This window comes from Pseudomonas cannabina, assembly GCF_900100365.1.
Lineage (GTDB): Bacteria > Pseudomonadota > Gammaproteobacteria > Pseudomonadales > Pseudomonadaceae > Aquipseudomonas > Aquipseudomonas cannabina.
Map to the genome: position 1 here is coordinate 1,377,008 of NZ_FNKU01000001.1, position 114,320 is coordinate 1,491,327.

The 114,320-nt window shown below is 59.7% G+C and carries 96 protein-coding genes, 1 tRNA gene, 9 pseudogenes and 3 riboswitches (2 of these 109 running past the window's edge); of the genes and pseudogenes, 51 read left to right on the top strand and 55 right to left on the bottom strand.

From position 1 onward, the window contains the following. The 3 genes and pseudogenes from BLT55_RS34685 to BLT55_RS06505 form a co-directional block, all read left to right on the top strand. Nucleotides 1–695 (top strand): annotated as a pseudogene (locus BLT55_RS34685) (HAMP domain-containing protein); its annotated part reaches 76 nt to the left of the window's first position; the annotation flags it as partial. Between the two features lie 15 nt (nucleotides 696–710). Next, nucleotides 711–1,550, top strand: a complete 840-nt coding sequence (locus BLT55_RS34690; RefSeq protein ID WP_371745314.1) for a methyl-accepting chemotaxis protein — start codon at nucleotides 711–713, stop codon at nucleotides 1,548–1,550. A gap of 126 nt (nucleotides 1,551–1,676) precedes the next feature. Further along, nucleotides 1,677–2,921 carry a D-mannose isomerase gene (locus tag BLT55_RS06505; protein WP_074800179.1) on the top strand — a complete coding sequence of 415 codons (1,245 nt, stop codon included), beginning with the start codon at nucleotides 1,677–1,679 and terminating at the stop codon, nucleotides 2,919–2,921. 21 nt (nucleotides 2,922–2,942) lie between these two features. Here BLT55_RS06505 and BLT55_RS06510 read toward each other — a convergent pair whose 3' ends face one another. Further along, a complete protein-coding gene (locus BLT55_RS06510; RefSeq protein WP_054998828.1) occupies nucleotides 2,943–4,025 on the bottom strand; it encodes an AbrB family transcriptional regulator in 1,083 nt (360 codons plus the stop codon). A gap of 105 nt (nucleotides 4,026–4,130) precedes the next feature. On the opposite strand from BLT55_RS06510, the gene BLT55_RS06515 reads away from it, so the two are divergent. After that, nucleotides 4,131–5,033, top strand: coding sequence for a LysR family transcriptional regulator (locus BLT55_RS06515; protein ID WP_054085105.1), 903 nt, complete (start codon nucleotides 4,131–4,133; stop codon nucleotides 5,031–5,033). A gap of 113 nt (nucleotides 5,034–5,146) precedes the next feature. Here BLT55_RS06515 and BLT55_RS06520 read toward each other — a convergent pair whose 3' ends face one another. Continuing rightward, complete coding sequence (locus tag BLT55_RS06520) at nucleotides 5,147–5,647, bottom strand: nucleoside 2-deoxyribosyltransferase (protein ID WP_054998827.1); 501 nt, start codon at nucleotides 5,645–5,647, stop codon at nucleotides 5,147–5,149. A gap of 170 nt (nucleotides 5,648–5,817) precedes the next feature. On the opposite strand from BLT55_RS06520, the gene BLT55_RS06525 reads away from it, so the two are divergent. Continuing rightward, complete coding sequence (locus BLT55_RS06525; protein ID WP_054998826.1) at nucleotides 5,818–7,506, top strand: VRR-NUC domain-containing protein; 1,689 nt, start codon at nucleotides 5,818–5,820, stop codon at nucleotides 7,504–7,506. Here BLT55_RS06525 and BLT55_RS06530 read toward each other — a convergent pair. Next, nucleotides 7,482–7,787, bottom strand: coding sequence for a hypothetical protein (locus BLT55_RS06530; RefSeq protein ID WP_054998825.1), 306 nt, complete (start codon nucleotides 7,785–7,787; stop codon nucleotides 7,482–7,484). The genes BLT55_RS06525 and BLT55_RS06530 overlap by 25 nt on opposite strands. A 127-nt stretch (nucleotides 7,788–7,914) precedes the next feature. Then, nucleotides 7,915–8,193, bottom strand: coding sequence for a hypothetical protein (locus BLT55_RS06535; RefSeq protein WP_054998824.1), 279 nt, complete (start codon nucleotides 8,191–8,193; stop codon nucleotides 7,915–7,917). 564 nt (nucleotides 8,194–8,757) lie between these two features. Here BLT55_RS06535 and pstS point away from each other — a divergent pair. From pstS to pstB, 4 genes are all read left to right on the top strand, one after another. Beyond that, complete coding sequence (gene pstS, locus BLT55_RS06540) at nucleotides 8,758–9,783, top strand: phosphate ABC transporter substrate-binding protein PstS (RefSeq protein WP_005770813.1); 1,026 nt, start codon at nucleotides 8,758–8,760, stop codon at nucleotides 9,781–9,783. 81 nt (nucleotides 9,784–9,864) lie between these two features. Further along, nucleotides 9,865–10,860 (top strand): phosphate ABC transporter permease subunit PstC, encoded by a 996-nt coding sequence (gene pstC, locus BLT55_RS06545; protein WP_054998823.1) that lies wholly within the window; start codon nucleotides 9,865–9,867, stop codon nucleotides 10,858–10,860. Continuing rightward, on the top strand, nucleotides 10,857–11,741 hold the full coding sequence (gene pstA, locus BLT55_RS06550) for a phosphate ABC transporter permease PstA (protein ID WP_054998822.1): 885 nt from the start codon (nucleotides 10,857–10,859) through the stop codon (nucleotides 11,739–11,741). The genes pstC and pstA overlap by 4 nt, the downstream gene beginning before the upstream one ends. Further along, nucleotides 11,741–12,520, top strand: a complete 780-nt coding sequence (pstB, locus tag BLT55_RS06555; protein ID WP_002553918.1) for a phosphate ABC transporter ATP-binding protein PstB — start codon at nucleotides 11,741–11,743, stop codon at nucleotides 12,518–12,520. Before pstA ends, pstB begins: the two co-directional genes overlap by 1 nt. On the opposite strand, the gene BLT55_RS06560 is transcribed toward pstB, so the two are convergent. Then, nucleotides 12,521–13,450 (bottom strand): LysR family transcriptional regulator, encoded by a 930-nt coding sequence (locus BLT55_RS06560; protein WP_054998821.1) that lies wholly within the window; start codon nucleotides 13,448–13,450, stop codon nucleotides 12,521–12,523. It abuts the gene before it with no gap. A gap of 247 nt (nucleotides 13,451–13,697) precedes the next feature. Here BLT55_RS06560 and BLT55_RS06565 point away from each other — a divergent pair, with 247 nt between their 5' ends. Next, nucleotides 13,698–14,696, top strand: a complete 999-nt coding sequence (locus BLT55_RS06565; protein ID WP_054998820.1) for an alpha/beta fold hydrolase — start codon at nucleotides 13,698–13,700, stop codon at nucleotides 14,694–14,696. A gap of 60 nt (nucleotides 14,697–14,756) precedes the next feature. On the opposite strand, the gene nirD is transcribed toward BLT55_RS06565, so the two are convergent. Then, entirely contained in the window at nucleotides 14,757–15,143 is a 387-nt protein-coding gene (gene nirD, locus BLT55_RS06570; RefSeq protein WP_054998819.1) for a nitrite reductase small subunit NirD, read from the bottom strand. After that, nucleotides 15,143–17,704, bottom strand: coding sequence for a nitrite reductase large subunit NirB (nirB, locus tag BLT55_RS06575; RefSeq protein ID WP_054998818.1), 2,562 nt, complete (start codon nucleotides 17,702–17,704; stop codon nucleotides 15,143–15,145). Before nirB ends, nirD begins: the two co-directional genes overlap by 1 nt. A gap of 1,141 nt (nucleotides 17,705–18,845) precedes the next feature. On the opposite strand from nirB, the gene BLT55_RS06590 reads away from it, so the two are divergent. Then, nucleotides 18,846–19,340, top strand: coding sequence for a GNAT family N-acetyltransferase (locus tag BLT55_RS06590; RefSeq protein ID WP_054999632.1), 495 nt, complete (start codon nucleotides 18,846–18,848; stop codon nucleotides 19,338–19,340). Nucleotides 19,341–19,385: 45 nt separating this feature from the next. On the opposite strand, the gene BLT55_RS06595 is transcribed toward BLT55_RS06590, so the two are convergent. The 5 genes and pseudogenes from BLT55_RS06595 to BLT55_RS06615 form a co-directional block, all read right to left on the bottom strand. Beyond that, entirely contained in the window at nucleotides 19,386–21,392 is a 2,007-nt protein-coding gene (locus tag BLT55_RS06595) for a peptidase U32 family protein (protein WP_054999633.1), read from the bottom strand. A gap of 106 nt (nucleotides 21,393–21,498) precedes the next feature. Next, nucleotides 21,499–22,290, bottom strand: a complete 792-nt coding sequence (locus BLT55_RS06600) for an ABC transporter ATP-binding protein (RefSeq protein WP_054999634.1) — start codon at nucleotides 22,288–22,290, stop codon at nucleotides 21,499–21,501. Next, nucleotides 22,287–23,309, bottom strand: coding sequence for a FecCD family ABC transporter permease (locus BLT55_RS06605; RefSeq protein WP_054999635.1), 1,023 nt, complete (start codon nucleotides 23,307–23,309; stop codon nucleotides 22,287–22,289). Before BLT55_RS06605 ends, BLT55_RS06600 begins: the two co-directional genes overlap by 4 nt. Further along, nucleotides 23,306–24,319 carry an ABC transporter substrate-binding protein gene (locus BLT55_RS06610; RefSeq protein WP_074800182.1) on the bottom strand — a complete coding sequence of 338 codons (1,014 nt, stop codon included), beginning with the start codon at nucleotides 24,317–24,319 and terminating at the stop codon, nucleotides 23,306–23,308. Before BLT55_RS06610 ends, BLT55_RS06605 begins: the two co-directional genes overlap by 4 nt. Before the next feature lie 130 nt (nucleotides 24,320–24,449). Next, a riboswitch (cobalamin riboswitch) is annotated at nucleotides 24,450–24,648 on the bottom strand. An 11-nt stretch (nucleotides 24,649–24,659) separates the two neighbouring features. Continuing rightward, nucleotides 24,660–25,383, bottom strand: a pseudogene (locus BLT55_RS06615) (FadR/GntR family transcriptional regulator). 108 nt (nucleotides 25,384–25,491) lie between these two features. On the opposite strand from BLT55_RS06615, the gene BLT55_RS06620 reads away from it, so the two are divergent. After that, nucleotides 25,492–26,226 carry a FadR/GntR family transcriptional regulator gene (locus tag BLT55_RS06620; protein WP_055001104.1) on the top strand — a complete coding sequence of 245 codons (735 nt, stop codon included), beginning with the start codon at nucleotides 25,492–25,494 and terminating at the stop codon, nucleotides 26,224–26,226. Between the two features lie 390 nt (nucleotides 26,227–26,616). Here BLT55_RS06620 and BLT55_RS06630 read toward each other — a convergent pair whose 3' ends face one another. From BLT55_RS06630 to BLT55_RS06660, 7 genes are all read right to left on the bottom strand, one after another. Further along, nucleotides 26,617–27,339, bottom strand: a complete 723-nt coding sequence (locus tag BLT55_RS06630) for an oligogalacturonate-specific porin KdgM family protein (RefSeq protein WP_054085088.1) — start codon at nucleotides 27,337–27,339, stop codon at nucleotides 26,617–26,619. 136 nt (nucleotides 27,340–27,475) lie between these two features. Then, the gene (locus BLT55_RS06635) at nucleotides 27,476–28,240 is read right to left on the bottom strand and encodes an ABC transporter ATP-binding protein (RefSeq protein ID WP_007249235.1); all 765 of its coding nucleotides are present in this window, start codon (nucleotides 28,238–28,240) and stop codon (nucleotides 27,476–27,478) included. Between the two features lie 10 nt (nucleotides 28,241–28,250). Then, nucleotides 28,251–29,090: an ABC transporter ATP-binding protein gene (locus tag BLT55_RS06640; RefSeq protein ID WP_055002115.1), complete on the bottom strand. Its 840-nt coding sequence runs from the start codon at nucleotides 29,088–29,090 to the stop codon at nucleotides 28,251–28,253. Nucleotides 29,091–29,140: 50 nt separating this feature from the next. Next, a complete protein-coding gene (locus tag BLT55_RS06645; protein WP_055002114.1) occupies nucleotides 29,141–30,046 on the bottom strand; it encodes an ABC transporter permease in 906 nt (301 codons plus the stop codon). After that, nucleotides 30,046–31,083 (bottom strand): ABC transporter permease, encoded by a 1,038-nt coding sequence (locus BLT55_RS06650; protein WP_074800185.1) that lies wholly within the window; start codon nucleotides 31,081–31,083, stop codon nucleotides 30,046–30,048. The genes BLT55_RS06645 and BLT55_RS06650 overlap by 1 nt, the downstream gene beginning before the upstream one ends. Nucleotides 31,084–31,122: 39 nt before the next feature. Next, complete coding sequence (locus BLT55_RS06655) at nucleotides 31,123–32,745, bottom strand: ABC transporter substrate-binding protein (RefSeq protein WP_055001604.1); 1,623 nt, start codon at nucleotides 32,743–32,745, stop codon at nucleotides 31,123–31,125. 85 nt (nucleotides 32,746–32,830) lie between these two features. Further along, complete coding sequence (locus BLT55_RS06660; protein ID WP_055001603.1) at nucleotides 32,831–33,985, bottom strand: mandelate racemase family protein; 1,155 nt, start codon at nucleotides 33,983–33,985, stop codon at nucleotides 32,831–32,833. Between the two features lie 757 nt (nucleotides 33,986–34,742). Between BLT55_RS06660 and pmrG the strand changes: the two genes are divergently transcribed. The 3 genes and pseudogenes from pmrG (at nucleotide 34,743) to BLT55_RS06675 (ending at nucleotide 37,014) form a co-directional block, all read left to right on the top strand. Continuing rightward, nucleotides 34,743–35,441, top strand: coding sequence for a lipopolysaccharide core heptose(II)-phosphate phosphatase PmrG (gene pmrG, locus BLT55_RS06665; RefSeq protein ID WP_055001994.1), 699 nt, complete (start codon nucleotides 34,743–34,745; stop codon nucleotides 35,439–35,441). Then, nucleotides 35,441–36,307, top strand: coding sequence for a phosphatase PAP2 family protein (locus BLT55_RS06670; RefSeq protein WP_055001993.1), 867 nt, complete (start codon nucleotides 35,441–35,443; stop codon nucleotides 36,305–36,307). The genes pmrG and BLT55_RS06670 overlap by 1 nt, the downstream gene beginning before the upstream one ends. A gap of 32 nt (nucleotides 36,308–36,339) precedes the next feature. Continuing rightward, nucleotides 36,340–37,014 (top strand): annotated as a pseudogene (locus BLT55_RS06675) (response regulator transcription factor). 7 nt (nucleotides 37,015–37,021) lie between these two features. Here the strand turns inward: BLT55_RS06675 and BLT55_RS06680 are convergent. Both BLT55_RS06680 and BLT55_RS06685 read right to left on the bottom strand, forming a co-directional pair. Further along, entirely contained in the window at nucleotides 37,022–38,059 is a 1,038-nt protein-coding gene (locus BLT55_RS06680) for an AraC family transcriptional regulator (RefSeq protein ID WP_074800191.1), read from the bottom strand. Nucleotides 38,060–38,068: 9 nt separating this feature from the next. Further along, nucleotides 38,069–38,983, bottom strand: coding sequence for a GGDEF domain-containing protein (locus BLT55_RS06685; protein WP_007249245.1), 915 nt, complete (start codon nucleotides 38,981–38,983; stop codon nucleotides 38,069–38,071). 984 nt (nucleotides 38,984–39,967) lie between these two features. Between BLT55_RS06685 and BLT55_RS06695 the strand changes: the two are divergent. The 5 genes and pseudogenes from BLT55_RS06695 to BLT55_RS06715 all read left to right on the top strand — a co-directional run bounded on the left by BLT55_RS06695 (nucleotide 39,968) and on the right by BLT55_RS06715 (nucleotide 46,519). Continuing rightward, a pseudogene (locus BLT55_RS06695) lies at nucleotides 39,968–42,483 on the top strand (TonB-dependent receptor). Between the two features lie 37 nt (nucleotides 42,484–42,520). Then, a complete protein-coding gene (locus tag BLT55_RS06700) occupies nucleotides 42,521–44,443 on the top strand; it encodes a phytase (protein WP_055000597.1) in 1,923 nt (640 codons plus the stop codon). A 55-nt stretch (nucleotides 44,444–44,498) separates the two neighbouring features. After that, nucleotides 44,499–45,203, top strand: coding sequence for a protein TolQ (gene tolQ / locus BLT55_RS06705; protein WP_055000598.1), 705 nt, complete (start codon nucleotides 44,499–44,501; stop codon nucleotides 45,201–45,203). Nucleotides 45,204–45,212: 9 nt separating this feature from the next. Continuing rightward, nucleotides 45,213–45,659, top strand: coding sequence for a protein TolR (tolR, locus tag BLT55_RS06710; protein ID WP_055000599.1), 447 nt, complete (start codon nucleotides 45,213–45,215; stop codon nucleotides 45,657–45,659). Continuing rightward, nucleotides 45,656–46,519, top strand: a complete 864-nt coding sequence (locus BLT55_RS06715) for an energy transducer TonB (protein ID WP_055000600.1) — start codon at nucleotides 45,656–45,658, stop codon at nucleotides 46,517–46,519. Before tolR ends, BLT55_RS06715 begins: the two co-directional genes overlap by 4 nt. 42 nt (nucleotides 46,520–46,561) lie before the next feature. Here BLT55_RS06715 and BLT55_RS34695 read toward each other — a convergent pair whose 3' ends face one another. Further along, nucleotides 46,562–47,407, bottom strand: a complete 846-nt coding sequence (locus tag BLT55_RS34695) for a methyl-accepting chemotaxis protein (RefSeq protein WP_412778959.1) — start codon at nucleotides 47,405–47,407, stop codon at nucleotides 46,562–46,564. A gap of 15 nt (nucleotides 47,408–47,422) precedes the next feature. Continuing rightward, nucleotides 47,423–48,559 (bottom strand): annotated as a pseudogene (locus BLT55_RS34700) (cache domain-containing protein); the annotation flags it as partial. A gap of 359 nt (nucleotides 48,560–48,918) precedes the next feature. Here BLT55_RS34700 and BLT55_RS06725 point away from each other — a divergent pair. Then, nucleotides 48,919–48,991, top strand: a tRNA-Asn gene (locus BLT55_RS06725). A 424-nt stretch (nucleotides 48,992–49,415) separates the two neighbouring features. Here the strand turns inward: BLT55_RS06725 and mapR are convergent. Beyond that, a complete protein-coding gene (mapR, locus tag BLT55_RS06735; RefSeq protein ID WP_167359953.1) occupies nucleotides 49,416–50,825 on the bottom strand; it encodes a GntR family transcriptional regulator MpaR in 1,410 nt (469 codons plus the stop codon). 423 nt (nucleotides 50,826–51,248) lie between these two features. On the opposite strand from mapR, the gene BLT55_RS06740 reads away from it, so the two are divergent. The 3 genes from BLT55_RS06740 to BLT55_RS06750 all read left to right on the top strand — a co-directional run bounded on the left by BLT55_RS06740 (nucleotide 51,249) and on the right by BLT55_RS06750 (nucleotide 54,669). Further along, nucleotides 51,249–52,736, top strand: a complete 1,488-nt coding sequence (locus BLT55_RS06740) for a SulP family inorganic anion transporter (RefSeq protein WP_055000981.1) — start codon at nucleotides 51,249–51,251, stop codon at nucleotides 52,734–52,736. A gap of 84 nt (nucleotides 52,737–52,820) precedes the next feature. Next, nucleotides 52,821–54,062: a M20/M25/M40 family metallo-hydrolase gene (locus BLT55_RS06745; protein ID WP_055000982.1), complete on the top strand. Its 1,242-nt coding sequence runs from the start codon at nucleotides 52,821–52,823 to the stop codon at nucleotides 54,060–54,062. A 181-nt stretch (nucleotides 54,063–54,243) separates the two neighbouring features. After that, nucleotides 54,244–54,669 (top strand): VOC family protein, encoded by a 426-nt coding sequence (locus BLT55_RS06750; protein ID WP_007249255.1) that lies wholly within the window; start codon nucleotides 54,244–54,246, stop codon nucleotides 54,667–54,669. Between the two features lie 26 nt (nucleotides 54,670–54,695). On the opposite strand, the gene BLT55_RS06755 is transcribed toward BLT55_RS06750, so the two are convergent. Further along, the gene (locus BLT55_RS06755; RefSeq protein ID WP_007249256.1) at nucleotides 54,696–55,571 is read right to left on the bottom strand and encodes a LysR family transcriptional regulator; all 876 of its coding nucleotides are present in this window, start codon (nucleotides 55,569–55,571) and stop codon (nucleotides 54,696–54,698) included. A 680-nt stretch (nucleotides 55,572–56,251) separates the two neighbouring features. Here BLT55_RS06755 and BLT55_RS06765 point away from each other — a divergent pair. From BLT55_RS06765 to BLT55_RS06805, 9 genes and pseudogenes are all read left to right on the top strand, one after another. Continuing rightward, nucleotides 56,252–56,959, top strand: coding sequence for a LysR family transcriptional regulator (locus tag BLT55_RS06765; RefSeq protein ID WP_244159015.1), 708 nt, complete (start codon nucleotides 56,252–56,254; stop codon nucleotides 56,957–56,959). Nucleotides 56,960–57,236: 277 nt separating this feature from the next. Then, a complete protein-coding gene (locus BLT55_RS06770) occupies nucleotides 57,237–58,265 on the top strand; it encodes a beta/alpha barrel domain-containing protein (protein ID WP_055000130.1) in 1,029 nt (342 codons plus the stop codon). Next, on the top strand, nucleotides 58,262–59,446 hold the full coding sequence (locus BLT55_RS06775; RefSeq protein WP_055000129.1) for an isocitrate/isopropylmalate dehydrogenase family protein: 1,185 nt from the start codon (nucleotides 58,262–58,264) through the stop codon (nucleotides 59,444–59,446). The genes BLT55_RS06770 and BLT55_RS06775 overlap by 4 nt, the downstream gene beginning before the upstream one ends. Beyond that, nucleotides 59,430–60,143, top strand: coding sequence for an RraA family protein (locus tag BLT55_RS06780; RefSeq protein WP_055000128.1), 714 nt, complete (start codon nucleotides 59,430–59,432; stop codon nucleotides 60,141–60,143). The genes BLT55_RS06775 and BLT55_RS06780 overlap by 17 nt, the downstream gene beginning before the upstream one ends. A 68-nt stretch (nucleotides 60,144–60,211) precedes the next feature. Then, entirely contained in the window at nucleotides 60,212–60,703 is a 492-nt protein-coding gene (locus BLT55_RS06785) for a flavin reductase family protein (protein ID WP_055000132.1), read from the top strand. Nucleotides 60,704–60,732: 29 nt separating this feature from the next. Further along, complete coding sequence (locus tag BLT55_RS06790; protein WP_055000127.1) at nucleotides 60,733–61,095, top strand: antibiotic biosynthesis monooxygenase; 363 nt, start codon at nucleotides 60,733–60,735, stop codon at nucleotides 61,093–61,095. 79 nt (nucleotides 61,096–61,174) lie between these two features. Beyond that, a complete protein-coding gene (locus BLT55_RS06795; RefSeq protein ID WP_055000126.1) occupies nucleotides 61,175–62,146 on the top strand; it encodes an NAD(P)H-dependent flavin oxidoreductase in 972 nt (323 codons plus the stop codon). A gap of 72 nt (nucleotides 62,147–62,218) precedes the next feature. After that, nucleotides 62,219–62,998 (top strand): annotated as a pseudogene (locus tag BLT55_RS06800) (hypothetical protein). Further along, nucleotides 62,995–63,855 carry a DUF6282 family protein gene (locus BLT55_RS06805; protein WP_055000125.1) on the top strand — a complete coding sequence of 287 codons (861 nt, stop codon included), beginning with the start codon at nucleotides 62,995–62,997 and terminating at the stop codon, nucleotides 63,853–63,855. Before BLT55_RS06800 ends, BLT55_RS06805 begins: the two are co-directional and overlap by 4 nt. Nucleotides 63,856–63,915: 60 nt before the next feature. Here BLT55_RS06805 and BLT55_RS06810 read toward each other — a convergent pair whose 3' ends face one another. The 4 genes from BLT55_RS06810 to BLT55_RS06825 all read right to left on the bottom strand — a co-directional run bounded on the left by BLT55_RS06810 (nucleotide 63,916) and on the right by BLT55_RS06825 (nucleotide 68,170). Then, a complete protein-coding gene (locus tag BLT55_RS06810; RefSeq protein ID WP_055000124.1) occupies nucleotides 63,916–65,094 on the bottom strand; it encodes an LLM class flavin-dependent oxidoreductase in 1,179 nt (392 codons plus the stop codon). Nucleotides 65,095–65,334: 240 nt separating this feature from the next. Next, a complete protein-coding gene (locus BLT55_RS33410) occupies nucleotides 65,335–65,625 on the bottom strand; it encodes a hypothetical protein (RefSeq protein ID WP_055000123.1) in 291 nt (96 codons plus the stop codon). Nucleotides 65,626–65,630: 5 nt separating this feature from the next. Continuing rightward, nucleotides 65,631–66,608: an LLM class oxidoreductase gene (locus tag BLT55_RS06820; RefSeq protein WP_055000122.1), complete on the bottom strand. Its 978-nt coding sequence runs from the start codon at nucleotides 66,606–66,608 to the stop codon at nucleotides 65,631–65,633. Further along, nucleotides 66,605–68,170, bottom strand: coding sequence for an MFS transporter (locus BLT55_RS06825; RefSeq protein ID WP_055000121.1), 1,566 nt, complete (start codon nucleotides 68,168–68,170; stop codon nucleotides 66,605–66,607). Before BLT55_RS06825 ends, BLT55_RS06820 begins: the two co-directional genes overlap by 4 nt. 156 nt (nucleotides 68,171–68,326) lie before the next feature. Here BLT55_RS06825 and BLT55_RS06830 point away from each other — a divergent pair, with 156 nt between their 5' ends. Both BLT55_RS06830 and BLT55_RS06835 read left to right on the top strand, forming a co-directional pair. Then, nucleotides 68,327–69,235, top strand: coding sequence for a LysR family transcriptional regulator (locus BLT55_RS06830; protein ID WP_055000120.1), 909 nt, complete (start codon nucleotides 68,327–68,329; stop codon nucleotides 69,233–69,235). A 27-nt stretch (nucleotides 69,236–69,262) separates the two neighbouring features. Then, nucleotides 69,263–69,889, top strand: a complete 627-nt coding sequence (locus tag BLT55_RS06835; protein WP_055000119.1) for a glutathione S-transferase — start codon at nucleotides 69,263–69,265, stop codon at nucleotides 69,887–69,889. 41 nt (nucleotides 69,890–69,930) lie between these two features. On the opposite strand, the gene BLT55_RS06840 is transcribed toward BLT55_RS06835, so the two are convergent. After that, nucleotides 69,931–70,557 carry a type II secretion system protein GspJ gene (locus BLT55_RS06840; protein ID WP_055000118.1) on the bottom strand — a complete coding sequence of 209 codons (627 nt, stop codon included), beginning with the start codon at nucleotides 70,555–70,557 and terminating at the stop codon, nucleotides 69,931–69,933. Further along, entirely contained in the window at nucleotides 70,554–71,015 is a 462-nt protein-coding gene (gene gspH, locus BLT55_RS06845; protein ID WP_055000117.1) for a type II secretion system minor pseudopilin GspH, read from the bottom strand. The genes BLT55_RS06840 and gspH overlap by 4 nt, the downstream gene beginning before the upstream one ends. Nucleotides 71,016–71,119: 104 nt before the next feature. On the opposite strand from gspH, the gene BLT55_RS06850 reads away from it, so the two are divergent. Then, a complete protein-coding gene (locus BLT55_RS06850) occupies nucleotides 71,120–71,545 on the top strand; it encodes a type II secretion system protein N (protein ID WP_055000116.1) in 426 nt (141 codons plus the stop codon). Between the two features lie 4 nt (nucleotides 71,546–71,549). On the opposite strand, the gene gspI is transcribed toward BLT55_RS06850, so the two are convergent. After that, nucleotides 71,550–71,936, bottom strand: a complete 387-nt coding sequence (gene gspI, locus BLT55_RS06855; protein ID WP_055000115.1) for a type II secretion system minor pseudopilin GspI — start codon at nucleotides 71,934–71,936, stop codon at nucleotides 71,550–71,552. 142 nt (nucleotides 71,937–72,078) lie between these two features. On the opposite strand from gspI, the gene gspG reads away from it, so the two are divergent. Beyond that, nucleotides 72,079–72,528 (top strand): type II secretion system major pseudopilin GspG, encoded by a 450-nt coding sequence (gene gspG, locus BLT55_RS06860; RefSeq protein ID WP_007249276.1) that lies wholly within the window; start codon nucleotides 72,079–72,081, stop codon nucleotides 72,526–72,528. Between the two features lie 383 nt (nucleotides 72,529–72,911). Further along, nucleotides 72,912–73,823 carry a LysR family transcriptional regulator gene (locus BLT55_RS06865; RefSeq protein WP_055000131.1) on the top strand — a complete coding sequence of 304 codons (912 nt, stop codon included), beginning with the start codon at nucleotides 72,912–72,914 and terminating at the stop codon, nucleotides 73,821–73,823. A 27-nt stretch (nucleotides 73,824–73,850) separates the two neighbouring features. Here the strand turns inward: BLT55_RS06865 and BLT55_RS06870 are convergent, their stop codons facing one another. The 7 genes and pseudogenes from BLT55_RS06870 to BLT55_RS06900 all read right to left on the bottom strand — a co-directional run bounded on the left by BLT55_RS06870 (nucleotide 73,851) and on the right by BLT55_RS06900 (nucleotide 79,747). Beyond that, nucleotides 73,851–74,300: a helix-turn-helix domain-containing protein gene (locus BLT55_RS06870; RefSeq protein WP_055000114.1), complete on the bottom strand. Its 450-nt coding sequence runs from the start codon at nucleotides 74,298–74,300 to the stop codon at nucleotides 73,851–73,853. 292 nt (nucleotides 74,301–74,592) lie between these two features. Beyond that, nucleotides 74,593–75,216 (bottom strand): PqiC family protein, encoded by a 624-nt coding sequence (locus tag BLT55_RS06875; protein ID WP_055000113.1) that lies wholly within the window; start codon nucleotides 75,214–75,216, stop codon nucleotides 74,593–74,595. Next, nucleotides 75,213–76,892 carry a PqiB family protein gene (locus tag BLT55_RS06880; protein ID WP_007249299.1) on the bottom strand — a complete coding sequence of 560 codons (1,680 nt, stop codon included), beginning with the start codon at nucleotides 76,890–76,892 and terminating at the stop codon, nucleotides 75,213–75,215. Before BLT55_RS06880 ends, BLT55_RS06875 begins: the two co-directional genes overlap by 4 nt. Then, on the bottom strand, nucleotides 76,885–77,499 hold the full coding sequence (locus BLT55_RS06885; protein WP_007249300.1) for a paraquat-inducible protein A: 615 nt from the start codon (nucleotides 77,497–77,499) through the stop codon (nucleotides 76,885–76,887). The genes BLT55_RS06880 and BLT55_RS06885 overlap by 8 nt, the downstream gene beginning before the upstream one ends. Next, entirely contained in the window at nucleotides 77,496–78,125 is a 630-nt protein-coding gene (locus BLT55_RS06890) for a paraquat-inducible protein A (protein ID WP_007249301.1), read from the bottom strand. Before BLT55_RS06890 ends, BLT55_RS06885 begins: the two co-directional genes overlap by 4 nt. A 264-nt stretch (nucleotides 78,126–78,389) precedes the next feature. After that, nucleotides 78,390–78,689, bottom strand: coding sequence for a protealysin inhibitor emfourin (locus BLT55_RS06895; protein ID WP_055000112.1), 300 nt, complete (start codon nucleotides 78,687–78,689; stop codon nucleotides 78,390–78,392). A gap of 31 nt (nucleotides 78,690–78,720) precedes the next feature. Next, nucleotides 78,721–79,747: pseudogene (locus tag BLT55_RS06900) on the bottom strand (M4 family metallopeptidase). 267 nt (nucleotides 79,748–80,014) lie between these two features. On the opposite strand from BLT55_RS06900, the gene BLT55_RS06905 reads away from it, so the two are divergent. Next, on the top strand, nucleotides 80,015–80,365 hold the full coding sequence (locus BLT55_RS06905) for a hypothetical protein (protein WP_007249304.1): 351 nt from the start codon (nucleotides 80,015–80,017) through the stop codon (nucleotides 80,363–80,365). A 128-nt stretch (nucleotides 80,366–80,493) separates the two neighbouring features. Here BLT55_RS06905 and BLT55_RS06910 read toward each other — a convergent pair whose 3' ends face one another. Beyond that, on the bottom strand, nucleotides 80,494–80,811 hold the full coding sequence (locus tag BLT55_RS06910; RefSeq protein ID WP_007249305.1) for an ElaB/YgaM/YqjD family protein: 318 nt from the start codon (nucleotides 80,809–80,811) through the stop codon (nucleotides 80,494–80,496). Nucleotides 80,812–80,963: 152 nt separating this feature from the next. On the opposite strand from BLT55_RS06910, the gene BLT55_RS06915 reads away from it, so the two are divergent. The 3 genes and pseudogenes from BLT55_RS06915 (at nucleotide 80,964) to BLT55_RS06930 (ending at nucleotide 84,277) form a co-directional block, all read left to right on the top strand. Continuing rightward, complete coding sequence (locus BLT55_RS06915) at nucleotides 80,964–81,218, top strand: hypothetical protein (protein ID WP_007249306.1); 255 nt, start codon at nucleotides 80,964–80,966, stop codon at nucleotides 81,216–81,218. Between the two features lie 1,024 nt (nucleotides 81,219–82,242). Continuing rightward, a pseudogene (locus tag BLT55_RS06925) lies at nucleotides 82,243–83,604 on the top strand (MATE family efflux transporter). Between the two features lie 22 nt (nucleotides 83,605–83,626). Further along, nucleotides 83,627–84,277, top strand: a complete 651-nt coding sequence (locus BLT55_RS06930) for a TetR/AcrR family transcriptional regulator (RefSeq protein ID WP_055000855.1) — start codon at nucleotides 83,627–83,629, stop codon at nucleotides 84,275–84,277. Between the two features lie 17 nt (nucleotides 84,278–84,294). Here the strand turns inward: BLT55_RS06930 and BLT55_RS06935 are convergent, their stop codons facing one another. After that, complete coding sequence (locus BLT55_RS06935; RefSeq protein ID WP_055000856.1) at nucleotides 84,295–87,036, bottom strand: beta-glucosidase; 2,742 nt, start codon at nucleotides 87,034–87,036, stop codon at nucleotides 84,295–84,297. Continuing rightward, nucleotides 87,033–87,269 (bottom strand): hypothetical protein, encoded by a 237-nt coding sequence (locus BLT55_RS06940; protein ID WP_055000857.1) that lies wholly within the window; start codon nucleotides 87,267–87,269, stop codon nucleotides 87,033–87,035. The genes BLT55_RS06935 and BLT55_RS06940 overlap by 4 nt, the downstream gene beginning before the upstream one ends. Nucleotides 87,270–87,437: 168 nt before the next feature. Here BLT55_RS06940 and BLT55_RS06945 point away from each other — a divergent pair, with 168 nt between their 5' ends. Together BLT55_RS06945 and BLT55_RS34495 are read left to right on the top strand one after the other, a co-directional pair. Further along, nucleotides 87,438–88,541, top strand: a complete 1,104-nt coding sequence (locus BLT55_RS06945) for an IS5-like element ISPsy19 family transposase (protein WP_004663854.1) — start codon at nucleotides 87,438–87,440, stop codon at nucleotides 88,539–88,541. A gap of 792 nt (nucleotides 88,542–89,333) precedes the next feature. Further along, entirely contained in the window at nucleotides 89,334–89,684 is a 351-nt protein-coding gene (locus BLT55_RS34495; RefSeq protein ID WP_341845500.1) for a hypothetical protein, read from the top strand. Between the two features lie 28 nt (nucleotides 89,685–89,712). Here BLT55_RS34495 and BLT55_RS06960 read toward each other — a convergent pair whose 3' ends face one another. Next, on the bottom strand, nucleotides 89,713–90,594 hold the full coding sequence (locus tag BLT55_RS06960) for a glycoside hydrolase family protein (protein ID WP_054999119.1): 882 nt from the start codon (nucleotides 90,592–90,594) through the stop codon (nucleotides 89,713–89,715). Nucleotides 90,595–90,751: 157 nt separating this feature from the next. Then, nucleotides 90,752–91,231: an LEA/WHy family protein gene (locus tag BLT55_RS06965; protein ID WP_054999120.1), complete on the bottom strand. Its 480-nt coding sequence runs from the start codon at nucleotides 91,229–91,231 to the stop codon at nucleotides 90,752–90,754. A 175-nt stretch (nucleotides 91,232–91,406) separates the two neighbouring features. Here BLT55_RS06965 and BLT55_RS06970 point away from each other — a divergent pair, with 175 nt between their 5' ends. Together BLT55_RS06970 and BLT55_RS06975 are read left to right on the top strand one after the other, a co-directional pair. Beyond that, a complete protein-coding gene (locus BLT55_RS06970) occupies nucleotides 91,407–92,615 on the top strand; it encodes an acetyl-CoA C-acyltransferase (RefSeq protein WP_054999121.1) in 1,209 nt (402 codons plus the stop codon). Nucleotides 92,616–92,709: 94 nt separating this feature from the next. Continuing rightward, a complete protein-coding gene (locus BLT55_RS06975) occupies nucleotides 92,710–93,483 on the top strand; it encodes an enoyl-CoA hydratase (protein ID WP_054999122.1) in 774 nt (257 codons plus the stop codon). On the opposite strand, the gene BLT55_RS06980 is transcribed toward BLT55_RS06975, so the two are convergent. Next, a complete protein-coding gene (locus BLT55_RS06980; protein WP_082438106.1) occupies nucleotides 93,470–95,098 on the bottom strand; it encodes a type VI secretion system Vgr family protein in 1,629 nt (542 codons plus the stop codon). The genes BLT55_RS06975 and BLT55_RS06980 overlap by 14 nt on opposite strands. A 323-nt stretch (nucleotides 95,099–95,421) precedes the next feature. On the opposite strand from BLT55_RS06980, the gene BLT55_RS06985 reads away from it, so the two are divergent. Further along, nucleotides 95,422–96,126, top strand: coding sequence for a YebC/PmpR family DNA-binding transcriptional regulator (locus BLT55_RS06985; RefSeq protein WP_054999123.1), 705 nt, complete (start codon nucleotides 95,422–95,424; stop codon nucleotides 96,124–96,126). 19 nt (nucleotides 96,127–96,145) lie between these two features. Here the strand turns inward: BLT55_RS06985 and BLT55_RS06990 are convergent, their stop codons facing one another. Both BLT55_RS06990 and BLT55_RS06995 read right to left on the bottom strand, forming a co-directional pair. After that, nucleotides 96,146–97,450, bottom strand: coding sequence for a leucine-rich repeat-containing protein kinase family protein (locus BLT55_RS06990; protein WP_054999124.1), 1,305 nt, complete (start codon nucleotides 97,448–97,450; stop codon nucleotides 96,146–96,148). A gap of 75 nt (nucleotides 97,451–97,525) precedes the next feature. After that, nucleotides 97,526–98,071, bottom strand: a complete 546-nt coding sequence (locus tag BLT55_RS06995; RefSeq protein WP_007249321.1) for a TetR/AcrR family transcriptional regulator — start codon at nucleotides 98,069–98,071, stop codon at nucleotides 97,526–97,528. A gap of 109 nt (nucleotides 98,072–98,180) precedes the next feature. On the opposite strand from BLT55_RS06995, the pseudogene BLT55_RS07000 reads away from it, so the two are divergent. Next, nucleotides 98,181–99,392: pseudogene (locus tag BLT55_RS07000) on the top strand (MFS transporter). A 44-nt stretch (nucleotides 99,393–99,436) separates the two neighbouring features. Here the strand turns inward: BLT55_RS07000 and BLT55_RS07005 are convergent. The 4 genes from BLT55_RS07005 to BLT55_RS07020 form a co-directional block, all read right to left on the bottom strand. Further along, the gene (locus tag BLT55_RS07005; RefSeq protein ID WP_054999125.1) at nucleotides 99,437–99,706 is read right to left on the bottom strand and encodes a hypothetical protein; all 270 of its coding nucleotides are present in this window, start codon (nucleotides 99,704–99,706) and stop codon (nucleotides 99,437–99,439) included. A 154-nt stretch (nucleotides 99,707–99,860) separates the two neighbouring features. Further along, the gene (locus BLT55_RS07010) at nucleotides 99,861–100,994 is read right to left on the bottom strand and encodes a M14 family metallopeptidase (protein ID WP_054999126.1); all 1,134 of its coding nucleotides are present in this window, start codon (nucleotides 100,992–100,994) and stop codon (nucleotides 99,861–99,863) included. A gap of 96 nt (nucleotides 100,995–101,090) precedes the next feature. Then, nucleotides 101,091–101,624, bottom strand: a complete 534-nt coding sequence (locus BLT55_RS07015; protein WP_042912736.1) for a DUF4880 domain-containing protein — start codon at nucleotides 101,622–101,624, stop codon at nucleotides 101,091–101,093. A gap of 477 nt (nucleotides 101,625–102,101) precedes the next feature. Next, entirely contained in the window at nucleotides 102,102–102,569 is a 468-nt protein-coding gene (locus tag BLT55_RS07020; RefSeq protein WP_007249327.1) for an Lrp/AsnC family transcriptional regulator, read from the bottom strand. A gap of 186 nt (nucleotides 102,570–102,755) precedes the next feature. Here BLT55_RS07020 and BLT55_RS07025 point away from each other — a divergent pair, with 186 nt between their 5' ends. Then, nucleotides 102,756–106,238 (top strand): indolepyruvate ferredoxin oxidoreductase family protein, encoded by a 3,483-nt coding sequence (locus BLT55_RS07025; protein ID WP_074800217.1) that lies wholly within the window; start codon nucleotides 102,756–102,758, stop codon nucleotides 106,236–106,238. A 1,037-nt stretch (nucleotides 106,239–107,275) separates the two neighbouring features. Here the strand turns inward: BLT55_RS07025 and cobM are convergent. Genes cobM through BLT55_RS07050 form a run of 4 tightly spaced genes read right to left on the bottom strand, consistent with a single transcriptional unit; the run spans nucleotide 107,276 to nucleotide 109,424 of the window. Then, nucleotides 107,276–108,028, bottom strand: a complete 753-nt coding sequence (gene cobM, locus BLT55_RS07035; protein ID WP_055001817.1) for a precorrin-4 C(11)-methyltransferase — start codon at nucleotides 108,026–108,028, stop codon at nucleotides 107,276–107,278. A gap of 35 nt (nucleotides 108,029–108,063) precedes the next feature. Further along, on the bottom strand, nucleotides 108,064–108,513 hold the full coding sequence (locus BLT55_RS07040; RefSeq protein WP_055001820.1) for a cobalamin biosynthesis protein: 450 nt from the start codon (nucleotides 108,511–108,513) through the stop codon (nucleotides 108,064–108,066). Beyond that, a complete protein-coding gene (locus BLT55_RS07045; protein ID WP_055001816.1) occupies nucleotides 108,491–109,228 on the bottom strand; it encodes a CbtA family protein in 738 nt (245 codons plus the stop codon). Before BLT55_RS07045 ends, BLT55_RS07040 begins: the two co-directional genes overlap by 23 nt. Before the next feature lie 10 nt (nucleotides 109,229–109,238). After that, complete coding sequence (locus BLT55_RS07050; protein ID WP_007249332.1) at nucleotides 109,239–109,424, bottom strand: CbtB domain-containing protein; 186 nt, start codon at nucleotides 109,422–109,424, stop codon at nucleotides 109,239–109,241. Nucleotides 109,425–109,520: 96 nt separating this feature from the next. Beyond that, a riboswitch (cobalamin riboswitch) is annotated at nucleotides 109,521–109,733 on the bottom strand. 58 nt (nucleotides 109,734–109,791) lie between these two features. Beyond that, nucleotides 109,792–110,014: riboswitch (cobalamin riboswitch) on the top strand. A 114-nt stretch (nucleotides 110,015–110,128) separates the two neighbouring features. Here BLT55_RS07050 and cobW point away from each other — a divergent pair. Together cobW and cobN are read left to right on the top strand one after the other, a co-directional pair. After that, nucleotides 110,129–111,193, top strand: coding sequence for a cobalamin biosynthesis protein CobW (cobW, locus tag BLT55_RS07055; RefSeq protein WP_055001819.1), 1,065 nt, complete (start codon nucleotides 110,129–110,131; stop codon nucleotides 111,191–111,193). 3 nt (nucleotides 111,194–111,196) lie between these two features. Further along, nucleotides 111,197–114,320, top strand: partial view of a cobaltochelatase subunit CobN gene (gene cobN, locus BLT55_RS07060; protein ID WP_055001815.1) — the 5' portion only. 641 nt of this gene lie beyond the right edge of the window; 3,124 of the gene's 3,765 nt are visible here — the first part of the coding sequence; it begins with the start codon at nucleotides 111,197–111,199; its stop codon lies off the right edge, out of view.

A 114,320-nucleotide genomic window follows, 5' to 3' on the forward strand; every position in this document is an offset into this window, starting at 1 on the left:
TCGGCTGGTTCGCGCTGGTGCAGATGTCGACCATCCGCCAGAGCGAAGTGGCCGTGGAAACCAACTGGCTGCCGAGCATGCGGGTGGTCAACGATATTCGCGAAATCATGCTGCGCATCCGCACGATCTCCCTGCGCATGGCGCTGGACACCGACCCTGCGAGCATTCCGACCTATCGCGGGCAGCTGGACGTGCGTCTGGGCGATCTGAACAAGAAGCTCGACATCCTCAAGACGTTTGTCGACACACCTGAGGAGTCATCTCTCACTGAGCAGTTTCTGGTCACCATGGGCCAGTACCGAAGCGCGCTGGATCGCTCGTTTGTGCTCGCCACCCAAGGCGACAGCGCCGGTTTGAACAAGCTGCTGTTGATCGACATGAAGCAGATCGTCGACGGCTCGGGCAAGCAGCTCAATGATCTGGCGGATTTCTATGTGACCAAAGTCGATGCCGAAGGCAAGTCGGCCGAGGCGCAGTACAGCAAATCGCGCGATATAGTGATTGCCTTCGTGCTCCTCGCCGCACTGTGCACCATCGGTCTGGCTCTGTGGCTGACACGCAGTATCGTGCGTCCGCTGCAACGTGCGGTGAACGCCGCCGAACAGGTTGCCCAAGGCGATCTGACCCACACCATCGAAGTTGACGGCGACGACGAAGTCACCCGGCTGCTGCGCGCGCTGGCAACCATGCAGGTCAATCTACGCGATGCCATGCGCCACATCGGCAGCTCCGCCACCCAGTTGGCCTCGGCAGCCACCGAACTCAACTCGGTGACCGAAGACAGCTATCGCGGCCTGCACCAGCAGAACGCCGAAATCGATCAGGCCGCTACCGCCATCAACGAGATGACCTCGGCCGTGGAAGAAGTGGCGCGCAACGCGGTGTCGACCTCGGATGCATCCAGCCAGTCCAGCACCTCGGCGCAAGCGGGGCAGACGCGGGTGATCGAAACCGTGCAGTCGATCCAGACCCTGACCGACAACGTGCAGTCCACCTCGGCGCTGGTGCAGAACCTCGCCAACCAGTCTCAGGACATCGGCAAGGTGCTGGATGTGATTCGCTCGATTGCCGAGCAAACCAATCTGCTGGCGCTCAACGCTGCTATTGAAGCTGCGCGCGCCGGTGAGTCGGGCCGTGGCTTTGCGGTGGTCGCGGATGAAGTGCGGGCGCTCGCGCACCGTACCCAGCAATCAACGCTGGAAATCGATTCGATGGTCAGCGCCATGCGCAGCGGGTCGGCACAGGCGCTGGATTCCATGAACATCAGCCGGGACCGCGCGGACTCGACACTGTCGCTGGCCAAGGGCGCAGGCGAATCGCTGAGCGAAATCACCGCGTCGATCAACCAGATTTCCGAGCGTAACCTGGTCATCGCCAGCGCGGCAGAAGAGCAGGCGCAAGTATCGCGTGAAGTCGATCGCAACATCGTTAACATTCGTGATCTGTCCATGCAGTCAACCCAGGGCGCCAACCAGATCAGTGCATCGAGCCACGAGCTGTCGCGCCTGGCAGCGGACCTGAACCAGGTCGTCTCACGCTTCAAGGTGTAAAACCCTACAGTGTTACAGGTGGTGTCTGCTTGCCGTCGAACGACCGGGCGCGCATTATGCCCTCGGTCGAAATGACCTCCGGTACAGTTTGGGTTCAAACCTTATTGAAGGGGGCGGCATCGCGTCATGGATAATAACAATCACACCTTCAGCAGTTGGTTACGCTCACCGGCCCATCATCAGTGGCTGGCACTGGAAGGCAAACGCCTGCTGGGTTTCGCCAAGGCGGCGAAACTGGAAAACGGTTTTGGCGGCCTCGATGACTACGGACGCCTGATGGTCGGCGCCACCGCCGGCACGATGAACACCGCGCGCATGACTCACTGCTTCGCCATGGCTCACATACAAGGCATCCCCGGTTGCGCGGCGCTGATCGATCATGGCATCGCCGCCCTGAGCGGTCCGCTGCATGATGCCGAGCATGGCGGTTGGTTCAGCGCGGCGCTTGAAGACCACGGCAAGACCGACAAGCAGGCTTACCTGCACGCGTTCGTCGCGCTGGCAGCCAGCTCTGCAGTAGTGGCCGGTCGGCCCGCCGCGCACGCGTTGCTGTCCGATGTGATACAGGTGATTCAGAGCCGTTTCTGGAGCGACGAAGAGGGGGCCATGCGCGAATCCTTTTCTCAGGACTGGAGCGACGAAGAACCCTATCGCGGCGCCAACAGCAACATGCACAGCACCGAGGCTTTTCTGGCCCTTGCCGATGTCACCGGTGACGCGCAGTGGCTCGACCGGGCGCTGAGCATCGTTGAGCGGGTGATTCACCAGCATGCGGGTGCCAACAACTTTCAGGTCATCGAACACTTCTCGTCGGGCTGGCAGCCGTTGCCGGATTACAACCGTGAAAACCCGGCAGATGGCTTTCGGCCATTCGGCACCACACCCGGCCATGCGTTCGAGTGGGCGCGGCTGGTGCTGCACCTGGAAGCCGCGCGGCGTCGCGCCGGGCGCAGCAATCCTGACTGGCTGCTCGACGATGCCCGGCAGTTGTTCGCCAACGCCTGTCGCTACGGCTGGGACGTCGACGGTGGCCCCGGCATTGTTTACACCCTCGACTGGCAGAACAAGCCGGTGGTTCGCCATCGTCTGCACTGGACGCATTGCGAAGCTGCGGCTGCAGCGGCGGCTTTGTTGCAGCGTACCGGCGAGCAGCAGTATGAAGACTGGTATCGCTGTTTCTGGGAGTTCAACGAAACGCTGTTCATCGACATTGAGCATGGCAGCTGGCGTCACGAACTGAATGAGCGAAACGAGCCGAGCGAAGATATATGGCCAGGCAAACCTGACCTTTATCACGCCTATCAGGCCACGCTGTTGCCGGTGCTGCCGTTGGCACCCAGTCTGGCCAGCGCTCTGGCGGGGCTGGACTGACCGGCAATCGTCAACTCGGGATCAAAGCGCAGGGATGCGCTTGTCGGTCAGCCGAATGATCTGCCGGGCGAGAAAACTGCCGGTCAGAATCACGCCAAACAGACGCAAGGTCTGCATAGCGAGGACAAAGCCGACGTCGGCGTGCGTATCGATGGCAATGATCGCCATGGTATCCAGGCCGCCGGGGCTGGTGGCCAGGTAGACCGAGAGGTAATCTTTGCCCATCATCTCGGCGATCAACCACGCCGACAGCGCGCAAAGCACGATCAACAACAGCGAGGCCAAGATCATCATCGGCAGTCGTCTCCAGACATACTGCACGGTCGGTTGATCGAAACGCAGCCCGACGTAGCAACCGATGGCGCCGTAACCGATCGGCAGCAGCCAGTCCGGGATGGTGATCTGCAGCACGCCGCTCAATTGCAGCGCACCTCCCAGCAGTAAAGGCACCAGCAACGCTCCCGCCGGTAACCGCGAGCCCAGCAGCACACCGACGACAATCACGGTCAGGCTCAGCGCCAGGTCAGGCAGGCTCATGCTGTTGACCACGGCCACGCTGGCGGGTGAATCGGTAACCGTGGCTCCGATCGCATGGCTGACCAGTGCGCCGATGGTCACTACGCAGACGACCCGCACGTATTGCATGGTGGCGACGATTCGCGAATCGGCACCGTAATCTTCGGACATCGCGACCATTGCCGATGCTGCGCCGGGCGAAGTGCCCCAGGCGGCCGTGTTGCTCGGGATGCCGGCAAAACGCACCAGAACCAGACCGACCGCCGCGCTGAGTACGACGGTCAGCACCGTTGCCAGCAGCATGACTGGCCAGGATTGCAGGGCGGTCATCAATACGCTGACCGACATTGCATGGGCAATCAGCACACCCACGGTGCCCTGGCCCAGCTGGAACAGGCGTTTAGGCATGCGGATGGTCGCGCCTGATACGCCAAAGCCGATGGCGACCAGCATGGGGCCGAGGAACATCGCGGCAGGCATGTCGAACAGTTTGAGCAACTGACCAGCAGCACCTGCCAGCAGGATCAGGCCCGCCCATTGGGCCAACGGGGGAAGGGTGGATATCGAAACACGTGCAGCCTGTGACAAGGACGTTCTCCTTGATGAGATGAATCGCATGCGCACAGTATCGACATCAGAACTCATCAAGTCTATTTTCTAATAGTCATGAATTGATAACTTTGGTTGATAGAAATGGACCTGCGCGATCTCACCTATTTCGAAACCATCGCCGAGCTGGGCCATCTTGGTCGGGCGGCAGAAAAGCTCAATCGCAGCCAGCCTGCGCTGACCAAAAGCATCCAGCGTCTGGAAGAATCGTTCGGCACACGGCTGTTTCAGCGGGACGGTCGGCGTATCAAGCTGACGCCGGTCGGCGAGCTGCTGCAGGCGCGGGGCAAAGAGCTGCAACAGAGCATCGCGCAGACCCAACGCGAGGTGAGGGATTTTGCCAGCGGTATGGTGGGCAACATCCGCGTTGGCTGTGCGGCCACCATGGCGGAGTATCTGATGCCGAAACTGACCTCGGCCTTGTTGCAGCGCACGCCTGACGTCACGTTCAAGCTGGTGATCGGACAAGATGACCTGCTGCGCGAGTCCCTGCGCTCCGGGCAACTCGACATGATCATCTGTGGGCTGGTGCCGGACAGCGACGATGTGACCAGTTTTGCGGTGCTCAAGGATGAAGCCGTGGTCATTGCCAGCAAAAAGCATCCGATTTTCAAGACGTCAGCGCAAATGAGCGACCTGTGTGCTTACCGCTGGGTATTGCCGCCAGCCAGCGTGTCGTCACGCAAATGGCTGGATGCAACGTTTGCGGCGCATGGTCTGCCATTGCCGACCGTGCAGATCGAAGCCAACTCGATCTCCCTGCTGCCGGGGCTGATCGCGCAAAGCAACCTGCTGAGTTTCATCGCCCGCGAGTCGCTGGAATTCGGCAAGAATATGCAGCATTTGCGCGAAGTGCCGCTGGAACAGACCACCATGAAACGCTCCGTTGGCGTGACCCTGCGCAAGGGCGGCTACCTGTCGCCGGCGGCAGAGGGAATGCTGCAGATGCTGCGCGACAACGGCGGGGATTTTCTGGGTTGGGGTTGATTATGCTTTGCCAGCATCGGCTGCGTTGTCTGCCACATCGCCTTCGTGAGCAAGCTCACTCCGACATGAGCATTCAGCCACAGTTTCCCTTGCAGGCAGGACTCATCGCTCGCTCAAGTACGCTCAATCAAATACTTTGCCAGCGCCTCGGCTCCCAGTTCCACGGTTGAACTGGTGCCCGCCCAACTGCAGGCCAGCATCAGGTTGCGTGGCAAGCCAAAATCTTCAACCAGAAAGCCGTGCTGATCGAAGCCGTTTTCGTCATGCGGTACCAGTTCGCGCAGCGACGCCACCGGTTCGAAGTAAGCCCACACCGGCTTGTTCAGCGCCACCGCCATGCCGACTTCAAACGCCGTTCCCGAATCGGGCTCCAGGCCGCGAAACACGTTCAGGTTGACCAGCACCGCAGAGCAGCGATGGATCATCGCAACGTTCATCGCATAAATCTGCTGCGCAGCTTCCTGCGGCGTTTGCCCGGGCGTGACGTCGTTGTCGAACGGGTACAGACCTTCAAGCCCGTGCGCCGTACACAGAGCCTTGAGATACCGACCGTGTTCAATGGCGTCCGCCCGAAACACGTCAAAACCTGCCAGATAAACCAGTGGAGCTTGCATATCCTGTTCTCTGTTACCGATGATATCCCGCCAATACTAAGGCTGACTGGCTGTCCGGGGAAACACGCCATTGATCGGCCGACCATGGATCGAGAGCTGTTCAGGCTGGAATCTGTACGGATAACCAGTATCCTTGGGCGGTCTGTCCAATCTTTGTGTGAACGCCGGTCTTGAATACTTCGCCCCTCGACAATCCGTTTTATTACCTGGAGAACTTTCGCCAGGTTCTCGCCTGGATTGCTCAACGCTACGACGACCTGCTCGACGCGTCCGAACGCCGGTTCATTGACGAGTTCGCTGACTTGCCTACGCCTGCCCAAGGGCTGTTGGTGCGCATGGTGATGCGTAAAGGCGTGCTGTTTCGGGCCAGCAAGCTGAGTTACGCCGAGATTGGCGATCCTCATCAGGCTGTGTTGCCGCTGCTGCAACGGCAATGGGTGGACGCTCGTCCGCCGCTTGAGTTGAGCGAACTGTTCCATCTGCTACGCAAGGATGAATTGAGCCAGTGCTTCAAGGCCCATGCTGTCAAGGGGCCGGAACGCAAGCACGAATGGCTCGAACGCTTGCAGCCCCTTTATGCAACGCCACAGCCCCTTGAGCACTGGCATCCATCACTGTCCGACGCGGTATTCGGCCTGAAGATCATGCCGCTGTGCAATCGATTGCGACTGTTGTATTTCGGCAATCTGTATCAGGAGTGGTCTGAGTTCGTGCTGGCCGATCTGGGGATCTATCGCTACGAAAAAGTCGAGTTCTCGGCCGGGTCGCGGGCGATCAACGAGCGCGCCGACATTGACGTATGCCTGCAATTGCACGACTGCCGTGAAGCACTGGAAACCTGCATCGAACTGCATGAGCTTGCCGCCCGCGTCATTGCCATTCAGTGCGGCAATCCCTGGCTGCAAATGCGCCGCGCCAAGTTGCTGTTTCGCATCGGACAACAGGCCGAAAGGTTAAAGGATTGGCCGCTGGCGATGTCGGTGTACCGCCAATCCAGCTATTACGGAGCGCGTTCGCGGCAGATCAGGGTGCTGGAACTCGGTGCGCAATACGCCGAAGCACTGAGGCTCGCGGAGCAAGCGCAATGTGCTCCGGAAAGCGATGCCGAGGCTCAGCATTTATCGCGCGTCATGCCCCGGCTGCAACGCAAGCTTGGGCTGGCTGCCGAGCGCAAACGTACGGCTCGAATCGTTTCGCGTTTTGATCTGCAAGTGACGCCGCTGCCAGGAACAAGTGTCGAGCGCCTGATCAGGCTGCATCTTGAAGAAGAGCAGGGTGGTGAGGTGCATTATGTCGAGAACGCACTGATCAATTCTCTGTTCGGTCTGCTGTGCTGGCGGGCGATTTTTGCACCGCTGCCGGGCGCATTCTTTCACCCCTTTCACAGTGCGCCCAGCGACCTGTACAGCCCTGATTTCTATTCACGCAGGGCTGCGTTGTTCGTTGACTGCATCGCGCAACTGCAGTCAGACTCTTATCTGGCGACCATTCGCGAAAACTTCGAGAGCAAGTTCGGCCTGCAATCACCCTTCGTGTTCTGGGGCACATTGACCAGGCAACTGCTAGAACACGCGCTGCATTGCCTGCCTGCGGAACACTTGCGGCACTGGTTCAGACGCTTGTTACAAGACATCAAAGCCAATCGCACCGGAATGCCGGACCTGATCCAGTTTTTTCCGGAACAGCGTCGCTATCGAATGATCGAGGTCAAGGGGCCGGGGGATCGCCTTCAAGACAACCAACTGCGCTGGCTGGATTTCTGCGCCGAGCATGGCATGCCGGTTGAAGTGTGCTACGTGCAATGGGCCACGCAAAGCGCTGAACTGTGCAGCAATCAAGGCGCCTTGTCGTCGTCCTGATCGTCGCCGTCATCGTCCATATCGGGCGATTGTTGCGAACCGGAAGACTGGCCGCTGGAGCCGTCTTTTTTGCCAGGCAACGTGTCCATGCCTTTAGTGCCAGGGCTGGTGCCTGGTGTTCCAGGGCTGGTGCCGTCCACATTCTTTTCCAGGCCGGTGCCGGGGACTTTCATCGCACCGCTGTCCGGATGAGTGGGGCCGGTCGAGCCCGCCATGGCGCCTGCGCTGACGCACGCCAACAGGCCTGCGAGACTCAATGCTGCCAGTTTTTTATCGATCATGATGCATATCTCTTATGAGTGTTGTCGGTACAGTGATTGAGCGGTCAACAGGCAAACAAGTGCGGTGTATTCTCAGGACGGCCGACCAGCGGGCAGGGCGTAGGCCCTGTCCGCGCAGCCTCAACCCTTATTGGGTCTTGGTTTTTTCGGTAACACCGGTTTTGTCATGGGTGCCGTGGGCGGGCTTGTCGTGCTTCTTCGCACGTTCGGCAGCCGCTTCTCTGCTTTCATTCTTGGCGCCAGGCGTTTCGGACGAGGTGCGGTCCATTGGCTCGGTGTTGTTGCCCGGCAGTTTGGTCGCGTTCGGGTTGACAGGGTTAGCAGGGGTCGACTCGGCAAAAACTGCACCGGAAGCGACAGCCATCAAGCCGGCCAGAGTGAGAGCGGTCAGTTTGGTCTTGATCATGGTGATGACTCCGTCGTTTGAATGGGCCACCTTTCGAGGCAGCCATGAATAGTAATGTATCAAGCAGGGTACTCAGGTTGGTCATTGGCCAGTGGCCATAGGTGCCATTGAACCCGACGAACGGTCATCTGAGCGCTGGACCAGAGTGATGTGATTGTCGGCTTGTTGAACCGCTCAGCGTTAACTTTGACGCCCTTCACCGAGCGTGCCGGAAAGACCTCAAAAAGCAGTTTTTCAGTCGATTCAGCTATAAGGTGACCGTCTGGTCATTTCTATCGCTTATTAAAATGCACACTTTCTTACACTTTTATAACGCGAGTGGCTCTTGGCTATCTCTAAGTAAGTGGCAAATTGCTACTGGTGGGCGGCAGGCGTCTGAGGCCCATGAACATTGGTCGAAACCGATTTTCAGATAAAAATCAGGGCAAAAAATCAGCCGCAGAAGGCGGGTTCAACCGACACCATTCGTTTGATTGTCATTAAACAGCAACATTTCAGGTTTTAAATCCGCCTCGGGCCTCCTTATATGGGCCACCACACAATCTCCTGGACTGAGGTATTACCGTGATACTGCTGACTAAAAAACGCTTGTCGCTTCTGATCGCTTCGCTGTGCCTCAGCGGTGTAGCCCACGCGACTGATGTAACCGGCGCTGGTTCGAGTTTCGTTTTCCCGGTTATTTCCGCTTGGTCCCAGGACTACAGCAAAAGCAACGACTCCAAAAACCGCATCAACTACCAGTCGATCGGTTCGGGCGGCGGTATCGCTCAGATCAAGGCAGCGACTGTTGATTTCGGCGCATCCGACGCCCCTATGTCCGCTGAAGACCTGCAAGCTGGCGGCCTGGGCCAATTCCCAAGCGTGATCGGCGGTATCGTGCCGATCGTCAACGTCGAAGGCGTTGAAAGCGGTGAATTGAAGCTGGACGGCGCATTGCTCGCCAAGATCTTCATGGGCGAAGTGAAGAAGTGGAATGACCCTGCAATCGTCGCTCTGAACCCAGGCGTGAAACTGCCTGAGACCGCGATCACCGTCGTTCACCGTTCGGACGGCTCGGGCACTACTTACAACTTCACCAACTACCTGAGCAAAGTCAGCCCGGAGTGGAACGAGAAGCTGAAGTTCGGCTCGACCGTGCAATGGCCAGCCGGTGTCGGCGGCAAGGGTAACGAAGGTGTTTCTGCCTACGTGAAGCAGATCAAGGGTTCGATCGGCTACGTCGAGTACTCCTACGCGGTCACCAACAAGCTGTCTTACACCCAGTTGAAGAACGCTGCCGGCAAATTCATCAAGCCAGACGCCAAGGCTTTTGCTGCTGCTGCCGACTCGGCCAAGTGGGAAGATGCCAAGGACTTCAACCTGATCATGACCAACGCTCCGGGTGACACCGCGTGGCCGATCACCGCTACCACCTGGATCATCATGTACAAGAAAGCCAAGAACGAAGAGAAAAGCGCTGCTGCTTTCGACTTCTTCAAATGGTCCCTGGAAAACGGCCAGCAACAGGCCGAGAAACTGGACTATGTCGCTTTGCCGAAATCGCTGGTTGATCGCGTAGAGAACTACTGGAAAACGGAATTCACCAAGTAAGTGATTCAACCCGTACCACCCCTGTCATCAGCCGCGATATCGGCTCGGTGACAGGGGCTTTTCCTTGCGAGTGGCCTCAACATGACTGAAAACACCCAATACCTGTCCGCGAATGTCTCCGCTGGTGAGTCCGAGGGCGAGAAGCGCGCCAAACGGGATCATCGTCATGACCTGTGGTTCAAGCGTTCATTGCAGGCTGCAGCGATGCTGGTGCTTGCTTTGCTGGGTTGTATCGCCTTGTCGACCCTGTGGGGCGGCAGTCTGGCATTCCAGACGTTCGGTTTCGAGTTTCTGACCAGTACCGAGTGGGACGTGAACGCCGGCAAGTTCGGCGCACTGGTTCCGATCTACGGCACGCTGGTGACTTCTTTTCTGGCGTTGCTGATCGCCGTTCCGGTGAGCTTCGGCATCGCAATCTTTCTGACCGAAGTGGCTCCGCCTTGGCTGCGCATGCCGATTGCCTCGGCAATCGAGTTGCTGGCCGGTATTCCTTCGATCATCTACGGCATGTGGGGGCTGTTTGTATTTGGCCCGTTCATGGCTGAACACCTGTCACCCTGGATCACCGAAAACCTCGGCGCGCTGCCACTGATCGGTCCGATGTTCCAGGGTCCACCGCTGGGCATCGGCATGCTGACGGCCGGTATCGTGCTGGCAATCATGATCACGCCCTTCATTACCTCGGTGATGCAGGAAGTTTTCCGCACCGTCCCTGTGGCGCTGAAGGAATCGGCCTACGCATTGGGCGGCACCACTTGGGAAGTGGTCTGGGACATCGTGCTGCCTTACACCCGTTCGGCAGTGGTCGGTGGCATTTTCCTCGGCCTGGGACGCGCGCTGGGCGAAACCATGGCAGTGACCTTCGTTCTGGGCAACGCTCACCAATTCTCTGCGTCGCTGATGATGCCAAGCAGCTCGATTGCCTCGGTGATCGCCAACGAGTTCAACGAGGCTTACACCGACTTGCACCGTTCGACCTTGATCGCTCTGGGCTTCCTGTTGTTTATCGTCACCTTCATCGTGCTGGCCCTCGCACGTCTGATGCTGTCGCGCCTTTCGCGTAAGGAGGGGTTATGAGTAAGGACATGGCGGGTAGCGAGCGCATTTATCGGGCTCGCAACTTCAAAAACAAGATCGCGATGGTGCTCAGCTGCGGCGCCACCGCGTTCGGCCTGCTGTGGCTGGTGTGGATTCTGCTGACCACCATCATCAAGGGCATCGACGCGCTCATCCTGCAACTGTTCACCGGCATGACCCCGCCGCCTGGCACCGAGGGTGGTCTGGCCAACGCGTTCTACGGCAGCGTTCTGATGTCCGGCATCGGTCTGCTGATCGGTACGCCGATCGGCCTGATGGCCGGTATCTGGCTGGCCGAGTTTGCCCGCTACACCAAACTGGGTAACGCGGTGCGCTTCATCAACGACATCCTGCTGTCGGCGCCTTCCATCGTGCTCGGTCTGTTCGTCTACACCGTCGTGGTACTGCCGCTCAACGCGGTAACGGGCCATCAGGTCGGCTTTTCCGCACTGGCGGGGGCGTTGGCCCTGGCGCTGCTGGTCATCCCGGTGGTGGTGCGTACTACTGACGAAATGATGCAACTGCAACCCTCGACCATGCGTGAAGCTGCGCTGGCGCTGGGCGTGCCGCAATGGAAGCTGACCCTGCAAATCGTTCTGCGCGCCGCCAAAGCGGGCGTGGTCACCGGCGTATTGCTGGCGCTGGCACGCATCACCGGCGAAACCGCTCCGTTGCTTTTCACCGCTTTCGGCAACCAGTTCTGGAGCAGCGATCTGCTCAAGCCAATCGCCAGTGTTCCGGTGGTGGTTTTCCAGTACGCCATGAGCCCGTTTGAGGACTGGCACTCCCTGGCATGGGCCGGTGCACTGGTCATGACGCTGTTCGTACTGATACTGAGTCTGCTGTCTCGCTTAATTCTTCTGCGCAATAGGGCGTCCTGATGAACAACCTTTCCCTGGCCAACGAAAAAACCAAGATCCAAGTGCGCGGTCTGGAGTTTTTCTACAACAACCAGAAGTCGTTGAAGTCCATCGACATGACCATTCCCGAGAAGCGCATCACTGCGATCATCGGCCCGTCGGGTTGCGGTAAATCGACCCTGCTGCGCGTGTTCAACCGTATCTACGCGATGTACCCGAAACAGGAAGCGCGCGGCGAAGTGCTGCTCAATGGCGAGAACATCCTCGCGCCGGGCTATTCGATGAACCGCCTGCGCAGTCACGTGGGCATGGTGTTCCAGAAGCCTGTGCCGTTCCCGATGTCGATCTACGACAACATTTCCTACGCCATCAAGCACCACGAAAAACTGTCGCGCCGCGAAATGGAAGATCGCGTCGAGCAGGCATTGCGTGGCGCCGCGTTGTGGGATGAGGTCAAGGACAAGCTCAAGCAGAGCGCGACCGGCCTGTCCGGCGGTCAGCAGCAGCGTTTGTGCATCGCCCGTACCATCGCGCTGCGCCCACAAGTGTTGCTGCTGGATGAGCCGACGTCCGCGCTCGATCCGATCTCGACCGGTCGTATCGAACAGCTGATTACCGAGCTCAAAGAGCAGTTCACCGTGATCATCGTGACCCACAACATGCAGCAGGCGGCACGTTGCTCGGACTACACGGCGTTCATGTTCATGGGCGAACTGATCGAGCACGGCGACACCGACACCATCTTCACCAAGCCCTCCAAGACCCAGACCGAAGACTACATCACCGGTCGTTTCGGCTGATCAGCCAGTCAGGGCGGGCGCTTCCCGGCGCTCGCTCATGAATTCCTCGATCCTGCTGCGCAACCAGCGCTCGGCAGGGTCGCTATCCATCACACTCAGCCATGTCATCGACAGGTCCAGCCCCGGCGTGGGGAAGGGCAACGGCTCGTCATACAGCAAACCCAATGCGCTCATGGCCTTCGCCGCGTAGTCGGACAGCCCGGCAATCATGTCGGTGCCTGCCATCAGTGCGGGCAGGGTGGTGAATTGCGGCACCGACAGCACCACTTGGCGCTTGCGGCCCAGCGCGGTCAGCCACTCATCCGCAAAACTGCTGACACTCGCCACGTGCGACACCACAACGTGCGGCCTTGAGCAGTACTCGTCCATGCTCATGGGCGCGGTGGGTTTGTCGGCACGCACCAGGCGTGGCTGCACGTTGCGCAACGTCTTGCGCTTGGCATTGGCCGGCAGCTCGCGGGTCAGGCACACGCCAACGGTGATGTCGCCGGACATCAGCACTTCGGAGATATTCAGGTAGTCGACATGCTTGACCACGATCACCACCCCTGGTGCTTCCTGGCGGATGGCCTTGAGCATGGCCGGCAGCAAGCCGAACTCGACATCGTCGGTCAGGCCGATGCGAAAAGTCATCTGGCTGACCGACGGGTCGAAGTCGGTGGTCAGGCTCAGCGCCGTGGACATGGCGTCCAGCGCAGGTGTCAGGTGTTTGAGGATTTCGTGGGCGCGAGCGGTCGGTTCCATGCGGTGACCAACGCGAATGAACAGCGGATCATTGAGCAGGTTGCGCAGCCGATTCAGCGCGGCGCTGATCGTCGGTTGACCCAGAAACAGCTTTTCCGCCGCGCGGGTCACGTTACGTTCCTGCATCAGGGTCTCGAAGACCACCATCAGGTTGATGTCGGCCTTGCGCAGTTCATTTCGATTCATTGCTATTCCTTGGCATCAGACCCGGCTGACCACGACCGCCCATAACGGTCGGCCCAGTCTAGGCAGGCACGGCAGGAGGCGTCCAGCGTTTTGCCAGCGCCGCAAGTGCGCATGACGAAACGTCTGCTTACGGTTCTGTTGGCAGGAAAAGGGCGAATCTGTTGTGGGAAACAAGGTCTACTTGTAGGTCCGCCGCGTGCAATTCAGCGGTTCAAGCATTCGATTCCGTTTACAGGAGGTGCCCCTTATGCGGGCTGCAAAGATTGCCGGTATGTTGATGTCTCTGACGCTGTCAGCTACGGCGCTGGCCGAAACAACTGGTTATGGTCAGCAATTGGAGGGTTTCGCTTATCCTCATCCGCTGCTGAAATTCCCGTTCGAGTCGCAAGGTCAGAGTCTGGAAATGGGTTACATGGATGTTAAACCCAGCGGCAAGGCCAACGGCCGCACTGCCGTGCTGCTGCATGGCAAGAATTTCTGCGCCGCTACCTGGGAAGACACCATCAAAGGGTTGAGTGCTGCGGGCTACCGGGTTGTCGCGCCCGACCAGATCGGTTTCTGCACCTCGACCAAACCCGAGCATTACCAGTACAGCTTCCAGCAACTGTCGATCAACACTCACGCGCTGCTGGAAAAACTGGGTATCGATAAAGTATCGGTGATCGGCCACTCCACGGGCGGCATGTTGGCCACTCGTTATGCCTTGATGTACCCGAAACAGACCGAAAAACTGGTGATGGTCAACCCGATTGGCCTGGAAGACTGGAAAGCTCTCGGCGTGCCGTATCGCAGTGTGGACCAGTGGTATGAACGCGAGCTGAAGACCACCGCCGAAGGCATTCGCGCCTACGAGCAGAAAACCTATTACGACGGCCGCTGGAAGCCCGAGTATGACAAGTGGGTGGATATGCTGGCTGGTCTGAACAAGGGGCCAGGCCAGAAAATCGTGGCCTGGAACTCGGCACTGATCTACGACATGATTTTCACCCAGCCGGTGTTTTATGAATTTCCGAAGTTGCAGGTGCCGACCGTATTGATGATTGGTGATGCGGATACAACGGCCATTGGCAGCGACATCGCGCCGCCGGAGGTCAAGGCGAAGATCGGCCAGTACAAGGTGCTGGGCAAGCAGGTCACGCAGATGATTCCGGGCGCTAAACTGGTCGAATTCAAAGGCCTGGGGCATGCCCCGCAGATGGAAGACCCCGCAGGCTTCAACACCTCGCTGGTGTCTGAACTCCAGTAAGACGCTGGCAGCCATGTGACAACCTGATCTGTCAGTGATCAGGTTGTCACGTTCTGCACGCTAGACCGCGATCTCCACCTGTTCGCCGTTCAGGCGCACCGGCCAGACGTCCAGGCGCTGTTCCGGGTACTCGATGCAACTGCCGTCGTGCAGGCGAAAGTGCTGTTTGTACAGCGGCGAGGCGATGACCAGCTCGCCAGCTACCTGGCCAATCAGCCCGCGTCCGATCACATTGGCCCCTGACTTCGGGTCGCGGTTGTCGATGGCAAACAGCTGTTCGCCGTCTGCTGTTTCAGGCAGATAGAACAGCGCTACTTGCTTGCCGTCCAGCCAGGCCACCACGCCGGAATTAGCGACCAGATCCTTGCGCTCGCACAGGGCATACCAGTGCAGCTGCAACGCGGAAGAAGTGTTTTCTGCAGTCAGCGTCGCTTCAGACGAGTTCATCACACCACCTCCTTGAACAGCGGAATAAGCGCCAGTTCTTCCGGTTTTGCCGGGCGGCGCTGAGCGCGCTCCTTGACGAAGTGCACATCAGGGTCGCTGCGCCCGTCGTTAACGAAGGTGCGGAAGCGCTTGAGTTTTTCCGGGTCCTTGAGCGCGTTGGCCCATTCGCACTCATAGCGGTCCACCACCAGCTGCATTTGCGACTCAAGCTCGGCGGCCAGGCCCAGGCTGTCATCGAGAATCACCGCTTTGAGGTAGTCCAGGCCGCCTTCCAGTGTTTCGCGCCAGACCGAGGTGCGTTGCAGTTTGTCGGCGGTGCGGATGTAGAGCATCAGGAAGCGGTCGATGTAGCGAATCAGCGTTTCATCATCCAGATCGGTGGCGAACAGCTCGGCGTGGCGTGGGCGCATACCGCCGTTGCCGCATAGGTACAGGTTCCAGCCGTTCTCGGTGGCGATCACGCCAACGTCCTTGCTCTGCGCTTCGGCGCATTCGCGGGTGCAGCCAGACACCGCAAACTTGAGTTTATGCGGCGAGCGCAAGCCCTTGTAACGGTCCTCGATGCGCAGCGCCATAGCGACGCTGTCCTGCACGCCGTAGCGGCACCAAGTGCTGCCGACGCAGGATTTCACCGTACGGGTGGATTTGCCGTAGGCATGCCCGGTCTCGAAACCGGCAGCGATCAGCTCGCTCCAGATATCCGGCAGTTCGTGCAGTTGCGCGCCGAACAGGTCGATGCGCTGACCGCCGGTGATCTTGGTGTACAGATCGTATTTCTTGGCCACAGCACCAATGGCGATCAATCCGTCCGGGGTGATTTCTCCGCCCGGAATGCGCGGCACCACCGAGTAAGTGCCGTTTTTCTGCATATTGGCCATGAACGTGTCGTTGGTGTCCTGCAGCGGCACCAGTGAAGGCTCGGTGATCGGCCGGTTCCAGCACGAGGCGAGAATCGAGCCGATCGCAGGTTTGCAGATGTCGCAGCCATGCGCGCCCTTGCCGTGCCGGGCCATCAGTTCATCGAAGCTCTCGATGCCTTCGACGCGGACCATCGAGTAAAGCTCCTGGCGGGTATACGCGAAGTGCTCGCAAAGGCTCTTGTCCACCGCCACGCCACGGGCCATCAGTTCGTGTTCGAACACCTGCTTGAGCAGCGCCGTGCAACCGCCGCAACCGGTGGCTGCCTTGGTGCAGGCCTTGATCCCGGCCAGATCGCTGCAGCCATTGTCGATGGCCGCGCAGATCGAGCCCTTGCTGACGTTGTGGCATGAACAGACCGTCGCCGTAGCGGGCAGGGCATCGACGCCCAGCGTCGGCGCACCTTCACCGCGCGGCAGAATCAGACTCGACGGGTCAGCGGGCAGGGTGATGCCGTTCTGCGCATATTGCAGCAGGGTGTCGTAATAACTGTTGTCGCCGACCAGCACCGCACCCAGCACCTGCTTGCCATCGGCCGAAACGACCAAACGGCGATAGCTGGCGGTGGCTTCGTCGATGTAGCGATAGCTGACCGCTCCGGCCAGTGCGCCATGGGCATCGCCGATGGAGCCAACGTCCACACCCAGCAGCTTGAGCTTGGTGGACATGTCGGCACCGAAGAACGGCTCGGTGTCCTTCTCGCACAATTGCGCCGCCACACCGCGGGCCATCTGATAGCCGGGCGCCACCAGGCCGAACACGCTCCCATTCCAGGCTGCGCATTCGCCAATCGCGTAGATATCGGTATCGCTGGTGCGGCAGTGCTCGTCGATTGCGATGCCACCGCGCGGACCGAGCTGCAGCTCGCACCGGCGTGCCAGCGCATCTTGCGGACGAATGCCGGCAGAGAACACGATCAGGTCGGTTTCCAGAAACTCGTCGTTGGCGAAGTTCATGCGATAGCGATACTGCTTGCCGTCACTGATCGACTGCGTGGCGCGTGACAGATGCACGCCGACGCCCAGCGCTTCGATACGCGCTTTCAAAGCGGCGCCGCCATGATCGTCCAGTTGCACCGGCATCAGCCGCGGCGCGAACTCGACCACGTGCGCTTCAAGGCCAAGCGACTTCAAGGCGTTAGCCGCTTCCAGCCCCAGCAAGCCACCACCGACCACCACGCCGCGCTTTGCTTTGGAGGCGGCGTAACGAATGTTGTCGAGGTCTTCAAGGGTGCGATAAACCAGCCGCGAATTGCCGTGTGCGCCTTCAATGGGGGGCACGAACGGGTAGGAGCCGGTGGCCAGGATCAGCTTGTCGTAGCAGAAGCAGCCTTCAGCAGTGATGATCTCGCGTCGGTCACGATCGATCTCCAGCACCGGCACACCGAGGTGCAAGGTCAGGCCTGGCCGTTCGTAGACCGCCATTTCACTCATGGCCAGCGATTCGGCGTCGCGGCCTGTGAAGTACTCGGACAGATGCACGCGGTCATAGGCGCGCTGCGCTTCTTCACCGAACACATGAATGCGATAGCGCTCGAGCGCGCCGCCTGCGATCAACTGCTCGACGCAATGATGCCCGACCATGCCATTACCGACGACGATCAGGGTTTTTACATCGTTGGGGGGGAAGACTGTGGTGTTCATAGCGAGTCCCGGCCGAGGCCAATCAGGTTTTTCAACGCAAAAAAAAGCGCCCGGAACCTTTCGGTTCCAGGCGCCTTTGCCTGTTCTCTTATCGGAAATTCGGGGATGTCATCGAGCCACGTTGCCGGATGCACCTGAGTAGCCCTCTGGTCTCTGCGAGACTGGCAATCGACATCGATCAACCGGGGCAAGCCCGACCACATTCAGTGTGGGGCTATTCAGGCTTATGCAGAGGATGTGCCAGTTTGTAGTTAGGGCTTTCTGGCTGCGGTGTAGCGGTGTTTGCGGGGCAATATGCCGGGACAGTTCGCGTCGGTTATTGCCTTGGATTGGTGCATGTCGGCTCGCTCACGCTGTATAGCTGTGCGCTGAGAAGCGGCACAATCAGCGCCCATCGTTATGCACCAGTTTGCTTTTGATTCTGGCCGCAGGCCGTAGGAGCGAACTTGTTCGCGAAAGGGCTGGTACAGTCGCTGAAAATGCAGCGCCTAAAACAACTTCTTCGTGAACAATGCGGATCGCCGCCCTGGACGCTCCCACGCCCTGCGGGCAGAAGCCTGAAGGCCCCCATTTCATGACGCTCCGCGTCACAGATCTGCATTGCACACTCAAGATCGGACGCAGAGCGTCCAGAACGGCATGCGACGCGGAGCGTCGCACGATAGTTGGAATGCTTTTGATTTGCTTTTCAACCATGATGGCACTGACGACGCAGAGTGCGACGTAAGTGACGGCTGAGCCCTGACACTGATCCGGGGGATGCGAGGCAGGACGCCGAGCAAGCTGCACCGGGCCATGGATGGCCCGTTGCGGCGACCCCCGGATCAGTGTCAGGGCGAAGGAACCCGACGAAGTCGGGCCGGAAACGGAGCCAGGATTTTGGTTACTTTGATCCTTCAAAGTCACTCGCCGAGGGGCGAAAAGGTGCCTTGAGCCGTAAACATATCTAACTGACATCGGATAACTGCTTTGTGGCGCAGAACGTCACAGATCTGCATCGCACACTATCGGACGCAGAGCGTCCAGAACGGCATGCGACGCGGAGCGTCGCACGATAATCAATGACACCAGAGCCAGCCAGTTCACCCATGCCTGGCGCAACATTTGTATTACTCTGCGATCCCCAGCCAAGTCAGTTGCCATGAACATTACCATCACCGAAGTAAAACCCGCCGACATCCCGCAAACCGTCGACTTCGTCATGCGTGCCCGTGCCGAGATATTTCCGTTGCTCGACACCGTCACCGTTCCGCCCGATCTCGCCGGTTTCGAGCAGGTTTACCTGAGTGGCGAGGACGGAAAGTTTCTGATCGCCCGCTGCAACGAGCACATCATCTCTGCCGTTGGCTACCTGCCCTACGACCATCGCTTCCCGCAGCTGGACTACACAGGCCGCAGAACCGTCGAGATCGTGCGCCTGTACGTCATGCCGGAATTTCGCGGTGATGGCCTTGCCAGTCGGCTGTGTCAGGCGCTTTGGGTGCATGCCGATGCAAGTGATATTGAAGTTTTGTACCTGCACACCCACCCGTTTCTGCCCGGCGCCATTCGTTTCTGGGAAAAACAGGGCTTTGCCGTGACCGATGTAGAAAGCGATCCGGTGTGGAACACGACGCATATGGAGCGAGTGCTTTAGAAAAGGCATCGGGGGCGGGCAGTGAGCCAGCCCCCTATCGCAAGATCAGCGCGGATGACGCTGGCGGGCAGTCTTGAGCAGGTCTTCCGGTGTGATGTGGCCGACCACCGATTTAGCCGCAGCGCTGCCGGGCAACGGCAGGTCGAGAATGTGGCCTTTCATCTTGCCGATCACGTGCATTTCACACGGCTTGCAGTCGAATTTCAGGGTCAGCACTTCATCTCCCTGCACCAGTTGCATGGGCGCGACCTTGGTACGCACGCCGGTCACGCCTTTGGCCTGTTTCGGGCACAGGTTGAACGAGAAACGCAGGCAGTGCTTGGTGATCATCACCGGCACTTCGCCGGTTTCTTCATGCGCTTCGTAAGCCGCATCGATCAACTGCACGCCGTGGCGATGGTAAAAATCGCGAGCCTTCTGGTTGTAGACATTGGCCAGAAAAGACAGGTGCGACTCAGGGTAAACCGGCGGCGGGGTGGTTTCAGGCTTGCGTCCACCGCGTGGGTGAGCCTGGATACGCGCTTCGGTCAACGCCTCGATGGCATCGCGGCGCAGCGTTTTGAGCTGCGAGTTCGGCACGAAAAACGCCTGAGGCGCATCCAGCTTCACGTCCTGAGCGTGGTAGATCGTGGTGCCCAATTGGCTGAGCAGATCACGCAACTGGTCCAGCGCCTGTTCGGGCTTGTTGGCGGCACCGAACGGACCGTCCAGGCCGACCGTCACGCTCATGCCTTCTTCACTGGTCGCGATCAGGCTCAAGTGATCTTCACGCAGCGTCACCTGCCATTGAATGCCGATGCGGCGTTCGGCTGACGTCTTGAGCAGCGCCTGCTGCCAATTGTGGTCCAGGTTGCGGTTCAGCGGATGGTTGGGGCGCACACGGGAGAGGGCGGCCGGCATTTCGTTGGGCTCTACGCGATAGCGCCAGCGCTTCTGACCATCCTCCTCGAATTCGCCTTTCAGCTCGGCGATGTTGGCCCGGAAGCCTACCACTTCGCGCTTGATCTGCACGTTGAGGCCGTCACCGTTGGACAGCGGTTCATGGGTAACGGCGATCAGATCGCGCTTGCCGAGTTTTTCGACGGTGCCGACTGCCAGGCCGGTAAAGGTTGGCGTATCGAACGCGCCGATGTCGATCTTGCGGTCGCTGACAAAGTAATCGGTGCTGCCCCGGTGAAAGGTCTTCTCCGGGTCGGGCACGAAGAAATGCGCGGTACGGCCGCTGGAAGCACGGGCCAGATCCGGGCGGTCTTCAAGGATCTCGTCCAATTGCTGACGATAATAGGCGGTAATGTTTTTGACGTAACCTGCGTCCTTGTAACGTCCCTCGATCTTGAACGAGCGCACGCCCGCATCCACCAGGTCGCGCAGGTTGGCGCTCTGGTTGTTGTCCTTCATCGACAGCAGGTGTTTTTCGAAGGCGACGACGCGGCCTTGATCATCCTTGAGCGTGTATAGCAGGCGACAAGCCTGCGAGCAGTCGCCACGGTTGGCGCTGCGGCCGTTTTGCGCGTGGGAAATGTTGCACTGCCCGGAAAACGCCACACACAGTGCGCCATGAATAAAGAACTCGATGGTTGCATCGGTTTCACGGGCGATTTCACGAATTTCCTGCAGGTTCAGCTCGCGGGCCAGCACCAGTTGCGAGAAGCCGGCCTGATCGAGAAACTTCGCCCGGCCCAGCGTACGAATATCGGTCTGCGTGCTGGCGTGCAGTTCGATTGGTGGAATGTCAAGCTCCATGACCCCGAGGTCCTGCACGATCAGTGCATCGACGCCCGCGTCGTAGAGCTGATGGATCAGCTTGCGGGCCGGTTCCAGCTCGTCGTCATGCAGGATGGTGTTGATCGTGGTGAAGATCCGCGCGTGGTAGCGATGGGCGAATTTCACCAGTTCGGCGATATCGCTGACCTCGTTGCAGGCGTTGTGTCGCGCACCAAAGCTCGGCCCGCCGATGTACACCGCATCGGCGCCATGCAGGATGGCTTCACGGGCGATGGTCACGTCCCGGGCAGGGCTGAGCAATTCCAGGTGATGCTTGGGTAACGACATGGCAACGGGATCCGGCGGCGAGCAAAGCGCGCATTGTAGTGCGCCGCGCCGCGCGGCGCACCTGTTGCCGGTTTGCGCAGGTTATGGGCTGACCACCGGCGCTGCCTCAGCGTGAGCGCAGACGCAGGATTTTCGCGCCATCAAAGGGATCGGTCAGCCAGTGGGCGACGACGCCGAAGGTGCTCAGCAGGCGCTCTGGCGTCAGCACCTCGACCGGCGTGCCCAGCGCCACCAGTCGGCCTTTTTCCATGACCGCCACCCGGTCGCAATCCAGCGCCTGATTCAGGTCGTGCAGGGCAATTACCGTGGTCACCGGCAAGGCTTTGACCAGACCGAGGATGGTCAGTTGATGCTGGATATCTAGATGGTTGGTCGGCTCGTCCAGCAGCAGGATTTTTGGCCGTTGCGCCAGCGCCCTGGCGATGTGCACACGTTGCCGCTCGCCACCGGACAGGGTGTGCCAGGCACGTTTTTGCATATGCAACATGTCCACGTCGAGCAAGGCCTGACGCACGATGGCGTCGTCATTCGCGCTCCACGGCTCCAGTGCCGAAAGCCAGGGCGTGCGGCCCAGTTCGACGGCGTCCAGTACGGTCACCGCGTCGCTGGTTTCGGCCTGCTGCTCGACCACCGCCAGCAGGCGCGCCACGTCTCTGCGGCTCATGGCGGCAAGTGCCTGATCACCCAGCCTGACCGTGCCGCTCCCCGGCTTCTGAATGCCGGCCAGCAGCTTGAGCAAGGTGGATTTGCCCGAGCCATTGGGGCCGACTACCGCCAGCGTTTCGCCTGCCGTGATACTCAGATCGATATCACTCAGCAAGGCCGTACCACGCACCGAATAACCCAACCCGGAGCAACCGAGTACGGGTGAACCGAGCGACTGCGCAAAGGCGTTCATCGCGTGCTGTTGCCCCGGATAAGAATCAATGCGAAGACTGGCGCGCCGATCAGCGCAGTAATCACCCCGATCGGCAGTGCCTGACCTTTGATCATCGTGCGCGAGAGGATGTCTGCAGCGATCAGAAACAGCGCGCCACTCAGTGCGCTCAGCGGCACCAGCCGTGCGTGACGTACGCCGACCAGCATGCGTACCGCGTGCGGAATCACCAGCCCGACAAAACCGATGGAGCCGACAATCGAGACCATGACCGCCGTCACCAGCGCTGCGGTGGCGATCAGGATGATCTGCACACGTCGCACCGCAATGCCGAGCGAGGCGGCCGAATCGCTGCCGAAAGTGAAGGCATCCAGCGCGCGTCGGTACCACAGACAAACGAGCAGACCGGCCAGCGCCGTCGGCACTGCCAGCCACACCGAATGCCAGCGCACCCCGCTAAGGTTGCCCAGCAACCAGAACATGATGCCGCGGGCCTGCTCGGAACTGGCGGATTTGGTGATCATGAACGAGGTCAGCGCGTTGAACAGTTGTGAACCGGCGATCCCCGCCAGAATGATCTGCACGGATGCGGTGGTGCCCCGTGAGGAATGCGCGAGCAGGGCCACCAGCGAAAACGCCGCCACGGCCCCGACGAACGCGCCAGCCGACATGGAAATCGCCCCCGCGCCAAAACCCAGGATGGCCACCAGCACCGCGCCGGTCGAGGCCCCGGCGGAAATCCCCAGCAGGTACGGGTCGGCCAGCGGGTTGCGCAACAACGATTGCAGCACCACGCCGCAGATCGCCAGCCCGGCTCCGCAGGCTGCCGCAACGATGGCGCGGGTCAGCCGGTAATTCCAGACGATGCCTTCGTCGATAGGGTCGAGCATATAACCGGCCGCCCAGAGTTTGTTGGCCAGCACCTGAAAGACTACTGAAAGGCTGATCGATGTTTCACCAATCGCCGCGCCGATCATGATCGCCAGCACCAGGATTGCGGCAACCCACAGCAGATGGCCAAACGCTACAGGCCATCTCATCGGGCGGCGTTGAAACGGTTGGCGGCGTCGGCCAGCTCTTCGAAACCGGTGAACAGGCGCAGACCGGCCTGCATGCCCTCGGCGTCGATGATCACGATCCGGTCGTGCTTGACCGCATCCATGTTGCGCGTCACCGGGTCGCTCTTGAGGAAGGCGATCTTCTTCAGGTAGTCGTCGGCCGGAAAGCGGCGGCGGTCCATGCGTGCAATCACCAGAATGCTCGGGTTGGCCTTGGCGATGGTTTCCCAGCCCACGGTCGGCCATTCTTCGTCGGATTGTACGATGTTGCGCATGCCCAGGCTGTTGAGCATGAAGTCCGGAATGCCTTTGCGGCCCGCCACAAACGGGTCGCTGGCGATCTCGGAGCTGGAAAACCAGAACAGCGCAGACACGTCGTTGGCCTTGTTCTGGTTGACGTTGGCAATCGCTGCGCTGAGGCGCGCCTTGAGGTCGGCGACCAATGCGTCGCCGCGATCCCGTACATCAAAAATCTGCGCCAGCTGTTCGATGCTTTTGTAAATGGTCTCGATGCGAAACGGCTCCAGACGCGTGCCATCGGCGCCGACCAGATTGTCTTTGCCTTCGCAATCGGACGGCAGGATATAAGTCGGGATTTTCAGATCATGGAACTGCTCGCGGGTGCCAACCGCGCCCTGTTTGCCGACCATCCACTCCAGCTGCACGACCACCAGCTCTGGGCGCTTGCCGATCACCGCTTCGAAGCCCGGTTCGTTATCGGCCAGGCGCTCGACCTTGTCGTTCTGCGCCTTGAAACGTGGCAGCACGTTGTTGAACCACAGCGAAGTGCCGACCAGCTTGTCGCCGAGGCCCAGTTCGTAGAGCATTTCAGTTCCGGCCTGACCAATGGTTACGGCTTTGGTCGGCGCATGCGCGAAGGTCAGGGTCGAGCCGCAGTTTTCCACGGTCAGCGGATACTGGGTCGGTGCCGCAAACGTCAGGGTCGACAGGGTCAGGCAAGCGGCGAGGGCGGCAAGGCGGGGCAGCGACATGAAATGCGGTCTCCATTGGAGCAGGTGCCAAGGCGCAATGCATATCAGGAAACACATCCCCGGCAGATGACCGGGCACGACAAAAAATGCCGACGCGTGCGGATGTCCTTCCCGGACACCCCGCCGGTTAGTGGGTTGAATCAGGTCGGCAGGTCTCCTGACTGGCATGTCATCGCCTCGCTCCGGCCTTCCCGGACCTGAATCCAGTGGCAGTCATAGAGCAGGCTCGATGCCTACAGTTGCGGGGGCAGTTTCGTTTTGACCTTTTGAAACAAGGCGTGCGAATTCCCTGTTAGTTCCTCTCGGAAACCGACGGCCGGCATGGTAAACGATAAGGGTTTTAGTGGCTAATGCTTTGCGTTCGCAGCAGGCTGTTGGTCAGATGCAGGCGCATCGCGGCGCGTGCCGCATCCCGGTCCTGGCGAGCGATGGCGTCGAAAATCTGCTCTTGCTCACGTTGTTGAGCTTCCGGATCATCTTCGGTGTGCAGTAACGTAATATATATTGCCGAAGCCACTGCGCGTGCGCGGCAGAATGCTGCTGCCCAGCTGGCTCATGACGTCTGTGAAGAAGCTGTTGGCGGTGCACAGCGAGATCTGCCGGTGGAATTCGAAGTCGGCTTGCAGGGTGTCTTTGCCGAGGCGTGCGCAACGATGTAATTCATCGAGGGCCTGACGAATTGCCTCCAACTGCCCGGGCGTACGGCGTTGCGCGGCGAGGGCGGCGGATTCGGGTTCAAGGCTCAGACGCAGTTCGATGATCGGCGCTGCGTCACCGGGTGTGCCAATGGCGGGGGCGTCCTGCGGTGAACTCCCGGTCTGTGAGGCGTCGACCACGAATGTGCCGATGCCATGCCGGGTTTCGACCAGGCCTTCGGCCTGCAAGCGCGACATCGCCTCGCGCACCACCGTGCGGCTGACCCCGGTTTCACGGATGATCACCTGCTCGGTGGGCAGCTTTTCGCCACTGCGCAGTTCACCTTCGCGAATCCTACGCGAGAATTCGGCGACCAGTTGCTGGGTCAGGCTGGAACGGCGGCCTTTGGGGGCGGAAGGTTGTTCCATGGCAGGGTGATCGGTCCGTTTGGGGTGGCTGAGTATAACCGTACTCAGAGCCTGTTTTGTGTCGGTATCGCAGCCTATACTCGCGTATCGGACAGAACTGAGGCTGCAATGCCGGACAACGCGCTTTCTTCGCAAAAGAACCACCGACGCCTGGCGGAAACCCTGGTTGACCGCTTTGCCCAGCGCATGCGTGACGGGGTGCTTCAGCGCGGCGAAAAACTGCCTTCCGAGCTGCATATCATGGAAGCCGAAGGCGTCAGCCGCACGGTGGTGCGGGATGCCTTGTCGCGGATGCAGGCTGCGGGCCTGGTGGAAACCCGCCACGGCGTAGGGACATTTGTCCTCGACATGCCGCCGCCCGAGGGGTTTTCCGTCGGCCCGGCGACCATCGCCACCGTGTCCGATGTGCTGAACCTGCTGGAGTTTCGTTTGAGCCTTGAGGTCGAGGCCGCCGGTCTTGCCGCCCAGCGCCGCAGCCCGGAAGCGCTGCTGGAACTCAAACGGGCTTTCGATGCGTTGCTCGAAGGGCCGCAGAAGTCCGGGACCACGATCAATGCCGACTTTCAGTTTCACCTCAAGATCGCCAAGGCGTCCGGCAATGCCTACCTGATCGACATCATGAAACACCTGGGCACCAAATTGATCCCGCGCACCCGCATGAATTCGGCGTACACCGGGCAGAGCGACCGCAATGCCTACCTGGCCGGAATCAACGCTGAACACCGGCACATCTACAACGCTATTGCCGAAGGCAACGTCGATGCCGCGCGCTCGGCCATGTACCTGCACCTCAACGGCAGCCGCATGCGCTTGCGCCGTACTCAGTCGGTGTACAGCGACTGAGCGATTCATGAGCGGACGCGGAGCGTCCAGAAACGCATGCGACGCGGAGCGTCGCACGATAGTTGATAATCAAAAGGCTTTTTTACCGCGATATCACTGACGACGCAGCGGCCCCCGGATCAGTGTCAGGGCGAAGGAACCCGACGAAGTCGGGCCGGAAACGGAGCCGGGATTTTGGTTACTTTGATCCTTCAAAGTAACTCGCCGAGAGGCGAAAAGATGACTTGAGCCGTAAATACATCCAACTGACATCGCAGAACCGCTACGTGACTGTGCCACACACTCAAGAGTGGACGCGGAGCGTCCAGAAACGCATGCGACGCGGAGCGTCGCACGATAGTCAGATCGTTCGCAAAATGCATGTCATGACGCTCCGCGTCGCCATCTGCGCTACAAAAAGTTGTACTGCACGCCCACGCGCAATCTCAGCTGGCGCTTGTCATCTTCCGAATCGACCTTGATGTCGCCCACCTCGAAGAACGGCACCCAGCGCTTGTCCCATCTGTATTTGAAGGCTGCGTTCTGCTCGTAGTCGGTCTTGCCGTTGTCGTAGCGGATGTAATCGGCATCGAAATAGGTGAACTGGTATTCGTATGTCCACGGCCCTTTGCTGGCGTAGTTGACCCAGACGTCGTAACGATTGATCGACTGGTCGTCCATCTGGTTGTCGGGCATCTGGTGGTTGACCTTGTCGCGGTCCAGTTTGATCGAGTCGTAGCGATAACGCCCGGAGACGCTCAACTGGTCATTCACTTTGTAACCCAGCTTGAGGCCCATTTTGTAGGCTGTGGATTTCTCGATGCTTTCCAGCGCCAGCGACGGGGTGAGCGTCCACTTTTCATCGAGCCGGTGTTGGTAGCTTGCCGTCAGTTCGTGGCCGTTGCCGACGGTGTTGTCGAACGCCACGTCCTGTCGGTCGCCTGCGGTCTTGTACTTGAGTTCCCCTTCAAAGCCCCAGCCGCTGTCCAGACGGGTGCCGAATTTGACCCGGTCGGCGTGCATACGTGTGCTTTCCGCGTACTGATGGCGGTAGTTGATGTAAGCGCTGTCGGCATGTGTCCATGCGCAAGGCAGCAGGGCGGCAAAAGCGAGCAGTGCGAGTGATTTTTTCATTTTTTTTATTCTTGTTGATTGAAGTTCTGGGTGTGTTGAAGCAAATCGCGGGCAGCCGGGTCCTGTGGCCTTGTTGGCCAGGAATCAGCGTGTCAGCAGAGGTCGGGGTCCGGGCTGTCGCCAGCCGGGAGCAGGGTTATCCCGTCGGGCGCAGGTCCATGTCGCGACTGGCCTGGATCAGCATGCGCGAGTACTCGTGTCGGGCCTGATCGTTGACCAGCTGGCTGCTGTCGAGTGTTTCCAGCACCTGCCCCTGCTGCATGACCGCCACCCGGTCACACAGATGCGCCACCACGCCAAGGTCGTGGGTCACCATCAGGTAGGTCAGGCCTTGCTGGCGGCGCAGATCGGACAGCAGGTTGAGGATTTCGGCCTGCACCGAAACATCCAGCGCCGAGGTCGGTTCGTCGAGCAACAGCACGCGCGGTTCGAGAATCAGCGCGCGTGCAATTGCTACGCGCTGGCGCTGGCCGCCAGACAACTGATGCGGATACCTGAACCGGAAGCTCTCATTGAGACCAACCTTGTTCAGCACCTCGCAGACGCGCCGGTCACGCTCACCGATCTTGTGAATGCTCAGCGGCTCCTTGAGGGCAGCGTCGATGGTGTGGCGCGGGTGCAGCGAGGCATACGGGTCCTGAAAGACCATCTGCACGGTGCGGTAATGGCTGGCGTCGAGCTTGCGCTGTACCGCCTGGCCCGCCACGCTCAAGGCGCCGGTCCAGTGATGATATTGCCCGGCCAGGCAACGCAGCACGGTGGTCTTGCCCGAGCCGGACTCACCGACCAGCCCGAACGACTGGCCTTGCTCGACCTGCAGGTTGACGTCCCTGAGCACGTGGTTCAGCGCGCTGCCCGTACCGAAACTCAGGTTCAGTGAATCGACGGTGATCATTGCCATGGGAGCATTCTCAGTGAGTGAGCCAGAGAGGATCGCGCTGCAACACCGGCAGGCTGGCGCGGGGACGGTCAAGGCTGGGCAGGGCGGCGAGCAGGCCCTGGGTGTACGGGTGACACGCCTGATCCAGCTCGTTGGCGTTCAGCGACTCCACCACCCGCCCGGCGTACATCACCAGCACCCGGTCGCAGAAGTGGCGCACCATGGTCAGGTCGTGGCTGATGAAAATCAGGCCCAGATCACGCTCGCTGACCAGTTCTTCAAGGACGTTGAGCACCTGACGCCGCACCGATACGTCCAGCGCAGATGTCGGCTCGTCGGCGATGATGACTTGCGGATCGGTGATGACCATCATTGCGATCATGATCCTTTGCCCCATATCGCCGGAGACTTCGTGGGGGTACAGCTCGTAGACCCGCGCCGGTTCGCGAATGTGCACCTTGGCGAGCATGTCCAGCGTGCGCTCGCGGGCTTCTCTTTTCGACACGCGGTGATGCGCCAGGTAGGCTTCGGCGATCTGTTCGCCGACCTTGATCACCGGGTTCAGCGAGTATTTCGGGTCTTGCATGATCATCGACATGCGTCGGCCACGAATGCCCTGCATCTGTTTTTCGCTACAATCGAGCAGGTCGACATCGCCGAAACGCAGCGTTTTCGCGGTCACTCTGGCCGTTGCCGGGTGCAGGCGCAGCAGGCTGCGGCCGACCGTGGATTTGCCCGAGCCCGATTCGCCGACAATCGCCAGCTTTTCCCGGCCCAGGGTGAACGAGACGTCGCGGACCGCTGCCGTGGTCTTGCCCGCATGATTGAATTCGACCCGCAGATCTTCCACCGCAAGCTTTATCGGTGGCATGGCTGTTTTCGACATGGCTGTCAGCTCCTTTTCTTGTTATTCGATGTCTGTCATTCGCTACGCGGGTCGAGCACATCGCGCAGGCCGTCGCCCAGCAGGTTGAAGGCCAGGCTGACCAGCATGATGGTGGCGCCGGGTGCTGCGACCAGCCACCAGCTTTCCAGCATGTAGCGTCGGCCGCTGGAAATCATCGCGCCCCATTCCGGCAGCGGGGCCTGCGCGCCGAGGCCGAGAAAACCCAGCGCGGCGGCAGTGAGAATGATGTTGGCCATGTTCATGGTCAGGCGGATGATCACTGAGGACAGGCACATTGGAATGATGTGGCGACCGATAACGCGAAGTGCCGAGGCGCCTTGCAGTTTCACCGCCACGACGAAGTCGGCGTTGCGCAGCGACAGGGTTTCGGCCCGTGCCAGACGCGCGATCGGTGGCCAGGCGGTGAGGGCGATGGCGATGACCGCCTGCTCCAGACCCGGCCCAAGGGCTGCGATGAACGCCAGCGCGAGCACCAGGCTCGGGAACGAGATGAAGATGTCGGTGATGCGCATGAACAGGCTGTCGACCCAGCCACCGAAATAGCCGGAAACAGTCCCGATCAACATGCCGATGGGGCCGACGATCACCGTTACCAGCATCACGATGTACAGCGTGATGCGCGAGCCGTACACCAGCCGGCTGAACACGTCGCGGCCGTATTCATCGGTGCCGAACCAGTGTTGCGCGCCCGGCATGCGCAGCGCAGCAGACATGTCCTGGGCGAGCGGGTCATGGGTGGCGATCAACGGCGCGAACAGGGCGACGACCATCAATGTACTGATCACGATCAGGCCCGCGAGGGTCATCGGGTTGCGCAACAGAAAACGCATCAGACGCGCGGCGCTGGCGGTGAACGCCGCAAAACTTGATTGCGGGGCCTGGACCATCGGTTTGGCGCTGCTTGCAAGAGAAGTAGTCATCAGCGGGTTCTCGGGTCGAAGACTTTATAAAGTGCGTCACTGATCTGGTTGAGGATCACGAAGATCAGACCGATCAGCAGCACGCAGGCCATCACCGCATTCATGTCACCGAGCAGCAGGCTGCTGGTCAGGTACTGGCCGAAACCCGGCCAGGCGAAAACGGTTTCGATCAGCACCGCGCCTTCCAGCAGACCGCCGTAGGCGAGGGCAACGATGGTCAGCAGCTGTACGCGGATGTTGCGGAACGCATGGCCCCAGACGATGCGTCGCTGTGACAGACCCTTGACCCGCGCGGTGATGATGTACTCCTGCGACAGTTGCTCGAGCATGAAGCTGCGCGTCATGCGGCTGATGTAGGCCACCGAATTAAAGCTGAGGATCACCGCGGGCAGCAGGATATGGCGCAGCGCGCTGCGAAAGGCGTCCCAGTCGCCGGACAAGGCGGTGTCGATCAACAGCAGGCCGGTGCGGGTTTCGATCAGGCCGTCGTAGGCCAGGCCGATGCGGCCGACCCCGCCCGCCCAGCCCAGCCAGGCGTAGAACACCAGAAACGCCATCATGCCCAACCAGAAGATCGGCGTGGAGTAGCCGAACAGGGTGATGACCCGGGCGATGTGGTCGCCGCTGCGGCCTTGATGCGTGGCAGCGTAAACCCCCAGCGGCAGCCCGATCAGGATGCCGAACAGAATCGCCAGCGTGGCCAGTTCCAGCGTCGCCGGGAACACCCGGGCGATGTCTTCGATGACCGGATGCCCGGTCAGCAGCGCCTTGCCCAGATCGCCGTGCAGCAGGTCGCTGAGGTACATCACGAACTGGGTGGTCAGCGGTTTGTCCAGGCCCAGCTCCTGGTAGGCCTGAGCGTAGGCGGCTGCGTCGGCGTCCGGGCCGACGATGGCCAGCACCGGGTCCAGCGGCATGACCCGACCGATGAAGAAAGTGAGCAACAGCAGGCCGAACAGGGTCGCCGCCACTGATCCGCTGCGACGGGTGCCGTGGGCGACCCGACTGCTCCAAAATGAAATCGATGCACTCGACATGGTTATTCCTGCCTTGGCTTGAGCGATTGAACGCATGGTTCAGCGTTGCTTGTAGACGTCACGCAGGCGCGTGGTCGCGGCGCTGTGGCCTGCGTATTCCTGAACATCGGCGTGGATGACCACTTCGTCGGTCATCTGCGAAACCGGCATGATCGGGCCTGCTTTCTGGTCATAGAGCGTCTGGATGCGCTGGCAGTCGGCCAGTTGCTGACGTGCATCGCGCTCGTGCTCGGCCTGCTCGATCAACTGGTTGATCTCGGCGCTATAGAACGAGGTACGCCAGCCCTGAAAGTTGCTCAATCGGGCTTCTTCGCGGCTGTCCGGGTTGTAGATCAGTGCTCGCAGGCTGGAGTGTGGATGACGTTCGGCACCGCCGCCGCCACGACCGACCAGAATGTCGAAACGCCGGTCGCGCATGGCACCGTAGATCTGGTTGCCGGTGCCGGTAATGATCGACGCCTGAATGCCCGTCTGGGCGAGGGTCGATTGCAGGCTGGTGGCGATGTTGATGAACGGCGTGTCGGTCAGCGAGCGGATGGTGATCTTGAAGCCGTTCGGGTGCCCGGCTTCGGCCAGCAGTTGCCTGGCTTTGGCGACATTCAGCGTGTAGCCCGGATCATCGAGTCTGGCCGCCAGCCCCAGTTGCAGCGGGCGCTGATTGATCACGCCATAATGCGGCATGATGACGTTGTTGATGCCCTGATAATCGATCAGTGCGCGAATCGCCTGACGCACGCGGATGTCCTGAAACAAAGGCTGCTCCATGCTCAGCGCGACGTAATACAGTGTGCCGCGCGGAATGGTCTGCACGCTGACGTCTTTGGAGCGGGTCAGGGCCTGAATGTCGCTGGCCGCCATGCCGCGGGCTACGTCCAGATCACCGCGCTCGACCATCAGGCGCAGGGCCTGGGACTCGGTCATGTTGTGCATGATGACCCGACGCATCTTCGCCGGGCCGCGCCAGTACGAGTCGAAGCGGGTCATCAGGATCACGTCGTTGGCGCGCCAGATGTCCAGCTTGAACGCCCCGGAGCCTGCCGCGTTGGTGGTCAGCCAGCCTGCGCCCAGATCATCGCCCTTGGCGTGTTGCAGCGCGGTCAGGCGGTCGACGACAAACGCACTGGGCGAGGTGGCCAGGGTGTTGAGCACCAGCATCGGATAGGTGGCTTTGGGCAGGTCGAGCACGAAGGTTGAAGGCCCCTCGGCGCGCATCAGTTCGCTGACGTTGTTTGCGGTGTAGCCATAGGCTTTCCAGGTCGAGGCCAGCGCCTTGTTGAGCGTGACCACGCGTTGCAGCGACCAGGCGACATCCTGGGCGGTGAGGGGATTACCGGAGTGGAAGGTCACGCCCTGACGCAGGTGAAACGTCAGGCGCATGCGGTCTGGGCTGATTTCCCAGCGCTCTGCCAGTGCCGGAACCAGTTGGTCGGGGCGCGCGGCATCTTGTTCCAGCAGCATGTCGTAGAGGTTGGCGTTGACTTCGGACACTTCAAGGCCGGTAGCACCCGCCGGGTCGAGCGACAGCAGGTTGATCATGCTCATGCCGATCACCAGTTGATCGACCGGTGTTTCGCCACGCGCCATGGCGGGCGGGGTGTGCGTGAACATCGCCGTCAGGGCGAGACATAGCAGCCAGGGCAGGCGCTGGGGCCAGAGCTTCATGGAGGCAGTCCTTTATTATATTTATAAGACGCTGTATCGAAACGCTGAATTAGCCGTTGTCGGTGTTCCTTTGCGGTACTGCCTGTCAGTAACGGTGTTCGGTGTGAGTCTCGATATAGCTGAAGTTGATGTCTTCGCCGAGTCCCGGTTGCTCGGAAAGGTGCACGAAGCCGTCGCTGTCCATCGGATCGACCAGCATATTGAGGTAGGCGGGTACATCATCGTATTCGAGAAACGGGTGCAGCAGGCCGCGCTCGTACCAGCGGCAATTGCTGATAGCGCCGACCACCGCCAGATTGGCCGCGCCGTTGCCGTGGACCTCGCAATCCATGCCGAACGACTCGGCCAGATGCGCAACTTTCAGGCATGGTCCGATGCCACCGACGCCGGCGACGCCGGCACGCAAAATGTCGCAGGACTTGTTGGCCACCCAACTGGCGCGACTGTGGTACTTGCCCGCGATGCTCTCCGGGCCGAGCACCGGAATGTCCAGATTAGCCGCCAGCCAGGCGTAGGACTCGGCGGAGTCTTCCATCATCGGCTCTTCGAACCAGGCGAAGTCGAGCTTTTGCAGTTCGCGGCCGATGTACAGCGCATCGGTGCGACTGTACCAGTGGTAGCCGTCGAGCATCAGCGCGATGTCCGGGCCGACTGCTTCACGGACGGCGGCGCAGGCCTGAACATCCATGCGTGGGTTGGGTGCGAAGGAAATCGGTGGCATCCAGGTGTGCAGCTTGATGCCCTTGTAGCCGCGCTGCACCAACTTCTCGGCAAACTGCCCGTACTCGTCCGGGGTGGACAGCCCGCCGGCCAGGTCGTCGCCGCACATGGTCGAGCCGTAGGCCAGTACCTTGTCGCGGAAACCCCCCAACAACTGGTGAACCGGCAGCTTGAGCGCGCGCCCGGCCAGATCCCACAACGCCTGCTCCACCAGCGCCAGCGCACGGTCAGTGAACTGACTGGCGCTGCCACGCTGCCAGTGAGCCAGTTCCTGCCAGATCTTCTCGCGGTTCATCGGGTTCTGCCCGATCAGCACTTTCTTGACGAACGACTCGATGATGTGCGGACGAATCAGCTCGGGCGGACCAAAGGAAAACCCTTCGCTGCCGTCGTCACAAACGATACGCAGCATGCCCATCCTGACCGGTTTTTCCTCGCCGGGATGCGCATGCCCGGCGCTGTCCACAGCGCGGCGCGAAGGAAAAGAAAAAACGTCAACACAGACCGAGATGATTTTCATGGTGACCTTCATGGATATTATTGTTATCAGGTTTTATTAGTATGTCGTCATACAACATTGTGACGATTATTTGCAGCGTTGTAGGACGAAGTCAATGGTCGTATGACGACTATTTTCAGTATTCATAGGGGTTATAGGCAGACATGCTTGATTTAGAGCTGTTTATAAATGGACACGTCTTACAATGATCGAGCTTAAGTCGTTATACCTTTTGTGATTTCGACGATTCAGGTGCCAATGCGTTGGCATGCAGACCGCAAGTCTGCGCTACGCCGGCCTACTTAAGCTCGGACGCAGAGCGTCCAGAACGGCATGCAACGCGGAGCGTCGCACGATAGTCAAAGCGCTTTTATATCGAGATGGCACTGACGACGAAGGAACCCGACGAAGTCGGGCCGGAAACGGAGCCAAGGGGTTTGGTTACTTTGGCCCCATCAAAGTAACTCGCCGAGGGGCGAAAAGGTGCCTTGAGCCGACCCCCTATTTTTCTGACATCGCGGGCCGTGTGACGCGGAGCATCGGCAGTACTCTCTGGAAAACGCTTAAATTATCTTCATGTTCAAGCCAATAATTCACATAAGCCATTGTTTTAATTAGGCTTATGGAAAGCCACTGCGCCTTGCCTGCAACACTTTTTTCACATCTTCTTCACCGCGTCAGCACCATGCTGAACCTATGTTGAGCGCATGGGGGCGGTAACGACTTCGGGCATCTTCCAGGTCAGCGCCACAGACAGGCTCAGCGTAGGAGTGGTCACTTGGCTGACACGCTAATCAACAACAAGAATCTGCTTGCCGAATCCGGTATTCACCGGCGCTTCAAGCTTCATCAGAACATCGTATCGATCTCCGTCGCCGTGACATTAATGGCAATTTGCGCATGGTTTTTCACCGCATTCTCAAGCGTACACGTAGTGAACCTCGGCGCCGGAAACAACCTGAAAGTATCGGGCCTGCGCGATCAATGGCTGCGCGGTGACGTGGTGGTGATGATTCGACACGCCGAACGCTGCGACCGCTCAACCAACCCGTGCATGGCCAGCGCCGAGGGCATCACCTCCAAAGGCCGGGACGCGGCGCTGGCGGTGGGCGCGGGGCTGCAGAAGATGGGCTTGAGCCACGCCCGGATGCTCGCCAGTCCCAAGGTCCGCACACAACAGACCGCAGAACTCGTGGCCGGGCATGCAGTACCTACCCAAGCGTGGGTCAACGATTGCGACAGCGGCTTCATGACCGCGGTACAGGCTCACAAGGTCGGCGGTGAAAATCTCATACTGATCACCCACAGCGGTTGCATCGACCAGTTCGAGCGCAAGGTCGGTGTGCCAGGCGGCGAGCGCTCCAGCGAATACGCCGAAGCCTTTTTCGTGCAGGTGGATGGCAGCCACCGGCCGAAGGTACTCGGCTCCCTGAACGTTGAACAATGGGCAAACCTCAACAGCGAGCAATTCAATTGATGACATCCAACCACGCCAGATCGCGGTTCTACGGCATCAATCTGGGTCTACCTGTGTTTTTTGCGTTACTGGTATTTGTGGCATTCGATTTGACCGATCTCGACCGGCAATTGAGCGACCTGCTATTTGACTCGGCAGCCGGGGTGTTCCCGATCGGGCACATTCGGCTGTTCGAAACCATCACCCACAAATGGGCGCGGATCATCCCCGATCTGACCGGTGAGCTGGCAATCATCGGCGCGATTGCTTCGTTTGTCTGGCCACTTTTAGAGCGGCGTCGTGATTCGGGCCTTACCCGGCTGGTCATACGCGCCCGGCTTGAAACCCCATTGCGGTTTGCGCGCAGGCATCGTATGGACTTCTTTTTCGTGACCGTCGCCTTTGCCGTGAGCACCGGCATGATTCATTACCTGAAAAGCCACACCAGCGTGTACTGCCCGGTCGAAACCACGTTGTACGGCGGTCCTCAGGCGCACATTGAATGGTTCAGGAACTTCAACCTGTTGCATGAAGCCGGTGCCGGAAGATGCTGGCCGGGCGGCCATGCGTCAGGCGCCTTCAGCCTGCTGGCCCTGTATTTCGTCGCCCGGCGCTACTGCTGGAAGCATTCGAAGGTGCTGTTGGCGGGAATAATGTTGCTGGGCATGATCTATGGCACGACGCGGGTGCTGCAAGGCTGGCATTTTATGTCGCACACGTTCTGGGCCGGCATTGTGGTGTGGCTGAGTACGCTGCTGGTTGCTCTGTGCTTCTATGGCCGGTCGAGGTTGCAACGGCCGATACAGGCGGCACGCCCGGCCTCGACGTCCAGGCAGCCTGAAAGACGAGTGGACCGGGCTGCCGATTCAGCGACTACAGTTTCTTGATCGGCCGGTTGGAACAACAAGAAGGCGCAGCAATGAACATTCTGGTGATTGAAGACCACCGTGATATCCACGACAACCTGCTGGAATTTTTCGAACTCAGGGGGCATGCCGTGGAGGGCGCGCTGGATGGCCTGAGCGGCCTGCACCTGGCGGCGTCAAAACGCTTCGACGCGATCATTCTCGACATCATGCTGCCAGGCATCGACGGCAACCAGATCTGCCGAAGCCTGCGTCAGTATTAGAAGTCGGAAGTGGCCATTGTGATGCTCAGCGCGCGCGATGAACTGGATGATCGTCTGATCGGCTTCAAAGTGGGCGCCGATGACTACATCACCAAGCCTTTCGCGATGTCCGAAGTGCTGGCCCGGGTCGAAGCAGTGGTGAGCCGGCGTCAGCCGAGGAATAACCGGGTCATGGTGGTCGCCGACCTGCAGTTCGACCTCGATACCCTTGAAATAACCCGCAACGGCAGGCCATTGAAGCTCAACCCGACCAACATGAAACTGCTCGAATTATTGATGCGCAAAAGCCCGCATATCGTGAAGCGCAGCGAGCTGGAAGAAGTGCTCTGGGGGCGTGATGCGCCGAACAGCAGCAGCCTGCGCAGCAACATTCACATGCTCAGGCGCGCGCTCGACGGCGAGCATGAAACACCGCTGTTGCACACCGCTCACGGGCTTGGCTACAAATTGTGCGTGCAGCGCTGACACTGACTCAATCGAAATTGAACAAGCGCTGGATCAGCGCCGGTGTGCTGCCGGTCCAGCGCTTGAACGAACGGCGGAAGTTGGCCGGGTCACTGAACTTCAGGTAATCGGCCACGGCCTCGTTACTCATCCCTTTGATCTGGTACAGGTACAGCGCCACGTGCTTGCGCGCCAGGTCGTGCTGTGCCTGAAAACGGGTGCCGTGCTTCTGTAACTTGCGCTTCAGCGTGGCCGGGCTCATGGCGAAGGCCTGTGCGACCTGATCGAGGCCGATGGCGTCACGCACGTGAAGGCGCAGACAGTCGTGCAAACGGTCCAGCAGGCTGGCGTGCATGCCCAATGCAGCCAGTTGCTCTGCCGCTTCCTGCCGGGCAACCTGCGCGGCGATCGGCGATGCGCCCGGCCACGGATGGGTAAGGTAATGCCTGGGCAGGCGCATCATGTCCAGCGGGCGGCCGAATGCCGTGTATTCACCCAGGTGCACCCAGTATTGCTCGACGTAACGCGGCTCCTCGTGACAGAAGCTGCACTCCCATGGCAGGCGTTCGCCGCCCAGCTGCTGACTCATCGCAACCAGCGCGGTCATGCTGGCTTCGAGCAGGAAGCGGTGTTGTTCGCCCGCGCCGCAGTTGTCCAGCCAGTAAAGGTAAGCGTAGTGCTCGTCCAGCTCCAGGCGCGGTGTGAGCAACGGGCTGAGCAAGGCGTGCTGACGGATCAGAATCTCCAGCGCCTGATGCAGATTCTGCGCATGACGCAACGCATGGCTGGCTGCGCCGTAGTGGCCGGGAAACAGCCGCTGGCCGAACAGGAAACTGGTGTCATCGGCTTCCAGCTGGCGTTGCGCGTTGGCGATCAGGGCAAAGCATTGTTGCGGGCTGAGTCGCGTCTTGCCGGCCACGATGTCTTCGTAGAACAGGCTGGTGCCTTTCAGCAGGCGATGGCTGTCGATGCCGCGTGACAGCGCCAGATCAATCAGCGTGGCAGGCTGGTAATGGCCGGGAATGAAGCGGCTGTCGTTCTCGTACCAGTCGTTCTTGATGGTCACGGCAGGCACTCAGGCAGTGCGCGTCAGCGGGCGCCGGGTGCGGGCCAGCGACAGGTTCAGGCGACGCAGGAGGTTGTCCGGCGTTTCGTTGAGCGCCATCACCACCGCCACGCTGGCTGACAGATGAATACGTTCACCTTGCTGCCGGGTCTTGTGCGCGAGGCTGGCGACGGCCTGCTGCAGTTCCAGGGCCAGCAACCTGGCCTGGCTCTCACCGGTGTTGGGCAGCAGCACCACAAACCGGTCACCGGCCAGACGGCAAAGCAGGTCTTGACGGCGCAGGTTGAGCACCAGCAGATGGCTGATGGCGGACAGCACTTCATCACCTTCGCTGTGGCCGTAGGCGTGGTTGATTGCCCTGAATTCGTCGATATCCAGCGCCAGCAGCGACAACGGTTGCTGCTCGCAGACGCTTTGCTCCATGCCTGTCACCAGTTGGCGTTTCAGGTAATCGGCGCTGCCCAGAGGGGTCAGCTTGTCGTACAGTCGGTGCTCACGAAAGCCGCGCTCGCGTTTTTCCATCTGCGCGCTGATCGCCAGTTGTTCGCGGTGCCAGTGGTAGATCCCGATGGTCAACAGGATCAGCCCGACCGGCATCGGTCCGGACTCAAGCCAGTGATCCCATTCGATCTCGGCCGGCAGGCGAATGAATTCGTCCAGCGCGTCGATCCACCACGAGAAAAACACACAACTCAGGCCCACCGACAGGTAATTGGTCACCCGACCGGCAGGACGGCTCTTGAACACAAGAAACAGCCAGACCAGCGACAGCAGGGCAGAACCGCCTTCGCCAACGATATCCAGCCATTTCCATTCGCTGACATATTTGATATCGCCAAACGCCAGGAACGCCAGCAGCCCCAGGTTGGAAGCGATCAGCAACACAGCGAGTTTCCAGCGATGAGGTTGAATGATCCTGAACATGGAAATACGGCTCCTGATGTGCTGATTGTCGGCCAGCAGAACAGATGCACATGACACTTGGGTGACGGGTCACCCAAATGACGGGAGGTCGAATCAGCTCACGTGTGTTGCAGGTTTTTTATGCGGGCCTTACCCATCGTTGTATTCCACTACAACTCTGGCTCGCGCTAATGCCGCGAAGAGTTTTGCGTCACGTAGCAGCTGCTGCACGACGTCATGCCTTGCGCCCAATCACTGCACATAAAAGAAAGCGCTTTTTTATCGCGCTGGCACTGACGACGCAAATTGCGACGTAAGTGACGGCTGAGTCCTCGCGCTGATCCGGGGGATGCGAGGCAGGACGCCGAGCAAGCCGCACCGGGTCATGGATGGCCCGTTGCGGCGGCCCCCGGATCAGTGTCAGGACGAAGGAACCCGACGAAGTCGGGCCGGAAACGGAGCCAGGATTTTGGTTACTTTGATCCTTCAAAGTCACTCGCCGAGGGGCGAAAAGGTGCCTTGAGCCTTAAACAAATACCCCTGACATCGCAGAACCGCTGTGTGACGCGGAGCGTCACGAACTGCATCCCCACGCTGAGCGTGAGGAACGAGGATCAGCAGTCAGCCAGATGCGCGTTCCTCAGTCCGACCTTCGCTCTAGGCTCTGTACGAAAAGTGGCTGCGCTCGGTGATGCTGCGTTAAAAACAGGCTCGTGCGCGAGTCCGATCGGAATGCTCATTTACAACCCGTAGAGCCGAACGCGACCCCGGCCGTTCCTTGCCTGTTTTTGCCTTGCCTGACCTTCGCTCGCCGACTTTTCGTACAGAGCCTAGCCATGCCTGAAAGTCAAATCAGCTCATTTGCCTGTCTATCGCCCATCCCGCCCCCTGTTTTCAGAACCCGGCCCCAAGGCCTGTCACAGAACCGTCATTGCACAACTCTAGCTTGCGCCTCCAGTTGCCGGGCCATTTGCCTGGCTGGTCGGGATTCTGGGGAGGACTCGTATGTACAGGCGTCGCAGCAGGGCTCAGCTGGTTGGTTTCACTCTTGGTTCACTGGCATTAGCCATCGCCAGCGAACGTCTGCAGGCAGCCGACGCCAGCGCCACCGAACACGTGCAAGTGGTCGGGCAGGCGGCGAGTATCGACAACGCGCTCAAGGAGCAGCGCAGCTCCGACAGCATCAAAAGCGTCGTACATGCCGACGGCGTGGCGCAGTTGCCGGACCAGAACGTTGCCGAAGCTGTCCAGCGCCTGCCGGGTGTTAGTGTCGAGCGCGATCAGGGCGAAGGACGCTTCGTCACCGTTCGTGGCCTGGCCCCCGACCTGAACAGCGTGACCATCAACGGCACGCTGGTGCCCGCCCCGGAAAGTGGCCGCCGCGCCGTGGCGCTGGACGTTCTGCCTGCCGAACTGGTGCAGTCCCTGTCAGTGATCAAAACCCTGACGCCGGACATGGACGCCAACTCGCTGGGCGGCACCATCGATGTCGAGAGCCTGTCGGCCTTCGATCACAAAGGCCTGTTTTACACCGGCAGCAGCGAAGCCAGCTACGACCAGAACACCCGCCAGACCAGCCCCAAGTTTTCCGGCGCGGCAAGCAACCGTTTCAGCCTTGGCGACGGCATCGACAACTTCGGCGTGGCAGCCGCACTGAGCTGGCAAAAGCCTACTTCGGCTCCGACAACGTCGAGACCGGCGGCGACTGGGACGGCTCGCGCCTGCAATCCTTCGAACAGCGCGATTACGACATCAGCCGCGAGCGCGCCGGTGGCGGTCTGAACTTCGATTACAAGCCCGATGACGTCAGCAACTATTACCTGCGCACCCTGTACAGCCGCTTCAAGGACGACGAAGTGCGCACCACCAACGGTTTCGAGTTTGCCAACGCCCAGCGCGCAGGCCAGACCGGCGATGCCGAGGGCACGCGTAAGCTCAAGGCGCGCACTGAAACCCAGGAAATCCAGTCCTATGTGTTCGGCGGCGAGCGCATGCTGGGTCTGTGGACCCTCAGTGGTCAGGCCGGTTACAGCAAGTCCAGCGAAGACAGCCCGGAGCACATCGCCGGGGCGACGTTCGTTGGCAATGATGATTTCAGCGACGCCGGATTCCACGACCGCGACAAGCCGCGGCCGATTATCGGCTCGTCGTTCTACGACAATTCGAACTTCACCCTCGACAAGGTCGACCGGGAAAAACAGTACACCAAGGACACCGAGAAGAACGTGCGCCTCGACCTGGCCCGCGATTATGACTTCAAAGGCTATGCCTCGCAGTTCAAGTTCGGCGGCAAGGTCAGTCGCCGCGACAAGAGCAATGATCTGGAAGTCTGGAAATACGAAGATTTCGACGATCTGGGTTTCAGTGACGAGCAACTGAACCTGACCCGTTTTCAGAAAGGCCACATCGACTATCGGTTGAGCCGATTCGGCAGCGGCATCAGCCCCGGCGCGATCAAGGGGCTGGTCGGCGGGCTGAACGCCGCCGATGCCTATGATCAGGCCGAGTCCAGCGCTAACGACTTCAAGATCAACGAAGACATCAACGCCGGCTACTTCATGAACACCCTCGACGTCGATAAATGGCGCTTCATCGCCGGTTTGCGTTACGAGGGTACGGAAATGGACGCCAAAGGCACTGGCGTGCGCGACGGCGCATTCGAGTCCAGCGACACCCGTCGCCGCTATCACCACTGGCTGCCGGGCCTGCACGCCCGTTATCAGCTCGACAAGAGCACCCAGTTGCGCGCCGCGTGGACCAAAACCGTGGTGCGTCCGACCTTCGGGCAACTGGCGCCGGGCTTTGTCATCGACGATGACGAGGCCACGTTTGGCAACCCGAACCTGAAGCCGCTGGAGTCCAGCAACCTCGACCTTGGCATCGAGCACTTCATGGGCCGCGCGGGCACTGTGTCGGCGTTCGTGTTCTACAAGGATATTCAGAACTTCGTCTACAACACCGACCTGGCGGGTACCGGGCAATGGGCGAATTTCTCCGAAGCCAACACTTACGCCAATGGTGACAAGGCCAAGCTGTACGGGCTGGAACTGGCTTACTCGCAAAAACTCGACTGGTTGCCATCGCCCTGGAATGGCCTGCTGCTGGGCGCGAATGCCACCTTGAGCCGCTCGGATGCGAGCATCAACGGCTTCGATCAGAGCACCGGCACCAACCGCAAGCGCGATATCGATCTGCCCAGTCAGTCGAAGACGGTCGGCAACGTCATGCTCGGCTGGGAAAACGACAAGCTGAGCCTGCGCCTGTCGGCCAATTACAAGTCGGCCTACCTCTATGAACTGGCGGCAATCGGCGACAAGGACCACGACCAGTACGTGGACGCGCAGACCTTCGTCGATTTCAGCGCGCGCTACTCGCTGACCAAGAACCTCAAGGTCAGTTTCGAAGCGCAGAACCTCACCGATCAGCCGTATTTCGTCTACAGCGGCCTTCGCGCCTACAACGGCCAGTACAAGGAGTACGGCCCGACCTACAAAGTCGGCCTGACGTTCACCCATTTCTGACTGACCTGACGCGCCCATTCAAAGGATTACACCGTTCATGATGATTTCGTTATCACCCAAACCGGCCTGTCTGATGCTGTTGCTGAGTCTCGTCGCCGGGGTTGTGCAGGCCTCGCCGCCCACCGACCTGAACCTGACACGCTGGGCCGAAAACACACCGTTCAAGGCACAGTCCGTGGCCTTCCTGCCAGGCAGTGACGGTGCTCGCCGTCTGGCCGCCAGCGTCAAGGCCGGGCTGTTGCTTTTGGACGATCAGGGCCGCGAGCTGGCGCACATGCCGGGTTCCTTTCAAGGGCTCGATAGCCGTCTGACCGGCGCCAGCGTGCTGGTTGCGACGCTCGACAACAGCCGTCAGCAGGCCATGCTGACTCAGCTCGATTCAGCAAAAGCGCAGTGGTCCCAACCGGTTTATCTGCCCGCCCGCGATTATTCGGTTGCCGGCCTGTGTCTGTACCGCGATGACGCCAGCAACCTGTTTGTGTTTCTGGTGGGCGAGGAGGGCAAGGGCGAGCAGTGGCTGGTGGGCACAGGTGATCGGCTCAATCACACGCCACGGCTGGTGCGCAATCTGCCGTTACCGCCGAATGCCGAGTTCTGTCAGGTCGACGACGCTGCGCACCGCTTGTTCGTCAACGAAGAAAACATCGGCTGGTGGGCCTATCCGGCGCATCCCGAAGCCGATGTCGCCCGCCAGCCGGTGGCCCTGCGCGAGCCGTTCGGCGAGCTGAAACAGACAGCGGGCGCCATGGCCGTCGTGCCCGGTGGCTTGTTGGCGCTGGACCCGAAAGGCAAGTCTTTGCATCTTTATCAGGACGAGGGCGAGAGCTGGACGTCGGTGGCCGATCTGTCGCTGATGAACCTGAAAAAGCCCGAAGGCCTGTCTGCACGCGAAGACAAGACCGGTTTGCAGCTGCTGGTCAACGACAATGACGGCGAGCGGCTGTATCAGGGCGCATTGAGCTGGACGCCACAAGCGGTGGCCGTCGCGGCGCCTTTGCCCAGTGTCATGCCGGTCAGTCAGAGCCAGCCCGTCGGGCGTCAGGGCGATGCCGCCGACGATCCGGCGATCTGGGTCAACCCGCAAAACCCGGCGCTCAGCCGGGTGCTCGGCACCAACAAGAAACAGGGGCTGCTGGCTTATGACCTGAGCGGCAAGCAGTTGCAGGAACTGCCGGTCGGACGCTTGAACAACGTCGATATACGCCCCGGCTTCATGCTCGGTAAAAAGAAAGTCGATCTGGCGGTGGCCAGCAATCGGGATCGCAACAGCCTGAGCCTGTTCAGCATTGACCGTGTCAGTGGCGTGGTCCGCGAAGCCGGCGAAATTCCGACGCCACTGGCAGAAATCTATGGTGTCTGCCTGTTCAAACCGGCCAGTGGCGAGTTGTATGCCTTCGCCAACGGCAAGGACGGCAGCTTTCTGCAATACCGGCTCAGTGCGTCGGACGGCAAGGCGCAGGGCGAGCTGGTGCGGCGCTTCAAGGTCGAGACCCAGCCCGAAGGCTGTGTGGCTGACGACCAGCGTCAGCGCTTGTTTCTCGGTGAAGAGGACGTCGGTGTGTGGGAAGTCGATGCGCGTGCCGATCAGCCTGCAACGCTGTCCAGCGTGATCAAGGTCGGCGAGGCGGTGCATGCTGACGTCGAGGGGCTGGCGCTGTATCAGAGCGACAGCCACGACTATCTGGTGATCTCCAGCCAGGGCAACGACAGCTACGTGGTCGTCGATGCCGAGCCGCCGTACGCGCTGCGCGGTGCATTTCGGGTCGGCCTCAATGCCGGCGCAGGGATTGACGGCACCTCGGAAACCGACGGCATCGAAGTGACCTCCATGAACCTCGGCGGCCCGTGGAGCAAGGGCATGCTGGTGGTTCAGGACGGCCGCAAGCGCATGCCCGAGCAGGCGCAGAACTTCAAGTTCGTACCGTGGGCCGAGGTGATGAAGACCCTTGCGCTGCCATAAGCCGTTTGTCATCAAGCGATGCTAATCATTCGTTCCACTACAGAGGATTACCACGATGCACGCCACCCTCGAACACATGACCGTCTGGGGCCTGATCAGTGATGCCAGCCTGCTGGTCAAGGCCGTGATGCTGATTTTGCTGCTCGCTTCGCTGGTCAGCTGGTTTCTGATCATCCAGCGCAGCCTGGCGCTGCGCCAATACGAGCGCTCGCTGGATGCCTTTCAGCAGCGTTTTCGCAGCGAAACCGAACTGGCGCCGCTGTATTCGCGTTCGGCCCAGGAGGCTGCCGACGGAATCGGGCAGGTCTTCAACGCCGGGTACGCCGAATACGTGCAGCTCAAACAGCGTCCGGGCATCGAGCGTGATACGGTGCTGTCAGGCGTCGAGCGCGCATTGCAGGTTGCTATCAGCGAGCAGGAATTGCAGCTGGAAAAAGGTCTGCAGTTTCTCGCCACGGTCGGCTCGGTCAGCCCCTATATCGGCCTGTTCGGCACCGTCTGGGGGATCATGAACTCCTTCATCGGCCTGTCACAGGTGCAGCAGGCCACGCTGTCGACGGTCGCGCCGGGCATTGCCGAAGCTCTGATCGCCACCGCCATCGGCCTGTTTGCCGCCATTCCGGCGGTCATTGCTTACAACCGCTTCGCTGCGCGCGGCCAGACCCTGACGGCGCGCTATTACACCTTTGGCAACGAATTGCAGGTGCGCCTGAACCGCACCCTGCAAGGCCTGACACGCAACATGGCCGCTGCGGCCTGAGGACTTGCCATGCTGGTCAAACCACAACGTAAACACGACCCGAAAGCCGAAATGAACGTCGTGCCGTACATCGATGTGATGCTGGTGCTGTTGGTGATTTTCATGGTGACTGCGCCGATGCTGACGCAGGGCGTGAAGCTCGATTTACCGAAAGTCGCCAGCCAGGCGCTTGCCAGTGATACCCGGCAGCGCATCGTGACGCTGTCCGTCAAGGCGCAGGGCGGTTACTACTGGAATCTAGGCGACACCGTCGACACGCAGTCGCAGACCGATCAGGCCGCCAGCCTGGAAGACATGCAAGGGCGCATTGCGCAACTGGTGGCCGAGCGTCAGGACACGCACGTGTTCATTCGTGCCGATGACAAAGCTGATTATGGCCGCGTGGTCGCCGCCATGGCCGCGCTGCAACGCAGTGGCGTGACGCAACTCGGGCTGGTGACCGAGGCGCCACAATGAACAGCCTGGCCCCAAGCTATGACCCGCCACGCGGCGACCTGCTGAACTGGCCCTGGCTGCGCAGCAATGGCCTGGCGGCAGCTGTCGCGCTGGCACTGCACGGTGCGCTGATCGGCGGATTGATGCTTGGCTGGAGCGCACGTGAAAAACCGCCCGAGCCACCGCGAACGCTGACCACTCAGCTACTGATCCTGCCGCCAGCGCCGGTACCCGTGCCAGCCGCCCCGGCGGCGGTCATCGAGCCTGTTCAGACTCCGCCGCCGGTTTCTGCGCCAGCACCTGTGCCAGCGCCGCTGCCGGTGGCCAAACCGGTCGACACCGTAAAGCCACAGGCCGAACCGCAGCGTCAGCTGGAGCAGGCCGCGTTGGCACGCAAACGGGTGGATGAGCAGAAGCGTGAGCGTGAGGCTGAACAGCGTCAAAGTGCACAACGCGTGCGTGATGAGCAACAGCAGCAACGCCTGGTCGAGCAGCAACGTGAACAGCTTCAGGCCGAGCAGCAACGTCAGGCCGAACAGGCGCGTCAGTCCGCCGAGCGCGCCCGGCAAGCTCAAGCTGCGCAGCCGGCACAACAGCAGGTCGCGGCCGACAGCAGTCAATATCAGCCATTGAGCAAAGAGGCGCCGGACTACCCGGAACGTGCACTGGACAAAGGCATCGAGGGTGATTGCACGGTGGTGTACGACGTGTCGCCGCAGGGCACAGTGGTCAACCCGCAGGTGCAAGGCAGCTGCCATCCGCTGTTCATGCGCCCGTCGCTGACGGCGGCGCAAACCTTTCGCTATCAGCCGAAGATTGTCGAGGGCAGGGCGGTCACCGTTTCAGGAGTGAAGAACACCTTTCATTACCGGATCAAGTAGCCCGCGGGCCTGACGCATGCAGCGCCAGGCCCGGTTCGGGTTTTAGCTGACCTTGAAGCGTCGCACCAAGGCGATCAGGCGGGTATTGGACTCGGACAGCGCAGCGGTGCTTCGCTCGTTGCTGGAGCCGCCTTCGACCAGCTCTTCAACGATGTGACGCACCGCAATGATGTTACGGCTGATTTCATCGGACACGGCGCTCTGTTCCTCGGCCGCCGTGGCAATTTGCGTGCTCAGGTCGTTGATCTGCAGGACCGAACTGGTCATTTCGTCCAGTCCGACGGTGACGGCCGTGGTCTTGCCCGCAGTGGCCTGGCAGCTCTGGCGGGTCTTCTCCATCGCCGCAACGGCAGCGCTGACGCCTTGTTGCAGGCTACCGAGCATTTCGTTGATCTCCGACGTGCTGGCTTGAGTGCGGGCGGCGAGGGCGCGGACTTCATCGGCTACCACCGCGAAGCCGCGACCCTGTTCACCGGCGCGCGCGGCCTCGATGGCGGCGTTTAGCGCCAGCAAGTTCGTCTGCCCGGCGATTTCGCCGATCACCGCCAGTACTGCGTTGATGCGCTTGGCGTACTGTTCCATCGACTGCACTTTGCTGGTCGCCGAATCAACCTCGCTGATCAGCGCGCTGACGCTGTCGGATGCCTCCGCAACCACGGTTTTCGACACTTGCGCGTTTTCGTTGGCGGACTGGGTGAAGCTGGCCGTCTGTGCCGCGCTGCGGGCCACTTCGTCAGCGGTGGAAGACATTTCGATGATCGCCGTCACCGCCTGATCGGTTTCGTTGGCGTGACGAACCAGAATCGCGTTAGTGACGCTGGCCTGGCTGCGCAGCTGCTCGATGCCGCTGGCGATGTCACGGGTGGAACTGCTGACGTCGAGCATCATGCGTTGCAGATAAGCAATGAAGTTGTTGACCGATTCGCCCACCTGATCGACTTCATCATGGCCGTTGACGGTAATGCGTCGCGTCCGGTCGGCATCGCCGGCTGACAGGGTGTCGATGTTGGCTTTGAGCACGCCCAGGCGATTCATCAGCGTGCGCAGCGCGACAATCATCAGCACCAGCAGTACCAGTAACATGGGAATCTGCAGCCAGGCCAGGGTGTTCAAAACAGTCTCGCTCTGGCTTTTCAGCAGTGCGGTGTTTTGCGCCACGGCCAACAGCCAGGGCGTGCCTGCCACCGGCATCAGGAACAGCGTTGATTCTTCGCCATCGCTGTTCTGGTAAGTCAGGCGCGAGGTACCGGTGCCTTTGCTCGCAAGCGCCGACTTGATGCCATTGATGAACGGCGACTGCGCAGCCAGCTCGGAAACGTTGCGTAACACGATCTTGTCGCTGCTGCCCGGCACGTTAGACAGAATCTTGCCGTCTGCCTCGATGATCATGATCCGGGCGTTGACCTCTCGCTCCTTGGCTTCAACCAGGGTGTTGAAGAAGCCCAGCGTCACGTCGATAGTCGACACGCCCCACGGTTGGCCGTCCTTGGAGATGGCCATTGCGCAGTTGGTACGCGGTTCCGGGCTGGCGGCATCCTGATAGGCGGGTGCCCAGGCACATTGGCCAGCCGGGGCGCTCAAGCCGCCTTTATGCCAGCCCTGTTCGAAATAGTTGAGCGACTCGGGCGAGTTCCAGTGAGTGTTGACGATCAACTTGCCCGACGCGTCGCGATGGTAAAAGGTGCTGTGTTTGGCCCGACCCGGCGTGCGCACGTTCGGCAAAGGCCAGATACCGCCGCCGAACACCTTGGCCTCACCGTACTGGTTGACCATGAAAGGCAGCAGGCGATCGATATCGTCGCTGGAAAGCTGCGGCACCAGTTCAGTAATCACCCGTGCTTGCGCCTGCACGCGCGCCAGCTCGGTCTTGATCTCGTTACTGATGTCCGCCGCCTTGGCGGTCAGCATGTTTTCGTCGTTGGCGGTTAGCCTGGGGGAAACGAACTGACCTATACCGTAAACCGTCAGGACAATGACCAGGGCCATGAACCCCACGAAGGTTGCGGTGTAACGTGCTTGCACTGTCTTGAGCAAGACCATTTTTTTGTTATACCTGAGCCGTGGGAAAGGGACTATCCAGCTCGGTGTCAGCCGAAGCAGGTGTTTCTTGATGTGACATAAGCGCCAAGTTCAGTACGATCAGATGGCTCGGCGTGCATGAGGCTGCGTGCAGAGGCATGCGGTACATCTGATACAACCGAGGTGACCTGTTTTGGGGCCGCTTAGCAGCCCATCGTAGCCGTCGTAACCTCCTGAAACTCCTGCGCCCTTCGGGCAGAAGCTCGTTCTATGGCCACCTTGAGACGTGTGTGTGACGCTGGACGCGCGCAAGCCGCAGCGCCGAAATTTTTTCAGCCCTCGCTTGACTTCCTTTTCCTAATCAGTAACATAGCGCTCATTCCGCGATAGCTCAGTTGGTAGAGCAAGTGACTGTTAATCACTGGGTCCTTGGTTCGAGTCCAGGTCGTGGAGCAAGACTATATTTCAGGAGCAATATTCAAAGCTTCTGAAACTGAAAACCCGCCTTTTGGCGGGTTTTTTCGTTCTGGCTGGCCATCGGCATTTCCTGGCTGAAGAGCGAGGCGACAGTCGCCGTTTATCAGAGCGTGGCGCCGGTATGGTCAGCCAGCCAACTCTGCCCCTCAATACGGCGAAATAGTCCCCAATAAGCCCACCGCAATCGCCAACAACAAAAAACCTATCAATGAAAGTCCGAGCTTGCCCATGAAAACCTCCTGCTGATCTGCCATGTGGCATGCCGCAGGTGCCAGCTAATGGCAGTGGGCATGCGCGTTTGAATGCGCTGCCATTATCGTGTGCAGCCATTTTCTGGTACAGATTCAGAAACAGCTAAAAAATACAGATCAGTTGCCGTGAAGTGGCTTGAGTGAAGTTCTCAAAACGACGCAATGATGCGCCCCAGCATCGCCATGGCTTGTTCGCTGCGCTCATCCCATGGCGTGCCGTAGTTCAGGCGTGCGCAGTGCTTGAAGCGTCGCGAGGCTGAAAACATCGGGCCGGGTGCCAGGCTGATGCCTTGTGCCAGCGCGAGGCGAAAGAGCTGCAGCGAATCCACCTGCTCCGGGAACTCGAACCACAGAAAGTAGCCGCCGACGGGCTTTGTGACGCGAGTCCCTGCCGGGAAATATCGGGCGGCAGCGGCGAGCATCGCACCTTGTTGAAGTTCGAGGGTGTCGCGCAGCTTGCGCAGGTGCCGGTCATAGCCGCCGTGCTTGAGGTAATCGGCGATGGCGGCCTGGGCGGGGACCGAGGGCGATATCGTGGTCATGAGTTTCAGGCGATCGATCTGCTCCGTATAGCGTCCTCCGGCCACCCAACCGACCCGGTAACCGGGTGCCAGAGTCTTGGAGAATGAGCTGCAATGCATCACCAGTCCACTGCGATCCAGGCTTTTGATCGGGTGCGGCGCCTTGGCTCCGAAGTACAACTCAGCATAGACGTCGTCCTCGATCAGCGGTATCTGCCGCTGTTCCAGCAGATCGTACAGCCTGACTTTTTTCTCCTGACTCATGCTGGCACCCAGCGGGTTCTGAAAGCTGCTCATGAACCAGCAGGCTTTGATGGGCAAACGGCTCAGGCTGTCTTGCAACGAGTCCAGGTCCACGCCATCACGTGGGTGCACGGGGATCTCGACGGCCTTGAGCTTGAGTCGCTCCAGCACTTGCAGGCATGCATAGAACGCGGGCGTTTCGATGGCGACCAGGTCGCCGGGCTCGGTGACGCATTGCAGGCACAGGTTCAGCGCTTCCATGGCGCCGTTGGTGATCACTAGTTCGTCGGCGGGCAGGCGCACGCCGCCGATCATGTAGCGCAAGGCGATCTGTCGGCGCAGTTCAGGGTTGCCGGACGTCATGTCAGCGACGATGCCTGTCGGCGTCATCGCCCTGACAGCGAAGGCCATCGATTTTGCCAGACGCGGCAGCGGATACAGGTGCGGGCTGGGAAACGCAGAACCGAAGGGCACGGTATCCGGATCCTTGAGCGACCCGAGCACCGAAAAGATCAGATCACTGACCCCCAGTTCGGTGCCTTCACTGCTGTGCCTGACCAGCTCAGGTTCGGTCAGCGCGTTGTCAACATGCTCCCGAACGTAATAACCCGAGCGCGCGCGAGCCTGAATCAAGCCCTTGTCTTCCAGCAGGTAGTACGCTTTGAAAACCGTCGCGGGACTGACCGACCAGGTGCGACTGGCGACCCGCACTGAAGGGACTTTTGCACCGGCAGGCAGAACACCGCTGCGAATCATTTCCGAGATATCGGCAGCGAATCTTTCGTAGCGTTTCATGGGCAGCATCGTGTGGACAGTCCGCGCATCATGAGCGAAAGCGGATTTTTCGAACAGCGTCAATCTGCGCGCAAAAAAGCGGATCAGACCGCGGGTGACGTCCTTTACAGAGATTAATCCATCCGTCCTTGCAGGCGACTGAAGGGCGCGTACGGCTTGAACCCCTCAAACGGATAGGTCTATCATGACGGCGTCCTTCGACTTATCAAAGGAAACTCACGTGTCTCGTTCCAGCTGGCTGCCTACGCCGCCTTAGCGCTACGCCCCCTCGCCACACCCTGATCGCCACTGACTGCGGTCACCCGTTGCTGTGCCCGCTTTGCGGTTGCGGCCACCTCCGTTATTCCTCAATTGAAAACTGATGCGCTTGCTCGTCCGGCACTTGTTGCTGTGCGTCCGGCTGTGTCTTTCACAGGTATTTCTATGCTTGAAAAAATCAAAGCTGCGTGGTTTTCCAACGTCCGTGCCGATGTTCTTGCCGGGCTGGTTGTTGCCCTGGCCCTGATTCCAGAGGCTATCGCATTCTCGATCATCACCGGCGTAGACCCGAAAGTCGGGCTGTATGCGTCGTTCTGTATCTGTACGATCATCGCTTTCGTGGGCGGCCGTCCGGCCATGATTTCCGCTGCCACAGGTGCGATGGCACTGCTGATGGTCAACCTGGTAAGAGAGCACGGTTTGCAGTATTTGTTGGCAGCAACCTTGTTGTGCGGCGTATTGCAGATCATTGCCGGGTACTGGCGGCTGGGTGAGTTGATGCGCTTTGTGTCGCGCTCGGTCGTTACCGGTTTTGTGAACGCGCTGGCGATTCTGATCTTCATGGCACAACTGCCGGAACTCACTCATGTCAGCTGGCCGGTCTACGCGATGACCGCCGCCGGTCTGGCGATCATCTATCTGTTTCCCCGCGTACCGGTGCTGGGAAAACTGCTGCCTTCGCCGCTGGTGTGCATTCTGCTGCTCACGGCGATTTCCATTTATATGGGTCTCAATGTGCGAACCGTGGGTGACATGGGTGCGATGCCCTACAGCCTGCCGACCTTCATGTGGCCTGACGTGCCGCTGAGCCTCGATACGCTGCTGATCATCCTGCCGTATTCTGCCGCGCTGGCGGTCGTGGGTTTGCTTGAGTCGATGATGACCGCAACCATCGTCGACGACCTGACCGACACTGGCAGCGACCGGAATCGGGAGTGCAAGGGGCAGGGCATCGCTAACATTGCCAGTGGTTTTATCGGTGGCATGGCGGGCTGCGCCATGATCGGTCAGTCGATGATCAACGTGAAATCCGGTGGCAGAACGCGGCTTTCCACCCTGAGCGCGGGCATCCTGCTGCTGATCATGATGCTGTTTCTCGGCGACTGGCTGGCGCGCATTCCCATGGCCGCGTTGGTGGCGGTGATGATCATGGTGTCGATCAGCACCTTCAGTTGGGGATCGATCCGCAACCTCAAAGAATATCCGCTCTCGACCAATATCGTGATGGTCGTCACCGTGGTTGTCGTGGTGGCGACCCATAACCTGGCCTATGGCGTATTGGTCGGGTCTTTACTGGCGGCCCTGTTTTTTGCCAGCAAAGTCGCCCATTACCTGGACGTCACCTCGTACCGTGATCCGTTCCATAGCCATCGCACCTATTACGTGACCGGCCAAGTGTTCTTCGCCTCAGCCGACCGTTTCATGGCGTCCTTCGATTTGCGGGAAAACGTTGAAACACTCGCCATCGATCTGCGCGAGGCGCATTTCTGGGATATCACGGCGGTTGCCGCGCTGGACAAGGTGGTATTGAAGTTGAGAAAAGCGGGCGTCAGTGTGGATGTGGTCGGCATGAACCGCGCCACGGCCACATTGGTGGAAAGGTTTGGCGTCCATGACAAACCGGATGGCATTGATTCGTTGATGGAGCATTGAGCGGCGCGCGCTCATGACAGTCCGCGCGCTTGTAAGGTATGTTCCTGAAAATCGAAGTTAATCAGCCACAAGGAAGGAACAACCATGCGCTCATTTTCCCGCACGCCCTTTGCCGCTCATCTGGGCCTGGCGCTGGCGCTGACTGCATTGACGCCGATGGCCATGGCCGAACCGCACAAAGCCATTCAAGCCGATGCCGAGCGATATCAGGACGACGCCCTGAAACTGTTGGAACGTCTGGTGAACATCGATTCGGGTTCCGGCTACGTGCCGGGCCTGACCAAGGTCAGCGATATCGCCATCGACGAGCTGAAAAAGCTCGGTGCAAGCATCGAACAGGTGCCGAATACGCCTGAAGCCAGCAATCATGTCATCGCCACCCTGAAAGGCACCGGCAAGGCGAAGATTCTGCTGATGGCGCACATGGACACCGTGTTCAAAGAGGGTACGGCGGCAGAGCGGCCGTTTCACATCAAGGACGGCCGTGCCTACGGCCCCGGCGTGATGGACGATAAGGGCGGTATTGTTGCCGCCATTTATGCGCTGAAGGTGTTGCACAACCTGAAATTCACCGACTACGCGCAGATCACCGTACTGCTCGATGCCAGTGAAGAAACCGGCTCGGTGGTCGCTACCGAGCTGATCAAGAAAACCGCCAAAGAGCATGATGTCACGCTGAACCTGGAGCCAGGTCGTCCGGCTGACGGGCTGGTGGTATGGCGCAAAGGCTCGGCAACGGCGCTGGTCGAAGTGAAGGGCAAGGCATCCCACGCGGGTGTTGCTCCGGAACTGGGCCGCAACGCGGCCACCGAGGTGGCGCATCAGATCCTGCAGCTTGGCAAGCTGGGCGATGAGGAGAAGAAAACCACCATCAATTTCACGGTGCTCAAGGCCGGTGACCGCACCAATGTGATTCCGGATCAGGCCAGCGCCAAAGCTGATGTCAGAGCGGCGGTGCCGGGGGAATTCGACCGGATCGAGCAGGATCTTGCCAAGGTGTCGGCCAACAAACTGGTGCCCGATACCGAGGTCAAGACCAGCCTGGTGCGCGGCCTGCCGCCCCTGCCGCAGACGCCCAAGTCTGATGCGCTGGTGGCCATGGCGCAGGGCATCTACGGAGAACTGGGCCGCACACTGACCATTGAAGGCAGCGGCGGGGCGGCTGACTCGAGCCTGTCGGCCAGCGTCGGTACGCCAACGCTGGATGGTTTCGGTATTGTCGGCGGCAACATTCACACGCCGGAAGAATATGCCGAAGTGGGCAGTGTGGCGCCGAGGGTCTACCTGCTGTCGCGGATGATCATGAAGCTTTCCGGTCAGCCGTAACAGGTAAGTTTTGAACGGCTGACGGCGTGGTAAGCACAAATATTATTTGTGCTTCCCACTAAAACATGTTGATTTTATTTTGTTAAGGCCGGTTTTAGGATAGACCCACCTTCAAACGGACCGTTGAATCGCGCAAGCTGCCGTTCGACATCTGATTCTGCACATCGCCTCCGGAGTTCTGATGAGCCTTTCTCCTTTCCACTTGGCAATCCCTGTTTATGACCTGGTCGCCACCCGGGCTTTTTACGGCGAAGTACTTGGACTTGCCGAAGGGCGTTCCAGCGCGCAGTGGGTCGATTTCGACTTCTACGGCCATCAACTGGTCATTCACGAACATCCCAAAACAGCGTCCCAAGAGAGCGTTCACAGCAACCCGGTGGACGGGCACGACGTGCCGGTCCCGCATTTCGGCATCATTCTGGAGTGGGCGCAGTGGGAAGCATTGGCTGAGCGTCTGAAGTCGTTCGGCATTGAGTTCGTGATCGAACCCTATATTCGCTTCAAAGGCCAGGTCGGCGAACAGGCCACCATGTTCCTGTTCGATCCCTGTGGCAATGCGCTGGAATTCAAGGCGTTCAAGGACATGAGCCAGCTGTTCGCCAAATAGTCCCGAAGCAGCAGTGGCCCTGCCTGTCACTGCACGCCCTGAACCTGCTCGCTCAACAGTTGCGCGAGCGTCCTCACCGGCTCGGAAAGGCTGCGCTTCGCACGGTGCACCAGGCCTATGTCGCGATGAAACGTGTGCTGACCGAGGTCGATGGCCCGCACAGTCGGCGGCCACGCCTGAATGGTCGCCGTTTCCGGCACCAGTGCCACACCGACGCCGTTGGCAACCAGTTTGACGATGGCATCCAGCTCATCGAGTTCGCACACTTCACGTAACGCAACGTGCGTCTGGCGCAGAAAGCGGTCGACTTGCCGCCCGCCGAAGGATGATCGGTCGTAGCGGATGAAAGGCTGGCTGGAGATCAGCTCTGACCAGTCCTGCCCTTGCACATCGACCGGTACGATGAGGCGATAGGGCTCTCGCGTCAGGGTGGTCCAGCGCAGATCGCTTTGCAGCGAAAAGGGCGGACGAATGATTGCCGCCATGTCCAGCTCGCCTGCGTCCACCTGATTGACCAGTTCCATTGACAGGCCCGGCACAATGCGCGCCCGGCATTGCGGAAACTGGCGATGAAAGTGTGCCAGCGCATCGGGCAGGAAAGAGCGCTGCACGGAAGCGATGGCGCCAATAGTCACCAGCATATTGGGGGCAAGCCCGACTGCCGCGCTGCCCAGATTGCCGTAGAGGCGCACCAGTTCCTGACCTTGTAGCAAAACCTGCTGACCCATCCGGTTCAACTGCGCGGAGCGGCCATTGCGGTCGAATAGCTCGACGCCCAATTCGGCTTCGAGACGCTGCATTTGTGCGCTAACGGCGGCTTGGGTCAGGCCGATACGGTCCCCGGCTGCGGCGAATGTGCCTTCTCGAGCGACGGCAATAAGGGTTTTCAGTTCTTTGATCATTGGCAAATATTAGTTGTGTTTCGGGTAGGGAGATACTTGTTTTTTTGATGGGTGACCGGAATAGGCAACGTCGTCTCAAGGCGATGTCAGCAGGCAGATGAATCTGAAAACACTCCAGGGTCTGTTCCCGTTTCATCACGGCCGCGATGAAACGGGAACAGACCCTAGACATTTTAGTCTTGGAATATCCGACGTCATCTCCGCAATCCCTCCTGAAGCAGCGCCTAAACTACCCAACGCTACCCTTTACGCCATCGGATCCAGAGGAAGCGACCAGCTGTATTCCAACCGATTCGCACTTTTCATCACCATCAGCTTCGTAACGCCAACGACGGTAATTGACCGTGCTGATCGTATAAGGATATTGACCGAATGAGATCGACTCCATTGGATGGACCTGTTTCCGGTGACCTTATCGATAGTTTGAGAAATCCGCGGATTTGTTTTGATTGGGAGGATCTGCATTACTTTGTGACGTTTTCTGCGATCAAATCGCTAAGGGAAGGTCTGAAAAAGCCTTTTCTTCAAAAGTCGAAGCCAGTAAATACAGGCGCTCCAGCCCGGTTCCTCTCCAAAAAAATGGGCTTTTTCAGAGGATACTAAGCGGGGCTGCCCGGGTGCTGGGTGTAGAGCACGCAACGGTGTCGCGTCGTATTGCTTCGCTGGAGAGGTCTCTTAACGTGAAACTGGTCGATCGCCGCAAGCGGTTGTATGAGCTGACGGATGAGGGGCGGCGTCTGGTGGTGATCGGTCGACAGATCGAGGAGCAGTCCGAAGCGGTCTGCAGGCTTGCAATTGCTGCTCAGGTTGTCCAGACCGCTGAGGTCACCATCAGTGCGCCGCCTTCGGTGGCGGTCGAAAAGCTGGTGCCACAACTGGGTGCTTTTCGCGCCATGCACCCGGGTATTGTCTTGCGCTTGTTAGGCGACAATCAGTATTCATCGTTGTCCTCCTGCCAGTCAGACTTGTGTATTCGTTTTTCCAGACCGGTCGAGAGCGGTATTGTTGCCCGACGCATTGGCACGGCGTCGTTTTCATTTTACTGCGCCCGCTTTTACCTGGAACAGCGGCGCCCTGAACAGTATGAGTTCATTGCCTATGATAATGAGTTGATGAGTCCCGCCCAGAATGGCTGGCTGAGAAACGTGGTCGGTGAGCGCCCGTTTATTCTCGAGGCGAAAACCGTGGAGTTGCAGATTCGTGCAGCCGAGGCCGGTGTGGGTATTGCGTTACTTCCCAGTTATGCGGTCGGGGAGAGCTCGCGTCTTTGCCGTGTGGAATTGTCCGCACCTCTGGACGTTGATGTGTGGCTGGGTGTTCACGAAGACTTGCGGGCAGTTCCATCTATTCAGGCGGCCATGAATTACGTAGAAAGTTGTTATCAGTAGTGCGGCTGGCGCAAGCCTGTGATTTTGTATGTAAATTGGCTGCGCGGTGAAAATATTCCCGGTCACTGATCAATTATCGTCAGTTTACAGTTCAACTTTTATTGATGAAGATTGCTACCGAGTTTGGAAACTAATGACTCGAAAATCCGAGACGTTCAGAGGTCGACTCGGCACTGTTTGATAGGTGGGGCGCTGTTGAATAATTATAAAAATAGAAGCAGTGGCAACGATCATCTCAAGCACCCTGGTTACATCATAAGGAACGCCGGAGATTCTCATGGCCAACGTAAAGATTCTCGACGTCACCTTGCGTGACGGTGGATATCGAAACAACTTTGACTTCACGGAAGATCAAGCCCGGGTCATTACCACAGGTCTGGCTGATGCGGGTGTCGATTTGTGTGAAATAGGCTATTGCAAAGGCTCGTTTTCTCCCAGGAACGAACATGGGCTGACCAGCAATGTCGATGCACTCTTCATTGAAAGAATAGTTCAGGCAGCCGCTGGACGTATTGAACTGGCCGTGATGGTTCACCCCCGCAATATCACCGTCGACGATTTCGCCATGCTCAAGGAGCAAGGTGTTTCGATGATTCGGGTCTGCCTACGCCGCGATCAACTGGACGAGGGCCTTGCGACGTTATCGCTGGCGCGTGATCACGGTTTCAGTGTCAGTGCCAATGTCACGCATGTGACATCGCAGATGCCGGGGTCAGTCCTCGATACGGCCGTTCGGGCGGAAGGTGCCGGCGCAGACATCATTTGCTGCGCGGATTCCAATGGCCATATGTTGCCCACCGAAGTGCACCGGTTGTTCAGTCGTCTTGCCAGTCGGTTGATGGTGCCACTGGGGTTTCATGCCCATAACAACCTCTCGCTGGCGTTGGCGAATGCCTCGGCGGCCATCGAAGCCGGTGCTGAATACATCGATACATCCATCTGCGGCATGGGCAAAGGGGCGGGGAATCTGCACTTGAGCATGCTCGTGGCTTATCTGGAACGCGTCGGCATCAGTCATGGCTACGACCTGGTGAACATTATCGAACTGTCAGAGGCTACGGCCCGTTCGATACCGCAGAACAATATGCCCAGCCCGCTGATGGATATCATCCTCGGTACTTACAACTTTCCTTTCGATGTCAGCCAGCGCATGAGGGAAACCATCGAACGGTTTCAGTTGACCTCCGAGTACCGTGCGATCGAGGTCATGCACCAACAGGATCAGGTCGCGCGCCTTGCCCCGCGAGCCTTGTTGTCGGGCGTCATCAATGACTTGCCCAGAGCGGCGCGCGGGGTGTCGCTATGAGCCTGCAACGCAAGCGCATCTGCGTTCTGCCCGGCGACGGGATTGGTATTGAAGTCATGGAGGCTGCGCTGCCAGTGATCGCCGCCATGAATCTGCCCTTCGACCTGATACCCGCCGATATCGGCTGGGAATGCTGGAAACGGGAGGGTGAAACGGTCCCTGCGCATACGTGGGAAGTCATGGCCAGTTGCGACGCCACCTTGCTGGGCGCGATCACCAGCAAGCCGCTGGCAGAAGCCGAGGCCGAGTTGCCAGCGGAACTTCAAGGTCATCAGCGTCGTTATATCAGCCCGGTCATTCAACTCCGGCAGAACCTTGATCTGTACGCCAATGTTCGACCCGTGACGGACATGACGGCCGAAAACCGCTTTCGCTTTGTCGTTATCCGGGAAAACACCGAGGGACTTTATGCGGGCCTGGACTTTGGCGGTATTCCTGACGCGCTCCTGCCCCTGCTCGAAGAACGGGAGGCCCTCGGCGCGCCGTGGCACAGGGAAGGCCAAGACGATGCGACCGTTACCTTGCGCCTGCAAACGCGCAGTGGACTGACGCGTATTTTTGAATACGCGTTCGATTATGCCCGCAAGAATAACTTCTCTCGTGTGACTTTCGTCGATAAGCCAATGGTGCTCAGGCACAGCAGCGCCTATGCGCGCGGTATATTCGAAGGCATTGCGCAGAAGTATCCAGAGATAGTGGGTGCTATCGAGAATGTCGACGCTGTCGCTTTGTGGATGGTGCAGCGTCCCGAGCGCTTCGGGGTGATTGTTGCCGAGAACATGTTCGGCGACATCCTTTCTGATCTGGGCGCTGGCGTCATGGGCGGTCTCGGTTTTGCGCCAAGTGGCAACTTCGGGAATTCAGGCGCTTATTTCGAACCGGTGCATGGCAGCGCGCCTGCGCATGCCGGACTTAATAAAGCCAACCCCAGTGCCATGTTCATGGCTATTGCGCTGATGCTCGAGCATTTGGGCTACCCGCAACAGGCCAACTATATTACCGACGCGGTCAGTGCTGTGTCGCGCTCGGCGGTGCGTACTTATGACATGGGCGGCTCGCACAGTACCCGGCAAGTAGGTGAAGCCATTATCCATCAGTGCGTCGAGTTGCAAGCCACCTCCTGCGGACATCAAACCGGGCAGACGTCGGCCCAGGGAGAACGTCATGTCAGCGCTCTCTGAATCTGTCTCTATCTCGCAAGCGCTGTTGAATGAGTGTGAACGCCTTGATACCGCATCGTTGTCAGACGCGCTGGACAGCCTGGGTATCAATGGCGGGCTCGCAGGCATTGCCTCGCAAGTACCGGGCACCCGGTGTGTCGGTATTGCATTTACGGTACAGTATGAGCCGGTCGATACGTCAGCCGTTTTCAAAGGGGCGGCCAACTATATTGATCAGGTTCCCGCGGGTGCAGTGATCGTTTCTTCAAATAACGGTCGTCAGGACTGCACGGTCTGGGGCGATATCATGACCCACTTTGCGCTGGCCAACGGTATCAAGGGAACTGTTATCGATGGCGTTGCACGGGATATCGATACTGTCATTCGTTGCAACTACCCGTTGTTCAGCCGTGGCCGTTTTATGCAGTCGGCAAAGAACCGCGCTCAACTCAGGGCGGTGCAAGTTACGGTCGTGATCGATGGCGTCAGCATACACCCCGGCGATCTTATTGTTTGCGATGGCAGTGGTTGTGTCGTCATTCCGCAGCCTGTTGCAGGCGAAGTGGTTCGTCGCGCTCATGCCGTGGAGCAGACAGAGCGCAGGATCATCGATGCCATCTCCGCCGGCTCGACCCTTGAGGATGCCCGTAGAGCCTGCCGCTATGACCAGCCCTGGCTCACCGATGCCGAAAAAGCCCGCTCAGGAGTTCCGTCATGAATCAGATTCCCGGATGGTCAGCGAATGCCGAGACGTCGACAGCGCTGGATGAACTGCTCGTCACACAAATGCCTGATGCGGACATTGCCCTGTTCAAAAAGGCCATGCGTCGCCTGACCTCGACCGTCACCCTTATTGCAACCGAGCATGAAGGTACACCCTACGGCATGGCCGCTTCGGCGGTCAGTTCAGTGTGCATCAGCCCGCCGTCGATTCTGGTGTGCATCAATCACAGCGCCAGTGTTTACCTGCCGCTGGTTGAGCAGGGCAAGTTTTCCGTCAGCCTGTTGCAGGCGGGCCAGGAAGAACTGGTGAGTGTTTTCGGCGGTGCAGTCAATGGTCCTGCGCGGTTTGCAAGCGGCGACTGGCAGCACGAGCAGGGCGTGCCGTACCTGCGTACGGCTCAGGCGACCCTGTTCTGTTCCGTGGCCCAACGGATTACGTACGGCACACACGAAATCATCATCGGTCTGGTCGAGAAAACCACAGTGGCCGAGTTGATCTCGCCGCTGCTCTGGCAAGACGGCAAGCCGGCGATTTCAGTACCACTGGTTGCGTAACTACTTCTTCTTATCAATGGAAACCGATTATGAAAATGGAATTGTTCGACGCTCGATCCGTCACCGATGACAAGGCGATCTATCTGGTCAACGTAGTACAGGTCAACGAGGGGGCTCAGGACCTGGCAATCGAGATACTCGAAGAAGCCGTCAGTTATGTGGCTCGCACGTACAGTGCGTTTCAGTGGAGCCGCTTGATAAAGAGCACGGACGGCAAGACGGTCATCAATCAGGCGCAATGGAGTGATCAGAAGCAGTTCGAGTCATTGTTCCAGGATGAAGAATTTCTGTCCCGCTACCGGCGTCTGGAGGAAGCCGACACTTGGGAATATCACCTTTACGGCGTGGCCGAATACATCACTCCCGAAACCGCGTTGCAAAAGGTCGGCTGATTAATCACTGGCAGAAGAGGGCAGTGGCACACGCTGCTCTCTGGTTGCACTCATTCGGTTTTGTACGGGAGATGACGCTATGGTCGCGATCAATACAGCATTGACCGCACTGCTTGGAATTGAACATCCGCTGGTCCTGGCGCCGATGGGCGGTGCGTCTGGCGGGCGTCTTGCCGCTGCGGTTTCCCGCGCGGGAGGCCTGGGGCTGGTCGGGGCCAGCTACGGCGATGCGCAATGGATGGCCAGCGAACTGGCACTGATGCGCGACGTGAAACAACCCTGGGGCGTGGGCCTGGTCATGTTTACCGTGGCGCGATGCTTCGAACTGCTTCAGCTGGCGCTGGAGTACGGCCCTGACGTGGTCGCATTGTCGTTTGGTGATGCGCGGCCTTTCATCCGGCCCATTCAGCAGGCCAATGCCAAGGTTATCGTTCAGGTACACGATGTCGATCAGGCGCATGCAGCGCTGGACGCAGGTGCCGATGCCTTGATCGTGCAGGGCGCCGAGGCCGGTGGCCACAGCCTGCGCCGTTCTTCCATGCCGTTGTTTCCGGCGGTTCGCGATGCGCTGGGCAATGACGTCGTGCTGATCGGCGCTGGCGGGATTGCCGATGGTCGCGGCATGGCGGCAGCACTCGCGCTGGGTATGGACGGCGTGATGATGGGCACGCGGTTTCTGGCATCGCAAGAGGCACTTCCTTCCGAACGGGTCAAGCAGCGGCTGTTGCAGGCGGTCGCCAGCGACACGGTGCGCACCCGGATTTTCGATCAGGTGCGCGGCATCGACTGGCCCGAGGGCTACAGCGGGCGGGTGATCGGCAATGACTTTTCCAATGCCTGGGTCGGTGAGGAACAGGCGTTTGCTGCATCAGCGGATCGGCTGCGTGCGGACTACGAGGCTGCTCTGGCTGCCGATGATGTCAGCATCAGGGCCATCTGGGCTGGCGAAGTCGCGGACCTGATCAGTGATGTGTTGCCCGCCCGGTCGATCATCGATTCAACCATGGCCGGGTACGCCAGCAGCGTCGAGCGCCTGCGCGCTGCCCGTTAATCGAGCGTCACGGATCAACGCCCGGACCCACCAGCAGTGGCGGGGCTGAGCATTTTTGCAGGAGCAAAAGCCATGAGTGAGTGCATCACGCATCAGACGTTCGGCCTCGGTCAGACCCGCGTGTTCATCCTTTCGCCGGTCATGCCGGTGTGGGATGAGGGCGGGTTCGCTCAACCATTGATCGAGCATTTCATCAAGGCGGGTCACCAGATTACGGTGTTCGATTCCCTTTCCCTGCCGGTCAAGCCTGACGAAGACTTCGGCGAATTTGCCCGACGCTGGGCGCAGGTGCTCGAGCCCTAGGGTACGCCGCAGCTTTTGGTCGGCGTTGCGCTCGGCGGAGCCTTGGCGCAAGAGCTGGCAGGCGGTTCGTACCTGAGCGCGACACCCGCATTATTGCTGCTTTCTTCGCCTGCAAAAGCCGATGCCTTGCTCGACTCGCGGCTGGGACTTATGGCGGATCTGGCAGAAGCGGGGCAGGTCGACGAGGCGAAGCGATTGCTGGACGATCTGGTGCTTCCTGAAGGCCAGAAAGCTGTTCGCAGCGATCAGCCGGTGAGCGAAGGTAACGTGTCTGTTGCGATCCAAGGACTACGTTTGACGGTGGGGTTCAGGTTGTTGGCCGGTCTGGATATCAGCGAACGTTTGCTGCATTACAAGGGCCGTGTGCTGAGTGTCTATGGCGAGAAATCACAGCTGGTCGGTGCGCAGCACGTACCGCCGGTGTTTACGGAAAATCAGTGCTCGGTGTGCGTCCCCAATGGCGGGATGCGCCCGCTGGCTGATGACTTGCCGCGGGTGCTGGAGCACATCGACCGTTTCCTGAACGTTGCGGCGGGGACCGACAGATGACCCAGTCAACCGATGAAACCCGCTTTATCGATGTTCATTACCACGCCAATCCTGACGCGTTTGTCCGCCGCCACGGCGCGATAGAGGCGGGGCGGCGCTATGCGAATGCCAAGGGCCGAGTGGTGTTGAAAAATCATCTGGGCTGCACCGCCGCGCAGGCATGGGAAGCGCGTAGCGAGGGCTTCCCGGTAAGCGGTTCGGTGGTTCTGAACGAGATTGCCGGTGGCGTCGATTACCGGGTGGTCGAGCATAGCCTTTGCTTGCGTGGCGACGAGCCCGGCCGGTTTATCGTGCATTTTCCGACCGTCACCGGCAGGACACACGCCAGCACGCTGGCCCGCAACCTGAGCCACCCGCTGTTGCGCGACAAACCCATTCAGCCAGCCAGGGTGAGCTCGCACAGCGGACGCCTTACGTCTCAGGCGCTGGATATTCTGAAAATGGCGCGTGACTATCCGCTGGTCATCTCGACCGGCCATGCCGATGCCGCTGAAGTCCGGGCGCTGATCGATGAGGCCATCAGGATCGGCGTGCCGAGGCTGATGCTCAATCAGCCCGCCAACCCTTTGACCGGCCTTAAAGCTGCGGAGCTGGCGGAGATCGGCAAAGAGCCTTCGGTGTATATCGAGCAGACGGCGCTGACGTACTTGCTGGGCTATCAGGACAAGCAGGATTTCAGCGAGGTCTTGAGTGGAGTGCCTAATGTTGTATACAGCTCTGATCTGGGGCAGACCAGTCAGATTGATATCCCTGAGTGGCTGTCGATGAGTGAGCAGTGGTTTGACGCATTCGGTTTGAGCGACGTGCGTCGTGCCGAGATTGCACTGCTGAATCCACAACGGATGCTGGCCATTTAAACGCTGTTGAAGGACTCCCGGCGCCTGGCCTGCCGTCCGGGATGCAGGGAGCCCAGACGATCAGGCGACTTCGGCGGCAACCTTCGACCTGACGGCCCCGACGTCACTCGACTCCCGCAGTCCGGCGCGCTCCATCAGTGGCAGTGTCTGCGCCACGAAATCCTTGATGCCCTGATGGTAATCCAGCCAGGTCAGTGCAATGCCGTCGATCCCCCAGGCTGCGTATTTTTCAAACAGCTCGACGATGCGTTCCGGCGTACCTACCAGCGGTACGCCTGCAAACCCGGCTTTGAAATGAAAGCGAAAACGGACGGCATCTTCCGGGGTGAAGATGCCGGTCTGAATACCCAGTTCGCGGGTGATGATCGAGCAGCCTTCTTCGTCGCCCAGCTCGTTGGCGTAGTAATCCAGATAAGCGTCGGCTTCTTCCTGAGTGTCCTTTTGCACCACGTAGCCATAGCACCAGATCTTCAGGTCGCGATCAAATTCCTGTCTGGCCAGATCCTTGTAAGAAGCAATTTGCTGACGCACCGCTGCTTCACCGTCCAGATGTTTGATGATCAGAAACGCCGCATCACAGTGCTCGGCACAGAACCGTTTGCCACGCGGCGAGCCGCCGGCGTTGATCAGGTAAGGTGGGTTGAGCGGCTTGGGCTGCGAGACGGCATCGCAGACGTTGAAGTACTCGCCTCTGAAATCAAAAGGGGTGTGCTGTTGCCATGCGTTTTTCGCGATCTGTAGCCATTCTTCTGCGTAGTCGTAGCGTTGGTCGTGTTCCATCATCTGGCCGCTGAACATGCGCATTTCAGCGCCGTACCAGCCACACAGGATATTCAGGCCGAAGCGCCCGCCGCTGATATGGTCGATGGTCGCCGCCTGCTTGGCGGCGAACAGCGGGTGTACGGTGGGCAAGTGCGATGTCGAAAATACGGCAATCCGATGGGTCAGGGCCGCAATGCCGGCCGTCCAGGTGTAGGTTTCAAAAGAGATCCCGCCCGTATTGTTGGTGCCGCCGAAGCCTTTCCAGCGGCCTACCGGAATGAACGCTTCAAACCCCGCGTCGTCGGCTATTCGGGCTATTTCCAGATTGCCTGCCCAGTCATCGCCACGCAGGCGTTCCGGTGCATTGGTGACCGTGCAACCGCCCTCGGTATTGGAGGAAAAAACCCCCAGTTGCAATCTGTTGCGGCTGCTGCGCATCGGGTTGGGTTTGATCGTATAAGCTTTTTCAGAGCGCATGGTGACCTCCAGGTCATTTTGGGTGTAGTTCCTCCCTGTTTCCCTGCCACAAACCACGCGGCAAGAATCGCACTGCAAGCCAGCAGACCGGCCAGTGAGCAAGCGCCCACGGCCAGACGGGTCTTATCGATCAGAAAACCGGTTGCCACCGGCAGACGCCCTGCGAGAATGTAACCTCCCATTTTCAGAAGAAAATTGCCCTGCACACGACGCTGATTATTGACGTTCATCGTGACAGTTTCAGCCTCTCAAGCTGGCCCGGCCCTTGTCCGGCACCTGCCAGCAAGGCGGCAACCATCCGGGGCAGCCGGTGAGGCCAGTGCGACTGCGGTGACCAGACACAGCATAGCGATGAACGTCGAAAGTGCACTGAAGTAAAAACAGTCGCTCGCGGGTTTGCCCATACAGCAGCTGCATCACGAAGGTGGTACCGCCAGCCACCCGCGGGCTGTTGATCAGCAGCAGGCTGGACAGCAGCGACGGGCCCGGCAACAGCGCGAACGAGGTGGCGGTAATGCCGGGCGCAACCAACGCCTTCAGGCGTAAGGTTTCTCGTGGGTAGGGAAGTGCGGAAGTACATATTCTGCAAGCTCCTGCAGCACCTCCGTCGCTGGACGTCTTAGTGGCTTGAGGTTAAGGGCCACGTGCGAGACGCCTTCGGCTTGCTGGCGCTGCCACAGGTCGATGAGCGCGTTACGTCCGGTGCTGATACCGCGCCCGACTTTCAGCGGTGCATTCGGGTCGTCGTCCAGGTCGAAAAACGTCGCGTAGCCGTAGGGCCTGGACGACGCTTGATCAGCGGATTTTCGCCAGTGGTCGATGACATCAGGCAGCGTGTTGAAAGCGCTCTGATGCCAGATCCAGCCGTCCATGTGGTTGGCCAGCCAGCTGATGTCCTGCTTGCAGCGCCCGATGGCCAGCATGGGCAGGCGACCGAAATGCGGTTTCGGTAATAGATCGAGTTCGCCGTTGAGCTGTCCGTAATAACGCGACCTGTAGGCAGGGAACGGGCGTTCGGTGACCGTGTGCAGAATCTCGACACACTCCCGGAAGCGTTCGGCCCGCGTGTCGAAGTCCTGACCAAATGCCGGATACTCGCAGGGACGATCACCGGTCGACAACCCCAGCAGCAATCGCCCCCTGAGCAGGACGTCTACGCTGCAGGCCTGTTTGGCCACCATCAACGGATCGCGCAATGTCAGGACGATACCGGCAGTGCCGATGCTGATTCGTCGGGTCACCGCGGCCAGCATGGCCGCATACACAAAAGGATCGAAAATCTGCCCCGCATCACCAAAGGCCGGCTCCAGAAGGGGCACGTCCCGTAGCCAGAGCGCGGCGAAACCGGCCTGATCTGCCTGGACCGCGAGTGCCACATGATCCGTCATGTCGGGCACAGCGGTGTTCGGATAGCCCACCAGTGGCGCAATCAGGCCGAAGGTCAGTTGGCCGTGTGCAAATACACGTGCAAAAGCAGGATGCCGTTCCGGCGCCCATGTTTCAGACCGAATCATTTGGAATCTCCCGCCAGGTCAATTGGCCTGGCTGATGTTTGGGGCGACTCGTCGTGAGCACGCACTCGACCCAGTAGCAGGAAGACCGCAGCGGCGGTCAGCACCGTGGCCGCGCTGAGGATGAACAGCAGGCTGCGGAACGCCCCGGCATAGTGTTGATGGAGCAAATCTGCCTTGTCGGGCAACAAGCCAGTGGCGCTGTGCAAGTCGCCCAGCGCTGCGCGGTTGGCAGCCTCGGTCACGATATGCGGAGCAACGCCGTTCACCGACTCGAAAAGACCCCACTGGATGAACGTTGCCAGCAGCGCACCGGCAAACGCGATGGCAATCCCGTCGGCCGAAACCCGCACGGCGTTGAAGATGCCCGTGGCCATGCCGGCGCGTTCCTTTTCAACGACGCTGACCGCCATGCCATCCATCAAGCCCCAGGGCAGACCAATGCCGATGCCGATCAAGGCCATGGGCAGCAGCGCGTTCTTAATGACGCTGCTGTCCAGCGCCAAGGCCAGCCAGGACAAACCGGCTGCCACCAGCAGCAGGCCGATGCCTGACAGCACACCGGCTGTGAAACGGCGCGCCAGTTGCGCTGCGAGCATGGGCACAATCAGCAACGGCGCAGCCAGGGCCGTCATCATCTGCCCGGTTTCCAGAGCGCTGAGGCCATCAACACCGATGAAGCCCGCGGGCAGCATGATGATCAGCACCACAAAGAAGAACGCCGGGCTGGCGGCCAGAATCTGCACGCCGACAAAGCGAGCGCTCTTGAACAGCGACAGGTCGAGCATGGGGCTGGCCACTTTGCGTTCCACCGAGATGAACACTCGGAACAGAAGCAACGAACCGATGATGCTGCCCAGCACCCACGGGTGTGTCCATCCCTCCTCGGGGGCAAGCAGAACACCGTAAGTGAAGAGCGTCAGGGCTGCCGTGAAGCTGGCGGCACCCGGCCAGTCCATGCCGGTGGCGTGGGGATCTCTGGATTCGGTGGCGCTGAACAGCACCATAAAAAAGCTGCCTACGCCGATCAGGCCGGTGGCGTGAAATGACCACTTCCAGCCTGCCGAATCCACCAGTGTGCCCGCCGCAAGCGGGCCGAAAGCCAGGCCGATACCAAAGGTGGTGCCCAGCAGGCTGAACACTCGGGTGCGGTCGGCGCCGTGAAAGGTCTGCGCCAGCGACGACATTGCGCCAGCGAACGCTGCCGCACCGCCAAGGCCCTGAACAAGACGCAGGATATCGATCTGCAGCACTGACGACGCGGCAGGAATGGCAAACGTGGCGACCACGAAGATCACCAGTCCGATCAGCCAGATGCGCTTTCTGCCGTAGATATCGGTAAGACTGCCGGCGGCCATCATGGCGCTGCCATATGTCAGGATGTAGGCGTTGATGACCCACGTCAGTTCCACAGCCGATCCGCCCAGTGCCTTGTGGATGGAGGGCAGCACGACCGCCGGGCCGGTGAAGCATAACGGGATCAGGATGCCGGTCAGGCAGGCAGCGAACAGCTGTCCCCATCGCCCGGCCCTGAAAGGGGCCTGAGCGTGGCTGGTTGAAGTCATGGTGATATCCCTGTGATGCGTGCGCAGGTGTCGGTTCGCGTCGCGCAGTGACCCGACGGCGTTTGGCCTGCCGAAGATTAGGGGTTGCGTCTGTAAACAAAAACAGGCTTATGTTCCGAAGGCATAGGACAAGGCTGTCCGCAATAGGAGTGAGCAGTGGAATCGCTAGGTAGCATCGCGTTGTTTGTGCTGGTCGCGGAAACACGAAGTTTCACCCAGGCCGGAAAGCGCCTGGGCATTTCGTCCTCGGGCGTCGGCAAAAGCATCGGTCGGCTCGAAGAGAACCTCGGCGCGCGGCTGTTTCATCGCAGCACGCGCAGCATCGCCCTGACCCTGGAGGGCTCGCTGTTTCTGGAGCGCTGTCGACGTATCCTGGCAGAACTGGAAGCGGCAGAAATGGAATTGAGCAATGCCCGGGACTTGCCGAGGGGTCGGCTGCGGGTCAGTGTGCCGCTGGTCAGTGGACTGGTCATGCCGGTCATCATCGAGTTCATGCGCGCTTTTCCCGACATCGAGCTGGATATTGATTTCTCCGACCGCATGGTCGATATCATCGAAGAAGGCTTTGATGTCGTCTTGCGCACGGGCGACCTCAGTGATTCCAGGCTCTTGTCGAAAAGGATGGGCGGCTTTCAGTTACGCATTGTCGGCGCTCCGGACTATTTTGAACGGCGCGGCATGCCGGCTTTTCCCGCTGATCTGGTTCAGCACGCCTGTCTGCATCACAAGTTTCCGTCCTCCGGCAAATTCGAACTCTGGCCGCTGCGTCGCGAGGACGGTGCCGATGATCTTGATTTGCCGCAGACGATGATCTGCAACACCACGGAAATTCTGGTCGATGTCGCGCGGGCCGGTCTGGGTATCGCCTGCCTGCCTGATTTCATGATTGCGTCCGCGATCAAACGCGGCGAGCTTGTTTCGATTCTGGATGATTACACTGTGCACACGGGAAGTTTCAGGCTGCTCTGGCCGTCCAGCAAACATCTTTCCGTGCGCCTGCGGGTGTTCATTGATTTCTTGCACAGCCACTTGTTCGCTTCCGTTGCAGGCAATTCTGCGGACTGAGCATGCGGCCCCTGAAGGAGCATTGGCATGTACACGCTTTTTGGCAGTAAAGGGTCGGGGTCGGCGGCAATCGAGATGGCGCTCGAGCGATGCGCGGTCCCGTTTACGTTGATCAGGGCCAGCTCATGGGAAGAGGGGCCCGGGAAGGAGGCGTTGAGGCGGGTCAATCCGTTGCTGCAAGTGCCGACGCTGGTGCTGGCTGATGGCACGGTGCTGACCGAAAGCGCCGCAATCCTGATTCATTTGGGGCTGGAGCATTCCCGCTCCAGTCTGCTGCCCGGAGAAGCATCCGCTCGGGCTCATGCACTTCGCGGGCTGGTGTACATCGCCACCAATTGTTACGCGCCGATCGGCATCATCGATTACCCGGAACGCTGGCTGCCGGGTGCTGATGATGCACAGCAAGCAGCACTGGAAGAAGGCGCTCGCACCCGGCTGCATGAAAACTGGGAAACCTTCGCTGAGCTTTTCGGCAGTCCTGCCCGTTTTCGGCCGGACACTCCCGCCGCAATGGAAATACTGGCAGCTGTTGTGACGCGATGGAGCGGGGCGCGGGAGCACCTGAGTTCAGCACGGCCGGCGTTTTATGCAGCGCTGTTGCAAGTGGACACGAACCCGACTGTCAACGCTGTGATAAAACGCCATTGGTCATGAATAGCAGACGCATGGGCCTGCAGGAAACTTTGGAAAGGCTCTCAATCCAGCGGCCCCAACACTTTGCGGTAACGCTCCTCTCCCTGATCAGTCTGACGGGTCAGAATAACTTCCAGGCCTTGCGGGTTGTCCTCTTTATGGCTGTCAGGCGATTGCCAGCCGCTGTCGTCCTTCCAGACCCGCAGCCGCACATCGACTATCCCGTCAAGCACGGCAATGCCATCGCCGGGGGCCGGTAACGGGTAGCGATCGCTGGCGATGGCTGCGGCGCGATACAGGGTCTTGTTATCCAGCCACCAGCGAACCCGCTGTAGACCGTCTTCGGGTGTTGCCGCGCTGCGAATCACGTCGAGGCGAAAATGCCTTTTATCGGCACTGCGCACGCTCAACGCTGCGGGCGTTTCCGGTTTCAGGGAAGCATCCTCGCCGATCACCGGTTCTCGCAGTTCAATGCTGGCGCGCAGCAGCACGTCACGCTCCATCTGGTTCAGTGCGCGCAACAGCGACTCGGTTTTTTCAGTGTCATCACGCAGGTGACGATCGGTTCGGGTCACGCTGTCGAGGCCGCGCCAGGCGATCAGACTGACGAGGGTCATGAGCAGGATCGCGACCATCACCTCAAGCAAGGTAAAACCGTGTTGGTGCGCGGGCTCTGGTGCTTTGTTCATGGCGGGCTGACCACCTGCAACTGCCCCAGCGCGCTGCGTTGCAGATCGAGGGCGTGCTGGCCGTCGGAAAGCCGTATGCGCAGGGGCGTGCCGATCCACTCCGTGTTGAACATCACGCGCTGCCCGGGCTGAACGCGCACACGCATGGCCGGCGACTCCCAGTTTCTCGGGCGCAGTTGCGGATCGTCGTTGAAGGTGTCGTGGCCCGATCCTGTTTCGGCGCGCCGCCGGAAGGCAAAACCTTTAGCATCGGCGTGCCAACTGATCATGCGGCCGTCGGCCCTGGCTTCAGCCTGAGCGATCTGAAACAGTTGCGCCAGACGTTCGGCATCCTTGCGCAACAGTGCTGCAGGATCGGGCTTGATGCTCAGGCTTATCGTCGCGCTGGCGATGCCGATAATCACCACCACGACCATCAGTTCGATCAGGGTGAAGCCCGATTGCCTGGGCATGCTCATGACGCTGCACTCCTTGCTGAAGCCGGTTCACTCATGGGTACAGACGATAGCCAGCGACGCACGCTCATGTAGACTGCTCGTTCGGACGAACAGGAGGTTCAGTCATGGTAGTTCCTTTTGCATTTTCGGCCCCTCGGCTGCTGCTGGTGGCAGGTCTGATGGTGGCGCTGGTGGGGGTCGCATTCTGGGCGCCACGGCTACTGGCCCCGCTGCCATCATCAGGCAGTGCGCCGGTCGGGCAGGCACCTGCCAGCGCCAGCCCGGCACGCCACTGGTTTGCCGACCAGCCTTCGCCAGTGCAGATCAAGGTGTCCGGGCTCATGGCCGGAGCGCGCGGCGCGGTGGCAATCATCAGCCTCAACGACGGCCCGGCAGGCAGTTTCCTGGTGGGGGAGCATCTCGCCAGGGATGTGCGTCTGGTGGCTATCGAAGCCGACGGGGTGGTGATCGAACAGGGCTCGGAGCAAAAACGCTTCAACGTCAGTCCGTTGGCCGAAGGGCCGGAACTGCCCAGCCTGATGCGTCGCTGAACGCTCATGGTCTGTTGGCCGCCGGACGGCCGAGCAGGGTGTCGAGGCGTGCCAGCGGCGGGGCCTGAACATCGCGTTGGGACACCTTCAGGCTGACGCGCATCAGCCTGCCGTCGGCGCTGACGGTCAGCGACTGCTCACAGCGCAATAACAGTCGTCCCTGATTGCATTCGAATGCGCGCGTCCCCGCAGCCAGGTGCTCCGCCATGCGCAGCTCGGCAAGCTGGTTCTGCGCGGCCAGCAACGCCAGTGCGCGATCCCGCAACAGGCCGTTGCTGTGCGTCATGACCCCTGACACACGAGCCGCAGCCGCCAGCGCGATGGCGATGATCGCCAGCGCTACGAGCACTTCGGTCAGGGTAAAGCCGTGCTCCTTGTGCGGCATGTACATGGTCGCCTCCTGGCAGATACAGATCAGCAGAATAGCAGCTGAGGATTCATGAATGGCCCGCTATAACGCTTGCGCAGTTTGATCGGGCAATGCAACGGCTTTGCTACACTGCGCATAGGATGATAGTTATCAGGGAATGGATATGGATGTCTTATGCGTCAAGCCTCGCCCGGCAGGTCATCCGGGTCAGGGCGGTTTCACCCTCATTGAAATCATGGTGGTGGTCGTCATTCTCGGCATTCTGGCGGCAGTTGTGGTGCCCAAAGTTCTCGACCGGCCGGATCAGGCGCGTGCCACGGCAGCGCGGCAGGATGTTGCAGGTCTGATGCAGGCGCTCAAACTCTACCGCCTCGATCATGGCGCTTACCCGAATCAGAGCCAGGGCCTGAAGGTGCTCGTGGAGCGACCCGCGAACGTCAACAAAAGCAATTGGCGCGCTTATGTAGAACGACTCCCCGACGATCCCTGGGGGCGTCCTTACAATTACCTCAATCCTGGCGTCAACGGCGAAGTTGATGTGTTTTCCCTTGGGGCCGATGGTCAGCCCGATGGCGAGGGCGTCAATGCCGATATTGGCTCCTGGCAGCTTTGAACGCCTTGGGAGAAACCAGCGGGTCGGCAAGGATGACCCAGCGCGGCTCGGCGATTATCAGTGCGTTGCTGATTGCTACGCTGGTTGCGGTGATGGCTGCCGGCATGCTGAGCCGCCAGAGTGTGCTGACCCGCGTGGTGGAAGCCGAGCAAGCGCACCGCCAGGGCAGCGCCGTATTGCATGGCGGTCTGGAGGTCGGTCGCAGGCTGCTTTGGGAATCACGCTGGCAGGATGGCCTGACTCTGCCTGACCAGGCGTGGGCGCGCCCTATCGGTCATGATGCACTGGATCAACTGAGCGGCGATTTTCAGGGGCAACTGGAGGACCAGCAGGGCAAGTTCAACCTGCGCAATCTGATCGCCAATCATCGCCCGGACCTCGCCATGGTGCCAGACCTTAATGACGTCGCGCTGTTTGTGCAGGTGGTGCGCAGCGGCAGTTTCGCGCAGGCGGCCCGGCAGTTGGGCATGCCTTCGAATACCGTCAGCCGCAGAATTCAGCAACTGGAAGCACAGCTGGACACACGGCTGTTGCAGCGTTCAACGCGCAAGCTGGCGCTGACCCCGGCAGGTCAGGACTTCTATGAGCGTTGCATGGGCGCTGTCGATGGATTGACCGACGCCGCAGAGCAGCTTGTTTCGAGGCGTGAAGAACCCAGCGGCCGAGTGCGAATTGCCGCAACGGCGGATTTCTTCGACTTTTTTTCGATGGACTGGGTGGCCGATTTTCTTGCCCGTTACCCGCGCGTGCAGCTCGAATTTGTCCTCAGCGATGATCGCGCCGACCTGATCGCTGAGCGGCTGGACATCGCCTTCAGGGGCGGCCCTTTGCAGGACTCGGGGTATGTGGGGCGTCAACTGATCGATGAAGAGCGCGACTGCATGGTCGCCAGCCCGGCCTATCTCGCGACTCACGGTATGCCTGCGTCGCTGGAGAGTCTGCAGGCGCACTATTGTGTGTGTGCTGCGCACCTTGGCAGTTTTAACACCTGGCGGCTGCTCGGTCCGGAGGAAAAGCTGCATGAGGTGCAGATTGCCAGCCGATTCAATGCAAACACGGCGCAGGCGCTGCGTAAGGCGGCGCTTGCCGGATTGGGCATTGCCTTGTTGCCGACCACCCTGATCCGTGCCGATTTACGCAAGGGGCTGCTGGTGCCGGAACTGGCGCAGTATCAGCGCACCAGCCATGGCCTGCACGTGCTTTATCCCAGTCGGCAACACCTGCCACTGGCTGTTTCGGCGTTTATCGGGATGGTGATGGAGAAACTCAAGACCAAGGCGTTTCCTGCGCAGTGAGCGTCAGCAGCACTGGCTTTGCCCGGGTCATTTCAATTTCGACGTCATGTAAATCAATCGAACCGTTGCGATGGTGATGGCTTCCGCATCGCTCTTGATCGTATCGAGCTGATCACTGTTCAGGACGCCTTGTTCAACGTTGGATTCCATCAGGCGAGCGACCTGATACAGGTTCTGGGTCACGTCGTGCAGGCTGCCGTGCAAACGGGCAATCACCCCGTTCAGGCGCTCACTGTTTGATTTGTCAGTCAGGGCTGGCGCAGCTACGAAAGGGTCAGCGTGGAAACCGGTGACCAGGTAAGTAATATCAACGCCGGCGTCGGCAATGCGTGACAAGTAGTCCGCGCGGGGCGACCGAACACCATTTTCGTAGTTGCCTTGAGCATTGGTTTCCACGCCGCCTATGGCACCCAATGCGCTTTGCGAAAGCTTGAGACGCAGCCTTTCCCGTTTTAATCGTGGTCCTATCCCTGTCATCCGTTTGTCCTCGATAAACTGTCTGCCAGATAAAATCGGGCTGTACTGCAACAATTTGGGTTAACAAGCGTTCTTTCTACGACCAGAAGGGCCTCCGAATCGGCATGAGCACATGCGTTCAGGGTGGTTCAGGTACTGACGTACCTGATGGGTCGAAGAGTGTACGGATGAATCGGGTGGGTTGATACCGTTTTGTATGAAACTGTACGATTTAATGGGCTGTTTCAGCGCAGTCCTCCGCGGCTGGCGCAGAGCCCGGCAAGGCTCTGCGCAGTGTCTTTCCGGGCAGGCTTTACAGGCAGCGCGACGTCGGTTGCTGTGCCCAGCGCTGCGCAGTAGTGGCGATCTTGTCAGCCAGTCGGGCAACGGCTTTCTGGTGCGCGATGATGAGGTTTTCCATGCCTTCTCCGGCCTGCTCGCGGATCACGCTGCTGCAGGTCAGGCTCTGCCGTTTGCTACCGGCGGTAGCGCCGGCCTCACGCAGCCCGAGGGTCCAGACGACGTCGATCAGCGCGTAGTTGCCCGGCATCGACTCGAACCGGCGCACGTCGGTACGGACCGACAGCACCGGTTGCTCGCCATTTTTTGGCAGACCGGCCATGTCCCGGCTGCCGAAGCGGTGTTCCAGCTGCGGTGTCAGTGCGTCATGAAACTCGTCACCCAGGGGCGATCCCCAGCGTTCGGTGTCGAGAATCGCCAGGCTGCCATTGCCCTGACGAACCACCAGCGGTGGCTGGTCCACCTGCACCGGCATCAACACCGGCAGCATTTCGAACTGGAACGGCATTGGGCTTACTGCCGCAGTGGTGGCAGTGCCCATCGGTGCGATCAGCGTGTAATAGTGGGTCTGTGTCGACGTGCAGGCACTGATGCCCAGTGTTGCGGCCAACGCCAGCAGTTTCAAACGCAAGGTCATTGTTTTGGCTCCAGATCAATTGCACGGGACGACGACGGGGCGTTGAACGAGCGCGGGGCAGCATCGCCGGTACGGCCGCGGATCAGCGATTCAGGATGACGGCTGAGGAAGTCGGTCAGCACCCGAACCGAGCGGGCGGTGCGCTGCACTTCATCCAGTGCCTGACCCAGTTGCTGGCGCGCAGGTGAATCTTCGGCAAACGAGTCGTTGGCAGTGCCCAGGGTTTTCTCAGCCTGTTGCAAGGTGCCACGCATCTGCGGCAGCACGCTGCTGTTGACCTGCTTGAGGGTTTTCTGCAGCTCGCTCAACGTGCCATTGAGGTTGCCCGCCAACTGGTCGATCGGCAGGTTGCTGAGCTTCTCGACGAATGCTTGCAGTTGTTCCTGCAACTTGTCGAAGCTGCCCGGCACCGTCGGAATCTCCAGCGGCCGCGCCTTGGCGTTGAAGGCTACTTTCGGCGCCTTCGGATCGAACTCCATGGCGATGTACAACTGGCCGGTCAACAGGTTGCCGTTACGCACCTGAGCACGCAGGCCATTGGCGACAAACGCGCCCAGCACGCGGGCCGACTGTTCTTCTTCGTCACCCGAGCCGCCGAGTTCTTTCAGCTTAGACTCGGCTGCGCCCAGACGTTTGGGGTAGATCACCGCGCCGACGATGCCGGGAAAGGTTTTGGTCGCCGGATCGTAATCCAGGTCAACCGATACCACCTTGCCGATATTGACGCCGAGGAAATCTACTGCAGCATTGACCGTCAGGCCGCGCAGCGACTGATTGAAACGCATGCGGATGTAACGCGGCTCGCCGTCCGGAGGGGCCATCGCGGTGGTCTGGTCGTCGAAGATCTTGAACTCGGCGTTCTCGTCGGCCAGCTTGGCATCCGGGCTCCAGTTAGGCTCACGGAAGGCGATCCCACCGGAGATGATCGAGGTCAGCGACTGAGTATTGACCTTCACCCCTGACGCCCCCACGGTGATGTCCACGCCGCTGGCGTTCCAGAAGCGGGTATCGGTGGTGATGTACTGATCGTTCGGCGCATTGATGAAGATCTGCACGTCGACCCCGCGACCATCCTTGGACAAGTCATAAGCCACGACCTGACCCACCTGGATGCGTCGATAGTAGATCGGCGAGCCGATGTCCAGCGAGCCCAGGTCGTCGGTGTGCAGGATGAAGCGCTTGCCTTTCTCGCCAAATGTGACCGGCGGCGGCGTTTCAAGGCCGGTAAAGCTGGTCTTGGTTTCCTCGGAACTGCCCGCGTCGGCGCCGATGAAGGCGCCGGACAGCAGGGTGTCGACACCCGACACGCCGTGCGCACCGATGCGCGGCCGCACGACCCAGTACTGGCTGTCGATGCGGGTGAACGGCGTGGCGCTGGTATTCAGGTCGATAGTCGCCAGCACATGGGTGCGGTCGTCGCTCAGGCTGATGTCCGTGACCATGCCGATGACCACGTTCTTGTATTTGACCTGGGTCTTGTTGGCTTCAAGCCCCTCGGCGGTGAGAAAGCTCACGGTGATTCTGGGCCCGACATTCATCCAGTCATGAAAGGCCATGGAGATGCCAATGATCGCCGCAACGATAGGCACCAGCCAGATCAGCGAGACGCGCAGGCGACGACGTTTGACTTCAGGGCGTGGCACTGAAGCAGACGGGGGGAGGGTATTGTCAGACATCTTCAACCTCTGCGTCCCAGATAAGCCGGGGATCGAAACTCATGGCGGCGAACATCGTCATCACCACTACCAAGCCAAAAAACAGAATGCCGAGACGCGGCTCGATGGTGCTGAGCTCGCGAAACTGAACCAGAGACGCCACGAGCGCCACGACCAGCACATCGAGCATCGACCAGTAACCGATCAATTCGATGAAGCGATACAGGCGTGCCCGTTCACGCATTGCCCAGGTGCTGCGCCGCTGGCAGGTGATGAGCAGCATGCCCAACACCAGAAACTTGATGCAGGGCACCACGACACTGGCCACGAAAATCAGCACGGCAATGTCCCAGGAGCCACTTTCGAAAAACTCGATCACACCACTCATGATGGTGCTCTCGCTGCGGTTGCCGAGCAGATTGGTGTACATCACCGGCAGGACGTTGGCCGGAATATAGAAAATCAGCGCAGCGATCAGAAATGCCCAAGTGCGGTTGATGCTGTCCGGCTTACGTCGATGCACGGGTGAGTCACAGCGCGGGCAGCGCCGGGCATCTTCCTGACAGGCATAGCCGCAGGTGTGGCAAAGGCAAAGTTTGTGTTCGTTGGCGAAAGGGATGCCATTCATTGCGCAGGCACTCCGAGCTCATCCCACAAACGGCGGATGTCCTTGTTGGCGATCAGCAGAATCAGCACCATCAGCATGGCCATGGCCCACAAGCCCAGGCCGGGATGCACATTAAGCATCCCGGACAGCTTGATGATCGCCACCAGCACACCGAGCATGCACACTTCGAGCATGCTCCAAGGGCGCAAGTGTTCCAGCGCTCGCATGCAGGTCTTGAAACCGGGGGCGATGACACCTCTGTGTGCATGCACCAATACCCAGAAAAGCAGAACGATCTGCAGCAGCGGGGCGAAAATGATCGACAGCCCGGCAACCAGCGCGATGACGGTGATTTTTCCCTGGGCAAGTGCTTCGACCGATTGCCAGAGGGTGACTTCGTTGGTCAGCCCTTTCATGCTGATGCTGATCACCGGAAAAAAATTGGCGAACATGAAAAACAGGGCGGCAGCGATGGTCAGGGCCAGCAACTGTTCGATGGTCATCCTTCGGCCACGACCCAGTATCGCGTCGCAACGCAGGCAGAACGCCGCCTCACCGGGCTTTAGCGGCTGGGCTTCATAAAGCGAATCGCAATGTTCGCAGATGATCAGGCCGGACGAATGTTCAGTAGGATGCACAGTGCTCATCGACGCCATGGATACAAAGGTAAGGGGTAATAATTCGAAGCACGAAACGATACCTAGTTAATGGCATGACGTGGCTTTTTTAATACGGCCTGCGGCGACATTTCAGCACAAATCATTGACCCTTTCAGTACCGGCTGGTTCATTTATAACCGGGATATTATTCTGCGGGCAAGCAATGATGGCGAATTAGTCCGCAGCCAATGCCGCTGGTAGAAAATACCAAGAGCATTGGCGCGTTCAGGTCATTGTCGATGCAGATCTGCCTCAGGGCTTACCGGGTTTGACGCGCTGCTTGAGATAGCCCAGCAACTGGCGGGCGGACGCCGGTACGTTGTGCTCGTCTAAGGTCAGGCAAATGGCCTTGGACTTGTCCTCGATGGTGATCTCGTATTGGTTGAGATCCCGGGCCGCATCATTGAAGGCACTGCTCGAGCGATCCAGGCCACTGTCAGTCACCAGCCGCCGTAACTGCTCGGCTTCCGGTTGATCAAGTGTTTCGGTGTCGATATCACAGCGTTTTACCGCGCCTGCAAAACCGCCTGATTGCACGAGACAGACCTTCATTTCAAGCACCTTTGTGGTTAAACCCTGAGCCTCACACCTTGACCCCGACCTCTTTCCAGGCCGCCTGTACGGCTTTTTTGGCCTTGGGGCCAAAGCGCGAGTCTGCAGCGATTTTGATGCTGGTTCGCGCGCAATCGACGAACTGACTGTCCGATTCAAGCGCCAGCATCGTTTCATACCAGATTCTGCCTGCAACTTCCCAGGCATTTCCGCCGAGTCCCTTGGCGACCAGCACAAAAGCCCGATTCGGAATGCCGGAGTTAATGTGGACGCCGCCCCGATCCTTGGCGCCTTTGTAGAGGTCGGCCATGGTCGCTGGCTGCGGGTCTTTCCATGTCACGGATGCCCCGGCGCGTTGGAGCAGGCACCAGCAGTTCCTTGCCCACCACCCAGTCCGACTCGGCAGCACTGGTGCCTTGCTTCCATTGACGTACCAGCATGCCGAACACATCGGCAAAGTGCTCGTTGAGTGCGCCGGACTGGCCGCGATACTCCAGATTCGACGTGAAACTCTGCACACCGTGGGTCAATTCGTGGCCGATCACTTCAAGACTGCCGGTAAAGCGCTTGAACACCAGGTCGTCACCGTCGCCGTAAGCCATCTGGCTGCCGTTCCAGTATGCGTTACTCAGCGGCACATGATCGCCATTAAAGTCCACTTCGGCGACATGCACCGTCGAAACCAGCGACATACCGTTGTCATCCAGCGAATTGCGCTCGAAAAGCTCTGCGTAAAAGTCATAGACATCGCCGGAGCCGTCAAAGGCCTCGTCTGTGGCCTTGTCTCCGGTAGCTTTCTGGCCCTCCGAGCGCGCCAGCGTGCCGGGAAGATCGTCAGTACCTTTGGCGTCGTACACCATGCGATGCAGCGTGCCTTCAGGCGACTTGATCGCATGCAGGGAGGGCATGGTTCTGGCGGAAAGACGGGAAGCGAGAAAAGCCGAACTGCTCGTCAGATTGGCGATGGCCCTGGCACTGACCAGCGTTTTGGGCGATTGCGCCATACGCTCCAGCATGTAAGGCGGGATGAAGCAATGCAGCGGGTCTCGGTCGCACATGATGAACTCCTGTTCTAATGCATCGATGGCAGCAAGCCATCGATCAACATGGTCGCAGGAGGTTTGACATCTCTTGTTGCGTTTAATCTGCAAAGAAATATCTGTTTACACGATCTTTACGACTTATCACCTGGGTCATTCGTACCAAGCCCCGCGTGGCCGGGCGTTTGCGTGAATTCGCTTGCCATGCGACACCTCGACACACGGGCTCGATAGACCTGACGGGAATGCTAGACTCGCGCCACTTCAGACGAGGAGCAGACTCACGTGCGCAAGACGGTAATGATGATAGCGGTTCTGGCGCTGGCCGGATGTGACGGGGGCAGCTCGGGTACGCCACCCAGGAACAAGATTCAAGACGTTGCAGCGACTGCTCCGGTCTCGAAGCCGCAATGGTATATCCAGATGAATTCGCGGGAAGCGGTGAGCGATACCAGTGCCTGGCTACTGGAACGCAGCTATTCGCCGATTATCGTCGATATCGACGGCAAGCAGCAGACATTGATCGGGCCCTACGAAACCCAGGCCCAGGCCGAAGAACAACGCGTGACTTTGCAGGCCAAGGTCACCAAGTCCCATCGTTTTGCGGAGCCTTCGGTGGTGCAGTACAGCCGTTAAAACGGCGCTGTACAAGAAGCAGCCGTGGCGAATCCGGCGCTGATTCCGGCGAAAAAACCTCTGCCGAACACAAAAACGGGCCGTCTATAGACAGACGACCCGTTTCATTTCTCGTTACCAGACGCCGATCAACGACGGCCGAGCAGCAAGCCTACCACCAGACCAAAACCTGCAGAAATAGCCACGGTCTGCCAAGGATGACCACCGATGTAGGTTTCGGTCGCCTCGACCACTGGCTTGGTGCGATCACGTACGCTGGCCATCGAGTCAAGCGCCTGCTTGAGTTTGAGGCTCAGTTGCGCGCGAATGCTTTCAGCATCTTCACCCACCAGGGCCGCGCTGTCTTTGAGCAGTTTGTCGGATTCTTCGATGAGGGCCTGCAATTCGCTGAATGCCTGATCCTTGATCTGATCGGCAGCATTTTGGGCAGAAGTCTTACGAGCCATGTGATTTTCCTTTCAAGTGATTGCGACAGTAATCAATGGAGTCTGGCACATTCGAAAAAGTTGCAAATGCTTGAGCGACCCGACGTGAGACTCTGCAAGTGGAGTCCATTCCCGGTGTAAGATGCAGCCGTTTTTAGCCGTAGGTGACTGTCATGAGTTTCAATCTGGCCAATCGGCCCCTTCCCGAGCGTACCGCTATAGAAGACGAAAAATCCCGCCTGTTCGACCTTTGGCAGAGCAATCTGGGCAAAGCCAAGGGCGAAGCAGCGCGGCTGATGGGCGAACGCGCCAAACGCAAAGGCAAATGGTCCGAATGGGTGAGATCCGAACTGGACACCATGAGCCCGCCGGAATACGCCAACATGGTCCGCAGCGAAGTGAACCGCCTGATGGCCGCGACCCGATAACGGGGAAAGTGGCGACGCAAAATCGCTGTGTGACGCGGAGCGTCCCGAAAGGCATGCCGACGCGGAGCGTCGCACGATAGTTGGCCGCTGCACATAAACGAAAGCGCTCTTTTATCGCGATGGCACTGACAACGCAGATTGCGACGTAAGAGTCCTGGCGCTGATCCGGGGGATGCGAGGCAGGACGCCGAGCAAGCCGCATTCGGGCCATGGATGGCCCGTTGCGGCGGCCCCCGGATCAGTGTCAGGGCGAAGGAACCCGACGAAGTCGGGCCGGAAACGGAGCCGGGACTTTGCCTACTTTGGTCCCTCAAAGTAGGGCGCCGTAAGGGCGCAAAGGTGACCTGAGTCAGAAACAACCATCACTGACATCGCAAAACCGCTGTGTGATGCTCCGCGTCACAGATCTGCGCCGTACACTCAAGATCGGACGCAGAGCGTCCAGAACGGCATGTCGACGCGGAGCGTCGCACGATAGTTGGTAATCAAAGCGCTTTTTTATCGCGATGGCACTGACGACGCCGATTGCGACGTAAGTGACGGCTGAGTCCTGACACTGATCCGGGGATGCGAGGCAGGACGCCGAGCAAGCCGCATTCGGGCCATGGATGGCCCGTTGCGGCGGCCCCCGGATCAGCGTCAGGGCGAAGGAACCCGACGAAGTCGGGCCGGAAACGGAGCCGGGACTTTGCCTACTTTGGTCCCTCAAAGTAGGGCGCCGTAAGGGCGCAAAGGTGACCTGAGTCAGAAACAACATCACTGACATCGCAAAACCACTGTGCGACGTGGAGCGTCACGAAAGGCATACCGACGCGGAGCATCGGCACGATAGCCTTAGGGCGGGACGAAAACGTGCCTTGAGCCTTAAACAAATATCCCTGACACCGCAGAACCACTGTACGACGCGGAGCGTCAAAGCAGCTCAAGCAGAACTGCACCTATCAATAAGCAAGGAGCGCAAAAACGACCATTATCACGATTCGAGCCCTATTCCGGGCTCAATCCAGGCGCTTTGAGAAACTTGATGACCGAAGCCAGCGCAACATTTACCCAAGGCAGCATAGCGCGACACATCGCCGTGACTGCCAGCACCAGCGCCGTAAGCCTGTTCGCCGTCTTCCTCGTAGACATCCTGACACTGGTCTACGTCTCAATGCTCCACGATCCAGCGCTGTTGGCCGCAATAGGCATTGCCAAAGTACTGATGTTCTTCAACAGCGCCCTGGCCACCGGCCTGATCATTGCCGCCACAGCCGTACTGTCAGAACGTATCGGCCACCATGCCGCCGGGTCCATCCCCAGTCTCACCGCCAGCCTGCTGATGATGGTATTCGCGGTCTGCGGCCTTTCTGCGGCAGTGCAGCTATCACTGGCCGGGCCAATCACCCACTGGCTCGGAGCCGAAGCGGCCACCTACGAAGCGGCGCGCAGCTTCATCTGGCTAACGCTGCCGTTCACCGCGATTCAAGCCGTCATGCAGATGGCCGCGCAAATTCTCAGGACCTCCGGCGATAACAGCCGGGCGTTGAAAGTCGTCCTGTCAGCCGCAGCGACCCTGGCAGTCGCCGACCCGTTCTTTATCTTCGCCCTGGACCTGGGCCTGAATGGCGCGGGTATCGCATTCGCGCTGTCCGCCTGCGTTTCTGCGTCGTTGGGCGTGTATTGGGTGCGAAAGCGTGTAGGCCTGGTGCTGACGCGCAACCTCGGACTGTTGCGACTCCATGCCGTGCGTACCTTCAGAATTGCGCTTCCGGCGATGGCCGCCAACCTCGCGACCCCGGTGGGGCTGGCGTAACTTGTGGCCTCGTTGTCGGCATTCGGCACCTCGGCCCTGGCGGCCATGACCGTGCTGGACAGGGTGCTGCAATTTTCCTACTGCGCTTTTTTTGCGTTGCCGGGTGCTCTGGCGCCGGTGTTGGGGCAGAATATCGGCGCGCAGCGAGATGACCGGGTTCGCGCGGCGATCGTCTTCACGCGCAGGCTGGTGGTTGGCTACGGCCTGGTGGTGTGGCTGATGTTGATATTGGCTGGCGGGATGATCGCCGATCTCTATCAGCTTGAGGGTGACGCCCGGGCGCTGTTTCTTGCTTTTTGCCAGTTCGGCGGCGGGTTGTGGGTGGTGATCGGTCTGGACTTTGTCGCCATCGCCGTGTTCATGACCATGAACAGGTCGTGGTGGGTGCCGGTTTTCGCCTGGCTGCGGGCAACAGCAGGTACAGTGCCATTCGTCTATGCCGGTGCTCACTGGTTTGGCAGCAGCGGGGCGTTTCCCGGGATGCTTGCCGGTAACGCGGTGATTGCGCTGATTTCGATTACCACCGCATCGCTGACGGCGAAGCGTTTTTTCACCAGCAGGGCTCAGGCCAAGTGCGCCGGGGCATATTGAATCAAGGCGTTATCAGGTTTTTATGGCAGTCGACGAATCAGGGAATGAAATCGAACAGGTAACCCCACCCAAGCGCCGCCGGGCACCTAAGGGAGACATGCGCAAGCAGGCCTTGCTGGATGCCGCGACGGTCATTTTTGCCAGAGACGGCTATTCCAGCGCGTCGATGCGCGAGGTGGCGTTACTGGCAGGCATCACGACGGTAGGCCTTCTGCACCACTTTCCCAGCAAGGAAGCACTGCTCAATGCGTTGCTGGAGCGCAGGGATCAGCGCGTCACGTCGAGATTTCAGGACCTGACCACCGAGTTGACGCTCGAGGGCTTTCAGAAATTCCTGAAAATGAGCATGAGCTTCAGCATCGAGGATGCGGCCGAGTGCCAGGCGGCCTTGCTGATGAACACCGAAAGCCTGTCACCTTCGCACCCGGCCTGGTCATGGCACAACGAACGATTCCACCTGACCCACCAGCATGCACGCGGCCACCTGAGCGCCCTGATCGAGGCGGGGGAAATTCGGGCAGATATCAATGTGAAAGCCCTGGCCCAGGAAATTTTCTCGGTCATGGACGGGTTGCAGATTCAGTGGCTGAGAAGCCCGGAAGAGGTAGACGTGATGGCCGTATTCGATATCTACGTGCAACGTCTGGGAAGGGACATCAAGGCTCATTCCTGAGCCTTGATGGGGGTGGATCAGTAAGCTTGTGTGGCGCTTACCTGTACGGCTTTGCGCAGTGGCAACGGCAGCGGGTTACTGTCGCGCGTGGTGAGTTTTTCGGGGTAGAGAGTGATCAGCGTCCGGTCAAGCGTCAGATTCTCCGAATCGGCACCCACCAGGATCTTGAACTTTCCGGCATCGACATCCCAGGTATCGGTTTTGTCAACGTAGTAAGCCAGCGAGCGTGAGTCGACAGGAATGCTGACAGTCTTGCTCTCACCAGGCTGCAGATACACCTTGGTGAAACCCTTCAGCTCTTTCTCCGGACGGTCTACAGCCGGTTTCACTGGCTGCACGTAGAGCTGCGCCACTTCGAAACCTGCCTTGTCGCCGGTGTTGGTCACGGTGAATTTGACGTCAATCGTGGAGCCGGGCGTCAGCACATTGGTCGACAGCTTGAGATCGCTGTAGCCGAACGTGGTGTAGGACAGGCCATAGCCAAACGGATACAGCGGTTTGGCGTGCTTCTTGTCATAACCGCGATAGCCCATGTACAGACCTTCGCTGTAGGTCATCTCGGTCAACGCATTGTCGCCACGATAGGCCGCCGGGTCCGGATACGAGGCGTAGCTCGGGTTATCTTCGATGTCCTTGTCGATGGTGATCGGCAATTTGCCCGATGGGTTGACCTTGCCGTACAGAATCTCGGCCAGTGCCTGACCGCCTTGCTGACCCGGGAACCAGGCTTGCAGCGTGGCACCTACTTTGTTGGCCCATGGCTGCATGTTGGCGACGCCGCCACCGTGCATGACCACAACGGTGTGGGGGTTGGCTCGGGTGACGAAGCTGATCAGTTCGGCCTGTTGGTCAGGCAGATCGAAACCATGGTCCGAACCTTCGCCTTCGTTTTCATACGTGGTGCCGACCGCGACGACCACGGCATCGTATTTCGACAGGTCCTTGGGTGGACGCAACGCCGCCCAGCTCATCTGCACGCCCGTCAAACCGCCCAGCGCCGGGATGAAGTTACCCTGCACACGCTTGTATTCCAGCTTCACGGTGTATTGCTTGCCAGCGGTCAGCGCACCGGTCTTCCCGGAAGTGACCATCGCGTTGACGACGTCACCGGAGTACGGCACGCCATCGCTTTGCAGCACCAGCTCATCGTTGACCCACAGTTTGTAAGGGCCATCTGCACGCACCTTGAACACCTGCGCACCCGAAACGGTTGGCTTGATGGTCGAGGTAAACCGCGCCGAGAACGCGCCTGCCACCGGGCTAAAGCCGGAGACCGCGGTGGTGCCGGCGTCGGTAATGTTAGTGCCGGTGGTCCAGTTAAGGTTCACGCCGGGTTCGACACGGGTCAGCACCGGGTCACCCGACAGGCTGGTGTTGGAGAAGTACTCGGCCTTGACGCCCGAGTTAGTGATGCCGTTGTCACCGGTCGACGGTTGATACCAGGTGGAGCTGGCCGGATTCAGGCTCATTTCCGGGATGAACGTGACATCTGTGCTGTTGGACGCCAGTTGCTGCAGGCCGCTCAACTCGGTGACATAGCTATTGGGTGGCGAGTTGGCGGTGCCGAATGGCGATGCCGGAGCCTGACGTGCCCAGTCGCCGATCACTGCGATCTTCGCCGAGCGGGCCAGTGGCAGCAGCGGTTTGCCGGCAGTCGTGTTTTCGTTGCGCAGCAAGACGATGGACTCATGCGCGGTATTCAGCGCTGCGCGCATGCCGTATTCCGGGTGCTCAAGGGTCTTGGCGGTGTTCAGGTTGTCCTGGAAGTCATAGCTGACGATGGCGCGCAGGTTGCGTTTGACCTTGTCGTCTATCACGTTCTGGGTGAGCTGGCCGCTCCACAGGTAAGGCAGCAGGTTGGCCTCGGTAAACTGCAAGCCGGACGGCATATCGATGTCAGTGCCGGCCCATGCACCTTTAAATGCATCGTGGATGGCATTGAAGTCACTGATGACCATGCCCTGATAGCCCCATTCGCCTTTGAGCACTTCAGTGATCAGGTGATGGTTTTCGCACGCATAGTCGCCGTTGACTTTGTTGAAGCCGCACATGATCGACGCCACGTTGGCGTTTTTGACCATCGACTCGAAGCCCGGCAGGTACAGTTCGCGCAGGGTGCGTTCGTCAACGTTGACATTGACCGCCTGACGGTTGGCTTCCTGTTCGTTGGCCAGGTAATGCTTGCCGCTGGCCTGAATGCCCTGAGCCTGAATGCCGTTGACGATGGCGGGTGCCAGTACGGCACCGAGGAACGGATCTTCGCCGCTCACGTACTCGGCGGAGCGCCCGTTGTAGGGCGTGCGGTACAGGTTCGCGCCAGGCGAGAGCATCTGCTGGCCGCCGGAAATCCGCGTTTCGTAGGCGATGGCCAGGCCGAACTCTTTCGCCCGGTTGATGCTCCAGGTCGCCGCCAGTGCAGACTGCGACGGATACTGAGCGCCGAAGGTGGCGTTGTTGACGTGAACGCCCATGGACGAGTCATACGCCACGGTACCTTTGATTCCCCACTTGAGCAGTGAAGGGATCATGTGACCGTCATTCACACGGGTGAAGTTGATCTTTTCTGACTGGCTCATGTTGTCGAGGATCGAGCTGACGCGCGCCTCGACCTCGTTACCGGTCGTCGGGGTCGCTGCGGCGTGGGCGATATTGGCCTGCATGACGCTGAACGTCAGCAGGCTCAACCCCAATGTGTGCTTGAAGACGGACAAGGAAAGGGTCCTTTGGGTAAGCGCAGCAGGCTGCGGGCGGCGGATCATGGTTGTTTCACCTGTGCAGGGGCGTCATCGGTCACCACCGGTGCATCGAGCAGGGTGGAGGAGCTTTTCTTCGTCTTCGGGCTGATCTTGTCAGCGCCGGACAACTGATCGCGTTTAGCTTCGACCTGAACCCTGATCTGTTGATCAGTGGTAGTGGCTGTAGAAGTTGAGTCCGCTGCCAGCACGGCAACACTTTGCGCGCACAGAAGTACTGCGCTGAAAACAGACAGCATGCATCTAGGGAGGCGCTGATTTATTCGATTTTTCGTCCCTGCAACGCTCTGGAGGCCTTGATTTATCTGGGGGCAACAGCTGGGTTTTAGAATAAATCAGCGTCTCCCTAGAGGGTGTAGACAAAATAAATTAAACTTTCACTCCCTTGTCTGAATAGCCCTCAAGCCATGCCTAAAACCGGACGTCCTCGCTCGATTGCCGCCGAGCACTATCCCGTGCTGGTGAAACTCGCTCATGCACAGCCCTATTCCAGCCAGGCCGAATTGGCGCTCGTATTCTTCGCCGAAACCGGTATCACTGCGCATCCCGACACCTTTGCAAAAGCGTTGAAAATGGCAGGGATTACGCGTGTAAAGCAGCGGGCCAAGGGAAGTTTTCAGTCACCTGAACCTAATAAAGCCTATGGCTACAATGAAACCCACCGCCGCCAACTGCCGGAGCAGCTATATCCGAGTTGCTTGACAGATACCGAGTGGGCACTGGTCGCCGACCTGTTTGAAAGCCAGGGCGGACGAGGAGTGCCACCGCTTCACTCTCGGCGCACGTTGCTGGAAGCCTGTTGCTATGTCGTACGCACGGGGTGCTCATGGCGAATGCTACCCCGCGATTTTCCTCATTGGGACAATGTCTACAAAACGTTCCGCCGGTGGAGCGCTCAAGGCAAGTTCGAGCAAATGCATGATCGCTTGCGAGCTCAATGGCGTGAGCGGGAAGAACGCGCTGACAGCCCGTCAGCAGCGATCCTGGATTCACAGTCGACCCGCAGTTCTCCTCAAGGCGGTGACAGCGGCTACGACGCAGGCAAAAAAGTGAAGGGGCGTAAACGAAGTCTGATTGTCGATACATTGGGCCTGCTGCTGGCTGTCAGTATCAGTGCTGCAAGCGTGCAGGATCGTGACGCGGCGGATGATGCGGTGGCGTACTCGAAGGAAAAATATCCGTCACTGAGCACGCTTTTTGTTGATAGTGCGTACGCAGGAAAATGGGCACAGCGCACCCATCAACTGCACGCTATCGATGTTCAAGTGATCCGTGGCCCGAATAACAGAAGAACAGGGCAATGGCACTCTGAACAAGGCGATCTATTTTCCGTGGAGCCTGTTCAGACTGGATTTGTGGTCATGCCCAAGCGATGGGTAGTGGAGCGAACTCATGCCTGGAATGAGAGAGCTCGGCGACTGATCATGCATCATGATCGCCTTTTTGCGGTAAGCGAGGCATGGGTTTGGTTGGCCGAGGCTCGAATACTCGCGCGCCGACTCACTACATGATTTTGTCTACACCCTCCTAGGTATCCTCTGAAAAAGCCCATTTTTTTGGAGAGGAACCGGGCTGGAGCGCCTGTATTTACTGGCTTCGACTTTTGAAGAAAAGGCTTTTTCAGACCTTCCCTAGTCATCGATCGCATCTCGATTAATGGTTTACAAGGGGGGAAACAGACGGCTGTCGCAATACCGGATTGCTTGGCTGAACATTAAGGAGACGCTGATTTATTCTAAAACCCAGCTGTTGCCCCCAGATAAATCAAGGCCTCCAGAGCGTTGCAGGGACGAAAAATCGAATAAATCAGCGGCTCCTTAAGTCCAGCGCAGTGTTAAAAAGTTCGCCGGTTTATAAAATATTCGCAACGCTGAATTTAAGAAATGATAGCACTTGGCTATCTAGCGATTTTGCGTGAGTTTTCGATGTTGTCGTCTCTGAAATATTAGGAAATATTCCAGTTTATTGATGTTATTTGCTATTTTTTGCATATTTATTCATTTTAAATTGCTAAAAAATACGTATTTATGGTTTTTAATTGCTTTTTATAAACCTAACTGTCGTTAGGTTTAGTGATCTGGTAAGCTTTGCATCCTGAGTAAGAGCTGTTTTTTTATTGTGTATTGAATGAAACTCACCGTGTGCCCGTTTAAGTAAGGCGGCAGACTTTTTGCGCCAGTAAGTTTTAGCGGGGGCTGTGGGAGGTCCATAATAAAGTGATGCGTTCTATAACGCGTCTGAACGTTTTGCGTCCCCCTGTTAATCAATAAGTATTGAGATTGACGTCGAGGCGTTAATACGCGATCTACTGTTCGTTTTTCAGGATCGGTTATTTTAAAGGCAGATGCGTGAGTCACGAAAATCTACGGATTGATCTTGCGATCTTGAGGGTCGTAAGGCGTCTGTGCTCCAACCGGCCGCGAAAGCTGACATTCGGTCAGATCTACACCGAGCTGATCCGCTGTCACTCCGTGCCGCCCACGATCCCTGCTTGCGTCACGACGGTCGACACCATGGTCAGGGAAGGGCTGCTGACCTCGGCGCAAGTCCTTGAGCCTGACCTTTCATTTCCCTATCCCCAGCACATTATCAGCGGCCTGACCGAGATCGGTGCAGCCTCTCTGGCCGACCAGCACGTCACCTTTACGCGCTGACCCTGCCAGTGATTCCGAGGCGCGGCTGTTACTCGCTGTACGGGAGCGAGAGATAGTACTGGCCCAGTTCGGTCAGTCTGCCCTCATCACTCAACAGGCTGGAGAAATGCGGGTCCTGAGTCATGCGCCCGGTGAACCAGGCGTACCTGAAGACGTCCGCGCGGCCCTCGAGGGTGGCCACCATGTCAGCCATTTGCTGCTTCTGCTTCGCGAGAGAGTCAATCTGCAGGCCGTCATCGAGCCCATGCCAGTTGGCGAACTCCGTGACCCACACTGGTTTGCCGTATCGGGCCAGCCTGTCGAGCATTCCGGCCAGGCCATAGTCGTACCAATGAAATGCCAGATAATCGATCTGCGGATCACGGTTCTGGTTCATGGCGCGGTACGCAGCGTAGAAGGCATCGAGCCAGAGCACCGGGTCGCCGTAACCGGCCATGGTGCCCCAGTTCATGGCCGGGCCGACCAGCTTGACCCCGGTCTGGGCCGCGATCTGTTCCAGTCGCGGCCAGAAGCGGGCTGCCGCCTCGGGCGTCATGTTGGCCTGATCCAGCAGATTGGGCTCATTGATGACCAGCAGGTAGCGAATCGCGGGATGTGCCTGCAGGTAAAGCTTCAACTGGCCGTCATCGACGTTATCATTCCAGACCATCGGGATGAAATCCACGCCGTACATCGAGGCGTAATCGTAGGACGCCAGACGGTCATGCGGCTTCGGGCTCCAGTTGTACCACCAGCTCACGCCTGACGATAACGCGCTCAAATCGTTGGGCGAGCTAATGTCATAGGCAATGCCGCGCTTGGCGCTTTTGTCAGCGGCCCATGCGGGTGCAATCGATAGACCGAGCAGCAGGGCGAGAAGGGCAGGAGTGGCGAGGGTGCGGAGTTGTGCTGACAGCTTGCGCAACATCATGGGCATATCTTCCTTGAACGTGAGAATTCGGGTACACACGTCTCTTTTGCCAAGCAGCAAACATGCCAGGGTTTTTCGCGCGGGTTTGCCTGGTGTCAATCCCGACACTCTGCCCGGCAATGCGGGCCGAATATCTGCGGCAAGCAGCGATCAGGCATCACCACGGATCGCCCTCTGTCTGACGCAGGTCCAGCTTGCCGCTGTCGCTGAAGCGCAGAGTGCCGAACAGGCCGCCAGCCAGCTTGCCACGCAAGGTGTACGGCAGGTTGTCGAGGCGCTGGCTTTGCGTCAAACCCAGTGCCTGACGCAAGGCCGCAAAAGCCGACACGCTGACCGGCACCACCAGCACGGCCTCGGAGAAACGTCCTACCGTGCCATTCTGATTACTGACACCTGAGGCCAGCAGCCTGCCGTTCACGTCCAGATCCAGCGCTACGCCGGTGTAGTTGATCTCGGTATCGTTGGGATTTTGCACACGTAATGTGACGGCCATGCGTAATTCCAGTCCCTGTCCGGGAATAGGCTCGATTCCCACGACGTTGATGTTGAGCGGGTCCCGCTGGGGCATCAGTGCGCACGCGCTCAGGGTCAGAACGAGCAGGCCCGAGAGCAGGGCACGGATCGGGTATTGCGACATTGGCGGGCTCCAGCGTCAAGGTTCGGTTAGCGTCAGACCGCTTCCGCGGTCAGAGATTCGTCCGCTCGGGCGCAAACCGCCGTTACCCGCTAATCTGTCTGGGTTACCCGTTGCGTGGTTGACGCGACCAGTTGATTATTTCAGCGAACCCATAAAAACAAGACTGGAGATAGCCATGTCCATCGCAAGGACGAACCCGCATCACGATCCGGTGGTCATTGTCAGCGCTGCACGCACGCCCATGGGCGGGTTTCAGGGTGATTTGCAAAGCCTCAGCGCTGTACGGCTGGGCTCGGCGGCGATTCGCGCCACGGTCGAGCGCGCCGGTCTGAATCCTGCCGATGTCGAGGAAGTGCTGTTGGGTTGCGTGCTGCCAGCCGGGCTCGGCCAGGCCCCGGCCAGACAGGCCGCGCTGGGTGCAGGATTAAGCACTGCGACGGTGTGCAGCACGGTCAACAAGATGTGTGGGTCCGGCATGCAGACCACCATCATGGCGCATGACCTGTTGCTGGCGGGCAGCGCGGAGATTGTTGTGGCCGGTGGCATGGAAAGCATGTCCAACGCGCCGTACCTGCTGGATCGCGCCCGAGGCGGTTATCGCATGGGCCACGGCAAACTGCTCGATCACATGTTTCTCGACGGTCTGGAGGACGCTTACGAACCGGGTCGGCTAATGGGTACTTACGCCGAGGATTGCGCGCAGCTCCACGGCTTCACGCGAGAGGCGCAGGATGCTTTTGCCGTAACCTCATTGACGCGCGCTCAGCAGGCCATCACCAACGGGCTGTTCGACGCCGAGATCGTTCCGGTGCAGGTCACCGCAGGCAAGGAGTCCAGGCTGATCACTCAGGACGAGCAACCCCCCAAGGCGCGGCTGGACAAGATTCCGACGCTCAAACCGGCGTTTCGCGAGGGCGGAACGGTCACCGCGGCCAACGCCAGTTCGATCTCGGACGGTGCCGCAGCGCTGTTGCTGATGCGTCAGTCGCACGCGCAGCAGCGGGGTCTGCAACCGCTGGCAGTGATCCATGCGCATGCCGCTTTCGCCGATGCGCCGGGCCTGTTTCCCACCGCGCCAATCGGCGCAATTCAGCGTCTGCTGAGCAAGACCGGCTGGAGCCTGAGCGACGTCGACCTGTTCGAAATCAACGAAGCCTTTGCGGTCGTTGCACTGGTGGCAATGAGCACACTGGGCATTCCTCACGAGAAGGTCAACCTCAACGGCGGGGCCTGCGCGCTGGGCCATCCGATTGGCGCATCGGGCGCGCGCATCATCGTGACCCTGCTCGCGGCGCTGCGTAACAGGCAGCTAAAACGCGGTATAGCCGCCATCTGTATTGGCGGTGGTGAAGCGACCGCGATGGCCGTTGAATTGATCTATTAATCAAATTATTTCAATGAGTTAAAAGCTGTTTGAAAGGCGGATTCTACAGAAACTGCCTCAAGGTCATGCTTTGCTATTAAAGGATTATTTATCAATGGGTTATGAAACGATTCTCATCGAGACAGTAAAGAACGTCGGCGTGATCACGCTCAATCGCCCCAAGGCGCTGAATGCCTTGAACGCTCGCCTGATCGACGAGCTGAACCACGCACTCGATGCGTTCGAAGCCGACAGCGCCATCGGCTGTATCGTCCTCACTGGCTCGGAGAAGGCGTTCGCAGCGGGCGCGGATATCAAGGAAATGGTTGACCTGACCTACCCGCAGATCTACCTCGACGACCTGTTTCGCGAGAGTGATCGGGTGGCGGCCAGGCGCAAGCCGATGGTGGCTGCTGTGGCCGGGTTTGCGCTGGGCGGCGGTTGCGAACTGGCATTGATGTGCGACTTCATCCTGGCTGCCGAAAACGCCCGGTTTGGCCAGCCGGAAATCAACCTGGGCGTGTTGCCGGGAATGGGCGGGACGCAGCGCCTGACCCGCGCAGTCGGCAAGGCCAAGGCCATGGAAATGTGCCTGACCGGGCGCCTGATCGACGCGCATGAAGCTGAGCGCGCCGGTCTGGTGGCCCGTGTTCTGCCGCTGGAACAGTTGTTGCCTGAGGCACTGGCAGTCGCGGCCGTGATTGCCGAAAAGTCCCTGCCTGTCGCGATGCTGGTCAAGGAGAGCGTCAACCGCGCTTTCGAAGTCAGCCTGGCCGAAGGTATCCGGTTCGAACGTCGCGTGTTTCATGCCACGTTTGCCAGTCACGACCAGAAAGAAGGCATGGCGGCCTTTATCGACAAGCGCAAGCCAGACTTCAAGGATTGTTGAGGGGCGCTGCAAACGTCGCCAGGCTTGCTGTACCCATGATCGTGATGCTTTGCGCATCAATGCGCAGTTCAGCCCGCTCGGCATTCAGCGTCACGGCCTCGCCGGTCGCAATATGCAGCCGCTGACCGTTTTCAAGCTGCACGCCTGCGATCGTTTCGATAATTGCGCCATCGAGGGTGATGCAGGTTTTGCTAACGTTTGCGGGCTGCAACAGCGCTGCGCAGATCACCGGACGGTCCACGTCATTATCGAGATAGCGGATTAACACGCGTGCGCCGGGAGCCATTGCATACACGCTGTTGCAAGCAATTTTCGCCAATGGCCAGCGCGGACATGAGTCGCCACAAGGCGAAGTCCGTTGCCAGTCGAAACTCACCGGGCGATGACCGCTGTGTTGCGCATCGGCATCCGACGACGGCATCAAGGTCGCGGGATGAGTCCCCATCATTGCCGGGCGTCGACGTTTGAGCGACGGACGAAACGGCATCGCCCAGGGGACGACGCTGAAGCGATTGCGATAACCATTGCCGGGTATCTGCTCCGTCTCGGGGCGCCCGCATTGTTGATCGGCCAGCACACGCAGGATGGCCAGTGTGTCGTGCGGATTCAGCCCTCTGAGCACTTGCAACTGGCGAGCCCTGTGGGCGACCTCGGTCAGCAGCCACTGGTCGTTGAGGCACCGCTCGGGATGATCGAGCACCTGGAGGACCTGTCCGCTGCGCAGTGCCGCATGGTTGCTTCGTCCCCTGATATCGCGCCGTTCGCAGCGCATACGCTGCAGCGTGCGGGCACCGCGTTGCAGGCGCAGGGCCCTTTGATGATCGCGCCGCCCGGCGGCGCTGCCGACGGGTTCGAAGGGTTGATTGCCTGCCAGCGACCCGGGCTGTGCATCGTTGGGTGCAAACGGGCATGACCCATCCTCGTCAACGCTTTCCACAGTCCGGCGCCGGCCGTTATGCATCGAAAGCGTTTCAGCCATGTGCAGCAGCGTCGGTGGACATGGGCCAGCGGGTTTCAAATGCTTGAAACGGGCGGGTACGGCTTGCACCGGAAAACCCACCGCATCATCGGAAAACACCAGAACATGGCGTTCGGCATCATGTTCGAAGCGAAAGTGAATGCCTTCTTCCTCGCACACGCGTTGCAGCAGGTGCAGATCGTTTTCGTCGTGCTGAATACATAACGCCCGCCGGGGGTAAAGGCCGGTCATGTGCTCGAAGCGTTGGGCATCAGCTTCTATGCCGTGCGCTTCGAGTAACTGAACGACCAATTGGGGAGCGGTGAGGTCTTGATAGACCCGGCGCTGCTGTCGATGGGCGAGCTTTTCCAGGGTGGGCACCAGCACCAGATGGTAGAGGCTCACGTGCTGACCGGCGTAGACCCGGCTGGCCTGGCATATTCGCCCGTGAATGCCCTGGCCGACCTGCCCGAAACCCAGAAATGCACCGCGTTCGAGCAGGTTGTGCAGATCCAGGTCCGGATCGATGCCAATCAGATGGATGTCGAAGCGATACACCTCGTTGAGGGCGTCCAGGCCGCTAAAACTGATGACTCGCAGGTCGCTCTGATAATCGGCGATGGTCAGGGTGACTGGCGTTTGCTGGTCTTCGCACATCCGATGGCTCTCACCTTGAAATTCAGGGGGCGAAGGTTACGAAATGCCGCTCAGGAAAAGCATTGCCGCAGGTTTTTTCGGAAAAGGACTACACGCTACGGCGCACATGGGTGCATTGCACTGCGGCGAATCAGTCACTCTCTGGATGACTTCGGCAGGCAATGTGCCAAGCGGGGGTTTCATCTGTCGCCATCGCGTATAAAATGCGCGGCGCCGGACGGGGATATTGCCCGGCGACCAATTTTTCAGCGCCTTGCCATTGCCGCGTCCTGCCTGTTTGCAGGCGCTGGCGGCGAGGCGCCTATCGGACCAAGAGAGCAGACATGGGCGCACAGTGGAAGGTCAAGCATAAAGAAGCGGCAGCCAATGCCAAGGGACGCACCTTTGGCAAGCTGTCCAAGGAGATCATGATCGTGGCCCGCGCAGGTGCCGACCCGGACATGAACTCGCGCCTGCGACTGGTCGTGGAACAAGCGAAGAAGGCGTCCATGCCCCGCGAGACCCTGGAGCGCGCCATAAAAAAGGGCGCCGGCCTGCTGGGCGAAAGCGTCAACTTCGAGCGCCTCACCTACGAAGGCTTTGCCCCGCATCGCGTGCCGGTGATCGTCGAGTGCCTGACCGATAACATCAACCGCACTGTTTCCGAGATTCGCGTGCTGTTCCGCAAGGGCCAATTGGGTGCCGCGGGCTCGGTGTCCTGGGATTTTCTGTATCAGGGCATGATCGAAGCGGTTCCTGCTTCACCGGACGCCGATCCTGAGCTGGCGGCTATCGAAGCCGGTGCTCAGGATTTTGAGCCAGGTGAAGAGGGCGCAACTCTGTTTCTGACCGAGTCCACTGACATGGACGCGGTGTGCAAGGCGCTCCCTGATTTCGGTTTCACGGTGCAATCCGCACAACTGGGTTATCGCCCGAAAAGCACCGTGGACGGCTTGTCCGAAGAGCAAATGGCCGAGGTCGAAGCGTTTCTCGAAGCCATCGACAACCACGACGACGTGCAGAACGTTTACGTCGGTCTGGCTGGCTGAACCGCTCCGGTGGAGCGCTTTACGCGCGCCACGCTTGCAGCTCCCGCAGAACCTCTTCAAGCGCCGGTCGGCGCTGGCTTTCGGGCTGAATACAGCGCGCTTGAAGGGCCTGCAGACCATCGATGATGGCGCAGTGCTGAGGCTCTGCCGCACATCGTTCCAGCAACTCCCCCAGCAGAATCCCGAAAGCCCGCGTCTCGATGCGTTCAAGTGCAGCGCCTGCTGTCGGTGAAGGGTGGAACGATGCCGCGCCAAAATCCCCCAGCAGGCAATTGCCGTCGTTCTGCCAGAGAATATTGTGCCCGTACAGATCGCCATGGGTGATGCCGCTGGCATGCAAGTGCGCAGTGGCCGAGGCGATACCTGTGGCGAGACGCAGCAGCATCGGTAGCGAAAGACGTGTATCGCCGGGGTAAACGTCGCGACTGCACGACTCAAGGCTGGGTGGGCCGGCCAGATTGCTGAAGTCGGGCGCAATCAGCTCCATGACCAGGCCGTTTTGCTGAGCTGGATGCCCGGTGATCTGCCCCAGCACTTCAATCAGATGCCGATGGCTGCCTGCGCTGATGCAGGCAGCCATTTCATTGAGCGGCGAGCCGTCGCTGGTGACGCTGCCTTTGTACAGTTTGACGGCGACCGCCTGCTCTCCGGTTTCGTTGCGCCAGATCGCCTGCTGGATGATGCCGGACGCACCTTCGCCCAGACGCTGACGCAGGCTCAACTGCGGCCATGGAATCTGGCGAATCGGTGGTGTGGCGAGCGCCGGGCAGAGCGGATTGTCAGCGTAAGCGAGCCACGCCAGTGCGGGCAGGCGCAGCAGCCAGTCAGGCAGCTCGGTGAGGCGGTTGGCGGCAATGCGGATCAGCTCCAGCTTGTGGCACTCGCTCAGGGTCGAGGGCAGGGCGCTCAACCGGTTGCCGGCGAGCATCAGCTTTTGCAGATCGGCACGGCGGCCCAGTTCATCAGGCAGCGACTCAATGCAGTTATCAGTCAGGATCAGCCAGCGCAGACGGGGCGGGAGCGACGCTGCGCTGACCTGCTCGATACGGTTGGCCTTGAACCCGACGATGCGCAGGTTCTGGCAACGGCCGAGGCTTTCCGGCAAATGAGTGAACAGGTTGTCGGAGCCGAACAGCACGCTCAGGCGCTTGAGCCGATGAAGGTCGTCAGGCAGCGCGCGCAACGCGTTGCCACTGAGGTTGAGCACCTCCAGCGTGTCGGCCAGATCGAATATCTCCGGCGGAAACTCGCTCAGTCCACAGGAAAGGTCCAGCCGTTTGATGCCTGCCAGCTTGCCGGCGCGTAAGTCTGAGAGGGTATGCATGAGTCGGTTCGGTTATTGATCGGACAAGGCGCGCATCATACGGGAGTTTCGCCGGCTGGCTGTCGCGGAGCACATTCAGGCCAGGCAGCGGTCCACCCATTGCTGCACGCGGTCGAGTGTCGGCGGGCATTCGGCGTAGAGAATCCGGTAGATCATCGGCGCCACGATGGCGTCAATCATGTCGTCGGCAGGCGGCGCGACTTCGCCACGATCAGCGGCGCGGTCGATGATGGTCTGCAACTGTTCTCGTACCATCGCCGCGCATTTTCCGACACAACCGGCAGTGCTGGCGGCCACATCGCGCATCAGCGCCCGGCCGGGTGCCGAGGACATTTCGTCCAGGTACATTTCGCTCCAGCTCAGCAGGTCCTGGCGCAGGCTGCCGTGATCGATCGGCGCATCGGGACGCAGCCGTTCAAGGGCCGCGTCGGCCAGCAACGTGGTCAGGTCACCCCAGCGCCGGTAGATCGTCGACGGCGTAACGCCAGCCTGGGCGGCAATCATCGGCACACTGAGCTGCGAACGTTCATGTTCGAGCAACAGATCGCGCACGGCGCGGTGAATGGATTCCTGCACCCGGGCACTGCGGCCTCCGGTGCGTACTGCTTCTTTGATAGCCATGCGGCAGACCTTAACACAAAGTATTTGCTTTAAGCGGTGCGCGGCCGCACACTCCACAAAAGCTAATTATTAGCTTTAAATGATAATGTTGTTGCGGGGGAGTGTACCCATGTCCGTTTCTGTGCAGAACCCCGAGCTCGAAGGCCGAGCACAAAGCCACCTCGGTTTTTTCGCCTTCACGACGCTGTGCTTCTTTGCCGCATCCAGTACGCCGACACCGCTCTATCATCTGTACCAGGAGGCCTAGGGCTTCTCCGCCGGCATGCTCACGCTGGTCTTTGCCGTGTACGCGTTCAGCCTGCTGGCCGCATTGCTGACCGGAGGCTAGCTGTCGGATTACCTGGGGCGCCGCCCGGTGATTTTCGGCGCGTTGCTGATGCAGATCGTGTCGATGCAGCTGTTCATATTTGCTCACGATATTGCCTGGCTGATTGCCGCGCGGTTGTTGCAGGGGTTTGCCACCGGTCTGGCGGCCAGTGCGTTGGGCGCGGCATTGCTGGACAGCGATCAGATCAAGGGACCGGTGATCAACAGCATCTCGCCGATGCTCGGCATGGCGGTCGGCGCGCTGGGGACCGCAATGCTGGTGCAATTCGCGCCGTTGCCGTTGATGCTTGCCTACTGTCTTCTGCTGGCCGCGTTTGTGATTCAAGCGGTTTATCTCGCTCGGGTCACCGAAACCGTCAGTCCTCAGCCTGGCGTATGGCAGTCCCTCAAGCCGTCGTTGCACGTTCCGCCGCAGTCACGGCGCATGCTCTGGCTGGTGCTGCCGGTGGACATCGCCGCCTGGGCGCTGGGCGGCTTCTTTCTGTCCTTGAGCCCGTCGCTGCTGGTGGCGGCGACCGGCTCGACTTCGCCGCTCAATGGCGGGCTGGCCGTCGCGGCACTGACCCTAAGCGGTGCGCTGGCCATCCTGACCTTGCGACAGCGTGCCCCGGTGCTCGGCTTGTGGATCGGTGCGAGCTTTCTGTCACTCGGGGTGGCGGTGATTCTATGGGCGGTCAATCTCGGCGTGCTGTGGCTGTTCTTCGTCGGTGCGGTGGTGGCAGGCATCGGTTTCGGATCAAGCTTTCTCGGCGCACTGCGCATGCTCATGCCAACGGCGCATGCCCATGAACGCGGCGGTTTGATGTCGGCTTTTCTGGTGCTCAGTTACTTGGCGTTCTGCATACCGGCGCTGATCGCTGGTTACTGCGCGCACAGTGCCGGCCTGGTAACCACCAGCAACGTCTATGGCGCGGTGGTGATTGTTCTCGCACTGTTGGCGTTGGCGGGGTTGGTCTTACGGCACGCTGGCAGTGATGTGGCCGGGAATCGATAAAGTCGATTTTAATGAGTGGGTTGCGCGCGCAAGGGCATGCTGCGTCAGGAGTCCGCCGGGTCGCGTTTACGCAGTAGCAGCACCAGCAAGCCTGTCAGCTGCATAGCGATAATTGCTATGACAATCTTCTGCGCTGTCGGCCCCAGATTGATGACCCACGTGATCAAGAGGATAAACAGCACTGCGATAATGGGGACTGCAACTACGATGCATATCCATCGAAACAGTTGGGGATGGCGACCCGCCCACGTTGATGGGTTTCTTGAATCCATCAAGGACAAGCCTTCAAGAAGCGCTAGCAATAGATCGACCATGACTTCCTTGCAAGCGGACAGTTCGTCCTGATATCGGCATCACATGATGCATCAGCGATCGATGAGTAGAGTAGCCAGAAGCAGGGAAATATGCCAGATGGCCAGCATTCGGTCGAGCGCGCCGTTCTCGACCGGATGTCGGTATGAGCAGCCTTCAACGCAAATCGTTGACCATTTCCCCCAGCACGTTCAGCACATCCTTGGCCAGTTGCCCGGAGCGCTTGCCTGACCAGCCAGTGACCGGGTCTGGCGCGTTGTTGTGATCCTTGAACGGCATTTCCAGGGTTAGCGACAGGCATTTATAGCGCTCGCCCACGGCGTTGGCGGCCAGATTGAGGTTGGCCTGGCCTTTGGCGCTGCGCGGGTAGCCATAAACATTCTGGAAGTCGGCGGTGACTTCGCCCAGACGGCGACGAAAGCGCTCTTCGAGTTGCTGTTGCTGAGGGGTATAGCCCGGATTGCCTTCGCAGGCGGCGGTGAATACGTAAGGGATTTCTTCATCGCCGTGCGCGTCGAGGAACATGTCCACGCCGTACGTTTCCATCTGCTGCTTGACGAAGAATACTTCCGGTGTCATTTCGGGCGTGCTGTCCTGCCAGGCGCGGTTGAGGTCCTTGCCGTTGGCATTGGTGCGCAAGTGGCCGTGGAACGCGCCGTCCGGGTTCATGTTCGGCACCAGATACAGATCGGCACTGGCCAGCAACGTCTGCAACCCGGCGTCATCCTGCTGGAGGCGTTCGATCACGCCTTCCACGAACCATTCGGCCATGTGCTCGCCGGGATGTTGCTGAGCGATGATCCAGATCTTGCGTTTTCCCTCGGCGCCGTCGCCTTTGCGCAGCAACTGAATATCCCGGCCTTCGACGCTTTTGCCGGTGGCCAGCAACTGCATCCCGGCTTTTTCCTGTGCCTGCCCGATCAGCCAGTCATGGCGCGCACGACTGTACGGCTCGAAGTAGGTAAACCAGATTTGAGGCTGTTCAGGGGACAGGCTGAAATTCAGCGCCTTGCCGTCAAAGCTGGACGGCACACGAAACCAGTTCTGATGATCGTAGGATGCGGCTGCATGGTAGCCAGTCCAGGCGTTGTTGAAGGTGGATTCGCTGGCGTTGGTCAGGCGGAACGCATGGGAGGCGCCGACGTTCAGGCCCTCGACCTTGAAATGGAACCACTGAAAGTGCGCGCTTCGCGTATCCGGCCGAATGGCCAGGCGGATCCGGTCAGGGTCGCTGGCGTCCAGAACCTGGATGTTGCCGCTGTCGAAATCTGCGCTGATGGTGAGGGTCACGGTGGCTTCCTGTGTACGTAGACGTTTTCAGGCTACTGTACACCGATCGGCCTCACGTCCCGCGACGTAAAGTTCTTTGCAACGGTCATCCGGGTTTTATGAAATCGCTTCGGCGGTGACCATCAGGCTGCACGCAAACGCGCTCAACAGGCACCACGCCAGGTAGACGCGACGCTTGCGTCGATGCCAGCCGGACGCGCCGATCAGCAGGGCGGGTGCCTGCAACTGGCGCCACACGCGCTCGCTGTTCTGAAACGCCGAAAGGTGTGCGGCGTCAGCATCCAGCCAGTGACGAAACTCGATCCGTTCGCTGGCTGTCGCCGCAGGGCTTTGCAGATGCACGTACCAGCGACTGGCCTGATCCTGAATGTCGCTGCTTTTGCCGCCCGCGTAAACGTGCGCCTTGCCCAATGCCCGGCGCATGGCGCGTTCCACTCTTGCTACTTCGACATCCATGAACAGGGCGATATCGGCGTAGGGCAGATCGTCGACCCGGCTGAGCAGGAATATCTGCAGCGTGCGACGCGAGAGCTTGCGCAGCCTGTGGCTGAGTTCGACCGCCTCCGGCGATGCGTGCGGGCGGGGCAGGCGGGTCGGCAGATGCAAGGAAGATGAGAGCTGATTACTCATGGTGTACCGCTCGCTGATCTTTCATGAAGGTCGTCCCTGAGCCGTGGCTCATCTACACACTAGACTAGAAAATTCGAGAATCATTCTCAAGTGTAAAGTGACTGCATTTACTTTTTATGTGGTGCTTCTGGCTGCAAAACATGACCCTGATCAAGCGACGGCTTGCTATGATTCGCGCCATTGCTACACACCCTGCAGCACCCGGACTTCATTAGCCTGAAGCAGCGAAACCAAAAGAAAGAACCAAAAAAAGACCCGGCTAAAAAGCCGGGTCAAAAACCGTGATTAGCCTGATGAGGAGATAATCAGAAAGCCGACCTAAGACTTCCTGGTTACCCGACGGTTCTTGCGAACCGCTGACGCAATAATAATCATTATCATTTGAAAATCAAATGTTTTTATTGCCCTCATCGAAATAAATAATCCGCCAGCGTTCGCTGGCGGACCATCACCCTCGCAATGCTCTTCGATAATCCCCTATTCCAGCGGCAGTTCCGTGGTGCGCTTGACCGTGCTCATGGCGATATTGGAGTGGGCTTCATGCACGTGGGGCAGTTGCAACAGGTGGTCACGCAGAAAGCGTTCGTAGCTGGCGATATCCTGCGCCACTACCTTGAGCATGAAATCCATTCCGCCCGCCATGGTGTAACACTCCAGGACCTCGGGATGGCCGATGATTGCCTCTTCGAATTCGGCGAGATAGCGCCGTCCGTGCCCTGACAGCTTGACCTCGACAAACACCGTCATGCTCAGACCGAGCTTCTGCGTACTCAGCAGGGCCACGGTGCGCTCGATCACGCCGTCTTCCTGAAGCCGGTGAATGCGCCTCCAGCACGGCGATTGCGACAGCTCGACCCGCTCGGCGATTTCCGCTGCGGAGAGGTTGGCATCGTGTTGCAGCAGGCGAAGAATCTTGCGATCGATGGGGCTCAATTTAGGCTGCATGAATTGACCTTGTTTTTTGTTATGGCCGAAAAAAGCATGCTCAATATCAGCAGATTCGCACGCATTTAGAAAGAAAAAGCCGCTTTGCTACAGGCAGTCTAGTGCCAAGGCTGCCGGGCTGGACCGTCCCGGTAAGAAAGCCTGATGCCTATAACAACAAACAAGAACAAGAAGAGAGGTGCGCGCATGTCCCTGGCTGATATTCGTCTGGATGATAAATACCGGCTTGCCACCGGCAACCTGTACCTGACCGGTACACAAGCCCTGACCCGTCTGCCGATGCTGCAAAAGCAGCGCGATGAGGCGCAGGGCCTGAACACCGCCGGGTTTATCTCCGGCTACCGTGGATCGCCGCTGGGTAATCTGGACAAAAGCCTGTGGGACGCCAAGGACTATCTGCAGCAGAACGCCATCCATTTTCAGCCCGGCATCAACGAAGAACTTGCCGCCACGGCGGTGTGGGGCAGTCAGCAGGTCAATCTGTTCCCGCACGGCAAATACGATGGCGTGTTTGCACTCTGGTACGGCAAAGGGCCGGGCGTGGATCGCTGCGGAGACGTCTTCAAGCATGGCAATTCGGCGGGCGTCGCGGCCAATGGCGGCGTGCTGATCCTGGCGGGCGATGACCATGGCTGTAAATCCTCGACCATCGCCCACCAGAGCGAACACGCCTTCATCGCCTCGATGATCCCGGTGCTCAACCCCAGCAACGTCCAGGAAATTCTCGATTACGGCATCATCGGCTGGGAACTGTCACGCTACAGCGGATGCTGGGTGGCGATGAAAACCATCGCCGAAAACGTTGATTTTTCCGCCGTGGTGGAGGTCGATCCGTTACGCGTCAAGACGCGTATTCCTGAAGACTTCGTGCTGCCCGAAGGCGGTCTGCACATTCGCTGGCCGGATCCGCCGCTGGCTCAGGAAGCGCGCCTCAACACCTACAAAATCTATGCGGCCAGGGCGTTCGCCAGGGCCAACCAGCTCAATAAGGTGGTGATCGATTCTGCGCAGCCGCGGCTCGGCATTGCCACCACAGGCAAATCCTATCTTGATGTGCGTCAGGCACTTGAAGAGCTGGGGATCGATCAGGCGCTGTGTGACCAGGTCGGCATCCGCGTGCTCAAGGTCGGCATGAGCTGGCCCCTTGAACCGGTGTCGGTGCATGACTTTGCCGAGGGGCTGGAAGAGATTCTGGTGGTCGAAGAAAAACGCAGCGTCATCGAGGATCAGTTGACCGGCCAGCTTTACAACTGGCCGGTGGATCGCCGCCCGGTGGTGGTGGGTGAGTTCGATGAGCAGGGCCGTTCATTGCTGCCCAATCTCAGTGAGCTGACTCCGGCGATGATTGCCCGAGTGATTGCCAAACGTCTGGCGCCTTTCTACAGCAGCGCGCAGATCGACGCTCGGCTGCAATTTCTCAGCGAGAAGGAAAGAGCGCTTCAGGCCCCGCTGTTCAACACCCAGCGCACCCCGCATTTCTGTTCCGGCTGCCCGCACAATACGTCGACCCGTGTACCGGAAGGCAGCCGCGCCCTGGCCGGAATCGGCTGCCACTACATGACCATCTGGATGGATCGCGAAACCGATACCTTCACCCAGATGGGCGGCGAGGGCGTGACCTGGATCGGCCAGGCACCGTTCACCGAAACGCCTCACGTCTTCCAGAACCTGGGCGATGGCACCTATTTCCATTCCGGGCACCTGGCGCTGCGTGCGGCGGTGGCCTCGAAGGTCAATATCACCTACAAGATTCTCTATAACGATGCGGTGGCCATGACCGGTGGCCAGCCGATTGACGGCGTTCTACGCGTCGATCAGTTGAGTCGCCAGGTGTTCAACGAAGGCGTGCAACGCATTGCGCTGGTCTCCGACGAACCCGAAAAATACCCGGACCGTGCGAGTTTTGCGCCGATTACCAGCTTTCATCACCGTCGCGATCTGGACAGCGTGCAGCGCGAGTTGCGTGAGTTCAAAGGGGTTTCGGTCATTATCTACGACCAGACCTGCGCGACCGAAAAGCGCCGCCGTCGCAAACGCGGCACGATGCCTGATCTCGAAAAACGCGCGTTGATCAACCCGGCCGTGTGCGAAGGCTGCGGCGATTGCAGGGTTAAATCCGGTTGCCTGTCTGTACTGCCCAAGGAGACCGCGCAGGGTCGCAAGCGGGAAATCGATCAGAACGCGTGCAACAAGGATTTCAGCTGCGTCGAAGGTTTCTGCCCGAGTTTTGTCACCGTGCATGGCGGCACATTGCGCAAGCCAGCGCTGCCCAAACAGGCCGAGGCGTTCGCTCGCCTGCCAGAGCCCGTGCTGCCGTCGCTGGAGCGGCCGTTCAATATTCTGCTGCCCGGCGTCGGCGGGACGGGCGTGACCACTGTCGGTGCAATGCTCGGTTATGCCGCCAATCTGGAAGGCAAGGGGTGCAGCGTGCTTGATCAGGCCGGGCTGGCGCAGAAATTCGGGCCGGTGGTGAGCCATATTCGTATCGCTGCGCGCCAGCAGGATTTATTTGCCGTGCGCATTGCGGCTGGTGAAGCGCACCTGCTGCTGGGCTGCGATCTGTTGGTGGCAGCCGGCCCCGACGCGATTGCCAAGCTCGACAGCAGGTTTTCCCACGCCGTGGTCAACAGTCAGCAGACCCCGACGGCTGAGTTCACCCGTAATCCTGATGCCGTGTTCCCGGCCGAAGCGATGAAGCAGACCATCATCGACGCCGTGGGGGCAGAGAAGACCCATTTTGTCGAAGCCACCTCACTGGCGACCCGTTTGATGGGCGACAGTATTGCCAGCAACCTGTTCATGCTCGGTTACGCCTTCCAGTCGGGGCTGATCCCGCTGACCTCGGCCGCCATCGAAAAAGCCATCGAGCTTAACGGCGTGGCCGTCACGCTCAATCAGCAGGCGTTTCTCTGGGGGCGCCGCACTGCACATGATCCCGCTGCGGTCGAAGCGTTCGTCAATCCGCAGCAGCAGGTCAGCGAGCCGCAACCCTTGAGTCTGGAGCAGCGCATTCACGATAACGTCAGCACCTTGCAGCAGTATCAGAACAGCGCGTATGCCGAGCGTTATCTGCGGCTGGTGCAACGCGTGCGCGACGCGGAGTCGCGAGTATTTCCCGGTCAGCGACTGACGCTGACCGAAGCGGTCGCGTTCAACTACTTCAAGCTGCTGGCTTACAAGGATGAGTACGAAGTCGCGCGGCTCTACAGCAACGGTGATTTCACTCGGCAACTGGAGGCGCAATTCGAAGGCGACTACCGACTGGAGTTTCACCTGGCTCCGTCCTGGCTGGCCAAGCGCGACCCACATAACGGCCAGCCGCGCAAACGCAGCTTCGGGCCGTGGATGCTGCGTGCGTTCGATGTTCTGGCAAAATTCAAATTCCTGCGTGGCACGGCGCTTGATCCGTTTGGCCGCAGCCTGGAGCGCAGGCAGGAGAGGGAATTGATCGACCGCTACGTCAGCGATATCGAACTAATCCTGCAACATCTTCAGGCACAAAACCTCCACACAGCCCTGAGCCTGGCGCGTCTGCCTGAAAAGATCCGTGGTTACGGCCACATCAAGGAAAACGCCATGAAAGCCGCTGCCTTGCAGGCTGACATCCTGCGCAAAAGCCTGGAGACCGGCGAAGTGATAGCGCCGAAGCTGTATGAGGTGGCTGCTTGATGCGGTGAGTGAGTTGAATGTTCACTGTCGTGCTAACGCGTCGGTATTCATGTCGTGACGCTCCGCCTCACATAGCGGTTCTGCGATGTCAGTCGGATATGTTCACGACTCAAGGCACCTTTTCGCCCCTTGGCGAGTGACTTTGAAGGATCAAAGTAACCAATGGTGCTGAGCACCTGTGGGAGCGGACTTGTCCGCGAAGAGGCCGGTACAGTCCCGAAAAACAGCGCATTGCCTCTCGTTCCCACGCTCTGCCATAAAGCAGTTCTGCGACGTCAGTGATGGTTGTTTACGACTCAAGGCACCTTTTCGCCCCTCGGCGAGTGACTTTGAAGGATCAAAGTAACCAATGGTACTGAGCACCTGTGGGAGCGGACTTGTCCGCGAAGAGGCCGGTACAGTCCCGAAACCAGCGCATTGCCTCTCGTTCCCACGCTCTGCCATAAAGCAGTTCTGCGAGGTCAGTGATGGTTGTTTACGACTCAAGGCACCTTCTCGCCCCTCGGCGAGTGACTTTGAAGGATCAAAGTAACCAATGGTGCTGAGCACCTGTGGGAGCGGACTTGTCCGCGAAGAGGCCGGTACAGTCCCGAAAAACAGCGCATTGCCTCTCGTTCCCACGCTCTGCCATAAAGCAGTTCTGCGACGTCAGTGATGGTTGTTTACGACTCAAGGCACCTTTTCACCCCTCGGCGAGTTACTTTGATGGGGCCAAAGTAACCAAACCCCTTGGCTCCGTTTCCGGCCCGACTTCGTCGGGTTCCTTCGTCCTGACACTGATCCGGGGCCCGCCGCAACGGGCCATCCATGGCCCGAATGCGGCTAACTCGGCATCCACGCCGAGTTTCTCCCGGATCAGCGTCAGGACTCAGCCGTCACTTACGTCGCAATCTGCGTCGTCAGTGCCAGCGCGATAAAAACGCGCTTTCTTTTATGTGCAGTGACTGAGGGGAAGGCATGACACGATCGGACGCAGTGCGTCCAGAAATGCATCGCCACACGGAGCGTAGCGACGATAATCATGCGCGTGGAGGCGCTTACTGAATTGGTCTGAACAGGTGTGCATGCCCGGCCCGATACAGCGAGGACTCACTGAACGTGTCGGCGGCCAGCACGCGGCCGACGAGGATCAGTGCGGTGCGTCGGAAACCTTTGGCCTGCACTTTTTCCCCGATATCTTCCAGCGTACCGATGACCCAGTCCTGATCCGGCCAGCTGGCACGATGCACCACCGCAATCGGGCAGTCGGCGCCGTAATGCGGGGTCAACTCCTCGACAATTCTGTGCAGGTTATTCACGCCCAGATGAATCGCCATGGTCGCCTTATGGCTGGCCAGACTAGCCAGCTCCTCACCACTCGGCATCGACGTCTTGCCGGCATAGCGGGTCAGAATCACGCTCTGGGAAACGTCCGGCAGCGTCAGTTCAACGCCCAGTAACGCAGCACAGGCGGCAGTCGCCGTCACTCCCGGAATGATTTCGTAAGGTATGTTCAGTTCACGCAAATGACGAATCTGCTCGCCGATGGCACCATACAGGCTCGGGTCGCCTGAATGTACCCGAGCGACGTCCTGACCCTGCGCATCTGCCGCCTTGATCAAGTCAATGATCTGCTCCAGATGCAGTTCGGCACTGTTGGTCACCTGGATCGCCTGATTGCCTTCCAGCACGGCCAGTGGCACCAGTGAGCCGGCATAAATGATCACCGGACAGCTGCGGATCAGACGCTGGCCCTTGACGGTGATCAATTCGGGATCGCCGGGGCCTGCGCCGATGAAATAGACGGTCAAAGAATTCTCCGGAAATGAATGCGCGAGGGCTGCAATTATCCGCCTGTAACCGGGCAGGTTGCCAAGGCAAATGTCACCTGCGCGCTTTTTTGCCGTTCGATCACCAGTCGCGCCGTGCCATCGCCCAATTGCGCGGCCAGTGCCAGTGCCGAACCTTCGGCAACACCATGACAACCCGTCGTCTGAAAGACCTGAGCGGAGCGGTGCGTCAGATGCAGCTCCCACGCCACCAGTTGCGCTGCGTTGAAAAACACCAGCGGTACTGACAGTTGCGCGGCCAGTTCGATGAGGCCCGGCTCCTGATCCTTCAAGTCGATCGATGCCAGCGCGCTGATGCTGTCGATCTCCAGATCAATCGCGTGAAGATTGTTCTCGATCAACTCGCGTAAGGTCGCCGCCGAACAGCCGCGCCGACAGCCCAGCCCGACCACCAGCGGCGCGCCGGGTTGAACGGCCGGTGGATCAGGCCTGATGCTGGTCGGCATCATGTGCGTGTGCAGTGTTCAACTGAGCATCGCCTCTGCGGAACAGCCAGGCGCTGATCAGGCCCATCGCAACCCAGAACAGTGCGTTGGTCAGCAGCGAAGCGACCATGAACTGCGATTCCAGCGACTCAGGTGCAAGGCTTTCATGAACCAGCGGTTGCGGCGCGCCAATCACGTGTGGCACGACCATAATCGCCAGCCCCAGTGCTTTCAGCAGGCGGTTCTGACCAAACACCAGCAAGGCCAGCCCGACCGCTGTAGATGCGGCAGTGCCGATCCACCATGCCTGACGCTGACTCAACTCCGCAGCAGCGGTACCCGGCAGTTCTGGCGGCAGACCCAGGGTCGGTGCCAGCACGAACACGGCAAAACCGGCCAGTCCCCACCACGCGCCCTGCGCAGTGCGGTCCGGTGAGCGCAGGGTGTAAAGCCCGGCCAGCATCAGCGCAAAACCGACGGCGACCACCAGATTGCCACCGGTGGTGGACAGCACGCGCTGCCAGCCGTCTTCGGGCTCCCAAGCCGCTTCGTCATGCGCATGGCTGTGTTCAGCCACGGCACCCTCGGCATGCTCGTGCAACTGTTCGGCTGAAGCATTTTCATAGGTTTCAGCCTGCTGGATCAGCGGGACGACCCACAGGCTTTGCAGCAGTGTCAGCAGCAGGGCTGCAAGCAGGCCGGTGAAACCGGCTGTCTGGGCGATTCGCTTGAACATTGTATTGTCCTCAATGGCAAGGGAATGCGGCGCTGTGACGGGTGTCGTGTGCCGCATTGTGCACGGCGGCAATGTGCGAGAACCCGGCGAAATAGACCAGACACGCACCCAGCACGGCGGCGCTGATCGCGGCGGTCAGTCGTTGGGTCTGGGTGGCGCTGGTGACGGCCGTCTGGCTGCTGCTGATGGTGGACATGGCGTTCCCTCTTGAGTAGTGGCAAGTGGGCCATGCGCACGCGAACCCACTGACGAACGTCAGAGGTTTCGACTGCGCCCGCCCACCGCGGGTGTGTCATTGAAAAAATATCGGGCCGGTCTCCGGGCTCGCGAGGGGCTTGAACAGTGGTGTGTTCAGGCCTGCAAGGTCACCTTCCCATGCCGTGGCACAGTGGATCAGACCTTCTCTCGCTTACCGTTGCGGGGGCAGCACCGGACTTGCTCAAAGCTTGAGCGCACCGGTTTCCCGTTTCACCCCGTGAGGGGCACCCGAAATCAGGCGCACAGGAGAGCATGGGCGACTGGGCATCGTCAATCTGAACGATTGACCTGTCTGCGGTCACTGCGTAGCCTTGCCGGCTCGAGGTTCTCCATTCGTAAAACGTTACATATGGAGCTAAGACGGGAATGCGGTACATGCCGCAGCTGCCCCCGCAACTGTAAACGGTCATGTTCATTGCACAGCCACTGCTGCGGCGGGAAGGCGCGATGAATGTGTGTCGGCGAGGTGTTCAACGCCCGCCACACGCTGCCGTGAGCCAGGAGACCTGCCTCGAACCGGGCTGACTGAAAAGCCTGCGAATTCCCACTACAACCGGGCGGGGTGATCCGGTGGCGATCCGAACCCTGTGCCTGCACGCGGTTCCCGTCCTGTTTGCCCGCCGCATTGCCAAAGGGCACCTGATGAAAACACTGGCCAAGCTTCCCGTTACCATCGTCACCGGCTTTCTCGGCTCGGGCAAGACCACGCTGCTGCGGCACATGCTCGACAACGCCGAAGGGCGGCGCATCGCGGTGATCGTCAACGAATTCGGCGAGTTGGGCATCGACGGTGAAATCCTCAAGCAATGCACCATCGGCTGCACCGAAGAAGAAGCCAGCGGCCGCGTGTACGAACTGGCCAACGGCTGCCTGTGCTGCACCGTACAGGAAGAGTTCTTTCCGGTGATGCGTGAACTGGTCGCCCGTCGTGGCGATCTGGACCACATCCTGATCGAAACCTCGGGGCTGGCCCTGCCCAAGCCGCTGGTGCAAGCCTTCCAGTGGCCGGAAATCCGCAACGCCTGCACCGTCGACGCCGTCATCACCGTGGTCGACAGCCCGGCCGTATTGGCCGGTACTTTCGCTGCGTTCCCGGATCAGGTCGATGCACAGCGCAAACTGGACCCTAATCTGGACCATGAATCGCCGCTGCACGAGCTGTTTGCCGATCAACTGGCCAGCGCCGATCTGGTGATCCTCAACAAAGCCGACATGATCGACGCTGAGGGGCTGGCCGCAGTGCGTGCCGAAGTGGCCGAAGAGTTGCCGCCAGCCGTCAAAGTGGTCGAAGCCAGCAGCGGCCGCTTGCCGATCAGCGTCCTGCTGGGCGTTGGTGCCGAATCCGAGCTGCACATCGACGCCCGCAAGACTCATCACGATCATCATGAAGGCGACGATGCTGATGACCATGATCACGACGCGTTCGATTCGATTTCCCTGACACTGCCTCAGGCCGATGAAAAAGTGCTGCTCGATGCGCTGAATCAATTAGTCGTGCAACACGGCATTCTGCGCGTGAAAGGCTTTGCTGCGATTCCGGGCAAACCGATGCGCCTGCTGATTCAAGGCGTGGGCACGCGTTTCGACAAGCATTTTGACCGCGCCTGGCGTGCCGATGAAGTGCGTGCCACGCATCTGGTGCTGATTGGCCAGGAGTTGGACGCCGTGGCACTGCAAACTCAGCTCAACGCTGCGATTGCCGGCTGACCCATGCATTTACTGAGAACCCAGCCCGGCGGTTTTGTACCGGACGATAACATCGCCGACCTGGGACAGACGCCCGCCGAGCTGGTGATTCTCTGCAGTGGCGATTCGAGCCTGGCGCTGCTGGCCGAAGCTGCTCAGCAGCTGCCCGAGGATTACCCCAGCCTGCGTCTGGCCAACCCGATGCAGGTGCAGAATCACGCCTCGGTCGATCTGTATGTCGATGAGGTGCTGCGCCATGCCAAAGTCATTCTGATTTCCCTGCACGGCGGCATTGGCTACTGGCGCTACGGCGTCGAGCGCTTGATGGAGCTGGCCGCGCGTGGCGTACAGGTCATTCTGGTGCCGGGTGATGACCGCCCGGACCCGGAGCTGAGTGACCTGAGCACTGTGCCGGCCACCGAGCGCGACCGGCTCTGGCAATTCCTGCGTCAGGGCGGTTTGCAGAACGCACTGGATTTGTATCGCTGCATGGCCAGTCAGTGGCTGGGCCGTGATTATCCGTGGGCCGAACCCCGGCCGTTGCCGCGCACCGCGGTTTATCACCCGCAACGAGCCACGGCCAGCTTGCCGGATTGGCAGGCCGACTGGCACGCGGAACAGCCGGTGGTCGCGCTGCTGTTCTATCGCTCGCACCTGCAGGCCGCCAACACCGGTTTCATCGACGAATTCTGTACTCGCTTACAGGCGCAGGGCATCAACCCGCTGCCCATCGCAGTCGCCAGTCTCAAGGAGCCCGCCTGCTTTGTTCAGGTGGAAAACTGGCTGGATGAAGCCGATGCCGAGCTGATCCTCAACACCACCGGTTTCGCCCAGTCGAGCCCGGAAGCGCCGCATTTGCGGCCGTTTCGGCGCAATGTGCCGGTGATTCAGGCGATCTGTGCCCAAGACAACGAACCCGCGTGGGAGGCCAGCGAGCAGGGCCTCGGCGCGCGTGATCTGGCGATGCACATTGCCTTGCCGGAACTGGACGGGCGGATTATCAGCCGACCGATCAGCTTCAAGGATCTGGCCTGGCGTAGCGAACGCAGCCAGTCGGACGTGGTGTGCTACCGCGCCCAGCCGGACCGCATGGATTTCGTCGCGCAGCTGGCGCGGCGCTGGATCGAACTGGCGCGGCTGCCCAATGCCGACAAACGTGTGGCACTGATTCTCGCCAATTACCCGACCCGCGATGGGCGGATCGGCAATGGGGTCGGCCTGGATACGCCCGCTGCGGCGCTGAATATCCTGCGTGCCATGCAGGCCGAGGGTTATCCGCTGGCGCAGTTGCCGGACAGCGGCACCGAGCTGATCCAGCAATTGCTGGGTGGCGTGACCAACGACCTGGATAGCATTGACCAGCGACCCTGCCAACAAAGCATGGCGCTGGATGAATACCTGGCGGCGTTCCACGAACTGCCGCAGAGCAACCGTGATGCGGTGACTGCCCGCTGGGGTGCGCCGGATGCCGATCCGATGTTTCGCGGTGGCCGGATGATGATCGCTGGCCTGCGCTTCGGCCTGACCTTCGTCGGCATTCAGCCGGCGCGGGGTTATCAGGTCGATCCGAGCGCGGTCTACCACGACCCGGATTTGGTGCCGCCGCATGGCTATCTGGCGTTCTACTTCTGGTTGCGCAAGGCCTATGGCGCGCATGCCGTGGTGCATGTCGGCAAGCACGGCAATCTGGAATGGCTGCCGGGCAAGGGTGTCGGGCTGTCGCGAACCTGCTGGCCGGACGCTGTGCTGGGCGCGATGCCCAATATCTACCCGTTCATCGTCAATGACCCGGGCGAGGGCGCCCAGGCCAAGCGCCGTACGCAGGCGGTGATCATCGACCACCTGATGCCACCGCTGACCCGTGCCGAAACCTATGGCCCGTTGCGTGATCTGGAACTGCTGGCCGACGAATTCTACGAAGCGCAGTTGCTCGATCCGCGTCGTGCCCGCGAACTGCAACGCGACATTCTCGAGCTGGTCCGCGAAACCCGCATTGATCGCGAACTGGCGCTGGACGTGTCTACTGACAGCGATGCCGATGCGGCGGTCTGGCTGCCGCGTCTGGACACGTACCTGTGTGACTTGAAGGAATCGCAGATTCGCGACGGCCTGCACATTTTCGGTCAGTCACCGGAAGGTCGTCTGCGCACCGACACACTGCTGGCCCTGCTGCGCATCCCGCGTGGCGACGGGCGCGGGGCGCAGTCGAGTCTGTTACGTGCCCTGAGCAAAGCCTTCCAGCTAAGTTTCGACCCGCTGGACTGCGAACTGGCCGAACCCTGGACCGGCGAACGTCCGGCTGCGTTGCTGGCGGTCAGCACCGACCCGTGGCGCAGCGCCGGGGATGCTCGCGAACGGCTTGAGCTTTATGCGGCCGCGCTTATCGAGCGCGTGATGCGCGGTGAAGACCTGCATGACGTGCCGGCACATGATGACCTGTCGCTGATTCTCGACAGCCTGCGCGAAGTCGTCGCACCACGGCTGGATGCCTGCGGCCCCGGCGAAATGCAGGGCCTGCTCGATGCGTTGAGCGGCCGCTTCGTTCCGGCCGGGCCCAGTGGCGCGCCAAGCCGTGGGCGTCTGGACGTGCTGCCGACCGGGCGTAATTTCTTCAGCGTGGACGTGCGCAACCTGCCGACCACCACGGCCTGGCGCATCGGTTTTCAGTCGGCCAACCTGCTGCTGGAACGCCACCTTCAGGATCACGGCGACCATTTGCGCCAGTTGGGCCTGTCCGTCTGGGGTACGGCGACCATGCGCACCGGTGGCGATGATATCGCTCAGGCCATGGCCTTGATGGGCGTGCGTCCGGTCTGGGCGACCGGCAGCCAGCGGGTCGATGATTTCGAGATTCTGCCGGTCAGCCTGCTGGACCGTCCGCGCGTGGACGTCACCTTGCGGGTGTCCGGCTTCTTCCGCGATGCGTTCGCCAACCTGATCAAACTGTTCGACGCCGCTGTACAAGCGGTGGCTGCGCTCGACGAGCCGGATGACTTGAACCCGCTGGCGGCCAGAGTGCGTGAAGAGCGGCAAGCTTTCGTGGACGAAGGTTTGAGCGAGGAGGAGGCTGCACGGCAGGCCGGCTGGCGAATTTTCGGTGCCAAGCCCGGTGCCTACGGGGCGGGTGTGCAAGGCGCGATTGATGGTC

Excerpts from the sequence above, each read along its gene's own strand:
- BLT55_RS34690 (WP_371745314.1), top strand. The coding sequence starts at position 711 with ATGCGCCACATCGGCAGCTCCGCCACCCAGTTGGCCTCGGCAGCCACC.
- BLT55_RS06505 (WP_074800179.1), top strand. The coding sequence starts at position 1,677 with ATGGATAATAACAATCACACCTTCAGCAGTTGGTTACGCTCACCGGCC.
- BLT55_RS06515 (WP_054085105.1), top strand. The coding sequence starts at position 4,131 with ATGGACCTGCGCGATCTCACCTATTTCGAAACCATCGCCGAGCTGGGC.
- BLT55_RS06520 (WP_054998827.1), bottom strand. The coding sequence starts at position 5,647 with ATGCAAGCTCCACTGGTTTATCTGGCAGGTTTTGACGTGTTTCGGGCG.
- BLT55_RS06530 (WP_054998825.1), bottom strand. The coding sequence starts at position 7,787 with ATGATCGATAAAAAACTGGCAGCATTGAGTCTCGCAGGCCTGTTGGCG.
- BLT55_RS06535 (WP_054998824.1), bottom strand. The coding sequence starts at position 8,193 with ATGATCAAGACCAAACTGACCGCTCTCACTCTGGCCGGCTTGATGGCT.
- pstC (WP_054998823.1), top strand. The coding sequence starts at position 9,865 with ATGACTGAAAACACCCAATACCTGTCCGCGAATGTCTCCGCTGGTGAG.
- pstA (WP_054998822.1), top strand. The coding sequence starts at position 10,857 with ATGAGTAAGGACATGGCGGGTAGCGAGCGCATTTATCGGGCTCGCAAC.
- pstB (WP_002553918.1), top strand. The coding sequence starts at position 11,741 with ATGAACAACCTTTCCCTGGCCAACGAAAAAACCAAGATCCAAGTGCGC.
- BLT55_RS06560 (WP_054998821.1), bottom strand. The coding sequence starts at position 13,450 with ATGAATCGAAATGAACTGCGCAAGGCCGACATCAACCTGATGGTGGTC.
- BLT55_RS06565 (WP_054998820.1), top strand. The coding sequence starts at position 13,698 with ATGCGGGCTGCAAAGATTGCCGGTATGTTGATGTCTCTGACGCTGTCA.
- nirD (WP_054998819.1), bottom strand. The coding sequence starts at position 15,143 with ATGAACTCGTCTGAAGCGACGCTGACTGCAGAAAACACTTCTTCCGCG.
- nirB (WP_054998818.1), bottom strand. The coding sequence starts at position 17,704 with ATGAACACCACAGTCTTCCCCCCCAACGATGTAAAAACCCTGATCGTC.
- BLT55_RS06590 (WP_054999632.1), top strand. The coding sequence starts at position 18,846 with ATGAACATTACCATCACCGAAGTAAAACCCGCCGACATCCCGCAAACC.
- BLT55_RS06595 (WP_054999633.1), bottom strand. The coding sequence starts at position 21,392 with ATGTCGTTACCCAAGCATCACCTGGAATTGCTCAGCCCTGCCCGGGAC.
- BLT55_RS06600 (WP_054999634.1), bottom strand. The coding sequence starts at position 22,290 with ATGAACGCCTTTGCGCAGTCGCTCGGTTCACCCGTACTCGGTTGCTCC.
- BLT55_RS06605 (WP_054999635.1), bottom strand. The coding sequence starts at position 23,309 with ATGAGATGGCCTGTAGCGTTTGGCCATCTGCTGTGGGTTGCCGCAATC.
- BLT55_RS06610 (WP_074800182.1), bottom strand. The coding sequence starts at position 24,319 with ATGTCGCTGCCCCGCCTTGCCGCCCTCGCCGCTTGCCTGACCCTGTCG.
- BLT55_RS06620 (WP_055001104.1), top strand. The coding sequence starts at position 25,492 with ATGCCGGACAACGCGCTTTCTTCGCAAAAGAACCACCGACGCCTGGCG.
- BLT55_RS06630 (WP_054085088.1), bottom strand. The coding sequence starts at position 27,339 with ATGAAAAAATCACTCGCACTGCTCGCTTTTGCCGCCCTGCTGCCTTGC.
- BLT55_RS06635 (WP_007249235.1), bottom strand. The coding sequence starts at position 28,240 with ATGGCAATGATCACCGTCGATTCACTGAACCTGAGTTTCGGTACGGGC.
- BLT55_RS06640 (WP_055002115.1), bottom strand. The coding sequence starts at position 29,090 with ATGCCACCGATAAAGCTTGCGGTGGAAGATCTGCGGGTCGAATTCAAT.
- BLT55_RS06645 (WP_055002114.1), bottom strand. The coding sequence starts at position 30,046 with ATGACTACTTCTCTTGCAAGCAGCGCCAAACCGATGGTCCAGGCCCCG.
- BLT55_RS06650 (WP_074800185.1), bottom strand. The coding sequence starts at position 31,083 with ATGTCGAGTGCATCGATTTCATTTTGGAGCAGTCGGGTCGCCCACGGC.
- BLT55_RS06655 (WP_055001604.1), bottom strand. The coding sequence starts at position 32,745 with ATGAAGCTCTGGCCCCAGCGCCTGCCCTGGCTGCTATGTCTCGCCCTG.
- BLT55_RS06660 (WP_055001603.1), bottom strand. The coding sequence starts at position 33,985 with ATGAAAATCATCTCGGTCTGTGTTGACGTTTTTTCTTTTCCTTCGCGC.
- BLT55_RS06670 (WP_055001993.1), top strand. The coding sequence starts at position 35,441 with ATGACATCCAACCACGCCAGATCGCGGTTCTACGGCATCAATCTGGGT.
- BLT55_RS06685 (WP_007249245.1), bottom strand. The coding sequence starts at position 38,983 with ATGTTCAGGATCATTCAACCTCATCGCTGGAAACTCGCTGTGTTGCTG.
- BLT55_RS06700 (WP_055000597.1), top strand. The coding sequence starts at position 42,521 with ATGATGATTTCGTTATCACCCAAACCGGCCTGTCTGATGCTGTTGCTG.
- tolQ (WP_055000598.1), top strand. The coding sequence starts at position 44,499 with ATGCACGCCACCCTCGAACACATGACCGTCTGGGGCCTGATCAGTGAT.
- tolR (WP_055000599.1), top strand. The coding sequence starts at position 45,213 with ATGCTGGTCAAACCACAACGTAAACACGACCCGAAAGCCGAAATGAAC.
- BLT55_RS06715 (WP_055000600.1), top strand. The coding sequence starts at position 45,656 with ATGAACAGCCTGGCCCCAAGCTATGACCCGCCACGCGGCGACCTGCTG.
- BLT55_RS34695 (WP_412778959.1), bottom strand. The coding sequence starts at position 47,407 with ATGATGCTCGACGTCAGCAGTTCCACCCGTGACATCGCCAGCGGCATC.
- mapR (WP_167359953.1), bottom strand. The coding sequence starts at position 50,825 with ATGAAACGCTACGAAAGATTCGCTGCCGATATCTCGGAAATGATTCGC.
- BLT55_RS06740 (WP_055000981.1), top strand. The coding sequence starts at position 51,249 with ATGCTTGAAAAAATCAAAGCTGCGTGGTTTTCCAACGTCCGTGCCGAT.
- BLT55_RS06745 (WP_055000982.1), top strand. The coding sequence starts at position 52,821 with ATGCGCTCATTTTCCCGCACGCCCTTTGCCGCTCATCTGGGCCTGGCG.
- BLT55_RS06750 (WP_007249255.1), top strand. The coding sequence starts at position 54,244 with ATGAGCCTTTCTCCTTTCCACTTGGCAATCCCTGTTTATGACCTGGTC.
- BLT55_RS06755 (WP_007249256.1), bottom strand. The coding sequence starts at position 55,571 with ATGATCAAAGAACTGAAAACCCTTATTGCCGTCGCTCGAGAAGGCACA.
- BLT55_RS06770 (WP_055000130.1), top strand. The coding sequence starts at position 57,237 with ATGGCCAACGTAAAGATTCTCGACGTCACCTTGCGTGACGGTGGATAT.
- BLT55_RS06775 (WP_055000129.1), top strand. The coding sequence starts at position 58,262 with ATGAGCCTGCAACGCAAGCGCATCTGCGTTCTGCCCGGCGACGGGATT.
- BLT55_RS06780 (WP_055000128.1), top strand. The coding sequence starts at position 59,430 with ATGTCAGCGCTCTCTGAATCTGTCTCTATCTCGCAAGCGCTGTTGAAT.
- BLT55_RS06785 (WP_055000132.1), top strand. The coding sequence starts at position 60,212 with ATGCCTGATGCGGACATTGCCCTGTTCAAAAAGGCCATGCGTCGCCTG.
- BLT55_RS06790 (WP_055000127.1), top strand. The coding sequence starts at position 60,733 with ATGAAAATGGAATTGTTCGACGCTCGATCCGTCACCGATGACAAGGCG.
- BLT55_RS06795 (WP_055000126.1), top strand. The coding sequence starts at position 61,175 with ATGGTCGCGATCAATACAGCATTGACCGCACTGCTTGGAATTGAACAT.
- BLT55_RS06805 (WP_055000125.1), top strand. The coding sequence starts at position 62,995 with ATGACCCAGTCAACCGATGAAACCCGCTTTATCGATGTTCATTACCAC.
- BLT55_RS06810 (WP_055000124.1), bottom strand. The coding sequence starts at position 65,094 with ATGCGCTCTGAAAAAGCTTATACGATCAAACCCAACCCGATGCGCAGC.
- BLT55_RS06820 (WP_055000122.1), bottom strand. The coding sequence starts at position 66,608 with ATGATTCGGTCTGAAACATGGGCGCCGGAACGGCATCCTGCTTTTGCA.
- BLT55_RS06825 (WP_055000121.1), bottom strand. The coding sequence starts at position 68,170 with ATGACTTCAACCAGCCACGCTCAGGCCCCTTTCAGGGCCGGGCGATGG.
- BLT55_RS06835 (WP_055000119.1), top strand. The coding sequence starts at position 69,263 with ATGTACACGCTTTTTGGCAGTAAAGGGTCGGGGTCGGCGGCAATCGAG.
- BLT55_RS06840 (WP_055000118.1), bottom strand. The coding sequence starts at position 70,557 with ATGAACAAAGCACCAGAGCCCGCGCACCAACACGGTTTTACCTTGCTT.
- gspH (WP_055000117.1), bottom strand. The coding sequence starts at position 71,015 with ATGAGCATGCCCAGGCAATCGGGCTTCACCCTGATCGAACTGATGGTC.
- BLT55_RS06850 (WP_055000116.1), top strand. The coding sequence starts at position 71,120 with ATGGTAGTTCCTTTTGCATTTTCGGCCCCTCGGCTGCTGCTGGTGGCA.
- gspI (WP_055000115.1), bottom strand. The coding sequence starts at position 71,936 with ATGTACATGCCGCACAAGGAGCACGGCTTTACCCTGACCGAAGTGCTC.
- gspG (WP_007249276.1), top strand. The coding sequence starts at position 72,079 with ATGGATGTCTTATGCGTCAAGCCTCGCCCGGCAGGTCATCCGGGTCAG.
- BLT55_RS06865 (WP_055000131.1), top strand. The coding sequence starts at position 72,912 with ATGGTGCCAGACCTTAATGACGTCGCGCTGTTTGTGCAGGTGGTGCGC.
- BLT55_RS06870 (WP_055000114.1), bottom strand. The coding sequence starts at position 74,300 with ATGACAGGGATAGGACCACGATTAAAACGGGAAAGGCTGCGTCTCAAG.
- BLT55_RS06875 (WP_055000113.1), bottom strand. The coding sequence starts at position 75,216 with ATGACCTTGCGTTTGAAACTGCTGGCGTTGGCCGCAACACTGGGCATC.
- BLT55_RS06880 (WP_007249299.1), bottom strand. The coding sequence starts at position 76,892 with ATGTCTGACAATACCCTCCCCCCGTCTGCTTCAGTGCCACGCCCTGAA.
- BLT55_RS06885 (WP_007249300.1), bottom strand. The coding sequence starts at position 77,499 with ATGAATGGCATCCCTTTCGCCAACGAACACAAACTTTGCCTTTGCCAC.
- BLT55_RS06890 (WP_007249301.1), bottom strand. The coding sequence starts at position 78,125 with ATGAGCACTGTGCATCCTACTGAACATTCGTCCGGCCTGATCATCTGC.
- BLT55_RS06895 (WP_055000112.1), bottom strand. The coding sequence starts at position 78,689 with ATGAAGGTCTGTCTCGTGCAATCAGGCGGTTTTGCAGGCGCGGTAAAA.
- BLT55_RS06910 (WP_007249305.1), bottom strand. The coding sequence starts at position 80,811 with ATGGCTCGTAAGACTTCTGCCCAAAATGCTGCCGATCAGATCAAGGAT.
- BLT55_RS06915 (WP_007249306.1), top strand. The coding sequence starts at position 80,964 with ATGAGTTTCAATCTGGCCAATCGGCCCCTTCCCGAGCGTACCGCTATA.
- BLT55_RS06930 (WP_055000855.1), top strand. The coding sequence starts at position 83,627 with ATGGCAGTCGACGAATCAGGGAATGAAATCGAACAGGTAACCCCACCC.
- BLT55_RS06935 (WP_055000856.1), bottom strand. The coding sequence starts at position 87,036 with ATGATCCGCCGCCCGCAGCCTGCTGCGCTTACCCAAAGGACCCTTTCC.
- BLT55_RS06940 (WP_055000857.1), bottom strand. The coding sequence starts at position 87,269 with ATGCTGTCTGTTTTCAGCGCAGTACTTCTGTGCGCGCAAAGTGTTGCC.
- BLT55_RS06945 (WP_004663854.1), top strand. The coding sequence starts at position 87,438 with ATGCCTAAAACCGGACGTCCTCGCTCGATTGCCGCCGAGCACTATCCC.
- BLT55_RS06960 (WP_054999119.1), bottom strand. The coding sequence starts at position 90,594 with ATGATGTTGCGCAAGCTGTCAGCACAACTCCGCACCCTCGCCACTCCT.
- BLT55_RS06965 (WP_054999120.1), bottom strand. The coding sequence starts at position 91,231 with ATGTCGCAATACCCGATCCGTGCCCTGCTCTCGGGCCTGCTCGTTCTG.
- BLT55_RS06970 (WP_054999121.1), top strand. The coding sequence starts at position 91,407 with ATGTCCATCGCAAGGACGAACCCGCATCACGATCCGGTGGTCATTGTC.
- BLT55_RS06975 (WP_054999122.1), top strand. The coding sequence starts at position 92,710 with ATGGGTTATGAAACGATTCTCATCGAGACAGTAAAGAACGTCGGCGTG.
- BLT55_RS06980 (WP_082438106.1), bottom strand. The coding sequence starts at position 95,098 with ATGTGCGAAGACCAGCAAACGCCAGTCACCCTGACCATCGCCGATTAT.
- BLT55_RS06985 (WP_054999123.1), top strand. The coding sequence starts at position 95,422 with ATGGGCGCACAGTGGAAGGTCAAGCATAAAGAAGCGGCAGCCAATGCC.
- BLT55_RS06990 (WP_054999124.1), bottom strand. The coding sequence starts at position 97,450 with ATGCATACCCTCTCAGACTTACGCGCCGGCAAGCTGGCAGGCATCAAA.
- BLT55_RS06995 (WP_007249321.1), bottom strand. The coding sequence starts at position 98,071 with ATGGCTATCAAAGAAGCAGTACGCACCGGAGGCCGCAGTGCCCGGGTG.
- BLT55_RS07005 (WP_054999125.1), bottom strand. The coding sequence starts at position 99,706 with ATGGTCGATCTATTGCTAGCGCTTCTTGAAGGCTTGTCCTTGATGGAT.
- BLT55_RS07015 (WP_042912736.1), bottom strand. The coding sequence starts at position 101,624 with ATGAGTAATCAGCTCTCATCTTCCTTGCATCTGCCGACCCGCCTGCCC.
- BLT55_RS07020 (WP_007249327.1), bottom strand. The coding sequence starts at position 102,569 with ATGCAGCCTAAATTGAGCCCCATCGATCGCAAGATTCTTCGCCTGCTG.
- BLT55_RS07025 (WP_074800217.1), top strand. The coding sequence starts at position 102,756 with ATGTCCCTGGCTGATATTCGTCTGGATGATAAATACCGGCTTGCCACC.
- BLT55_RS07040 (WP_055001820.1), bottom strand. The coding sequence starts at position 108,513 with ATGCCGACCAGCATCAGGCCTGATCCACCGGCCGTTCAACCCGGCGCG.
- BLT55_RS07045 (WP_055001816.1), bottom strand. The coding sequence starts at position 109,228 with ATGTTCAAGCGAATCGCCCAGACAGCCGGTTTCACCGGCCTGCTTGCA.
- BLT55_RS07050 (WP_007249332.1), bottom strand. The coding sequence starts at position 109,424 with ATGTCCACCATCAGCAGCAGCCAGACGGCCGTCACCAGCGCCACCCAG.
- cobW (WP_055001819.1), top strand. The coding sequence starts at position 110,129 with ATGAAAACACTGGCCAAGCTTCCCGTTACCATCGTCACCGGCTTTCTC.